The 113977-nt window shown below is 59.9% G+C and carries 108 protein-coding genes, 2 tRNA genes, 1 other RNA gene and 1 pseudogene (2 of these 112 only partly in view); 58 read left to right on the plus strand and 54 right to left on the minus strand.

Annotated features, from left to right (window positions below; all coding sequences use genetic code 11):
- Together G359_RS18520 and G359_RS20235 are read left to right on the plus strand one after the other, a co-directional pair.
- Positions 1-1382: the 3' portion of an ATP-dependent helicase gene (locus G359_RS18520; RefSeq protein ID WP_045837316.1), read on the plus strand. The gene continues 1063 nt to the left of window position 1, outside the view; only the last 1382 of its 2445 coding nucleotides appear in the window; its start codon lies off the left edge, out of view; its stop codon occupies positions 1380-1382.
- 265 nt (positions 1383-1647) lie between these two features.
- Positions 1648-1845 (plus strand): hypothetical protein, encoded by a 198-nt coding sequence (locus G359_RS20235; protein ID WP_082073014.1) that lies wholly within the window; start codon positions 1648-1650, stop codon positions 1843-1845.
- 77 nt (positions 1846-1922) lie between these two features.
- Here the strand turns inward: G359_RS20235 and G359_RS18525 are convergent, their stop codons facing one another.
- Positions 1923-3164, minus strand: a complete 1242-nt coding sequence (locus tag G359_RS18525; protein WP_245280087.1) for a J domain-containing protein — start codon at positions 3162-3164, stop codon at positions 1923-1925.
- 341 nt (positions 3165-3505) lie between these two features.
- On the opposite strand from G359_RS18525, the gene G359_RS18530 reads away from it, so the two are divergent.
- The 4 genes from G359_RS18530 to G359_RS18545 all read left to right on the plus strand — a co-directional run bounded on the left by G359_RS18530 (position 3506) and on the right by G359_RS18545 (position 7973).
- Positions 3506-4957 carry a TMEM143 family protein gene (locus G359_RS18530; protein WP_045837318.1) on the plus strand — a complete coding sequence of 484 codons (1452 nt, stop codon included), beginning with the start codon at positions 3506-3508 and terminating at the stop codon, positions 4955-4957.
- A 13-nt stretch (positions 4958-4970) separates the two neighbouring features.
- Positions 4971-5846: a 50S ribosomal protein L11 methyltransferase gene (locus tag G359_RS18535; RefSeq protein WP_045837319.1), complete on the plus strand. Its 876-nt coding sequence runs from the start codon at positions 4971-4973 to the stop codon at positions 5844-5846.
- 44 nt (positions 5847-5890) lie between these two features.
- Positions 5891-7702 carry an aminopeptidase P family protein gene (locus tag G359_RS18540; protein ID WP_045837320.1) on the plus strand — a complete coding sequence of 604 codons (1812 nt, stop codon included), beginning with the start codon at positions 5891-5893 and terminating at the stop codon, positions 7700-7702.
- Positions 7703-7793: 91 nt separating this feature from the next.
- The gene (locus G359_RS18545) at positions 7794-7973 is read left to right on the plus strand and encodes a hypothetical protein (RefSeq protein ID WP_045837321.1); all 180 of its coding nucleotides are present in this window, start codon (positions 7794-7796) and stop codon (positions 7971-7973) included.
- A gap of 14 nt (positions 7974-7987) precedes the next feature.
- Here the strand turns inward: G359_RS18545 and ligA are convergent, their stop codons facing one another.
- The 19 genes from ligA to G359_RS18640 all read right to left on the minus strand — a co-directional run bounded on the left by ligA (position 7988) and on the right by G359_RS18640 (position 31448).
- The gene (gene ligA / locus G359_RS18550; protein ID WP_045838227.1) at positions 7988-10129 is read right to left on the minus strand and encodes an NAD-dependent DNA ligase LigA; all 2142 of its coding nucleotides are present in this window, start codon (positions 10127-10129) and stop codon (positions 7988-7990) included.
- 100 nt (positions 10130-10229) lie between these two features.
- The gene (locus tag G359_RS18555; RefSeq protein ID WP_045838228.1) at positions 10230-11099 is read right to left on the minus strand and encodes an outer membrane protein assembly factor BamD; all 870 of its coding nucleotides are present in this window, start codon (positions 11097-11099) and stop codon (positions 10230-10232) included.
- 233 nt (positions 11100-11332) lie between these two features.
- Positions 11333-12274: a UDP-3-O-acyl-N-acetylglucosamine deacetylase gene (gene lpxC / locus G359_RS18560; RefSeq protein ID WP_045837322.1), complete on the minus strand. Its 942-nt coding sequence runs from the start codon at positions 12272-12274 to the stop codon at positions 11333-11335.
- A gap of 374 nt (positions 12275-12648) precedes the next feature.
- Positions 12649-14187 (minus strand): cell division protein FtsZ, encoded by a 1539-nt coding sequence (gene ftsZ, locus G359_RS18565; protein ID WP_045837323.1) that lies wholly within the window; start codon positions 14185-14187, stop codon positions 12649-12651.
- Between the two features lie 96 nt (positions 14188-14283).
- Positions 14284-15540, minus strand: a complete 1257-nt coding sequence (gene ftsA, locus G359_RS18570; RefSeq protein WP_045837324.1) for a cell division protein FtsA — start codon at positions 15538-15540, stop codon at positions 14284-14286.
- A gap of 11 nt (positions 15541-15551) precedes the next feature.
- Entirely contained in the window at positions 15552-16556 is a 1005-nt protein-coding gene (locus tag G359_RS18575; protein ID WP_045837325.1) for a cell division protein FtsQ/DivIB, read from the minus strand.
- Positions 16544-17497, minus strand: a complete 954-nt coding sequence (locus G359_RS18580) for a D-alanine--D-alanine ligase (protein ID WP_045837326.1) — start codon at positions 17495-17497, stop codon at positions 16544-16546. Before G359_RS18580 ends, G359_RS18575 begins: the two co-directional genes overlap by 13 nt.
- Before the next feature lie 39 nt (positions 17498-17536).
- A complete protein-coding gene (murB, locus tag G359_RS18585) occupies positions 17537-18514 on the minus strand; it encodes a UDP-N-acetylmuramate dehydrogenase (RefSeq protein WP_045838229.1) in 978 nt (325 codons plus the stop codon).
- Positions 18514-19950, minus strand: coding sequence for a UDP-N-acetylmuramate--L-alanine ligase (gene murC / locus G359_RS18590; protein WP_045837327.1), 1437 nt, complete (start codon positions 19948-19950; stop codon positions 18514-18516). Before murC ends, murB begins: the two co-directional genes overlap by 1 nt.
- Positions 19951-20000: 50 nt before the next feature.
- Complete coding sequence (murG, locus tag G359_RS18595) at positions 20001-21137, minus strand: undecaprenyldiphospho-muramoylpentapeptide beta-N-acetylglucosaminyltransferase (RefSeq protein ID WP_045837328.1); 1137 nt, start codon at positions 21135-21137, stop codon at positions 20001-20003.
- Between the two features lie 10 nt (positions 21138-21147).
- Positions 21148-22329 (minus strand): FtsW/RodA/SpoVE family cell cycle protein, encoded by a 1182-nt coding sequence (locus G359_RS18600; protein ID WP_045837329.1) that lies wholly within the window; start codon positions 22327-22329, stop codon positions 21148-21150.
- On the minus strand, positions 22326-23741 hold the full coding sequence (gene murD, locus G359_RS18605; RefSeq protein ID WP_045837330.1) for a UDP-N-acetylmuramoyl-L-alanine--D-glutamate ligase: 1416 nt from the start codon (positions 23739-23741) through the stop codon (positions 22326-22328). Before murD ends, G359_RS18600 begins: the two co-directional genes overlap by 4 nt.
- A gap of 37 nt (positions 23742-23778) precedes the next feature.
- The gene (gene mraY / locus G359_RS18610; RefSeq protein ID WP_045837331.1) at positions 23779-24861 is read right to left on the minus strand and encodes a phospho-N-acetylmuramoyl-pentapeptide-transferase; all 1083 of its coding nucleotides are present in this window, start codon (positions 24859-24861) and stop codon (positions 23779-23781) included.
- 34 nt (positions 24862-24895) lie between these two features.
- Entirely contained in the window at positions 24896-26314 is a 1419-nt protein-coding gene (locus G359_RS18615) for a UDP-N-acetylmuramoylalanyl-D-glutamyl-2,6-diaminopimelate--D-alanyl-D-alanine ligase (RefSeq protein ID WP_045838230.1), read from the minus strand.
- A 7-nt stretch (positions 26315-26321) separates the two neighbouring features.
- Positions 26322-27767: a UDP-N-acetylmuramoyl-L-alanyl-D-glutamate--2,6-diaminopimelate ligase gene (locus G359_RS18620; RefSeq protein ID WP_045837332.1), complete on the minus strand. Its 1446-nt coding sequence runs from the start codon at positions 27765-27767 to the stop codon at positions 26322-26324.
- A 107-nt stretch (positions 27768-27874) separates the two neighbouring features.
- Positions 27875-29584, minus strand: coding sequence for a peptidoglycan D,D-transpeptidase FtsI family protein (locus G359_RS18625; RefSeq protein ID WP_245280088.1), 1710 nt, complete (start codon positions 29582-29584; stop codon positions 27875-27877).
- On the minus strand, positions 29574-29873 hold the full coding sequence (gene ftsL, locus G359_RS18630; RefSeq protein ID WP_045837333.1) for a cell division protein FtsL: 300 nt from the start codon (positions 29871-29873) through the stop codon (positions 29574-29576). The genes G359_RS18625 and ftsL overlap by 11 nt, the downstream gene beginning before the upstream one ends.
- A gap of 40 nt (positions 29874-29913) precedes the next feature.
- The gene (gene rsmH / locus G359_RS18635; protein ID WP_045837334.1) at positions 29914-30948 is read right to left on the minus strand and encodes a 16S rRNA (cytosine(1402)-N(4))-methyltransferase RsmH; all 1035 of its coding nucleotides are present in this window, start codon (positions 30946-30948) and stop codon (positions 29914-29916) included.
- Positions 30945-31448 carry a division/cell wall cluster transcriptional repressor MraZ gene (locus G359_RS18640; RefSeq protein WP_045837335.1) on the minus strand — a complete coding sequence of 168 codons (504 nt, stop codon included), beginning with the start codon at positions 31446-31448 and terminating at the stop codon, positions 30945-30947. The genes rsmH and G359_RS18640 overlap by 4 nt, the downstream gene beginning before the upstream one ends.
- Before the next feature lie 539 nt (positions 31449-31987).
- On the opposite strand from G359_RS18640, the gene G359_RS18645 reads away from it, so the two are divergent.
- On the plus strand, positions 31988-32884 hold the full coding sequence (locus tag G359_RS18645; RefSeq protein WP_082073015.1) for a DUF2189 domain-containing protein: 897 nt from the start codon (positions 31988-31990) through the stop codon (positions 32882-32884).
- A gap of 205 nt (positions 32885-33089) precedes the next feature.
- On the opposite strand, the gene rnpB is transcribed toward G359_RS18645, so the two are convergent.
- The 9 genes from rnpB to G359_RS18685 form a co-directional block, all read right to left on the minus strand.
- An RNA gene (rnpB, locus tag G359_RS19835) (RNase P RNA component class A) lies at positions 33090-33535 on the minus strand.
- A gap of 392 nt (positions 33536-33927) precedes the next feature.
- Positions 33928-36138, minus strand: a complete 2211-nt coding sequence (eutB, locus tag G359_RS18650; protein ID WP_045837336.1) for an ethanolamine ammonia-lyase — start codon at positions 36136-36138, stop codon at positions 33928-33930.
- 214 nt (positions 36139-36352) lie between these two features.
- Positions 36353-36661, minus strand: coding sequence for a hypothetical protein (locus G359_RS18655; protein WP_045837337.1), 309 nt, complete (start codon positions 36659-36661; stop codon positions 36353-36355).
- A 143-nt stretch (positions 36662-36804) separates the two neighbouring features.
- Positions 36805-37635, minus strand: coding sequence for a pentapeptide repeat-containing protein (locus tag G359_RS18660; protein ID WP_045838233.1), 831 nt, complete (start codon positions 37633-37635; stop codon positions 36805-36807).
- Positions 37636-37789: 154 nt separating this feature from the next.
- Positions 37790-39412: a phosphoethanolamine transferase gene (locus tag G359_RS18665; protein ID WP_045837338.1), complete on the minus strand. Its 1623-nt coding sequence runs from the start codon at positions 39410-39412 to the stop codon at positions 37790-37792.
- Positions 39413-39513: 101 nt separating this feature from the next.
- A complete protein-coding gene (locus tag G359_RS18670) occupies positions 39514-40284 on the minus strand; it encodes an N-acetylmuramoyl-L-alanine amidase (RefSeq protein WP_045837339.1) in 771 nt (256 codons plus the stop codon).
- Positions 40281-41006: a J domain-containing protein gene (locus G359_RS18675; protein WP_052699460.1), complete on the minus strand. Its 726-nt coding sequence runs from the start codon at positions 41004-41006 to the stop codon at positions 40281-40283. The genes G359_RS18670 and G359_RS18675 overlap by 4 nt, the downstream gene beginning before the upstream one ends.
- 161 nt (positions 41007-41167) lie before the next feature.
- Positions 41168-41482, minus strand: a complete 315-nt coding sequence (locus tag G359_RS18680; protein ID WP_045837340.1) for a DUF2852 domain-containing protein — start codon at positions 41480-41482, stop codon at positions 41168-41170.
- Positions 41483-41557: 75 nt separating this feature from the next.
- Positions 41558-41992 carry a DUF2852 domain-containing protein gene (locus tag G359_RS18685; RefSeq protein ID WP_045837341.1) on the minus strand — a complete coding sequence of 145 codons (435 nt, stop codon included), beginning with the start codon at positions 41990-41992 and terminating at the stop codon, positions 41558-41560.
- 119 nt (positions 41993-42111) lie between these two features.
- Between G359_RS18685 and G359_RS20650 the strand changes: the two genes are divergently transcribed.
- Positions 42112-42666: a hypothetical protein gene (locus tag G359_RS20650; protein WP_156150837.1), complete on the plus strand. Its 555-nt coding sequence runs from the start codon at positions 42112-42114 to the stop codon at positions 42664-42666.
- Positions 42667-42712: 46 nt separating this feature from the next.
- On the opposite strand, the gene G359_RS18690 is transcribed toward G359_RS20650, so the two are convergent.
- From G359_RS18690 to G359_RS18705, 4 genes are all read right to left on the minus strand, one after another.
- Positions 42713-42922 (minus strand): hypothetical protein, encoded by a 210-nt coding sequence (locus tag G359_RS18690; protein ID WP_156150838.1) that lies wholly within the window; start codon positions 42920-42922, stop codon positions 42713-42715.
- A gap of 220 nt (positions 42923-43142) precedes the next feature.
- On the minus strand, positions 43143-43793 hold the full coding sequence (locus G359_RS18695; RefSeq protein ID WP_045837343.1) for a TetR/AcrR family transcriptional regulator: 651 nt from the start codon (positions 43791-43793) through the stop codon (positions 43143-43145).
- Between the two features lie 75 nt (positions 43794-43868).
- A complete protein-coding gene (locus G359_RS18700) occupies positions 43869-44555 on the minus strand; it encodes an extensin-like domain-containing protein (RefSeq protein ID WP_045837344.1) in 687 nt (228 codons plus the stop codon).
- A 507-nt stretch (positions 44556-45062) separates the two neighbouring features.
- A complete protein-coding gene (locus G359_RS18705; protein ID WP_045837345.1) occupies positions 45063-45827 on the minus strand; it encodes an alpha/beta fold hydrolase in 765 nt (254 codons plus the stop codon).
- Positions 45828-45934: 107 nt separating this feature from the next.
- Between G359_RS18705 and G359_RS18710 the strand changes: the two genes are divergently transcribed.
- From G359_RS18710 to G359_RS18725, 4 genes are all read left to right on the plus strand, one after another.
- On the plus strand, positions 45935-46177 hold the full coding sequence (locus tag G359_RS18710) for a zinc-finger domain-containing protein (RefSeq protein WP_045837346.1): 243 nt from the start codon (positions 45935-45937) through the stop codon (positions 46175-46177).
- A 42-nt stretch (positions 46178-46219) separates the two neighbouring features.
- Positions 46220-47413 (plus strand): FAD-dependent monooxygenase, encoded by a 1194-nt coding sequence (locus tag G359_RS18715; protein ID WP_045837347.1) that lies wholly within the window; start codon positions 46220-46222, stop codon positions 47411-47413.
- Positions 47407-47853: an NUDIX domain-containing protein gene (locus G359_RS18720; RefSeq protein WP_045837348.1), complete on the plus strand. Its 447-nt coding sequence runs from the start codon at positions 47407-47409 to the stop codon at positions 47851-47853. The genes G359_RS18715 and G359_RS18720 overlap by 7 nt, the downstream gene beginning before the upstream one ends.
- Before the next feature lie 103 nt (positions 47854-47956).
- Complete coding sequence (locus tag G359_RS18725; protein WP_045837349.1) at positions 47957-48640, plus strand: MarC family protein; 684 nt, start codon at positions 47957-47959, stop codon at positions 48638-48640.
- Here the strand turns inward: G359_RS18725 and G359_RS18730 are convergent.
- Positions 48637-49413: a gamma-glutamyl-gamma-aminobutyrate hydrolase family protein gene (locus tag G359_RS18730; protein ID WP_045837350.1), complete on the minus strand. Its 777-nt coding sequence runs from the start codon at positions 49411-49413 to the stop codon at positions 48637-48639. The two genes, G359_RS18725 and G359_RS18730, sit on opposite strands and share 4 nt — an antisense overlap.
- A gap of 296 nt (positions 49414-49709) precedes the next feature.
- On the opposite strand from G359_RS18730, the gene G359_RS18735 reads away from it, so the two are divergent.
- On the plus strand, positions 49710-50828 hold the full coding sequence (locus G359_RS18735; protein WP_371199110.1) for an acyl-CoA dehydrogenase: 1119 nt from the start codon (positions 49710-49712) through the stop codon (positions 50826-50828).
- Positions 50825-52036 carry a CaiB/BaiF CoA transferase family protein gene (locus G359_RS18740; protein WP_045837352.1) on the plus strand — a complete coding sequence of 404 codons (1212 nt, stop codon included), beginning with the start codon at positions 50825-50827 and terminating at the stop codon, positions 52034-52036. The genes G359_RS18735 and G359_RS18740 overlap by 4 nt, the downstream gene beginning before the upstream one ends.
- Positions 52037-52040: 4 nt before the next feature.
- Here the strand turns inward: G359_RS18740 and G359_RS18745 are convergent, their stop codons facing one another.
- Complete coding sequence (locus G359_RS18745) at positions 52041-53912, minus strand: putative bifunctional diguanylate cyclase/phosphodiesterase (RefSeq protein ID WP_245280089.1); 1872 nt, start codon at positions 53910-53912, stop codon at positions 52041-52043.
- Positions 53913-54493: 581 nt separating this feature from the next.
- Between G359_RS18745 and G359_RS18750 the strand changes: the two genes are divergently transcribed.
- The 5 genes from G359_RS18750 (at position 54494) to G359_RS18770 (ending at position 61098) form a co-directional block, all read left to right on the plus strand.
- Entirely contained in the window at positions 54494-55981 is a 1488-nt protein-coding gene (locus tag G359_RS18750) for an OpgD/OpgG family glucan biosynthesis protein (RefSeq protein WP_245280090.1), read from the plus strand.
- Between the two features lie 214 nt (positions 55982-56195).
- On the plus strand, positions 56196-57821 hold the full coding sequence (locus G359_RS18755; RefSeq protein WP_045837353.1) for an NADP-dependent glyceraldehyde-3-phosphate dehydrogenase: 1626 nt from the start codon (positions 56196-56198) through the stop codon (positions 57819-57821).
- A gap of 219 nt (positions 57822-58040) precedes the next feature.
- Positions 58041-60347: an FdhF/YdeP family oxidoreductase gene (locus tag G359_RS18760; protein WP_045838237.1), complete on the plus strand. Its 2307-nt coding sequence runs from the start codon at positions 58041-58043 to the stop codon at positions 60345-60347.
- On the plus strand, positions 60344-60658 hold the full coding sequence (locus tag G359_RS18765) for a hypothetical protein (protein ID WP_045837354.1): 315 nt from the start codon (positions 60344-60346) through the stop codon (positions 60656-60658). The genes G359_RS18760 and G359_RS18765 overlap by 4 nt, the downstream gene beginning before the upstream one ends.
- 173 nt (positions 60659-60831) lie before the next feature.
- Complete coding sequence (locus G359_RS18770) at positions 60832-61098, plus strand: hypothetical protein (protein WP_045837355.1); 267 nt, start codon at positions 60832-60834, stop codon at positions 61096-61098.
- Here G359_RS18770 and G359_RS18775 read toward each other — a convergent pair.
- A complete protein-coding gene (locus G359_RS18775) occupies positions 61076-61285 on the minus strand; it encodes a hypothetical protein (protein WP_156150840.1) in 210 nt (69 codons plus the stop codon). The two genes, G359_RS18770 and G359_RS18775, sit on opposite strands and share 23 nt — an antisense overlap.
- Positions 61286-61386: 101 nt before the next feature.
- A complete protein-coding gene (locus G359_RS18780; protein WP_045838238.1) occupies positions 61387-61854 on the minus strand; it encodes a CreA family protein in 468 nt (155 codons plus the stop codon).
- Positions 61855-62627: 773 nt separating this feature from the next.
- Here G359_RS18780 and G359_RS19820 point away from each other — a divergent pair.
- The 5 genes from G359_RS19820 (at position 62628) to G359_RS18805 (ending at position 67746) form a co-directional block, all read left to right on the plus strand.
- A complete protein-coding gene (locus G359_RS19820) occupies positions 62628-63242 on the plus strand; it encodes a hypothetical protein (protein WP_156150841.1) in 615 nt (204 codons plus the stop codon).
- A gap of 64 nt (positions 63243-63306) precedes the next feature.
- A complete protein-coding gene (locus tag G359_RS18790) occupies positions 63307-63708 on the plus strand; it encodes a hypothetical protein (RefSeq protein ID WP_045837357.1) in 402 nt (133 codons plus the stop codon).
- A gap of 156 nt (positions 63709-63864) precedes the next feature.
- Entirely contained in the window at positions 63865-64272 is a 408-nt protein-coding gene (locus tag G359_RS18795) for an Hsp20/alpha crystallin family protein (protein ID WP_045837358.1), read from the plus strand.
- A gap of 11 nt (positions 64273-64283) precedes the next feature.
- Positions 64284-66704 (plus strand): endopeptidase La, encoded by a 2421-nt coding sequence (gene lon / locus G359_RS18800; RefSeq protein ID WP_045837359.1) that lies wholly within the window; start codon positions 64284-64286, stop codon positions 66702-66704.
- Positions 66705-66783: 79 nt separating this feature from the next.
- Positions 66784-67746, plus strand: a complete 963-nt coding sequence (locus G359_RS18805; protein WP_045837360.1) for a cation diffusion facilitator family transporter — start codon at positions 66784-66786, stop codon at positions 67744-67746.
- Positions 67747-67770: 24 nt separating this feature from the next.
- On the opposite strand, the gene G359_RS18810 is transcribed toward G359_RS18805, so the two are convergent.
- Positions 67771-68628, minus strand: a complete 858-nt coding sequence (locus G359_RS18810; protein ID WP_045837361.1) for a c-type cytochrome — start codon at positions 68626-68628, stop codon at positions 67771-67773.
- A gap of 66 nt (positions 68629-68694) precedes the next feature.
- Positions 68695-69180 carry a cupin domain-containing protein gene (locus G359_RS18815; RefSeq protein ID WP_045837362.1) on the minus strand — a complete coding sequence of 162 codons (486 nt, stop codon included), beginning with the start codon at positions 69178-69180 and terminating at the stop codon, positions 68695-68697.
- Between the two features lie 149 nt (positions 69181-69329).
- Between G359_RS18815 and G359_RS18820 the strand changes: the two genes are divergently transcribed.
- On the plus strand, positions 69330-70082 hold the full coding sequence (locus G359_RS18820; protein ID WP_045837363.1) for a HugZ family pyridoxamine 5'-phosphate oxidase: 753 nt from the start codon (positions 69330-69332) through the stop codon (positions 70080-70082).
- A gap of 23 nt (positions 70083-70105) precedes the next feature.
- Here the strand turns inward: G359_RS18820 and G359_RS18825 are convergent, their stop codons facing one another.
- Positions 70106-71038 (minus strand): LysR family transcriptional regulator, encoded by a 933-nt coding sequence (locus tag G359_RS18825; protein WP_045837364.1) that lies wholly within the window; start codon positions 71036-71038, stop codon positions 70106-70108.
- 139 nt (positions 71039-71177) lie between these two features.
- Between G359_RS18825 and G359_RS18830 the strand changes: the two genes are divergently transcribed.
- The 8 genes from G359_RS18830 (at position 71178) to G359_RS18865 (ending at position 77742) form a co-directional block, all read left to right on the plus strand.
- Entirely contained in the window at positions 71178-72206 is a 1029-nt protein-coding gene (locus G359_RS18830) for an ABC transporter substrate-binding protein (RefSeq protein ID WP_045838240.1), read from the plus strand.
- An 87-nt stretch (positions 72207-72293) separates the two neighbouring features.
- Complete coding sequence (locus G359_RS18835; RefSeq protein ID WP_082073017.1) at positions 72294-73166, plus strand: ABC transporter permease; 873 nt, start codon at positions 72294-72296, stop codon at positions 73164-73166.
- A gap of 10 nt (positions 73167-73176) precedes the next feature.
- A complete protein-coding gene (locus G359_RS18840; protein WP_045837365.1) occupies positions 73177-73962 on the plus strand; it encodes an ABC transporter ATP-binding protein in 786 nt (261 codons plus the stop codon).
- An 18-nt stretch (positions 73963-73980) separates the two neighbouring features.
- Positions 73981-74751 carry an SDR family NAD(P)-dependent oxidoreductase gene (locus G359_RS18845; protein WP_045837366.1) on the plus strand — a complete coding sequence of 257 codons (771 nt, stop codon included), beginning with the start codon at positions 73981-73983 and terminating at the stop codon, positions 74749-74751.
- Positions 74748-75464, plus strand: a complete 717-nt coding sequence (locus G359_RS18850) for an SDR family NAD(P)-dependent oxidoreductase (RefSeq protein WP_045837367.1) — start codon at positions 74748-74750, stop codon at positions 75462-75464. Before G359_RS18845 ends, G359_RS18850 begins: the two co-directional genes overlap by 4 nt.
- 12 nt (positions 75465-75476) lie before the next feature.
- Entirely contained in the window at positions 75477-76265 is a 789-nt protein-coding gene (locus tag G359_RS18855) for a creatininase (RefSeq protein WP_045837368.1), read from the plus strand.
- Positions 76262-76855 (plus strand): DUF1989 domain-containing protein, encoded by a 594-nt coding sequence (locus G359_RS18860; protein ID WP_045837369.1) that lies wholly within the window; start codon positions 76262-76264, stop codon positions 76853-76855. Before G359_RS18855 ends, G359_RS18860 begins: the two co-directional genes overlap by 4 nt.
- Positions 76852-77742: a dimethylarginine dimethylaminohydrolase family protein gene (locus G359_RS18865; RefSeq protein ID WP_045837370.1), complete on the plus strand. Its 891-nt coding sequence runs from the start codon at positions 76852-76854 to the stop codon at positions 77740-77742. The genes G359_RS18860 and G359_RS18865 overlap by 4 nt, the downstream gene beginning before the upstream one ends.
- A 105-nt stretch (positions 77743-77847) precedes the next feature.
- Here the strand turns inward: G359_RS18865 and G359_RS18870 are convergent, their stop codons facing one another.
- A complete protein-coding gene (locus G359_RS18870; protein WP_045837371.1) occupies positions 77848-78621 on the minus strand; it encodes an FkbM family methyltransferase in 774 nt (257 codons plus the stop codon).
- Positions 78622-78861: 240 nt separating this feature from the next.
- On the opposite strand from G359_RS18870, the gene G359_RS18875 reads away from it, so the two are divergent.
- Positions 78862-79635 (plus strand): tetratricopeptide repeat protein, encoded by a 774-nt coding sequence (locus tag G359_RS18875; protein ID WP_156150842.1) that lies wholly within the window; start codon positions 78862-78864, stop codon positions 79633-79635.
- A gap of 276 nt (positions 79636-79911) precedes the next feature.
- Here the strand turns inward: G359_RS18875 and G359_RS20655 are convergent, their stop codons facing one another.
- Positions 79912-80127 (minus strand): hypothetical protein, encoded by a 216-nt coding sequence (locus G359_RS20655; RefSeq protein WP_156150843.1) that lies wholly within the window; start codon positions 80125-80127, stop codon positions 79912-79914.
- 174 nt (positions 80128-80301) lie between these two features.
- Here G359_RS20655 and G359_RS18880 point away from each other — a divergent pair, with 174 nt between their 5' ends.
- The 4 genes and pseudogenes from G359_RS18880 (at position 80302) to G359_RS18890 (ending at position 83058) form a co-directional block, all read left to right on the plus strand.
- Positions 80302-80889 carry a glutathione binding-like protein gene (locus G359_RS18880; RefSeq protein WP_045837372.1) on the plus strand — a complete coding sequence of 196 codons (588 nt, stop codon included), beginning with the start codon at positions 80302-80304 and terminating at the stop codon, positions 80887-80889.
- Positions 80890-81084: 195 nt separating this feature from the next.
- A pseudogene (locus tag G359_RS21060) lies at positions 81085-81153 on the plus strand (KGG domain-containing protein); the annotation flags it as partial.
- 37 nt (positions 81154-81190) lie between these two features.
- A complete protein-coding gene (locus tag G359_RS21005) occupies positions 81191-81559 on the plus strand; it encodes a hypothetical protein (protein WP_245280151.1) in 369 nt (122 codons plus the stop codon).
- A 245-nt stretch (positions 81560-81804) separates the two neighbouring features.
- The gene (locus G359_RS18890; protein ID WP_045837374.1) at positions 81805-83058 is read left to right on the plus strand and encodes a Zn-dependent hydrolase; all 1254 of its coding nucleotides are present in this window, start codon (positions 81805-81807) and stop codon (positions 83056-83058) included.
- Positions 83059-83431: 373 nt separating this feature from the next.
- Here the strand turns inward: G359_RS18890 and G359_RS18895 are convergent, their stop codons facing one another.
- The 3 genes from G359_RS18895 to G359_RS18905 are packed head-to-tail and all read right to left on the minus strand — an operon-like array spanning position 83432 to position 88294.
- Complete coding sequence (locus tag G359_RS18895; protein WP_045837375.1) at positions 83432-84547, minus strand: ABC transporter permease; 1116 nt, start codon at positions 84545-84547, stop codon at positions 83432-83434.
- A gap of 7 nt (positions 84548-84554) precedes the next feature.
- Entirely contained in the window at positions 84555-87302 is a 2748-nt protein-coding gene (gene rbbA, locus G359_RS18900; RefSeq protein ID WP_371199111.1) for a ribosome-associated ATPase/putative transporter RbbA, read from the minus strand.
- A gap of 2 nt (positions 87303-87304) precedes the next feature.
- Positions 87305-88294 carry an HlyD family secretion protein gene (locus G359_RS18905; protein ID WP_045838243.1) on the minus strand — a complete coding sequence of 330 codons (990 nt, stop codon included), beginning with the start codon at positions 88292-88294 and terminating at the stop codon, positions 87305-87307.
- A 222-nt stretch (positions 88295-88516) separates the two neighbouring features.
- Here G359_RS18905 and G359_RS18910 point away from each other — a divergent pair, with 222 nt between their 5' ends.
- Complete coding sequence (locus G359_RS18910; RefSeq protein WP_052699464.1) at positions 88517-89077, plus strand: sll1863 family stress response protein; 561 nt, start codon at positions 88517-88519, stop codon at positions 89075-89077.
- A 524-nt stretch (positions 89078-89601) separates the two neighbouring features.
- Here G359_RS18910 and G359_RS18920 read toward each other — a convergent pair.
- Together G359_RS18920 and G359_RS18925 are read right to left on the minus strand one after the other, a co-directional pair.
- Positions 89602-89691: transfer RNA gene (locus tag G359_RS18920), tRNA-Ser, on the minus strand.
- Between the two features lie 65 nt (positions 89692-89756).
- The gene (locus G359_RS18925) at positions 89757-90794 is read right to left on the minus strand and encodes a C45 family peptidase (RefSeq protein WP_045837378.1); all 1038 of its coding nucleotides are present in this window, start codon (positions 90792-90794) and stop codon (positions 89757-89759) included.
- Between the two features lie 298 nt (positions 90795-91092).
- Here G359_RS18925 and rplU point away from each other — a divergent pair, with 298 nt between their 5' ends.
- The 11 genes from rplU (at position 91093) to G359_RS18980 (ending at position 99598) form a co-directional block, all read left to right on the plus strand.
- Positions 91093-91407, plus strand: a complete 315-nt coding sequence (gene rplU, locus G359_RS18930; RefSeq protein ID WP_045837379.1) for a 50S ribosomal protein L21 — start codon at positions 91093-91095, stop codon at positions 91405-91407.
- Positions 91408-91437: 30 nt separating this feature from the next.
- A complete protein-coding gene (rpmA, locus tag G359_RS18935) occupies positions 91438-91710 on the plus strand; it encodes a 50S ribosomal protein L27 (protein ID WP_045837380.1) in 273 nt (90 codons plus the stop codon).
- A gap of 153 nt (positions 91711-91863) precedes the next feature.
- The gene (locus G359_RS18940) at positions 91864-92385 is read left to right on the plus strand and encodes a GNAT family N-acetyltransferase (protein WP_045837381.1); all 522 of its coding nucleotides are present in this window, start codon (positions 91864-91866) and stop codon (positions 92383-92385) included.
- Positions 92382-93422, plus strand: coding sequence for a GTPase ObgE (gene obgE, locus G359_RS18945; RefSeq protein WP_045837382.1), 1041 nt, complete (start codon positions 92382-92384; stop codon positions 93420-93422). Before G359_RS18940 ends, obgE begins: the two co-directional genes overlap by 4 nt.
- 105 nt (positions 93423-93527) lie before the next feature.
- The gene (locus G359_RS18950; RefSeq protein ID WP_045837383.1) at positions 93528-94625 is read left to right on the plus strand and encodes a calcium:cation antiporter; all 1098 of its coding nucleotides are present in this window, start codon (positions 93528-93530) and stop codon (positions 94623-94625) included.
- Positions 94626-94768: 143 nt separating this feature from the next.
- Positions 94769-95929, plus strand: a complete 1161-nt coding sequence (proB, locus tag G359_RS18955; RefSeq protein WP_197077614.1) for a glutamate 5-kinase — start codon at positions 94769-94771, stop codon at positions 95927-95929.
- Positions 95930-95933: 4 nt separating this feature from the next.
- Positions 95934-97220, plus strand: a complete 1287-nt coding sequence (locus G359_RS18960; protein ID WP_045837384.1) for a glutamate-5-semialdehyde dehydrogenase — start codon at positions 95934-95936, stop codon at positions 97218-97220.
- A gap of 25 nt (positions 97221-97245) precedes the next feature.
- Complete coding sequence (locus tag G359_RS18965; RefSeq protein ID WP_082073019.1) at positions 97246-97899, plus strand: nicotinate-nucleotide adenylyltransferase; 654 nt, start codon at positions 97246-97248, stop codon at positions 97897-97899.
- A 113-nt stretch (positions 97900-98012) separates the two neighbouring features.
- Positions 98013-98474 (plus strand): ribosome silencing factor, encoded by a 462-nt coding sequence (gene rsfS, locus G359_RS18970; RefSeq protein ID WP_082073020.1) that lies wholly within the window; start codon positions 98013-98015, stop codon positions 98472-98474.
- A 71-nt stretch (positions 98475-98545) separates the two neighbouring features.
- Positions 98546-99028 (plus strand): 23S rRNA (pseudouridine(1915)-N(3))-methyltransferase RlmH, encoded by a 483-nt coding sequence (rlmH, locus tag G359_RS18975; protein ID WP_045837386.1) that lies wholly within the window; start codon positions 98546-98548, stop codon positions 99026-99028.
- 6 nt (positions 99029-99034) lie between these two features.
- A complete protein-coding gene (locus G359_RS18980; protein WP_045837387.1) occupies positions 99035-99598 on the plus strand; it encodes a DNA-deoxyinosine glycosylase in 564 nt (187 codons plus the stop codon).
- Here G359_RS18980 and G359_RS18985 read toward each other — a convergent pair.
- The 3 genes from G359_RS18985 to G359_RS18995 are packed head-to-tail and all read right to left on the minus strand — an operon-like array spanning position 99595 to position 102562.
- Positions 99595-100419, minus strand: coding sequence for an SDR family NAD(P)-dependent oxidoreductase (locus G359_RS18985; RefSeq protein WP_045837388.1), 825 nt, complete (start codon positions 100417-100419; stop codon positions 99595-99597). The genes G359_RS18980 and G359_RS18985 overlap by 4 nt on opposite strands.
- Before the next feature lie 47 nt (positions 100420-100466).
- Positions 100467-100862: an META domain-containing protein gene (locus tag G359_RS18990; protein ID WP_045837389.1), complete on the minus strand. Its 396-nt coding sequence runs from the start codon at positions 100860-100862 to the stop codon at positions 100467-100469.
- Positions 100863-100882: 20 nt separating this feature from the next.
- On the minus strand, positions 100883-102562 hold the full coding sequence (locus G359_RS18995; RefSeq protein ID WP_045837390.1) for an acyl-CoA dehydrogenase family protein: 1680 nt from the start codon (positions 102560-102562) through the stop codon (positions 100883-100885).
- A gap of 340 nt (positions 102563-102902) precedes the next feature.
- Here G359_RS18995 and G359_RS19000 point away from each other — a divergent pair, with 340 nt between their 5' ends.
- Positions 102903-103793: a YihY/virulence factor BrkB family protein gene (locus G359_RS19000; RefSeq protein ID WP_045837391.1), complete on the plus strand. Its 891-nt coding sequence runs from the start codon at positions 102903-102905 to the stop codon at positions 103791-103793.
- Between the two features lie 80 nt (positions 103794-103873).
- On the opposite strand, the gene ccrA is transcribed toward G359_RS19000, so the two are convergent.
- On the minus strand, positions 103874-105190 hold the full coding sequence (gene ccrA / locus G359_RS19005; RefSeq protein ID WP_197077615.1) for a crotonyl-CoA carboxylase/reductase: 1317 nt from the start codon (positions 105188-105190) through the stop codon (positions 103874-103876).
- A gap of 224 nt (positions 105191-105414) precedes the next feature.
- Here ccrA and G359_RS19010 point away from each other — a divergent pair, with 224 nt between their 5' ends.
- From G359_RS19010 to G359_RS19030, 5 genes are all read left to right on the plus strand, one after another.
- Positions 105415-105777 carry a hypothetical protein gene (locus G359_RS19010; RefSeq protein ID WP_045837392.1) on the plus strand — a complete coding sequence of 121 codons (363 nt, stop codon included), beginning with the start codon at positions 105415-105417 and terminating at the stop codon, positions 105775-105777.
- A gap of 141 nt (positions 105778-105918) precedes the next feature.
- On the plus strand, positions 105919-107931 hold the full coding sequence (locus G359_RS19015) for a protein meaA (protein ID WP_045837393.1): 2013 nt from the start codon (positions 105919-105921) through the stop codon (positions 107929-107931).
- A gap of 43 nt (positions 107932-107974) precedes the next feature.
- Positions 107975-108277 (plus strand): hypothetical protein, encoded by a 303-nt coding sequence (locus G359_RS19020; RefSeq protein ID WP_045837394.1) that lies wholly within the window; start codon positions 107975-107977, stop codon positions 108275-108277.
- Positions 108278-108287: 10 nt separating this feature from the next.
- Positions 108288-108632 (plus strand): hypothetical protein, encoded by a 345-nt coding sequence (locus tag G359_RS19025; protein ID WP_045837395.1) that lies wholly within the window; start codon positions 108288-108290, stop codon positions 108630-108632.
- Positions 108633-108704: 72 nt separating this feature from the next.
- Positions 108705-108789 (plus strand) — tRNA-Leu (locus tag G359_RS19030).
- 520 nt (positions 108790-109309) lie between these two features.
- Here the strand turns inward: G359_RS19030 and G359_RS19040 are convergent.
- Positions 109310-109873 carry a hypothetical protein gene (locus tag G359_RS19040; RefSeq protein WP_156150846.1) on the minus strand — a complete coding sequence of 188 codons (564 nt, stop codon included), beginning with the start codon at positions 109871-109873 and terminating at the stop codon, positions 109310-109312.
- 110 nt (positions 109874-109983) lie between these two features.
- Positions 109984-111471, minus strand: coding sequence for an ammonium transporter (locus G359_RS19045; RefSeq protein WP_082073021.1), 1488 nt, complete (start codon positions 111469-111471; stop codon positions 109984-109986).
- Positions 111472-112101: 630 nt separating this feature from the next.
- Between G359_RS19045 and G359_RS19825 the strand changes: the two genes are divergently transcribed.
- Both G359_RS19825 and G359_RS19055 read left to right on the plus strand, forming a co-directional pair.
- Complete coding sequence (locus G359_RS19825) at positions 112102-112518, plus strand: hypothetical protein (protein ID WP_052699466.1); 417 nt, start codon at positions 112102-112104, stop codon at positions 112516-112518.
- 340 nt (positions 112519-112858) lie between these two features.
- Positions 112859-113473, plus strand: a complete 615-nt coding sequence (locus G359_RS19055) for a LabA-like NYN domain-containing protein (protein WP_045837397.1) — start codon at positions 112859-112861, stop codon at positions 113471-113473.
- Between the two features lie 27 nt (positions 113474-113500).
- On the opposite strand, the gene G359_RS19060 is transcribed toward G359_RS19055, so the two are convergent.
- Positions 113501-113977 carry the 3' portion of a SphA family protein gene (locus tag G359_RS19060; protein WP_045837398.1) on the minus strand. The gene runs 438 nt beyond the window's last position, so the window shows 477 of its 915 coding nt (coding positions 439-915); its start codon lies off the right edge, out of view; its stop codon occupies positions 113501-113503.

Genomic DNA, 113977 nt, shown 5'->3' on the forward strand with positions numbered 1-113977 from the left:
GCCGTCTCGGCAAAACGCTCTTCACCGACGGTGCCGCCGGATCAAAAGTCAGCGTCGCGAACTTCTGGGATGACGAGGCGGAAGCACGCGCCATCGGCGAATCTATCGAGCAGTTTCAGCGCAAGAACGAACGCCTGAACGATATGGCCGTTCTGGTGCGGGCGTCATCCCAGATGCGCGCGATCGAAGACCGTTTCATCACGCTCGGCCTTCCCTATCGCGTCATCGGCGGCCCGCGCTTTTACGAGCGTCAGGAAATCAAGGACGCGATTGCGTATCTCGACGTCGTGGCGAACCCCGCGAACGATCTGAAATTCGAGCGCATCGTCAACGTACCGAAGCGCGCTCTTGGCGACACGACGGTCAAGCGCGTCCACGAACTGGCGCGCGCTCGCGCGATCCCTCTCTACCAGGCCGCTCGCGAGATCGTTGAAACCGATGAGCTGACGCCGCGTGCGCGCAAATCGCTATTCGACCTGACGCAATCATTCGAACGCTGGCGCGCGAGCTTGGAGCACACGCGCCACACGGATCTTGCAGAGCAGATCCTCGACGAGTCCGGTTACACGGCGATGTGGCAGGCTGACAAAAGTCCGCAGTCACAGTCGCGTCTCGAAAACCTCAAAGAACTCGTGCGCTTCATGCACGACTTCGACTCGTTGCAAGGCTTTCTCGAACACGTCTCTCTCGTCATGGACGCCGACAAAGGCAACGACGGCGATCGCGTCTCCTTGATGACGCTCCACGGCGCCAAGGGATTGGAGTTCGGCATCGTCTTCCTTCCGGGCTGGGAAGAAGGCTTGTTTCCGCATCAGCGCTCGATGGATGAAAGCGGCAAAGCCGGCCTCGAGGAAGAGCGGCGGCTCGCCTATGTCGGCATCACGCGCGCAAGGCGGATTGCGAAGATTTCGTTTGCTCAAAACCGCCGGACGCACGGCCTTTATCAATCGGCGCTTCCATCCCGCTTTGTCGATGAATTGCCCGTCGCCGCTGTCGAAGTGGTCGAAAGTGAAATGCCGTTCGGCGGCAGGCCCGATCCATTCGGCTACGGAGGGGGCTTCGGGCAGAGCCGCTTTGATCGGACAGGCGGATCGGAACCGTTCCGGTCGACTTACAATACGCCTGGATGGCAACGCGCTCAGCAATCCTGGAGCAGCAGCAAAAAGGATCCGAAAAAGAGATCCAGGGGACCGCTGACCCTCGAAGGCGAGCTGGTGGCTGCCTCAAGCGCAAACGCCCCCTCGTTCAAAACCGGGACGCGCGTGCGTCACGAAAAATTTGGCGAGGGAACCGTGACGGCCGTCGACGGAAACAAGCTGACCATCGACTTCGATGACGGCTCGACGAAGCGCGTCGTCGCGAGTTTCGTTGATCCTGTATGACGGTTTTGCGATAGATAATGCTCCGATCGCGCCTAACTCTCGCCGCGAAATTTCTTCGTATTGCCGCAATTATACAACATATTATCCCCAGCTCGTTGAGCGTGGGGGTTCATCAGCTAAATCAAAACTTTAGGACGTCGGCTCTGCCGGCGTTAACGGGGTGCGTTTGCGTTTAAGTCCCTGATCTAAAAGAAATTAGCAGGGACATGAAACCGAAACGTGGGACCATTGTTTGGGAGGGTAGAGTCCTTGAAAGGAGCTATCCATGAGCACTTACCGCTTTCCGTTGAGAGGTAAGATCGGCGTCGTGCGCGGACAGGACGGGGACGTTCCCGCGCGGCGGATTGGTGTTCAGCGTGATTTGAGCCGGGCAAATCGCAGGAATTACCTGCTGTCAGATACACCGCCGTTGACCGAGGAGGAGATCAGAAACCTTCCGGTCGCCCATCGCTACTCATCATGAAGTAAAAACAAGAACGCATTCGGACTCGAATGATTGACGGCACCGCTTTTGAGAGAGCGGTGCCGTTTGATTTTGCATCAAGCCGCCGCGGCTGTCCTGACCTTCAATATATCCCATGCAGCATTGACCTGTTTGATCCTCTGCTCCCGATAGCGGCGGTCGGCTTCATCGCGAGCGTGATCGGGATGCCATGACATCCGCAACGCATCGACGATCTTCTTGACGGCGGCATCTGGGGCATCGGGATTGAGCCCGAGAATTCTGTACGCCTCAAAAGTCGTCGAGGGAGCGTCGGGCTCGGCCGCAGCAGCGCTCTCTTCGTGTGACACCGGCACAGCCCCTTGCGCGATACGCGCGATGCGGTCGAGATCACGCGTAATCGCGCGAACCGCCGACCGCAACTTCTCAGGCCCGATCTGCCCGGCGCGACGTCCAAGCTCCGCCACGCGATCGTATAAACCGTCGAGTTCGGATGCGAGCACATCCCGCAACAAGAGATCGCCCGGAAGACCGGCAACGAGAAGCTCAGTTTCATGCAATCGGGCATGCACGTGAGCCAGCGAATTTGCATTTTCACCGTCATCGTCATCGTGAGCCGATGCGGCTTTGAAGTTTTCATAGCTCTTGCGGAAAGCCGACGCGCCACGGGCAAAAGATGCCGCCACGAGGTCCCACAGTCGCGCGGGCAGCGGTCCTTCTCTTCCGGCAAAATGCAAGAACTCGAACGACATAAGCTGCCGCCGTCGCACCAAGACTAAGCAGGCCGCCATCAAAGAGATGAGAAGGGTCGAGACAACGCCTGCGACCTTCAACGCATTTCCCGAGCCCGGCGCAGCAGCCGATGCCGCGGCCGGATCGACGACCGTGATCCATTGCGTTGCCGCAGGCTCGGGCTCGGACCGCAGAGAAGCCGGCTCGATGACAGCATCAGCGGAAAGCGGTTGCGACGCGACCTGCGGCAGCGTCGTCGCATGCGCGAACCCAGGAAAAACAAAACGGCCCCTGAGTTTGCTGACAGGCGCGTAACCGGGAGGAAGTTGATCAGGTAAGCGAACGCCCGAAGCGCGCGCCGATGCGGCGACCCTGGCCCAGGCGACTCGTTGGCCGCCGCAGTCGACCGAAAATTTGTAGACCATCATCGTCTCGCACGTCCATGCAGCCGAGCCGGAGCATGACGAAAATGGAAGATCCTCCCGAGGACCGATGATGCGATAGGTCGTCTCTTCCGATGGCGACAGGCGAGGAGCGCCTTTCTCCATCGTGCAACTGTAGGGTAGAACGAGCTCGTCTGCCTCGACGGCAGCGCACCCAAGGACCATGCACACTGCAAGGCCCGAGGCCAAAAAACGCAAAGCCCCCATAATCGTCCGCCCCCGAAAGCGAAAATCCCCTCTAATCCCAGTTGTGCATGATCCTAGTCCAACTTGGTCCCTACAATGGCAAGAGCGGAAGTTATGAACCGAAAAATTTAGCGCGAACGGGAACTTAGTGATGTATCGTCAACCGCGAATCAGGCTGGCCGATCCGCACCGGTCTCGGCGAAATGCTCGTCATCATTCCGCGACGAAGGGTTGCGAGGCTCGCTTGATCTCCAGCGACTCGCTATGAACTTCGTTGTGTAAGAAGCTGGTATCGAAAACAAAAGTTCGGGGAGTTGTGCATGGCGTCGGCAGACTTTGCGGAAGGCCGATTTCATCGGAGTCAGAGCCTTTTTCAGCGGCTTTCGGATCTTGCTGACTTCGAAGCAAAGCCCGCTGAGGTCCTCGAGGACGTCGAACGGCAGCCGATCGACATTCTCGAACCCGATGATACGCGCAAGCGGGAGCGCTTCATTCCCGTAACGCGCTTCGCACTGCTCGACCGCCTGACCAAGCCCTTTCTTTGGCCGGCCGGACAAGCAGCCGATGCGCGCCGCTTCTTCCGCTATCTCGATTACTGGCGCCAGCAGCAATATTTCGCACTGCTTCTCGATCTCGAGCAGACCTATGAGGCATTCTCGCCCGACAGCGACCTGCTGATGACGAGGAGCTTCTCGGACGACGAGCGCGACACCTTAAAGCATCGGGTCTTCGAAGGCGTCGAAAGCCTGCTCAAGCGCGCCAACTACGAGCGCATCGATCCGAGCAACGTTGAACTCATCCTGACTCGCGATAGCCACTATGGCCTCGATCTGTTCGTCGATATGAACGAGTTCGACCGGATTTCGATCTTTTATCGCGGTGCCTCGAACCGGAAATACGAACGACGCCGCATTCGCAAGTTTTTGCGAAAGGAAGAGTTCGACGTTCCGATATTCCAGCGGCTATTCTTGATGTTCAAGTTGAAGCCGGTTGAAATGTGCATCGAAGAAGCAATGCGCGACATGAAGCTGTCCCGTGAGGCGGCCGAGAAATATGTCGCCAAAGCCCGCGCGCATTTCCCGAAGAGCATGAATGAAAAGAATATCTACTTGAAGCTCTTCAAGAACATTCCGCGCACCGACGTCGAGATGATCTTTCCCAACACCAAAGTCCGGTTCCGGCCGATGGACAAGCTTCGCCTCGGAGTGACGGCGGGCGGCGGCCTCGGCATGGGTGCAGCAGGCGCGGCCGGCAAGGTCGCCCTGTTGATGAGCAATCCGATCGCGGCGATTGGTGCGCTCGCGGGCCTGGGCGGTATCGCCGCTCGGCAAGCCATGGGCTTCCTTAACCAGAAGCAGCGCTACATGGTCATCATGGCGCAGAACTTGTATTTCCACACCATGGCCGACAATCGCGGCGTCATCCTGAAAATCGCGGCCCGCGGCGCCGAAGAGGACGTGAAGGAAGAGATGCTGCTCTACAGCGTTCTCGCCAAGGAGAAGTCGACACGCGCAGATCTGCCGTCCATCGACCTCGCCATCGAGAATTACCTGACCCGCACCTTCGGCGTGAAAATCGATTTCGAGATCGACGACGCGCTCGATCGGTTAATCCGCGATGGCATCGTCGTCGAAAAGCCGGATGGCTCCTTCGTCACGTTGCCACCGGCCGAGGCGGCGAAGCATATCGACGCCAAGTGGGACTTGTTCCTCGACCACCTACCCGATCCCGTCAGCACGGAAGGCTACGAGTTCGAAGGCAGACCGGCCTAGAACAGAACATCCAATGGCAGTCAAAAAATTCACGGCGCAGTTTGGCGACCGATCACTTGCTTATGAGACCGGCAACGCGCTGCAGGATCTGATAGAGCCGCCGCCGGACGCATTGACCGTTTTCGAAGATGGCCCCGGCCGCTGGCGCCTCGAAGCCTACTTCGACGTCGACGCGGGCGATCGCGATCTGGCGGCCGAACTCGGCCCTCTCGTGCAAGGCCCGCTACCCCCGTTCACGGTCGAGACCGTGCCCGACCTCAACTGGGTCGCGATTTCGCAAGCGGCCCTCCCGCCCGTCCATGCGGGGCGCTTCACAATTCATGGCAGCCACGACAAGGGGCGCATTGCCGGCGGTCCGAATGCGATCCTGATCGATGCTGGAGAAGCCTTCGGCACCGCCCATCACGCGACAACGCTTGGATGCCTGCTTGCGATTGACCGGCTGACGCGCGCGAAATCGTTCAACTGGGTCTTTGACCTTGGCTGCGGTTCCGGCGTGCTTGCCATTGCGGCATCGAAAGCATTGCCCCACGCCGAGATCATCGCCGCCGACATGGATCCGCAGTCGGTAAAAGTCGCGACTGAAAACGTAAGGCTCAACGGTGCCGCAAGCCGAATCGCGCTCGTCGTCGGAAGTGGCGTCGGACACCCCAAGGTCCGGACCCGCGCGCCGTTTGACCTCTTCATCGCCAATATTCTCGCAGGCCCCCTGATCCGTCTCGCACCCTCTATCTCGCGATCCGTCGTAACCGGGGGAACGTTGGTGCTGTCGGGCATTCTCATTCCCCAGGCGCCGGAGGTCATCGCGACCTATCGAGCTCATGGTTTTTCACTCGCCCGCCACGACCGCTTGACGGGATGGTCCACACTGACGCTCGTGCGGCGTTGAAATCGCCATTGCCCGCTCGAAATCTGCCGCTTAGAACCTCACCCATGCTGCAGACATTCGAATCTTTGTCCGAGCCTGAACGCGTCGCCGAACGCGTAAAGGCGCTTCGCGCACTGATGGTCCGCTCGAAGCTCGACGCTGTTCTCATTCCCCGCGCCGACAGGCATCAGGGCGAATATGTGCCAGCTTCATCAGAGCGCCTGAAATGGCTGACGGGATTTTCGGGCTCCGCCGGCATCGCCGTCGTCACGAAAAAATCCGCCGTCCTCATGGTCGACGGCCGCTACCCCCTGCAGGCAGCCGCCGAGACCGACACGAACATTTTCGAAGTCTCGCTGCTTCCGCGAAACAAACTCTCCGAGTGGTTGATCGGGCATTTGGGAAAAGGCCAGACCATCGGCTTCGATCCGTGGAACCACACCGCAAGCGAGATCGAACGGCTGCAGAAGGCGCTCGCGCCGAAAGGACTGAAGCTCAAAGCACTCGCGAGCAATCCGATCGATAGCATTTGGGGCAAGGCCCGCCCCGCGCCTCCGCAAAATCCGGTTATCGCACAGCCGATCGCTTTCGCTGGCAGAACTCCCGCCGACAAGGTCGCGGAACTGCAAGCGCGGCTGAAGGACGAAGGCCAAAGCGCCGTCATCCTGACATTGCCGGATTCCATCTGCTGGCTCTTCAACATTCGCGGCAGCGACGTCGCCCACAATCCAGTCGTTCTGGCGTTTGCCATCGTGCCGGCGAGCGGAAAAGCCGAACTCTTCATCGCGCCCGATCGCTTTGATCCCGAAGCCCGCGCAGCCGTTGCGCCGGTCGCGAAGCTCCTTTCCCCCGATATGCTCGCGGCCCGGCTGAAAGAACTGAAAGCCAAGGGCAAGCGCGTACGCCTCGATACCGAAACTGCCGCTTATTGGTTCGAGGCGAAGCTCGGGCCAAAGCTCGTCGCACACGGCCAAGACCCATGCATCGTCCCGAAGGCGATCAAGACCGATGCCGAAGTCATCGGCGCACGAGCTGCACACCTGCGCGACGGACACGCCGTCGTCCGCTTCCTTGCGTGGCTCGACGATTGGTCGGCCGACGGAACACTGGATGAGATCACCGCCGTCCAAAAGCTCGAAGAATTCCGTCGCGATACGAATATGCTGCGCGACGTGAGCTTCCCGACGATTTCGGGCTCGGGGCCGAACGGCGCCATCGTCCATTATCGCGTGACGGAAGACACCAACCGGCGCATGCATCCGGGCGAACTCTTTTTGATCGACAGCGGCGGGCAATATCCGGACGGCACGACCGACATCACACGCACCGTCGCTATCGGTGAACCCAGCGAAGAGATGAAGCGGCATTTCACGGCCGTTCTGAAAGGCCATATCGCAGTCGCGACGGCGCGCTTCCCGAAAGGCACGCGCGGCATCGATCTCGATCCTTTCGCGCGGCGCGCGCTCTGGCAAATCGGTGCCGATTTCGATCACGGAACAGGCCATGGCATAGGCAGCTATCTGTCCGTTCACGAGGGACCGCAATCGATCTCGCGTGCGGGAATGGCACCGCTCCACGCCGGGATGCTCATCTCGAACGAACCCGGCTATTACAAAGTCGGCGAGTACGGCATTCGCATCGAGAACGTCGTGCTCGTCACGCTGCCCGAACCCATCGAGGGTGGCGACCGCGAGATGATGTCCTTCGAAACGCTGACACTCGCGCCCATCGACCGCCGCCTGATCATCCCCAAAATGCTGGATGCCAGCGACCGCGACTGGATCAATGCCTATCATAAGCATGTCTATGACGCGCTCGCGCCGGGCCTCGATGCCTCGACGCGCAACTGGTTGAAGCAGGCGACGCAGCCGGTCTAGTTCAAACTCAGCGCCTGTCTCATCGGTGACAGCGGAAAAAGCCCGCCATCGCTTAGGTCTTCCTCAACGACGAGCATGAGGGAGAGCATCGATGTTTCCAATTTACGAACTAAGCGCCGCGCCGCACTTTCCGGAACCGTTGAAAGCCTCAAACGGCATCGCACGCCCCGAAAATATCGTTGCGCTTCTGGCGCAAGCGGCCGATGGCGACGACGGCATCGAAATCACACTGCGCAACGGCGAACTATTCATTGCGATCACACCAGGTTGAAACGCAACTTTGGATCAGCTCTGACCAACGAGCGCGATCCATCCATCCTCGTCGAGCACCGTCACGCCCAGCGCCCGCGCGTTGTCGAGCTTCGAACCGGCTTCGGCACCCGCGACGACGTAATCCGTCTTTTTCGAAACCGACCCCGAAACCTTCGCGCCAAGCCGTTCCGCCTGCGCCTTCGCTTCGTTGCGCGTCAGCTTCGTCAGCGTTCCAGTAAAGACGACCGTCTTGCCTGTCACGGGCGACGCTTTCGTTTGCAGACGCTCGTAGGGCTTGACCTTCACTTCCGCGAGCAGCGCATCGACTTGTTCCTGATTGTGCTGCTCCCCGAAGAAATCGATAAGCGCATCGACGACGGTCTCGCCGATACCTTCGATGTTGTCGATGTCTTCGTAGGCATCGCTGCCTTTACCGCCTTCGACCGCGGCATCGACTGCTGCGCGCAAGGCTTCGAGCGTTCCGTAGGCCTTCGCGAGATCCTTCGCCGTCGTCTCACCGATATGCCGAATGCCGAGCGCAAACAGAAAGCGATCGAGCGGCACTTCGCGGCGCGCATCGATCGCCGAGAACAGCTTCCGGACGGACGTTTCCTTGAACCCTCTAACTTTGACCAGAGGTTCATCCGACGCGCGATCGCGCGTCTCGAGCGTGAAGATGTCGGCTGGCGACTTGATACGCCCGGTATCGAAGAAGAACTCGATCTTCTCCGCGCCAAGTCCGTCAATGTCGAAGGCGTTTCGCGAAACGAAATGCTTGAGACGTTCCTTCACCTGAGCCGGACAGATAAGCCCGCCCGTGCAGCGGCGAACGACGTCTGCCTTACCGGTCTCCTCGACCGACTCGCGCACGGCGTGACTGCCGCAAACCGGACAGACCGTCGGAAATTCATACGGCTTCAAATGTGAATGACGCCTGCCGAGAACGACTTCGACGACCTGTGGAATGACGTCGCCCGCGCGCTGAACGACGACCGTATCGCCTTCGCGAATGTCCTTCCGCGCGATCTCGTCCTCGTTGTGCAGAGTCGCGTTCGACACGACGACGCCTCCGACAGTGACAGGACGAAGTTTCGCAACCGGCGTGAGCGCGCCGGTACGCCCCACCTGAATGTCGATCTTCTCGAGCACCGTTGTCGCTTGTTCGGCGGCGAACTTATGCGCGATGGCCCAGCGCGGCGACCGCGACACGAACCCGAGCCGCTCCTGATAGTCGAGCCGGTTGACCTTGTAGACGACGCCATCGATGTCGTACCCGAGCCCCGCCCGGTCCCGCTCGATATCGCGATAGAATGCGAGCAGATCTTCGATCTTCGTCGCCGCGTGCATCAGCGGATTGACCGGCAAGCCCCAACGCTTGAAAGCCGCGACGACGCCTGCTTGCGTATCGGCGGGAAGTTCCGATGCGGCCCCCCACGTATACGCAAAAAACCGTAGCGGCCGTTTCGCCGTGATCGACGCGTCGAGCTGCCGAAGCGATCCGGCAGCCGCGTTCCGGGGATTGGCGAAGACCTTGTCGCCGCTCGCCGCCTGCGCCGCGTTGAGCTTTTCGAAATCCTTGTGGCCGAGATAGATCTCGCCACGGATCTCGATCAAGTCGGGAATGTCCTTGCCCTTGAGCGTGTGCGGAATTTCCCTGACCGTTTTGACGTTCTGGGTGACGTTCTCGCCCTCCGTGCCATCGCCGCGAGTCGCCGCTTGAACAAGAACGCCCGCCTCATAGCGGATGGAAATCGAAAGCCCGTCGATCTTGGGCTCGGCCGTAACCGCCAAGACATCGTCGTCGGCAAGCTTCAGAAAGCGGCGCACGCGCTCGACGAAATCGACGACGTCCTGATCGTCGAACGCGTTGCCGAGCGACAGCATCGGAACTTCATGGCGAACCTTCCCGAAGGCCGCGACCGGCGCGGCACCGACGGTCTTTGTCGGACTGTCAGGACGGCGAAGCTCGGGGTGGGCTTTCTCGAGTTCATCCAAACGGCGGCGAAGCGCGTCGTACTCGGCATCTGAAATTTCCGGCGCGTCCTGCCGGTAATAGAGTTCGTCGTGGTGCGAAATCTCGGCCGCCAGCCGCGCCATCTCCTCGGCGGTCGTTTCTTTTTCAGAAGGCGCGGATGCGCTGCCCTTGGATTTCTTTTTCGAACCTGCTGGAGACATGACGATCTCGGATAACGTGAAGCAAAGCGAAAGCGCGGCGGATATCCGGCCGCGCTTCAAACTTCTAGCACGAGGCGATTCTCAGGCAAAAACCGGCAAATCAGCCGCTGCCGAAGCTCATTTTAGGTACGCTCAGCTTAGGCACCGCGTTCCATGCCTTGGACAGCCAGGAATCGCCGTCTTCACGCGGGGCCAGACCGCCGTTTGCCAAGAGCGTGTAAGAATCCTTGTACCACTTGCTGTCCGGATAGTTGTGACCGAGCACAGCAGCGGCGTTCTGAGCTTCTTTGGTGATACCGAGCGCCATGTAGCACTCGACCAGACGAGCAAGCGCTTCTTCAACGTGAGCCGTCGTCTGATAGTCGCTCACCACCGTCTTGAAGCGGTTTATCGCGCCGACGTAATTGTGCTTGTCGAGATAGTACCGGCCGACTTCCATTTCGTTGGCAGCCAAGTTGTCCTGACAGATGCGGATCTTGTTGTCCGCATCGCGCGCATACTCGCTGTCCGGATACCGGCTCTTCAAGATCTTCAGCTGCTCGAGCGCCTTGCGAGCCGGCGTCTGATCGCGGTTCGCGGTCTTCAGGTCGTCGAAATAAGCGGACGCGATGATGTGATGCGCGAGTGGCGCTTCCTTCGTGCCCGGATGCATCGTGATGTAACGCTCGGCGGAAGCGATCGCCTCAGGCGATTTGCCGGCGCGATAGTAGGCGTAGGCCGCCATGACGATGGAACGGCGCGCTTCCTGCGAATACGGGTGCTCGCGATCGACCGCCTCGAACTTCTGCGCAGCGTCGTCGAAATTGCCCTTAGCCATCATCGCGTCGGCGTCAGCAAACATCTTGCTGGGCGGATCCGGATTGAGAGCCGAGGTGTCGAGCTTGTTGCCCGAGCAGCCTGCCACCGCGAGCGCCGTCACGACCGCTGCAGCCCTCAGAACTCTCGTGATGTCTCGCGTCGATATCATCATGCGCCGCGTTGCTTCCCACACAGGCTGACGTTGATTTCAACGTCAGCCAAACTCTGTCGACGACCGAATGCGGATAGCACCCCGAAGCTCGCCCCGAAAGGTGAATCGTCAGCATATCCCCGCCAACGGCCACCTCGGCGATGCTATCGCCAGAATGTGGTGCATTCCGGGCTGCCGAAGAGGAGAATCGCGCCCAGGCTGGGCGCCGATTCGAACAGGGAACAAGCTTTCGCTTATTCCGCTGCGACAACCGTTTCCGGAACGAGATGAACGGGCGAACGGGTAGCGCGTGCACGCGGCGCCAGCGCGATTTCCCAGTTCGAGGCGTCAGAGAACAAGGCCTGCAGAACCATCGAATTCAGGCGATGGCCACCCCTGTAAGAGCGGTAGGCCCCCAGCAGCGGCATACCGGCAAGCGCCAGGTCGCCGACGGCGTCGAGCATCTTGTGGCGGACGAACTCCTGCGGATAGCGGAGCCCTTCCTTGTTCATGATCTTGTCTTCGCCGATGGCCACCGTATTCGTCAGGTCAGCACCGAGCGCCAATCCGGCTTTCCAGAGCTTCTCGACGTCGCTCATGAACCCGAACGTACGGGCGCGAGCAAGCTCATGGCGGAACACGCCCGGGCTCATCTCATATTGCAGACGCTGCCTGCCGATGACGGGAGACTGGAAGTCGATTTCGACGTCCATGCGGAAGCCCGCATGCGGCTCGAGAGAGCCCCAGCAGCCGTTTTCTTCAACGCGAACCGGCTTCAGGACCTTGATGTATTTGCGCGGCTCCGAAAGCTCGCGGATGCCGACCCGATCAATGGCGTCGACGAATACCGCCGAGCTGCCGTCCATGATCGGCACTTCTTTGCTGTCGATCTCGATATAGAGGTTGTCGATGGAGAGGCCGCGAAGGGCCGCAAGAAGATGTTCGACTGTTCCGACCGTTGCTCCGGCGTCATCGCCGATGACGGTGCAAAGCGTAAGATTTTTAACGTTAGCTACGTGCGCCGCGATTTCCGAAATGACTTTTCCTCGTTTCGTAACGAGAAAGCGGAGCCCAGTATCAGCCTCTGCTGGATGCAGTGTGAGTGATACCGGAGCTCCGCTGTGCACCCCCGTGCCTGTCAACTGGATCTCGCGGGCAAGCGTGGTTTGCCGCGCACCGATGAATCGATTCGACATACAGCGCCGTCCCTCATTCTTTGGCGGGCCGCTGCTCCCCAGCATAATGCGGCCTACCAACCCCCCTGACCCCGTTTGGACGATCCCCTTAAAGTCCAGAGCGAGCCGGCCTTATTTTGGGCCGTGTCAGCTCTGATCAAAGGCGCATCACAAGTGGTCGATGCACAAAAGCTAACTGCTTCGCTAAACACCGACAAATCACGCTTTCTTACACTGTGTTACGGTTTAGCAACCATGCTTGACGCCGACGCGGTCTTGATGCAGCCCCATTTTCTTCGCGTTTTTGGCGGGAATAATCACCTGGTCTCGCCACGTATTTTTCGCGATTAAAAATCAAAAACAGAGCGCATTGAAGATAGTTGGTCGCGCACTTTCTATTTTCTTCCCCGTCCAGCGAAACGTTCAAGAAGTCCAGGTTTTCTGGGCTCTTCTGCATCTCTCAAGTTCGAGCGCGGCCCCGCCCCGTGGTGTGCATTCCATTCTTTCTGCGCCTGCGGAGGAAAATCCTCGATGCCCGGCAGACGACGCCCTCCGCGATGAATTTCGGCAGGTGCCTGCGGCTCGAATCGGGAGTCGTAATGTTGGCCCTGAGGCCCTCCTGGAAGCGGCGGCGTACGTAACAAAGCGTTGCCTGAGAGGGGAGGAAAATTCTCCAGGCCGTCCTCGATCATAACGTTTCCGGGAGCGATCCAGCTGTCACGATTCTGTCGTGGAGATTCGTTGTGGACAGGATGGGAAATATTCTGCCCCGGAGCACCTGACGAAGGTTGCAGAGCCTCGACCAACCGTCTTTGCAGATCTCCTGGCGGCGGAGGCGGAGGAATCGAGCCCGACGGGGCATGAGCTGCTTGAGGCCGGGTCTGCTGGATCTGAGGCTGAGCCGCCTGCGGCGCGGACTGAGCGCCCGCAATCGCGCGGAGCCCGCCCTGCTGCACGATGGATTCGGCCGCCCTGTTCATGCCGGACGCAACGATCGACACCCGCAGGCGGTCGCCGAGTTGCTCTTCGAACGTTGCGCCGACGATGATGTTCGCATCCGGATCGACTTCCTGCCGGATCCGGCTCGCCGCCTCGTCGACTTCATAGAGCGTCATTTCGCGGCCGCCCGAAATCGACAGCAGAAGTCCCTTGGCGCCACGGAGCGTCACATCGTCGAGCAGCGGATTGGCAATCGCCTCTTCCGCCGCGAGGATAGCGCGCCGCTCGCCGGTGGCTTCACCGGTTCCCATCATCGCGGTGCCCATCCCGCTCATCACGGTTCTGACGTCGGCGAAATCCAGATTGATCAGACCTTCCTTCAGCACCAGCTCGACGATGCAGGCGACGCCCGAATAGAGCACCTGATCGGCCAGAACGAACGCTTCAGCGAAAGTCGTGCGCTCGTTCGCGATGCGGAACAGATTCTGGTTCGGAATGACGATGAGCGTATCGACGAGATGGCGGAGGCTCTGCACGCCCGCCTCAGCGATGCGCATGCGCCGCGCGCCTTCGAACTGAAATGGCTTGCAGACGACACCGACAGTCAGCGCACCGAGCTCACGCGCGATCCGCGCGATGACGGCGGCCGCGCCCGTTCCCGTGCCGCCCCCCATACCGGCCGCGATGAACACCATGTGCGCGCCCGCAATGTGAGTGCGAAGCTCTTCAAGCGCTTCTTCAGCAGCTGCTTCGCCAACCTCCGGCCGCGCGCCCGCACCGAGGCCCTCCGTCAAGTTGACCCCGAGCTGAATGCGATGCTCGGCGCTGGAGGCCTCGAGTGATTGCGCATCCGTATTCGCGACGACGAATTGCACGCCCTGCAGTCCAGCCGCGATCATATTGTTGACGGCGTTGCACCCGGCGCCGCCGACGCCGATCACCGTGATCCGCGGCTTGGCGTCGACCAGCTTCGGCAATTGCAGCTTGATGCTCATAGCTTCCCCGACCTCGATAGTTTGCCGTTTCGCGCGATTCCGCTGGGCTCCCGCGCCCACGTCTTCGACGATGTCAATTCGTTCTGTGCCACGTCTTCAAAACCCGCCCTTGAGCCATGTTCCGACGCGGCCGAGATACCCCTGCGTCACGGTCTTTCGGCCGCGAGCCACGTTTAATTCTCCCTCGCCCCGCGCCGCGATCATCGCCAGGCCCGAAAGCGTAGCAAGTTGCGGCCCCGCGAGGCTTGCGTTGAGACCGGGAATGTCCGTCGGCCGTCCAACGCGCACGGTCCTGCCGAACTCGTTCGCGACGAATTCCGGCAATCCCAGAAGCTGGCTGGCTCCGCCCGTCAGAACGACCTTATCTCCTGCGTATCGGCTTGCCGCGTTGAGCGCCAAACGCTCGCGGACAAGCCACATGATCTGTTGCACGCGCGGCCGGATGATATCCGTGAGCCGCGCTCTGCTGGTTTCGTAGCTCGCATCGTCCTCTTCTCCGGCGATCGGATAGGAGAACGACTCGTGCTCGTCGGACTGGGCATTGAGAAGTGTGCCATAAAGCGTTTTGATTCGCTCGGCTTCGGCGAGTGGCGTCTGCAACGCCTTCGCGATGTCGTAGGTGATGTGTTGGCTGCCGACCGGGATGACATCCGTTCCCGTGAACGCACCGTCGGCGAACATCGCAATGGACGTCGTTCCGGCCCCGAAATCGATGCAGGTGACGCCGAATTGGCGTTCTTCCGCCGTCGTCGCTGCAAGCGCGCTCGCATAGGGGGCCGCGACCAAGCCATCGCAGCTCGCGTAGCACCTGTCGACCAGCACGAGGAGGTTGCGCAGCGGCGCTTCGTCGGCCGTGACCGCATGAAGCCCGGCCGAAAGACGGCGCGCCGAAAGCCCGAGAGGATCGCGAACGCCGCTGGCGCCGTCGACCTCATAGCCGAGACGGTTGAGATGTATCAGCGTCCGTCCGTTGCGCTCGGCGTAGCTCTCTCCGGCCGCCATGAGACGCGCCAGATCATCTTGCGTCACGCTACCGGTCTCGACGTCGGTTCGCGCCGTGCAATGAACTGACGACAGCCGCCCGGCAGCAACCGACAGCGTGAAGCCGCCGACCGAAATACCGGCGGCGCGTTCGGCCTGACCGATAACACCGCGAACGACCGATTCCGCCTCGTCGAGGTCGGTCAAAACGCCGGCTTTGATGCCCTTCGAACGCTGCAGGCCAAGGCCTGCCAGCCGCAGCGACGGCTTCGCCGCGCCAGCAACGTGTTCAGCCACGACGACGGCGGCAACAGTTTTGCTGGTGCCGATATCGAGAAGCCCGATGGTCCGGTAATTGCGCCGCTCCGCCACAATAATCTCCGTTAGGGCCGTTCTGAAACCAGAGAAACGGTCTGGGCGCCCGCGATAGAGGCAGTCCGTCCGGAATTGCCGTCCAAAGGCCGGATCGCAATCCGGCCCGGCGTGCGGACGTCGACAACCATCGGCGCTCCCTTCAGTGCCGCGGCAGCGTCTCGCGCAGTCGCAACTTCTTCGAAGCCTTCGATCTCACGATCGGCGCCGAGTTCGAGCGCGGTCCCGTTCTTGAGCACGATCCGCCAGCGACGCTCCGCGATGCGTTCGCCGTAAGCATACTGACGTTCGATTTGCGGGTATTGCCGCAAGGCCGAGAGCATCAGAATGGCTTCACTTTCCGCGCCCTCGCCAGTGACCCGTGGCAAATTCCAGTTGGTGCCGCGAGCAGCCGGTCCAAGAGTGCGCCCGGTCGCATCGACCAGGAAGTTCGTCTCACCCCGTTGCAAGAGGAAAGCCGGCGTCCGTTCGCGAACGACAACGTCGAGAGTTCCGGGATAAATGCGCGTAATCTGCGCGGTATCGATCCAGGAAATCCGCTCGATGCGTTTCAGCGCGGCATCTGAATCGAACGCAGCGAATGTCTTGACGTTCGGAAGATCGAGCGCATCGAAAATCTCAGAATCCGACGCGTAATGCTGGCCGGAAACGTTCACCTGATCGATTCCAAATCCGGCCGCGATCATCACGTCGTTGGCTTGCGCCGCGAAATCGATCGCCCTGAGTTTGCCGATCGGCAACGTAAACGCGGCGACGCCGATGACAGCGACCGCGGCGGCGGCCGCGAGGGAAGGTTTGACCCAGCGCTGCGCGCGCCGCGAACCGCGAAAGCGACGTTCCCCGCGCGGAATTTGTAGATCGCGAGCCGAGCGCTTTGTCACGCCACCCGCAACGCGTCTGCTGACGGTCTGAGCGCCCCGCGCCTCCGCCATCCAACGAGCAGCATCCGGTTCAGGCGTTGGCGCATCGTGTGCTGCCCGCCACCAGAACCGTTGCTTGCTCTCTACCTGTTGCAACTCGCGTCCTCGACCATCCATCGGACGAGGTCACCGAACGACCAGCCGGCATACCCCGCCAGCTCAGGCACGAGGGAGGTTCCCGTCATGCCCGGCTGAGTGTTGACTTCGAGGCAGATCAGCTCGTTGGTTCCGCCCGGAGTATCGTCGAAGCGGAAGTCGGCCCGCGATACGCCGCGACAGCCTAAAGCTTGATGCGCCCTTAAGGTTAAGGAGCGGACCATCTGGTAAATATCTGGTAAAAGTTGTGCAGGCAGCTCGTGCTTGGAACCGCCCGGCGCGTACTTGGACTCGTAATCGTAGAATGAGAGTCCCCTTAAGGGCACAATCTCGATCACGTCTGTCACAAAATCGCCGATGACAGCGCAGGTTAGCTCGCGGCCCGCGATATAGCGCTCGACCATCACGATCTCGTCGAGTGGACCGCCTGTGGCGATGGAATTCGGCGGCCGCTCGGCGTCCGGCGGCACGATCACGACGCCGACGCTCGATCCTTCCGTCACCGGCTTCACGACGTACGGCGCCGCCATCACGTGGCCTTCGAGCGCCTCCCCGCGCGTCACTAGCTTGGCTTCGGCGACGGGCACGCCCGCAAGCTTCATGATGTCCTTCGCCCGCTCCTTGTGCATGGCAAGCGCCGAGGCGAGCACGCCCGAGTGCGTGTAGGGAATTCTCAAAAGTTCGAGGACGCCCTGCACACAGCCGTCCTCCCCGAATTTCCCGTGCAGCGCGTTGAAGCAAACGTCGGACTTCAGCTCTTGAAGCCTAGTCGCAAGATCGCGATCGACGTCGATTTCAGTGACCGTGTAGCCCTCCTGGAGAAGCGCTTCGCCGACCGCCGCGCCGGAATTCAAACTCACCTCGCGTTCCGCGGAAAGCCCGCCCTTCAATACCGCGACGTGGATACGCGTGCGCTTAGGCACCGGGCCGAGTTCATTCATGGCTGGCTCGCTTGGGTCAAATAGACATTTGCAGTTTGATCAGTTTTGGTTGGCGTGGATAGCGGCACTTTCGGCCGCCAGCGCTTCGCCGACAGGTCGGCCGGGCTTCGGAACGCCGAGCCGGATGATCTCCCAATCCAGCGTGATGCCGGATGTCGCGAGCACACGCGCGCGAACCGTCTCGCCGAGCATTTCGACGTCTTCGCCGGTGGCCTGCTTTTCGTTGATCAAAAAGTTACAGTGCATCTCGGAGACTTTTGCTCCGCCGACGCGCAAACCCCGGCAGCCCGCCTGATCGACAAGCTTCCAAGCGCTGTGGCCTTGCGGATTCTTGAACGTCGAGCCGCCGGTACGTTCTTTGATCGGTTGATTTTTCTCCCGATACTCGGCGACTTCGTCCATCTCTTTCAGGATTTCGGCCGGATCGCCCGGCTCGCCTTCAAACGTCGCCTCGGTGAAGATCCAGTCCTTCGAGATGCCCGAGTGACGGTACGTGAAACCCATGTCGGCGAGCGAAAGCACATGGATGTTGCCGTCCGGATCGACAGCGCGCGCGCCGACGAGGCAATCCTTAGTTTCCCGCCCGTGCGCGCCCGCATTCATGCGCAACGCGCCGCCGATTGATCCCGGAATTCCGCGATAGAAGGCGAGCCCGCGAATGCCGGCTTCCGCCGCCGCGCGCGCCACCTTGACGTCGGGGACGGCGGTGCCGGTCCGCAATCGCTGGCCATCGACTTTTATTTCGCCGAAACCGCGGCCAAGGCGGATGACGACGCCCGGAACGCCCCCGTCCCGCACCAGCAGGTTTGATCCAAGCCCGATGACTTGAAAAGCAAGCTCGCGCGGCCGGTGCTTGAGGAAATACGCAAGATCAGCTTCATCCGCCGGCATGAACAGCACTTGCGCCGGTCCCCCAACACGAAACCACGTGACGTCGGCGAGCGACGCGTTCGCGCTCAACCGTCCCCTGAGGTCCGGCATGGCAGCAGCAAGTTCACCGGTGATGTCAGCAAACATCAGCCGCCGCTCCCGGTCCGCTGCTGCGCTTCGGCGAGCCACCCCGGAAGCGCGTTCGCCCATTCCGTCGAATTCCCCGCGCCGAGACAAATGACGATGTCGCCGGGGCGCGCCAGGCGCTTGATAGCCGGAGCCAACAGGCTCGGATCGTCGACAGCTTCGGCCGGACGCCCGCCGAGCGTTCTGATGCGCTCCGCCAGTGTGCGATTATCAACGCCCTCAATCGGACTTTCGCCCGCCGTGTAAAGCGGCGCGACAACGACGCTATCGGCATCCTTGAAGCATTGCGCGAACTCGTCGAAGAGGTCGCGAACCCGTGTATAGCGATGCGGCTCGACCACGGCGATCACACGGCCTTGGCTGCCACCGCGCGCTGCCGCGAGCACCGCAGCGATTTCCGCCGGATGATGCCCATAGTCGTCGTAGATGCCGACGCCGTTCCATTCTCCGGCGAATTGAAAACGCCTTTTGACGCCGGAAAATCCCGCCATCGCCGCCTTGATCTTCGCGTCGGGCAATCCCGCATGCGTCGCGACAGCAATGGCTGCGAGTGCATTGAGAGCGTTGTGCGAACCGGGGATCGGCACCGACCAGCCTTCGAGGCGTCGCGCGCCACCCTTCACATGCGCCGCCAACGTCGCATCGAAAGTCGTCGTGTTTCCGGAAATGCGAACCGACTCGAGCACCAGATCGGCATCCTTGCTTTGACCGTAGGTCAGCAGCTTGCGCCCGTCCGCTCTTAGGTTCAGGCGCTGGATCATCTCCCGAACAACCGGATGATCGATGCACGCAACGGCGAGCCCGAAGAACGGAATATTCCGCAGAAACGCTTCGTACTCGCGGTGCATCGCCTCGACCGATCCGAAATAGTCGAGATGTTCCGGATCGATGTTCGTCACGATGCCGATCTCGGTCGGCAACCGCGTGAACGTACCGTCGCTTTCATCCGCTTCGACGATCATCCACTTGCCCTGGCCGAGCCGGGCATTGGAACCCCATGAATTGATGATGCCGCCGGTGATCACCGTCGGCTCTTCGCCGGCTTCCGTGAAGATGTGCGAGAGCAGCGATGTCGTCGTCGTCTTGCCGTGCGTACCCGTAACCGAGATCGTCGAGTAAAGCCGCATGAGCTCAGCCAGCATCTCGGCGCGGCGGATGATCGTCAGCCCCTTCTGGCGGGCCGCAACCAGCTCCGGATTGAGCGCCTTCACCGCCGTCGAAATGACGACGTAGCGCGCACCGATGAGGTTGACCGGATCATGCCCGACGAAAACGCGGATGCCCTTGGCCCTGAGCCGCCTGACGTTGGCGCTCTCCTTCTGGTCCGAGCCTTGAACCGTGTAGCCCTTGGCAACCAGAATTTCGGCAATGGCGCTCATGCCGATGCCGCCGATTCCGATGATGTGGAAAGGCCCGATGTCGCGGGGCATCTGCATGGATGGAAATTACCTCGATGAGTCTAAGGGGAACGCCGGATCATGACGTTTCAGGGTCTCGAATGCTCTCGCCCGGCGCCAGAATACTTCTTCCCTGCTAAAGCGAGCGTAAAGTCGGCTAAATTCCGGACGGCATCCGGTCGTCCCGCGGTTTTAGCCGCCTTCGCCGCCGTCGCAAGGGCGGCCGGCGTCTGCAGAAGCTTTTCCAATTCGTCGGCGATGCGTTCCGGCGACAGGGTCCGCTGCTCGAACAACCATCCGCCGCCTGCTTCGGCAAGGCGGCGTGCGTTATTCAGCTGATCGTTGTCGAGCGCATGTGGCAACGGCACCAGAATCGACGGCCGTCCAATGACGGTGAGTTCAGCGACGGTCGATGCGCCCGCTCTGCCGATCACGAGATGCGCCGCCGCTATTCGCGCCGGAAGGTCGGCGAAGAATGGCGCGACTTCGGCGCTGATGCTGGCCTCCGAATACGCCTCGATCACGCGATCCAAATCTTCCTCGCGCGCCTGCTGCACGACGCGAAGACGTTTCCGGATCTGATCGGGAAGCGCAAAAAGTGCGAGCGGCACGGTATCGGAGAAGAAGCGCGCGCCCTGGCTGCCGCCGAAAATCAGAATGCGAATGACGCCTTCGCTCTCAGGCGGCTCGTAACGCCGAGCGGCAGCATCGATCACGGACTGACGAACGGGGTTACCCGTGAGCACAGCTTTATCTGCTAGCTTGCCTTCGAGAAACTTCGTGCTCGCAAACGATGTCGCGATCGCGGTCACCCGTTTGGCGAGCATCTTGTTGGCGCGCCCGAGCACCGCGTTTTGCTCGTGAATTGCCGTCGGAATGCCGCGCAGCCGAGCCGCGACGAGCGGCGGATACGTCGGATAACCGCCGAAGCCGATGACGGCGGCGGGCTTCACGGCGCCGAGAATTGAGAAAGCGGCGCGCGTTCCACGCGCGAGCGCAATCCCTGTCTTTGCGATGTCGGACAGCGCGCGCGATGCCAATGTCGCCGAGGGAACTTGATAGACATTGCGCGCGGGAAAGCCGCTGCCGTAGCGATCCCCGCGCATATCGGTCATCAGATCGACGGCGATGCCGCGACGCTTCAGTTCTTCGGCGAGAGCGAATGCCGGAAAGAGATGTCCCCCCGTTCCGCCCGCGGCAAGCATGATCGATTGCACGCCGGTCATCAAATCTCGCTCATGATTTCGGTGTTTGTCCTGCGAGTTGTACTTCGTCAATAGCCGGAATCCATCGCGGCTTTTTGAGGCGCTGCGGATCGGGCCGCCGGCGCGTCAGCGCCAAAAGCATGCCGGCGGTGATCGAAAGCGCCAGCATGGACGATCCGCCCGCCGAAATGAACGGCAGCGTCATGCCCTTCGGCGGCAAAAGACCGATGTTCACACCCATATTGATGAGCGATTGCAGCGTAAAGACGAGTGCCAGCCCCTGGATCGCCAACCGGTCGGCCGCATTCGGCTCTCCAGCCGCCCGTCGCATCGCCTTGATGGTTATGAACGCGAAGACGCCAAGCAGTGCGATACAGGCGACGGCCCCGTATTCTTCGCCGATCACCGCGAAGATGTAATCGGTGTGGGCATCCGGAAGGATCGATTTGATTGTGCCTTCCCCCGGCCCGCGGCCGAAGAGGCCCCCCTCCGCGAAAGATTGTATCGCTCTGCCCGCCTGCGAACTCTCAAGCGGCGCGGACCCGAAAAATTTCGCGAACCGCGATTGCACGTGCGGAAAATATTCATAAGCGAGCCACATGCCGCCGCTGCCCGCAAGAACGAGAAGGCCCGCCCCGATCGCCGGCAGCCCCGCGAGCAGATACAGAAGTCCGGCCGTCGAACTGACGAGCACCGTCTGCCCGACGTCCGGCTGCGCGACGAGAATGCCCGCGAAAAAAGCCCATAGGGCCAACGCAAACGGCAGCGCCGGCATATCGCTGCGAGACGACGCCTCGCCAAACAGCCAGGCGACGATGACGATGAAAGCAGGCTTCGCAAATTCTGATGGCTGCAGCGAATAACCGCCGACGCTCAGCCACCGCTGCGCGCCTTTGATTTCAGCGCCTGAGAAAAGCACCGCGATCATGCCCACGACCGCGACGACAAATAGTCCCGCCGCGAGACGCCTGACGCCGTTTGGCGAAAAAAACGAAATGACCAGCATCAACACTGTGCCGAGCGCGGCAAAGAAAATGTGGCGCTCGACGAAGTAGTAGGCAGGTAACCCCTTCTTCAACGCGACAGCAGGCGATGCCGCGGCCGACAATACGACACCGATGACGACGAGCGAGACGAGCGCGATCAGCAAACTGCGATCGATCGTGAACGACCATTCTGCGAGCAAACTGCGGTCTGCACGCGAGAGCTTCATGGGGCCGCTCGCATCACGATCCCGGGGAGCGACGCAACAAGTCCCCGAAAACTTTCGCCGCGAACTTCGAAGTTTCGAAACTGATCATAGCTCGCACAAGCAGGCGAAAGAAGAACGACCGGCTCTGCGCCAGCGCTCGACTGAGCGTCGCTCGACGCAGCCCACACCGCTTCATCGAGCGTGCCGCTCCGCACGAACGGAACCTTGCCCTCAAGCGTTTGCGCGAATGCGTCAGCCGCCTCGCCGATCAGATAAGCCTTGGAGATACGCCTGAAGTACGGGGTGAGACTCTCGATGCCGCCAGCCTTCGGCTTGCCGCCGAGAATCCAATAAATATCGCGTGGAAATGAACCAAGCGCCTTCTCGGTCGAATCCGCGTTCGTCGCTTTGCTGTCGTTGACGAAGAGAGCCTTGCCGAGACGACCGATTTCTTCCAGCCGATGCGGCAGGCCGGGAAACGACGACAACGCGCCCTGCCAATCGAGGTCCGTGGATCTGCCGAGCGCATTCAGACATTCGCGCACCGCCGCGACCGCCGCCAGCGCGTTCTGCCCGTTATGCCGCCCGCGAAGCGTAGGAATGCCTTTCAACGAACCGAGCTTGACCGCCAGCCCTTCGCGATTGCTGCACACAATTGTATCGTCAAACAAACTGTACCCGGGCGCGATGGATTTCTCCGCGCTGAAAGCAATTGCGGGTCCCGCAGCGATCCGCCGCTTGAGCATCGCCAATCCATATTCATCGTCGATGCCGACCGCCGCGATATCGGCGCCCTTCACGACGCGCTCTTTCACGGCGGCATAGCCCTCGATCGTACCGTGACGATCGAGATGATCGGGCGTCACGTTCAGCATCACGCCAACAGTCGGCGCCAGCGTCGGCGTCAGATCGATCTGGAACGACGACATTTCGATGACGTGAAACCGTCCGGGTTCCGGCGGATCGAGCGTCAGGATCGGCCGCCCGATATTCCCGCCCATCTGCACATCGAGCCCCGCATGGCGGAGAATGTGCGCGATGAGCGCCGTCGTCGTCGACTTGCCGTTCGTTCCGGTGATCGCGATGAACGGCGCTCCGGGAGAGTGCGAAGCCCGCTCTCGGGTAAAGATCTCAATGTCGCCGATGATCTCGACGCCGTTTTCGCGCGCTTTTTTGACCGTCCAATGCGGCTCGGGGTGCGTCAGCGGCACGCCGGGCGCCAGCACGAGCGCGGCGAACTCCGACCAGTCCGCCCGGCTCAGGTCGGCGAGCGGGATATCCTTGGCGATCGCAGCATCGCGAGCCGGGATGCCGTCATCCCAGGCGGCCACGACGGCGCCGCCATCGCGGAGCGACTCGGCGGCCGCTATCCCGGATGCCCCAAGACCGAACACAGCAACGGATTTGCCTTCGAAAGATTTGGCGCGAATCATTGGCCCGACTCTACCGCATGTCGCGTCTTTTGGCGTCCTAGCGCAGCTTCAACGTCGAAAGTCCGACGAGCGCCAGAATAACGGAAATGATCCAGAACCGGATGACGACCGTGGATTCCTTCCAGCCCTTCTGTTCGTAGTGGTGATGCAGCGGCGCCATCTTGAACACACGCTTCCCCGTCCACTTGAACGACAGAACTTGAATGATGACCGACAGCGTCTCGAGCACGAAAAGGCCGCCCACGACCGCCAGCACGATCTCGTGCTTGATCGCAACCGCGATGGCGCCGAGCGTGCCCCCGAGCGCCAGCGAACCGGTGTCGCCCATGAAAATCATGGCGGGCGGCGCGTTGAACCACAAAAAGCCGAGACCCGCGCCGATGAGCGCTCCGCAAATGACGGAAAGTTCGCCCGTGCCCGGCACGTGATGAATCTGCAAATAACCCGCAAACTTCGCGTTACCCGAAAGATAGGCGATCACGCCGAACGTAGCCGCCGCGATCATCACCGGAACGATCGCCAAACCGTCGAGACCGTCCGTGAGGTTGACGGCATTGCCGGCCCCCGCGATGACAAGCACGGCCATCAAAACGAAGAACGGCCCGAGATTGATCACGAAGTCTTTGAAGAACGGAAACGTCAGATCGGTGTTGAGCCCTTTCGGGCTGAGCATCATCAACGCGAACCCAGCAATTGCCGCAACGACCAATTCGAGCAGGAATCGGATACGGCCGGAAAATCCCGCAGTCGTGCGTTTCGTCACTTTCAAAAAGTCGTCGTAAAAGCCGATCGCGCCATAAGACAGCGCCACACCCAGCACAACCCAGATATAGCCGTTGGAAAGCTGCGCCCAAAGCAGCGTCGATACCGTGACGCCCGCGAGGATCATCAGGCCGCCCATCGTCGGCGTGCCGCGCTTCAAAAGATGCGACTGCGGGCCGTCCGTCCGTATCGGCTGGCCCTTGCCCTGCTTGAGGCGAAGCAGATCGATGATCGCCGGCCCGAACATCAGCACGAACAGAAGCGCGGTGAAGATCGCGCCGCCGGTGCGAAAGGTGATGTACCGAAAGACGTTCAGCGCACTGATCTGATCGCTGAAGTTGACGAGCTCATAGAGCATGCGGTGAAAACTTCCCCCTTATGATCCACGCCGCCTAGGCAGCCGGCTCGTCTTTTCCAAACTGCGTCTTGAGCGCCGCGACCACGGGGCCGAGGCGTGTTCCGTTGGATGCCTTGACCATCACGACATCCCCCGCACGAAGATTTTCTGCAAGTGCGGTTCCGATTGACTGAGACGTCAGAGCGTAGCCGCCTTTCTTGGCTGCCGGTAGGGCGTCGTAAAGACCCTTCATATGCGGTCCGCAGGCAAAAACCAGATCGACCTCCGCCTCGTCAATCGCGCCTTTTAGGCCTGTATGGAGCGCGGGCGCCTCGCTGCCAAGCTCCAGCATATCGCCGAGGACGGCAATTCGCCGCGAATATTTGGCCCTCGGCACCGCAGCAAGCGTCGCAAGCGCGGCCTTCATCGAGGCCGGATTTGCGTTGTAGCTCTCATCGATCAGCAGCGCTTCACCGCCCCGGATATGGAGAGAACTGCGCGCCCCGCGCCCGCTTGGCGGCGCAAGACCGGCAAGTGCGTCGAGGCCCGCCCGCACATCTGCGCCGATGGAATAAAGCGCCGCAGCAACGGCCAGGGCATTCTCGGCAATGTGCCGTCCCGGCATCGCCAGATGAACAGGGAAGCTGCCACCACCGACGACGATCATCATGTCGCTGCCGCTATCCGATGCGGTGAAATTCAATCCCTGTACGTCGGCGCCGCCATCGAATCCGAAGGTGATCGGCTTGGCTCCAAGTCTCTCCGCCGTCGCCTTGAGCCGGCTCGCGTGCGGATTATCGAATTTGATGATTGCCGCGCCGCCCGGGGGCAGACCCTCGAAGATCTCGCCCTTGGCATCTGCAATGGCCTCGACGGAGGAGAAATGCTCAAGGTGTACGGGCTCGACCGTCGTGATGATGGCCGCGTGCGGCCTGACCATCTTCGTCAGCGGCCGGATCTCGTCCGCATGATTCATCCCAATCTCGAACACACCGAATTTCGTCTCGCGCGGCATCCGCGCCAGCGTCAGCGGAACACCCCAGTGATTGTTGTAGGATTTTTCGGACGCGTGCGTTGCACCGATCCGCGACAGGCACGCCCGCAGCATTTCCTTGGTGCCGGTCTTGCCCGCACTTCCCGTCACGCCGACGATGCGGGCATCGGAAGCCAGTCGCTCACGCGCCGCAACTCCCAGCGCCTCGAGTGCGCGCAGCGTATCCGGCACTCTGAACAAAGCGCCGTCTTCCGGTTGCCGCGAATAGCTCTCACTCACCAGCGCGGCAGCGGCGCCAGCCTTGAACGCCGCTGATACGAAATCATGCCCATCGCGCTGATCCTTGAGCGCCACGAAAAGATCGCCGGGCTGCAGCGAGCGCGTATCGATCGAAACGCCGGTAACGGGTTCGCCCGAGCCGCCTTCGGCATCGACGGCGAGCACGGCGCTCAATTCTGAAGAGGACCAGAGAGGATGCATCAAATCGTCAACTCGCGAGCGCCCGCCGAATTTCATCGTGATCGGAAAACGGCACGATGCGATCGCCGATGATCTGGCCGGTTTCGTGGCCCTTTCCGGCCACAAGCACGACATCCCCGGGCATCATCATGTTCACCGCCGTCGAAATAGCTTCTCCGCGATCACCGATTTCGCGCGCGCCGGTCGCGCCTGCAAGGATTTCCTTGCGAATTTGCGCCGGTTCTTCGCTGCGCGGATTGTCGTCGGTCACGATCGTGATGTCCGCGCGATCGACGGAAATCCGCCCCATGATCGGGCGCTTGCCCTTGTCGCGATCGCCCCCGCAGCCGAAGACCGAAATCAGCCGCCCCGTCGCGAACGGCCGGCACGCGTCAAGCGCAGCCGCCAGCGCTTCGGGCTTATGCGCGTAATCGACGATCGCCAGACCGCCGTTTCGCTCGCCGATGATTTCGAGACGTCCCGGCACGCCCTTGAGGCCGCCCAGCGCCGCGAGAACTCCGCCCGTCTCTTCGCCAACGGCAATCGCAAGGCCCGCCGCGACGAGCGCATTCTCAACCTGATAGGCGCCGACGAGCGGCAGGTCCACGGAGTAAGTTTTGCCTCCCGCATCCACACCGATGATCTGCCGGAAGCCTTCGCGCCTAAGCGATGTGCGCTTCAGCGTCTCGCCCAGTGCACCGACCGTCAGCACGCGAAGGCCACGCGCGTTGGCAGCAGCGATAACCTCCATCGCACAGGCTCCGTCGGCATTGATCACCGCCGGCTGTCCGGGCTCTAGAAGCTCCGTGAAAAGCCTGAGCTTCGCATCGAGATATGCTTCAACCGTCGGATGATAATCCATGTGGTCGCGCCCGAGGTTCGTAAACGCTGCAGCGGAAAGCTTTACGCCGTCGAGCCGATGCTGATCGAGCCCGTGCGACGACGCTTCGAACGCAAGATGCGTCACGCCTTCTTCCGCCAACGCCGCGAGCGTTGCATGAAGCGTCACCGGATCGGGCGTCGTCAGCGAGCCGTAGACTGCGCCACCCGGCTTCACGATGCCAACCGTTCCGATCGACGCGGCGCTATGGCCGAGAGCCGAAAAGATCTGCCGCGTAAAATCCGCAACCGATGTCTTGCCGCTCGTACCCGTAACGGCGACCGCGCACGCAGGCTGCCTGCCTGCAAGCTTCGCAGCAATTTTCGCCAATGCTGCGCGCGGATTGTCGATTTCGATCAACGCAACGCCGGCCGGAACAGTGACACCCTTGTTCTTGCCCACGATGACAGCAGCCGCGCCACGCGCGACGGCATCGGAAACGAACGACGCGCCGTCGACCTTCGTGCCCGGAAGGCCGGCAAAAATCGCACCCGGCCCGACGGCGGCACTCGCCGCGGTGATGCCCGTTACCTGGATATCGCCCGCACCCGGCGGCAATTCGATATCGGCTGGAAGCACATCGCTAAGCCGCATGACCCCGCCTATCGCCCTCTGTTCGTCCGCCCATCATTCGGCTCGAAGCTTGATACGAGTCCACATGGAGGCCGTCAAATGCGGCCGAAAGTGGCTTCATCGAGCTGTCATTGATGGGCAGTGGCAAGCTGCGGAACAACGCCAAGCTGAGCTGCGACACGCGAGATCAGCTCTCCGGTAACGGGTGCGGCGTTCGTGCCGCCCGTTCGGTTTCCTTTCGTGTCCGCAATGCCCTTCGGCTCGAACAGTACGACGAACGTCAAGTATTGCGGATCGTCCGTCGGGAACGCCGCGAGAAACGAGGATATGACGGCATTGGACGTATAACCGCCTTTGCTGGCGATATCCGCAGTGCCGGTCTTGCCACCGACCCGGTAGCCCGGCACGTCGGCTTTCCGGCCGGTGCCATCCTTATCGACGACATTGGCGCGCATGAGTTCAGCCAGTTCGCGCGATGTCTGAGCGCTGATCACCGGTTTGCCATCCGCCGCACCAGCGTCGAATTTTCGCAAGTACGTTGGATGAACCGTTTTTCCGCCGTTGAGGAGCGTCGCTACTGCGGCCGCGAACTGCAGCGGCGCAACGGCGATGCCGTGGCCGAACGAAGCGGTGATTGTCGTCGCCCTGTTCCAGCGCGAAGGAACCTGCGGCGTCGCCATCGCACCCGCCTCCGTCTGCATCTGCTCGAGGATGCCGACCTTCTGCAGGAATCCCCGTAGTTTCTCCGGCCCCGCCTCCAACGCCAACATCCCAGCGCCGACGTTCGATGAATGCGTGAAGACTTCCGTGGCAGTCAGCGGCCGGCGCGACGGGTGCATGTCGGTCACCGTGAAGCGCCCCGCTTCAAGCGGCTGTCTGACGTCGAGAACGGTATCGGGCTTTGCAAGTCCCTCGTCGAAGGCCATCGCAAGCGTTAGCGTCTTGAACACCGAGCCAAGCTCGTACGTCCCGCCCGTCATGCGATCAATGCGCTTCTCATCGAGCGCTTGCGTCGGCCAATTCGGATCGACGCGGGGTAACGACGCGCTCGCGAGAATTTCACCCGTCTTGATATTCAGAATGACGCCGGCTGCACCCTCGGGCTGGTAGCGCTTCATCGCATCGTCGAGTTCATCCTCCAGCGCGTGCTGCACCCCAAGATCGAGCGAGAGGCGAACAGGCGAACGGCTGGACAGCACGGCCGAGTGCACCGGATCGACGCCAACTTTATCGTCGATGTATTTCTCGATCCCCGCGACGCCACGATTGTCGACATCGACGTAGCCGAGCGCGTGTCCGGCCATCTTGCCACCCGGATAAGCACGCTTCAGCTCATAACGGAACGAAACGCCGGGCAATCCGAGATCATGAACCTTTTGCGCAATGGCGGGCGACACGCCCCGGCGCACCCAGACAAACCGGCGCGACTTGTCCGACAGTGCGCGCATCAATTCAGATGAATTGAGATCGGGCAGCACGGTCGAAAGCTTTTCGACAACCTCGTCGCGATCCAACACGACTCCAGGATCGGCAAAAATCGACGGCGCCTCGAGATCGGTCGCGAGCAGACGACCATTACGATCGACGATATCGGGGCGGCTGAAGCTCGTCGCAGCGACCGGCTCCGAAATTGCCAGCGCAATATCCGTATGCCGTCCGGCCGCGAGCGCGAGCAACTGCACGGCCACGACCGCGAACGAAGAAAACAAAACGCCGTAGACGGCAGCTTCCGCTCGCCGCCGCATACGGCCGAGCCCAGATGCCGTGTGCGCCGCCGCACCGCGGATCATCTGCGCGCCCGCGCCTCCAATCAGAAAGTCACCGCGATCAACGGCCATTGGCGCTGCCCTGGCGCTCGCTGAGTTCGGAGACTTCCCGTCCGCGTTCGAATTGCTCGGCCCTCGGCGGTCCAAGCCCAAGCCGGCGCGCCAACTCATCGATGCGATCGGGGCGCGCGAGCGTGCTTCGCTCGGCCTTTAAAACCGCGATGTCGCTGCGGGCGCGATCTGCCTGTCGCTCCTTAGCCTGAAGCTCAGCCTCAAGGCGGCGCGTGTCGTAGTTCAATGCATAAAGAAGCAGCGCACTCGCGACTGCGAAAAAGAAAGCGGCAACATTCAAGAGACGCATTTTGATACAATTCCCGTTTAGCTTGTCTCCAAGCCCAGCATTATCGGTGTCGAGGGACCCCCATTGCGTCCAGATCTAACGGCCAAACCGCCGCGTCGGTGCGGGTCGCGGCCCGCAAACGTGCTGACCGTGCACGAGGGTTCACTTCCAATTCACCTTTAGAAGGTGTTAACGGCCGTGAGTTAACAATTCGAAAACTCGGAGCCCGGGATTTTATCGAATCCGGTGGCAAATGCCGGGAGCTACCCGGCGTCTTCCCGCTCCGCTCGGTAAGAAATTTTTTGACGATCCTGTCTTCGAGGCTGTGAAAGCTGACGACGACCAGCCGTCCTCCGGGCTTCAAAATGCGCTCCGCTGCCGATAGCGCGTTGCCAAGTTCACCTAGCTCGTCGTTGACGAAAATCCTGAGCGCTTGAAACGTCCGCGTTGCCGGATGCCGCCCGTCGATCTTCCGCCCGTGAAAAACGCGCGAGACGGTATCGGCGAGTTCGAGCGTCCGCGAGTACTGCGTCTCGTCCCGCCGCCTGACGATGGCGCGAGCGATTGCGCGCGAGCGATGTTCTTCGCCGAACGTATAAATGACGTTGGCGATCTCTTCTTCTTCCGCCGTGTTGACGAAATCCGCAGCACTCATCCCCGAAACAGACATCCGCATATCGAGCGGCCCGTCGGACTGAAATGAAAACCCGCGCTCGGCATCATCGAGTTGCATCGACGAAACGCCGATATCCAGAACGACGCCGTCAACTTGCGCACCCGACAAGTGCTCGCGAACCGCTTCTTCCATCTGGCTGAATGGCGATTGGACGACCTTCAACCGGCCGCCCGCTTCTTCGACCAATGAGGTGGCGTTGGCGATTGCGGTCGGGTCGCGGTCGAGAGCGAGCACGTTGCAGCTCGCGGCCTTGAGGATTGCGCGCGTGTAACCGCCGGCGCCGAACGTGCCGTCGATGTAGGTTTCGCCGTCCTTCGGTGCGAGCGTCTCGAGAACTTCCGAGACGAGCACGGGAATGTGGCGCGAAGGCTTTTCAGCCGGCCCCTGCGAGGCTCCCTCTGCCCCGCCTCCGCGCGTCATTCCCGTGCCCCCTCGTCGCCGCCGTCATCTGACGGGCGGCTCCCCGCTGCAAAAAGTTTCCGCGTTACCTGAACTTTGCTTCGTGCTTCGGCGCGGCGCGCTTCGAAGCGCTTTGGCTCCCACATCTGGAATTTTTCACCAAGTCCAACAAACGAGACGGCGGCGTCCAGGTTGGCGTGGGCGCGAAGGTTTTCAGGAAGGACGATGCGGCCGTCGCCATCGATCGAGAGAACCTGGACGTCGCCGTAGAGTGCGACAGACAGCTCATCGCGCTCATCCGAATAGTCCGGCAAGCCCGCGAGAAGCCCGTCGATTTTCTTTGCAAGTCTTTCGCCGCCTGCATCGAGTGCAGCAGCGTCGAGCGAGGGGTAACAGTAGAGTCCGCCCGCGATGCCGCCGGCATATCCGTCGCGCTCGAGTACGGCGCGGAACGAGGCTGGAATGGAAACCCTGCCTTTGGCGTCGATCTTGTTTGTGAATGTCGAGACAAAGCGGTCCATCCCTCAGCTAACGAATTTCGTCCTCCACTCAGGTACTGGCTACGCTTCATCGTCTTTGCCCTGGCGACTCTCCTTCGGAGAGCCAGCCGCTAGGGCAGAACTTCCATTTCGGCGCGCGGAACGCGTGTAGCCCGAAACAATCAAGAAAGAGGCCGTGGCGGTCGCTCGGACTTGGGCCCTCTACCAAATCGGCGCCCGACCACGGTGTCCTGCCCGGTGCGGACGGGCCTCAATGGGATCGCATGGGATTTGATGGGCGTCAACGGATTATTAAGGATATTTCGTGGTCCGCAGCGGAATTGCATCATCTGTCCACAAAAACTGCGCCCTCACTCCTAAAGAGAAGATTGAAAAAGAACTCATAAAATTATGAAAATTATAGATTTTTAATCACCGCATTAGCGGTAACGGAGACCTGATTTGATGCCTTTGGATAAGAGCGCATCCTTCCACGCAGAAGGCGAGGCGGGCGCTCCATTTGTCCGGTGCCAAGGGCCGATGATCGATCCTCTGGCGCCATAACATCAGCAGGTGCCGACATGGCGAACACCATTTCTCGAACTCCAGCCGCACAACCTCATGCGTTCCCGGGCCGCGATTTGAGATGGCCCGCGTCCATCATCTGGCGCGACAGCGACCCTGCGGTCCGCAGAATCACGACAGCCGACGTCTGGAAATCTCTTTCTGAGGGCTACAACGACTTCCTCGCGATGCCGACGCACCTTGTCTTCGCGGGCCTCATCTATCCGGTAATCGGCATCATCCTCGCGCGCATCCTGTTCGGCTACGGACTGCTATCCCTCATCTATCCGATGGTTGCGGGCCTTGCGCTGCTCGGTCCGTTCTTGGCGGTCGGGCTTTACGAGTTGAGCCGAAAACGCGAAGAAGGCCTCGATATCACTCCGATACGCGCGCTCGACGTGGTGCACCGCCCTGGGATGGGCGGAATATTCACGCTCGGCCTTATGCTGGCAGCGATCTTCGTCGCCTGGCTCTACGCCGCGAACCTCATGTACACACAGATCATGGGCGGCGAACCAGCATCGCTTTCGGACTTCATTCATGAAGTCTTCTGGACCGGGAAAGGCACGGAACTCGCCATCGGCGGCAACTTGCTAGGCTTCATGATTGCACTCTTCGTGCTCGTCACCAGCGTCGTGTCGTTCCCGATGCTCGTCGATCGCCATGTAAGCATCGGAACCGCCGTGCGAACCTCCGTCCGCGCCTCGATCGAAAATCCGGGACCAATTGCCCTTTGGGGTTTGATCGTCGCCGTCGGACTCCTGCTCGGCGCGATACCGCTGCTCGTCGGACTGGCGATCGTCCTGCCGATCCTCGGCCACGCAACATGGCATCTCTATCGCAAGCTCGTCGTCGCGCCGGAACAAGCGCCGATGCGAGACGACAGCGATGAGGAGATACCGGCTGGCCTATAAGTAGCGCTAGTGCCCGCGCATGAAGTCGGAAAGTGCGGGCACAAGCCCCTCAGCCAGCAGCGATCGCGGATCGCGGTACGTCGCAAAGTTTGCAGCCCGATCCGCGGGTGCTTTTCTCAAGGTATAGTTCGTTTCTGGAGCGAATGATCAGCACTCCGATCAAATCGCTTCCCTCACGCCCTCGCGTCTTCCAAGGCGAATAAAAAATACCAGCCGGCCTGTAAGCCGGGTTCTGTCTGGAGTTGCCTCCGCGACGGCCATTCATCTGGGACGCCTGTTGCCAGACGCCTCGTGCAATCAACCCGGGTGGGTAGCGTGAGGACGCGCCTTGCGTCTGCGGTTTCCCGCTCCGCGCGCCCACCCCTATTTGATCTTGCTCCCGGTGGGGTTTGCCCTGCCACTGCTGTTACCAGCAGCGCGGTGCGCTCTTACCGCACCTTTTCACCCTTACCGTCGGACTTGGCCCGAAGGCGGTCCGGCTTGGCGGTATGTTTTCTGTGGCACTTTCCCTAGGGTCGCCCCCGGCGGCCGTTAGCCGCCACCGTATTCCTCATGGAGCCCGGACTTTCCTCTGCCGGATGTGTCTGCTCACGAGCCTTTAGAGCGCGCTTCGCCACAACGAAGTCCGACAGCGACCGTCCAGCCGGCTGGTGCGGGAAATAAGCGATGAGCGAAGCAAAAGGTCAAGAGGCGTGCGACACTTCAAGGCCGCAGCATTAACTCAATTGCCATCCACGCACCGTCATTCCGGCGCAGAATACATAGCGACAGCAGAGCCCACCCACCGTCATCCCGGCGAAGGCCGGGATCCAGACAACGGTCAGCGCATTTGCTCCGCGCGGCGCGTCCGAAACGCAAAGCGTCCACCCAACTTGTCGCCACTTGTCTGGGTGCCGACCTCCGTCGGCATGACGGTGATGGGGAATACCGAGCGACTGCAATTTTACCAATTCCGTCATCCCGGCGAAGGCCGGGATCCAGACGAAGGTCAGAGTCTTCGCTGCGTGCGGTGCGTCCGGAACCCGCCGGAGCCAATCAAAAACTTAAGCCCCCATCGCGGCGCGCATGTTGTGTGAACGATCGTGGATCGCACGCTCCAGACGATTGCCCGCGGCCTTCGCCGTCAGGATCTGGTTGACGCGCTCGGCGATCTGCACGGCGGCTTCGCTCGGCGGCAACCCGCCCGAATAGATGTTCGAGATCACCGTGTATTCGTAACGAATGTCCGGATTGCCGCTGAATTTCACCGCATCCTGTCTCGCGTCATCGTCGAGACGATAGGCGATGTAAGCCGACATGCTGCGCGACGCCAACGCGTCGCCGCCCGGCCGTTCGCCGATGAGATTGATGACGAGCTTCGGCTGCAGAGCGTCTCCCAGCGCTTCGGCCAACTTCACGCGGCCGTACGGCGCGAGGATCGGCTTTCCGGCCGAAATCCGCTGCTCCTTGAGCCCGTCGAGCAGCGCCGGAAGAAGATCCGGAATATTGTGATGCACTGCTTCCGCCGAGAGACCATCCGAAACGATGATCTGCACGTCCACCCGCTCCGGCGCGAGTTCGGCCACCATATCGTCCGCAGGCTTCGCACCGCGATCCGGATGACTGAGATGCGCTTCCTTGCTCTCGGCCGACGTTTTCACGCGGCGGAAATCGATTGTCCCCAACCGCTCCGGCGTCACCTCAGCGTAAATCGCTTCGCGCGCCGCAGCCAAGTTCGCCTTGATCGCGCGAGAGACCTGTTCGGTTGGCCGCGGACCCGCACTTTCGAAGCCGTAAGCGGCGGGAAGATTCTTGCGCAGCCGTTCGAATTCTTCATCCGAGCAGAAGATCTTCGGATTGCCCCAGTTCGGACCGCGCTCGACTTCGCCATCTTCGTCGCGCGTGAAAATTCCGCGCCCGATCGCCCATTCCAGGAATTCCGGCGCAGGCGTCAGTCCATGAACTTCCCGCATCGTCTGATCGTCATGCCCGCACGTATCGAAGTAAGCGAGCATCCGGTCGATCGAGAGATAGACGTCCATGAAATAGTTGGCGCCAGCCGCCGTCAGCAATTCGGCTGCGATCTGCTGGCCCTCCATCGTGATCTCGGAATGCAGCGTGTAGCAGGGCGCCATTCCCATCGGCAGCCCCAAGAGCTTGCCCATGAAATGATCCTGCAAATTCGAGACGATCATCTCGAAATTGGAGCGATGCGTTTCCGGCCCGATGAAGCCCGTGACGTTGTTGACCATGAACGGATCGTAGCGGCGCGCGAGCCCATAGCAGAGCGCCTCCGTCGTCGTCATATCGATACCGTTGTGCTTGCCATAGGTCAGCTCGCTGCCCTGGCCGGTCTCGAAATACATGAACTGCGCCGCTTCGCCCGCGAGCGGCCCGTGCTTCGCCATCGTCGTATAAGCTTGGTCGAGAACGTCGGCCGTCACGTCGAACTCTTCAATCAGCGTCCGGTCGGTCCCTGCGAGACTCTGGAACATGATCTCGACCGGCGCCCCACTTTCGAGACAGGCGAGCTGCGTCTTCACATGCGACAGCACGCAAATCTGAGTCGGCGCGCCCGTTTCGCGACGAAGCTTGTCGAGATGCTTCAGCGTCTTCGAAATATTTTCGACCGTATCGATCGCCGGATTGAGACCGAGCAGCGCGTCGCCCGACCCCATCGAGAGGCCGGTATAAATCAGCGCCGACATGGCATCGAGGTCGTCGGTCGGATGATTGGGTTGCAGCCGCGACGACAGCGTTCCCGGCGCACCGACCAGCGTGCGCGCCTTTCCCGAACGCTTCAGCTTCTTGGCGGCATAGACGAGCTCGTGCACGTCCATCAGTTTGGCGATTGCCGCCGCCATCACGCCAGTCAGCGCGCCGCCGATGCGCTTGGCTTCCGGGGCCTTCGCCTTAAGAAGAAGATTTTTGATCTCGCCAAGCGTCTTCGGCGCGATCTCCGCGAAGGTATCGAGGTCGATGCCGTAATTAATGCGCATCACCGAATCGACCCGGCCCTGCTCATCCGTCAGAGGGCGATCGTAAAGATGCTGAAGCGTCAAACCCGAGAGGATCGATCGGGCCGCTTCGCGCTCGACGTCGTCCTTCGCGGCGAGACCGCAGTTGCGATCGCCCGCCTTGTCGAAATCGGCTGCGCCGAGCAGCGCTTTCAAACCGAGGAAACGGTATGGCCGGTCGAAAAGGGTGATTTCGTAGAGTTCGTCAGGACGAGGTTCCGGGACCCCGATTTGCCGCCACGGTTGAAGATCGACCATGTGAACCGCCCTCGTTGCTCACGCGGCCGATGGGATTTGCCTGTCACGCGTCAACAGACATGCGGCCGCCTGAACATAACATTAGCGAAGTTCGTGGCGCGCAAGTCAAGTTCCTATTAAGCAATCCACCGAACCATCGCGTGCGGCCGGCTCCCCACCGGGGAGTCGCACGCGATGAAGAAAACCAGAGTCGCACGCGACCTCAGAATAACCACTACCTGAGCTGGGCGGCGCGGTGCGCGACTTCTTCTTTGCTCACCTCGCCCGCCTGAACGAGCGCATTGATGCAGCGCGGAGAAAGCTTCTCACCGGCAGCGCGCATGCACTGGCGAACTTCAGGACTATCGGACGCGAACTGGCTGCAAAGCGCGTAGTAGTCGCGCGAACAGGCAAGCTTCACGCGCAGACTGACGGCGTTCGCCGAGGTCGCCCAGAAGAATGGGACAGTCGTCGCAATTGAAAGAGCAATTAGAAAAGCACCCGAACGCGCATTGAACACACTGGCTCGCATCTGCGTTGGCATGTCGGCACCCCGGCATCGAATGTGACTTTGGAAGGCTGACAATATACTGTTTATCAACAGTTAATGACCATCCCAAATCTTCCGGACGAGCGCAGTGATGTCAGCTTCGCGTCAGCGACGAATTACGCGAACGCTCGATTGATCTATCGCAGCGCACGATCAAGATTGATCGCTTGATCGAGACCTTTCACTTCCGCGATCCCGATGGCACCGACAAAGTTTGCGCCGTCGAGATCAGCGCGTGTGAAGTCTGCGCCTGAAATGTCTGCACCCGCGAAGTCAGCGCGCGAGAGGTCGGCATCTCTGAAGTTGACGCCCTTCAGATCAGCGCCGGTGAACTTTGCAAACCACAACACGGTGCGCTCCATGTTGGCATCGCGCATCCGCGCGCCCGAGAAATCGCAGTACTTCAAAATGTTGCCATAGGCCGTCGCGAGCGTCCCTCCGCCGGGCCTGCCCTCGAGCGGATAGAAGTTCGCCCTCGTGAGATCCGCTCCCCTGAAGTCGGAACCGGATAGTTCCGCTTGAACATGCACTTCCGTCAAATTCGCGCCCGAGAAGTGTGGCGCGTCGAGCGTGTTGTTAGAGAGATCTGCATAGATCGTCGGCCGCAGTATCGTCGCGCCGGTCAGATTGGCGCCCGAAAGATCAGCGCGCATCAGCACCGCACGATCGAGCCGCGTATGCGAAAGATCCGCGCCTTTGAGATTGGCGCCGGTAAAGTCTGCCCCGTAGAAATCCGAGTTCGCGAGGTTCGCGCCTTTGAAATTGAGCTCGGAAAGATCGAGATAGACCAGATACTTACCCGAGAAATCCGGCCTCGCTCCGGGTTTCGCCTGAAACAGCGCGGTCGTAATGGTGCGCGCGTTCATCTCCGCATTCTTCAGCACTGGACCGATAGACTGATCCGCAGCCGCGAAACCCGCGCTGCACATTAGGATCGAAAACGCCAAACCGATCAACCTGCGGATCATGCTTAAGCTTTCAAAGGGCCGTTGCACCGCAATCATGCAGACGGATTGATCATGCATGAGTCCGGATAGACCGGGGATATCATTTTCGTCGCGGCGCAAGGTGAAATCGTCGCGTCACGATGCACCTCAGCTACGTTATTTCATTCAGGTTGGATCAGGACGCGGGCTTTCGGCACGCCGCAAAGAGATCGAGTGACGGATCGTAAACGCGGGTCGCCACGCCCATGATCCCGAGGCTCGAATGAAAAAGATTGTCGTGCCCGACCCGGTTTCCACTCCGGCTGACCAGGCAGCCTTGCTCGATACCGCGCGACACCTTCATCTCCGGAGAAAGCCAGACGACCATGGGCACATGGATCTGCGCTTCAGGCGCGATGACATACGGCATGCCGTGAAGATACATGCCCTTCTCGCCAAGACTTTCGCCGTGATCTGAAACATAGATCATGCCCGCATCGACGCCGTGGCTCGACGCGCCCTTCAGCACGTCGATGAGGCGCGTCAGAACATGATCGGTGTAGAGGATCGTATTGTCGTAAGCGTTGATGATGCTCGCAAGCTCGCAACGGCTGAACTGCGCATCCTTGCACGCCGGCTTGAACGTCTCGAAATTTTCCGGATATCGCTTCCAATACGCCGGACCATGACTGCCCATCATATGCAGCACGATCACCGTATCCCGATCGAGCTTCGCGATGCGATCCTCGAGACCGTCGACGAGAACGTCATCGAAATTGGCGGTGCTCGGATAGAACGTCGGAGCCTCGAGCCCGGTCAGTGTCTCCGTCGGGATACGCGCACAGACACCCTTGCATCCCGCTTGATTTTCGCGCCACAGGACGTCGATGCCTGCACGCTTGAAGATGTCGAGAAGATTTTCGCGCGCGTCCGCCTTCGCGTTCGAGAAGCCGTCATGACCGAGCCCCGAAAACATGCACGGCACGGACTCCGCCGTATCCGTGCCACACGAGTAGGCGTGCCCATAGTTGATGAGATCGCCAATTGACGCCAATCCCGGGCTCGTCGGCTTCGCATAGCCATTCAGCGAAAAATGATCCGCGCGCGCGGTCTCACCGACCGCAATGACGAAAAGCGATTTGCGGCCATCGCTGAACGCGCCCTGCCGGGCATCCACGCCATAGGCGGCAACGTCGTTCCCTTGCTTGCGCTTCTCTTGCCGCGAATAGGCCGCGAGTGCCGAAACGAAATTGACCGGCGTCAACGTCATTTTGAGTTCGCGGTGATAGCGCGCCAGCGATAGGAAATCGCCCCATGCAGGCGCGAGCACACCAACGAGGATGACAAGCGAAAGAGCTGCCGCCTTGAGCTTGCCTAATGCCTCGCTGCGAAACGACTGCCTCGTCCACGGCGTGAGCCAGAACAAGATCGCCGGAACCAGCCCGAGGAGCACCACATACGCGACAAGCTTCAGCGTAATGAGATCGTTGGCTTCGCGCGTATCCGTCTCGAACACATTGCGAACCATTTGCGCATCGATGACGATGCCGTATTCGCTCATGAAGTACGTAGCCGCTGCCGCCACCGGCAAGAACAGCAGCACGACGAAGCGCAACAGCGGCCTCGCCGATAGCGCCAAGAGAACGAGATAGGCGATGATCACGATCGCAGCCGCCGCCGAGCCGACGATCAGCCAATCGCTGACCCGCGATGGATCAACGACCTCGATAAATTTCCGCCAGAAGGGCTGATTGAGAACCAGCGCCGCATAGATCGCAACGATAAGCGCCAAGAACTCGGGGCGCCGCGGTTTGAACACGGTTAGTCCTGCTTCGGTATTGTTGGGGTTCCCTCACCCCTGCGGAACACGGTCGAATGCGGCCCGCTCAAACCTGCATCAACAGCACCGGCCAAGCCCCGTCAAGCGGCGGCGCGCTTCCGCGACGCCTCAATTAGCCTCTCCAGCGTCACTTCCGTCGATCGATCGAGCCGGCCGTCAACGCGACGGGGGCGGAAATGCAACTGGAAGGATCGGATAACTTTTTCAGTACCCGGGTCGAGTGTACCCGTCGCCTCCACATCGTACCCGTAGGAAGCAAGGCGCTCCTGCGCGCGCAGAACCCGCGAGCCCGATGCCCCGAGCCCAAGTCCGGGATCATCAGCTCTGACGGGAGACGGGCGCACCCAAAGGCCCAGCCCTTCCTTTGCGAGAAGTAGCCAGTTGAACTTTTCACCCGGATCGATTTTCCGCCCCGGCGCGACGTCCGAATGCGCAAGCACGTTATCCGGCGATATGCGGTGCCGCCGCACGATATCTTTCGAAAGTGCGATGACGGCCGCCATCTGATCGGGTGGAAAATCCGGATAGCCGTCCTGATGCCCCGGATTATGAATCTCGATACCGATCGAATGCGAGTTGATGTCCGTCTCGCCGCGCCAGTACGAAACGCCAGCATGCCATGCACGCTGCTCTTCCGGCACGAGCTGCGTAATGCGTCCGGCTTCGTCGACGACGTAATGGCACGACACACCGCTTTCGGAACGTCCAAGCCAATCGATCGCCTTCGCGGCAGAACTCATGCCCGTGTAATGCAGAATGAGCAGCGACGGCTTTACCCCGCCACGCCTTGCCTCACGGTTGTTTGCGGGATGCACGTCATGGGAGAGCGGCGTATCGGCTTTGAAGGTCACGTCGGCTCCAGCGCTCGCTCGACGCGCTGGCCGCGCTCTTCCAATATCGCCTCATAAGCCGAGGTGATTGCCGCAAGCCGGCGTTCCGCGCCCGCAAGAAATTCAGGCGGCACACCCTTGGAGACGAGCGCGTCGGGATGATGGCCTTTGACGAGCTCCCGGTAGCGCGCCTTGATTTCCTTATCCGATGCCGTCGGCGAAACGTGCAAGACTTCGTAGGGGCTGTCGACATCGACGACGAAGCTACGCCGGACGCACCGGAACTCGCCCGCCGTCAATCCGAAGATTTCGGCGACATGGGCGAGATAGCGATCCTCATCGGGATGCAAAACGCCGTCCGCGCTCGCGATATGAAAGAGGCATTCGAGGACTGACAACTTCAGTTCCGGCTGCCCTTCGAGAAGACGGGCGATCTGCTTTGCGTAGGTTTCGTACCCAGCGACGTCCTGGCTCGCCAGCTCATAGAGCTTGCGGACATGCGCGCATTCGCTATCGGGAACTTTGAACTGCCGTTTGAAGGCCTCGGCCTCGATCGGCAACGAAACGCCATCGGCCTTGCTCATCTTGGCTGCAAGAGCAACGACGGCGATCGTGAAAGCGACGCGCGACTGGGCCGGAACATGGCCGCCCTCTAGGCCGAACGCCTCTTTGACGTGATCGAGTGCGGAGCGCAGTCCTCCGCCGTACGCCGCAACAGCGTTCTTCAGAAATTGCCAGGGCATCGAAGGTCCGTGAGTTCGAAGGCGTCAAACAAGCCAGCCCGCCGCGGCTGTCACAGACAAATCATAAACGACGCGCGACAGTAACACCCCTAAAATTACGGCAACATAGGCGAAAAACGCGAATTCCAGCTATGCAGCCGCCGAGAACCTTGCGCGTCGGCTCAGGAAACGGACGAGCCACCGTTTTTCCGGCTCTGAAGAAAAGCCTGGAACGCCGAAGCATCCGCCGCACGGCGCAGCTTCTCGAGATACGACCGGAATTCATCGGCCTCTTTCTCGAGACGCGTAATCGTCGCGCGCCTGTAATCCTCGAACGCCGAGTTTTCCGGATAGCCATTGGAAGAGGACTGGAGGCTTTCCATCCCGCAGCGTCGGCGTGCAAATGCACGGAACAGAACAACTGCGCCAACGATGATCAGCGCCGTTGCCACAAAATGCAGAATGATAAAAGGCAGGTGCAAAAGGTGATGAAGCATCGCTCTCGCTCCGTCGCTGACTGGACAAAAAAGTCGGGGCCGCCTCAAAGGCAGCCCCGTTGAATTCTACTGAAATCAGGCGGTCGCGCCGTCATTCGGTGCCGGACGTTCGCGGCGTTCCGACATGAACTGATCGAACTCGGACTTGTCCTTCGCCTGCCGCAGACGCTCGAGGAATGCGCGGAATTCCCGCTCCTCTTCTTCAAGCCGCTTCAGGGTCGCCTCGCGATAATCGTCGAACGCTTTGTTGCCGCTCGACTGAGCGCCTCTGCCAAAATTCCGAAACTCGTCCTCGACGCGTGACCGCGCCCGCTCAAAACGATCGGCGAACCGGCTTTCCCAGCGGCCACGACCTCGTCCTCCATGCCATCCGCAATTCATGCGTCCACTCCAGAGCATATAGGCGAGGATAGCCAGACCAGCCGGCCAGAATACGATGAAACCTAAGACCATCGCTGCAATCCACGCCGGCCTGCCGAAGTCATCGAGCGTCTGAACCACTTGCGTCATCACCACCCTCTCCTGGTTAGGATGTAAATGTATTTTACATTCACATAGGTGGGACGGCAAGGGGGGAGTTCAAGGGGCAATGCTCGTTCATCCGCGCACGACTCAGATATAGGGATTGTATGGGTCAAACTCAGCATCCCGCCGCACTCTGTAAGACGCATGGAATTTTTCCGGCCACAGCATTCTCATTTGCGCCAGGCGTCAACATCACACTGTTGGGTCTGAGTACGACTTGCCCAATTTGCGGTTCAATCAGCGAAATCCTTCCGGGCGCATACAGCGCATTTAAGGATCGTATCGACGTCCTATTAGATCCATCAGTTTCAGCAGAAGCACTGGTCGCCCTACGCTTCATTCTTGAGGCGGCCAGGGACAACAAAATCTCTCAGCCAGAGGCAAAGCGACAGGCCGAAAAAATTGTGCCTGGATCAGGCCGACTTTTCGACATTGGCAATTGGGGTGATCAAGCTAAAGCCACGCTTTACGCCAGTGTTATTGGCGCTATCGCACTGGTAACAGCAGCGAAGCTTTCGGCATCCTCATCATCAACTACTGTCATTCAACCTGTCATCGAACGCATTATTCCGATGCCGCAAGAGTATAAACCGTTACCCGGGTTGCCGGGAGGAAATCCGCTCAACAGAGCAAGATCGCGCAACCAAAAACGCCGGTAGCATTCTGCCATCGTCGGATGCCCATTGGAGCGTTAAACTAGCAACCCTACCGCCCGCCCCTCATCCGCTTCATCAGTTCCATCGCGATCTCATTCTTGAACGCGAACGGATCGACGCTCACACCCAAAATCGTCTGGCAATGCGGACAGGTATAACTTGCTCCGGCAAAGACGTTGCCCATCGCGTTCGAGATATTGATCTGCTCCGCTCGCGCGTTGCCGACTATGTTCTGACATCTAGGGCACTTGCCGGGCATTCCCACCTCCCACCCATCTTCCGTTGCCGATTCCAAATATCGCGGACGGTCGATCGCTTTCGTTCGAGAGAGTTGACGGCCAGCCGTCGCGATCAAACGCTGTCAATCACAAGCGATTCGCATTTCCCTATATGTTTGTAGGCAGAATATTGCTTGGCGGACAATCGGCTCGCCGTGCGGCAATCCACACGCGTCGACAGCGACGCGAGATCGCCTGCGCTTAGCCGCTTTTTCCCGGCCGTGCGCCGAGCCCATCGAGATAAATGAGCACCGCCGCGTCGAGCAGATCCTCGGGGCTCATAGGAATGGGCCGGCGGGCTTCGTCGCCGCGTGCGAAGAGCGATGCAATGCCGTGCGCCTGCGCCCAGATATGCAGCGCCATCATCATAGCGGGCGGACGCTTGGCCTCTGGCATCCCCGCAACGAGTGCTGAACAGGCGTCCTTCAAAACATTGAACGCGCGCTCACCGGCGATATGGAGATCCGGAAACGCCTTGAACGACAGGCCGGATTCAAACATCGCTGAATACTGCGCCGGCTCAACCCTCGCGAAGTCGAGGTAGGCCCGTCCGACACGCTCGAAAGCCGTGAAAGGATCGGGCGTTCCGCCCGCCCACGCCAGTTTCAACTTCGCTTCGAACACGTCGAACGCACGCCGGGCCACGTCCGCCATCAGCGCATCGCGATCGCGATAATGCCGGTAAGGCGCCGCCGGGCTAACGCCAGCCGCACGCGCCGCTTCGGCAAATGTGAACCCCGCAGGTCCCTTGGCAGCAATCAGTTCGAGCGCAGCCTTCATCAAGGCTTCGCGCAGGTTGCCATGATGATAGCCGCGCCGGCTTCCGGGTGGCGGATCGTGATCCCAAGTCATGCGGCGCTTCTACCGGATTTGAATGCGAACTGCACGCCCCGCCGATCGGACGAGCGGGCCGTCGTGTTGCCGCTCTTACTTGCAGATACGTTTCAGGCCGTCGCTGCCATGGTGCGCGAGATCGAGATGAAAGTGGTTGCTGTGGAGGCTGTTGTAGTCCGGCCCGAGCACCGTCGTGAAATATTCGCAGGAACCGTCGTGCACGTTGCGCAAGAACGCCTGCTCGCGGTCCGAACCGGCCCATCCGCGCTGCACGCTGATCGATTGTCCGTTCGATAACGTAAAGCCGCCGATATCGACGGCATTCGCATAGGCATGCTCCGAGATCGTCGCCCCTTCGACGTTGTTCATCGCCCGGCACGAATAGGACGCGAGAAGCGTCACGGCGACGACTTCCTGGCGAAAATAACGGCGGGCCGCAGGTTCCACGACATCCCGCACCCAGCTGTCGATTTGCGGAATCATCGGGCATCGGAGAGATGCCGGTGGCCTGAGTTCGACCCGGCCGTTATCCGCAGCCGACATTTCGAACGGGCTTTCAGCCCCGCAAACGCTTGGACCGCCCAGCGCCGATCGCGGTTGAACGAATGCCGAAGCCCGCACCACCCCCGATGCCAAACACGCCCGCTCTTCTGGAGAACGCCAGGGATCGTCCTTAACGACGAAGCTCGGACCCGTCGCGCAGCCCCATAGCAGGCCAAGTCCCGAAATCATCAGGACAGCCGACGGCACAAGAACGCTGATACGAAAACGCGAGACCATGACGGCCCAATAGACGGCGGTTAAGGTTAACAGCCGGTAAAACGCGGGACGATCCCGATTATCCAAGGTTTTTCAGACGGATTTGGGCCCGGGCCTTGTCGAACCAAAGGCGGACTGCGGCGGTCTCGCGGCGAGAGCCATCGTGGCCGTCAAGCCGCAGAGAGAGGCCAGCACAAAGTTATCCACGTTCAATTGCGAGCCGACATTAGCCTGAAATCATCGCGTCATTCGTGACGGCTATTCGACGACGGCCCCCAGAGGTGCTGGGGCGGGCTCGAACTTGTACCGCGTGCGAGCCGGAATACGCCGTCCTCGCGTCTTCGATCGGGCATGTACTGAGTACCGATCAGAAGATGCATCGACGGATGTAAAGCACTCGGCGGGGCACCTGACTTGCCTCGGCGGGGGCGTGTGCCCTGGTCGACCTTGATCCCGGCTTCGCGATATCCCCCGTGTCAGCCCGGCCATCAGGTCACCAGGCGCGCCGTCTTCTGGCACGGAACGCGCTCAGGTCGCGTCGCTCTCGAAAAACGCCAGCGTCTCGGCTTTGAAGCTTCGGTCGCCCACCGCGCGATTGTGATCCTTATCCGGAATTGTATAGGCCCGCGCCCCCGGAATGAGCTTCGCAAGCTCATCCGCCGAACCGCCGATCACATCGGTCGAGCCCACCGCGACGAGCACGGGCGCTGCGATTTCGCTCGCCATTTCCGCCGAGATCGGAGCTCGCGACGACCGGATGCAAGCCGCGAGCGCCTTCAGATCGCTCTTCGTCTGTTCGGCGAACACGCGAAATGTCCGCGCCGTGGGATTGGTCACTTCCTCGATGCTCGTCGCTTCAAGGGCCCGTGCGATTGGACCTGTGCCCGCCATGCCGCGCACCATGTTGATGCCGAGACCGCCGAAGACGACGCGCGCCACGCGATCAGGATGCGTGAGCGCCAGGAATGCCGCGATCCGCGCGCCCATCGAATAGCCGACGACATTCGCACGCGCGACGCCCAGATGATCCAACAGCCGCCGCGCATCCTCCGCCATCAGCGGCGCGCTATAGTCGACAAGGTCATAGAGCTTTTGGCTCTCGCCATGGCCGCGATTGTCGAACGCGATGACGCGGTAGCCGGCCTTGGTGAGGAATGAGACCCATCCCGTATTCGCCCAATTGGTCGCGACATTAGATGCGAAACCGTGGATGAGCAGAACAGGAAGCTTGCCGTCGCCGCCTCCGCTATCGAGATAAGCGATTTCGACGCCGTCGCTGTCAAAGTGGTCCATACCGCCCGCCGCCGCTCAACTGCCGGAAAGTTTTTATGTCCCCTACCATCATGGATGCCACGAGGATATGGTGCGGCCAAACATCTCCTGTCTTGGAAGGGTGAAGCATGGCCGGAGCCGTAATTCCACACTTGGCAAATGACGTTGGCGCGGAACGGATATTCGTCGGCGTCAAAGAGTTCAATTGCATGGGCGCTCGGCCGCCGTTCGATCATCCCCACGTCTATCTCGACATGGGTCAGGACAATCAGATTCTCTGCCCCTATTGCTCGACGCTCTACATCCACGACCCGCGCCTCAAAGCCGATGAAAGCGACCCGAAGGGCAGCCTCGTAGCGGACGCTGCTTGACGCCATGAGGGTAAGCCGCGGCATCGCCTCGGACGCAGGCTGATGGCGGCGAACCGCGGAAGTGCTCTCATCGCAGGCGCTGGCATCGGAGGGTTGGCCGCAGCCATTGCGCTCGCCGGGCGCGGCATCGACGTCCGCGTTTGCGAGCGGCGTTCCGAATTCCCCGAAGAAGGCGCCGGCATCCAGATTGGACCGAACGGATCGCGCATCCTTCGCGATCTAGGCGTCGCCGAATTCCTCGAATCGAAAGTCGCGACACCCGACGCACTGAGCGTACGCGATGGCGCAACCGGCCGCGAGCTGACGCGCCTGCCTCTCGGCCATTGGATCGCCGAGCGGCACGGCGCCCCCTATTGGACTGCCCACCGCCGCGACTTGCATGTCGCATTGAGAATGCGCGCCGAAGCCGAGCCGCGCATCACCATCGTGCGCGGAACGGAAATCGTGTCCTTCGAAAATGAGCACGACGGCATTCGCGCGATCACTGGTGTCGGCGAAACTCTGGATGCCCAGCTTCTCGTTGCCGCCGATGGTCTCTGGTCCGGTCTCAGAGAACAAATCACCGGCAGCCCCAATGCCGGTTTGATCCCGGTCGGCAAAACCGCGTTTCGAAGCGTAGTACCGGCCGAACATTTGCCGCCGGAACTCGTACCCAATGCCGTGCATATCTGGCTCTCGGCTGGCACCCACGTCGTGCATTACCCAGTCAACGCCGGTCGCGACATCGCGCTCGTCGTTATCGCCAATGATGCGGCACGCTTCGAAGGCTGGGATTCCCCGATCGTCGCCGACATCGTCAAATCAAAAGTTAGCACATTCGCCGAGCCCCTCCGCATGCTCGTGGACTCCGCTGCCAATTGGAGAAAATGGTCGCTGTACCGCATGCCCGAGCTCGCACCCTGGACATCCGGTCGCGCCGCACTTCTCGGAGACGCCGCCCATCCCGTTTTGCCGTTTCTCGCTCAAGGCGCCGTCATGGCGCTCGAAGATGCGATCACGTTGGCCATCGCCGTCGCGTCTCGAGACGGCGATGTCGAACCGGCTCTTCGCGAATACGAACGCGCCCGCCGCACGCGCGTCGCAAAGGTCGCGGAAGCGTCCGAACGCAACGGCCGCATTTATCATATGAAAGGCCCGGCCGCCCTCGCCCGCAATGCCGTGATGAAGCTCACTCCTCCCGCACGCGTCATGACCGGCTTCGACTGGCTCTACGGCTGGAAACCAGGACCATGCTGACGCGGTTGATGGCCCTCCTGTCGAAACGCGACGACATCGTGACGCTCGGCGCGCAAGGGATCGTCGTCGATGATGCTTCGCGCGTGCTCCTCATTCGCCATGGCTACCGCCCGGGCTGGCATTTTCCCGGTGGGGGCGTCGAACGCGGCGAGGAAATCGAGACGGCGATTACGCGCGAAGTGCTCGAAGAAACGGGTGTCATCATCCTGGAACCACCGCGGCTCATTGGTATTTATTCGCATTTCGAAGACTATCCGGGCGACCACATCGTGCTGTTCAGAATTGACCGCTGGCGCCGCGACAACATTCCGGCACCGAATGCCGAAATCGCCGAGCATGGCTTCTTCGCACTCGACGCATTGCCTGACCCCGTATCGCCGGGCACGTCGCGACGCTTGCGGGAAGTCTTCGGCAACGCCGAGCAATCCTCCGCATGGTAGCAACCGCCGGCAAGGCTATCGCTGCCGATGTTCCGGCGCTAAGATGATTACGACCTCAAAAGTTCAATCCTCCGTCCACCTCTATCGATAAGCACAACAGCCCATGGATTTTTGGAGCGGAATCCCCGCGACATTTCTGATTGCGTTTCCCGCACTGTTTTCGATTGTGAATCCACTGGGCGGAGCGCTGATCTATAGCCAGGTCACGTCCGGCCGGCCCGTGGCGGAACGGACATGGCTCGCATGGCGCGTCGCCTTCTACTCGGCAATCGTCATGCTCGTTTCGCTTCTGATCGGCGCCACGCTCATGAGCTTTTTCGGCGTCAGCATCGATGCCTTGCGCGTCGCGGGTGGAACGGTCGTCGCCGTCAGCGGCTGGCGGATGCTTTACAATCCGCAGGAAACCGAAGACCGCAAGCAAGACCACGCGCAGGCGACGCAGAAAACGGCGGCATGGGGCAGCGATGTCGCCTTCTTCCCGCTGACGATGCCGTTCACGACGGGCCCTGGAACGATCTCGGTCGCGATCGCTTTGAGCGCCACTCGCCCCTCCTCAGTCGAGATGCTCGTGCCCTTCTACATCGGCGTCTGCAGCGCGGCTCTCGCCATCGCCTTGCTCGTCGGCATTTGTTATGCCTACGCCGAACGCGTCGTTGAGTTGCTGGGGCCGGCGCGCACGCGCATTCTCACGCGGCTCTCAGCGTTCCTGCTGCTCTGCATCGGTGTGCAGGTTCTGATCACCGGCGTGCAAGGAGCCCTCGAACACGTCATCGCCGCGAAACACTAAGCGAGCGCCGCCTTTTCCGCGACGAGGTCGGCGGCCTCGCGCATGCTCGCGCCCTTGAGCAGCAGACCGAACCACGCGAAGAGCTCGCGCGAAGTGGGATTGTCCGCAACGCGCCATTCCGGATGCCATTGCACCGCAAGAATGCGTTCGCCGCTGGCGGGACGAATACCCTCCACCACGCCATCGGCGCTTGTCGCTTCGACGGCAAGCTTGCTCCCGAGATCGTTGACGCCCTGGAAGTGCGCCGAGTTGACGACGATCGAGGGCTTTCCAAGCGCGCGCTCCAGGATGCCGCCGGACGCGAGATCCACCCGATGTTCGAGCGCGAACATCTCAACCATCGACCGCCCCGGCGGTGTATGGTGAATTTGCGCCCGCTCCGCCTGGCCGAGATCCCGCCGGAGCGTCGCACCGTACGCAACCGCGACTTCCTGGAAGCCCCGGCAGATGCCGAGTACCGGCCGGTCCTGTTCGACCGATTCCGATATCAACCGGAAGGCCGTCTCATCGCGCCGGGGATCGAAAGGGCCGTCCCCAGCTTCCGCGCTCCGATAAAGATGCGGTGCCACGTTTGATGGGCTTCCGGTCAAGAGAATACCGTCGAGACGGCTCAGAATGGACGCCGCGTTCGAAATTTCCGGCATCGAGGGCACGAGCACGAAGTCCGCGCCCATGAAGGGCGCCGCGCGAAGGTAGCGCTCGGCAACGCCCTGCACCGGATCTTCCGGAATGCGCGTGCAGCAGATGACGCCAACGAGAGGCCGACGAGACATGTTCCGCTATCCTTCAACATCGCCTGAGACAACCGCCGCCGCATCGAATAAGAAGGCGCGAAAACGGCTGGCAGATCTTTGATCGACCGGCCCGATACCACCGCCTGAGCGAACGGGCAATGCACGGCTTCGCAGACCAGCAGATAGATCAGGCATACCTTCTCCGTTTCCCTACGCGCAGCTGAATAAATAGACTGCGCCCCAAACAAATCGATCGGGAGTACGACGTGGCCGCAGGTTCAAGCTTTGTATGGGAAGACGCTTTGCTGCTGGATGATCAGCTGACCGAGGACGAGATGCTGATCCGCGATACGGCGCATGCATTCGCGCAGCACAAGCTCCAGCCCCACGTCGTCGAAGCCTACGCGCAGGAAAAAACCGACCCGGATATATTCCGCGAATTGGGCGATCTAGGCCTTCTTGGATGCACCCTACCCGCCGAGTACGGCGGCTCCGCATCGAGCTACGTGGCCTACGGCTTGATTGCCCGTGAAATCGAACGCGTCGATTCCGGCTACCGCTCGATGATGAGCGTGCAATCCTCGCTCGTCATGTACCCGATCTACACCTACGGCAGCGAAGAGCAGCGCCAGAAATATTTGCCCAAGCTCGCAAGCGGCGAGTGGATCGGCTGCTTCGGCCTGACCGAACCCGATGCCGGCTCCGACCCCGGCGGCATGCGGACACGAGCCGAAAAAATTCCGGGCGGCTACCGGCTCACCGGTTCCAAGATGTGGATCACCAATTCGCCCATCGCCGACGTCTTCGTCGTCTGGGCAAAGTCGGCAGAGCACGACAACAAAATTCGAGGCTTCATTCTCGAAAAGGGCATGAAGGGTCTCACCGCGCCGAAGATCGGAGGCAAACTTTCGTTGCGCACGTCGGTCACCGGCGAAATCGTCATGGACGGCGTTGACGTTCCGGACGACGCGCTGTTGCCAAATGCATCGGGACTTGGCGGACCGTTCGGATGCCTCAACCGCGCCCGCTACGGCATCGCCTGGGGTGCGCTCGGTGCGGCAGAATTCTGCTTCCACGCCGCTCGCCAATACACGCTCGACCGCAAGCAATTCGGTAAGCCGCTCGCCGCGACCCAGCTCGTCCAGAAAAAGCTCGCCGACATGGAAACGGAAATATCGCTCGGTCTCCTAGCAGCACTTCGCGTCGGCCGCCTTCTCGACGAAGACCAAATGGCGCCCGAGATGATCTCGCTCATCAAGCGCAACAATTGCGGCAAGGCGCTCGACATCGCGCGCACGGCCCGCGACATGCACGGCGGCAACGGCATTTCGGAAGAATTTCACGTCATGCGGCACATGCTGAACCTCGAGACCGTGAACACCTACGAAGGCACGCACGACATTCACGCCCTGATCCTCGGCCGCGCCATCACCGGACTGCAGGCCTTCGCATGACGGCATCGAACGGTACGAAGCCGCTCGCAGGGCTGCGCGTCCTCGAACTCGCGCGCGTCCTCGCGGGTCCCTGGGCGGGACAGACGCTCGCGGACTTAGGCGCACACGTCATCAAGGTCGAGCGGCCCGAAGGCGGCGACGAAACGCGAACCTGGGGACCTCCGTTCGTCCCCGGCGGCAAAGGCAAAGCTTCGGCCGCCTACTTCCACGCGACCAACCGCGGCAAGAAGTCGGTCGCCATCGATTTCGAGGCATCCGCCGGCCGCGACGCTGTGCTGGCGCTCGCGAAAGACGCCGACGTCATTATCGAAAACTTCAAGGTCGGCGGACTTGCCAAATACGGCCTCGACTACACCGCGATAAAGGCAATCAATCCTCGCGTCATCTATTGCTCAATCACCGGCTTCGGCCAGACGGGCCCATACGCACCGCGCGCCGGCTACGATTACATCGTGCAAGGCATGGGTGGCATCATGGATTTGACCGGCGCGCCGGACGGCGAGCCGCAAAAGATCGGGGTGGCGTTCGCCGACATTTTTGCGGGCGTCTACTCGACGATCGGCATTCTCGCAGCTCTCAATGCCCGAAACACGACCGGCGAAGGCGCCCACATCGATATGGCGCTCCTCGACGCGCAGGTTTCTGTGCTCGCCAACCAAGCCATGAACTATCTCGTTTCCGGCAAAGCCCCGCGCCGTCTTGGAAACGCCCACCCGAACATCGTCCCCTATCAGGTCTTCCCCGCCTCCGACCGCCCGATCATCATCGCTGCCGGCAACGACGGACAATTCAGGCGCGTTTGCGAAGTGCTGGGGCTCTCGGGCCTCGAACGCGACGAACGCTTCGACACCAATTCACACCGAGTGGCGAACCGCGCCGCGCTCATTCCGATCATCGAAGCAGAAACAGCAAAGAGATCTTCGGGTGAACTCCTTGCGGGCCTCGAAGCGGCAGGCGTACCAGCTGGTCCCGTGAACAGTCTCGATCAAACATTTGCCGATCCTCAAGTCATCGCGCGCCAGATGCGTCAGGACCTATCCCGTGCGGACGGAACTTCGGTGCCGACCGTGCGCGGCCCGATCGTCATGAATGGCGAGGCCTGTGTTGCAACCACCCCGAGCCCGGAGCTTGGCGAGCACACACTTGATGTCTTGGATTTGTTGACCGCGGGAAGCGACCCTTGGACGGCCTTCTCGAACGACGAATAGCCGCTTAAATCTCACGAAGCTTCGGCAAAGCGCTCGAAAACGTGCGCGGAGATTTCGGCCCCGTCAGATGCACGTAGGCTTCGATCGGCAACGGCTTGCCGAACAGATACCCCTGGATCTCGTGGCAACGAAGAAGCCGGAGCATCGAAACTTGTTCCTCGCATTCCACGCCTTCCGCCACGACACGCAATCCCATCGCGCGGCCGAGCCCGATGACCGAATTGACGATGGCAGCCGCGTCCGAATTATTGACCATGTCGGACACGAAACTGCGATCGACTTTTATGCGGTCGAATGGGAATGCCCTGAGCGTGCTGAGTGACGAGTAGCCGGTTCCGAAATCGTCAATCGCAACGCTAACGCCAAGATCCTTGATCTCGCGCAACGTCATTTTCGCGGTCGCCAAGTCTTGTATGAAGAGACTTTCGGTCACTTCCACTTCCAGCCGCTCAGCTTCAAGACCGGTTTCGGACAACACATCCCTGACGAGCTGCGCGAAATCCGACTCGACGATCTGAGCCGCAGACACGTTGACGGCAACCCTGAGCTTGGCCTTCCATCGCGCGGCTTCCAGGCAGGCTTCCCGAAGCACGAAGGCGCCCATTGCGAGGATGGCGCCGCTTGCCTCTGCAGCCGGAATAAAATCGGCAGGCGAAATCGAGCCGTGTTCCGGATGGTTCCACCGCAGCAGAGCCTCGAAGCCGCCGACCGCAGTCGTTCTGGCATCGACCTGCGGCTGGAAGACGACCGACAATTCCCCTTTGTCGACCGCTATACCGACGTCGCGCTGCAGAATGCGGCGCCGATGCTGCTCCCGCTGCATTTCCGATTCAAACAGCGCGTACCCGCATCCGCCTCTTTTGACGCGCCGCCGCGCCGTCTCGGCATGCGCGAGCAGCGTATCTTGATCTTTGCCGTCGGCCGGAAAATTCGATACGCCGACGACGGCATCGATCGAAATGCGCTCGCCGCTCTCCAAGTCGTAACGGCCGCTCAGGCCATCCACGATCTCGCGAGCGTATTCCTTGAACCCGGTGTCGTCTGCGGAAAAAGTTTTTGCGACCAGAAACTCATCGCCGCCCAGGCGGACTATCAAATCGGACTGGGATGCAATCGATCGCAGCCGATCGGAAACTTTCCTCAGCACGACGTCGCCGACCGAATGGCCGTGGAGATCGTTGATCGCCCGGAAATCCGCCAGATCGACGTGGTAGATGCCGACCGACCGCTCCATTTCTTCGGCTCTCTGAAGAACGAGCGCAAGCCGCTTCCTGAGCGTCGCCCGGTTGCCGAGACCCGTCAGCGGATCGAAGAAAGCAAGCTCGTTGAGCTTCGATCGGGCGTCCGTGCTTTCGATGGCCATTGCGCAAATGTTCACGCACTTCGCCACGATCAAGCGCTCGAGATCGGTCGCTCCGCGCGATTTACGAAAATAGAACGCGAATGCCCCCAGCACGTGCCCGTCGGGCGCCAGAATCGGGCTCGACCAGCAGGCGCGCAGCCCATGCGGCAAGGCGAGGTTTCTATAGTTTTCCCACAGCGGGTCGCTTTCGATGTCCTGAACTTCAACCGGCTGCCTTCGGAAGATTGCCGTACCGCACGAACCAGCATTGGGCCCGACGGCAATTCCGTTCACCCATCCGCTGTCTCCGGGAAGGCTTGGACCTGCAATGAAGCTCAAACGGCTGTCATCGTCGACGCCGAGAATGGAACAGATGACTTCCGAATCCAGCGCTTCGACTTCATGGCAAAGCAGCGACATCATGTTGAAGAGCGTCTCGCCGGAAGCGATTCCGACAAGTATCTCTCGCTGGAGAACTTGCAGGCGCTCCTTGATGAAGTCAGCATTTGCGATCGGGGGACCACTCAACATCATTGCCCGACAATCGCTTCTTTGCGCCGCACGGCATTTACCTATAAAGGAACTCAAACATCATAGGGTCCGGTATCTAAAGAAAAAGTTGCCGAGAGTTTAAACTCAAATGCACCAATGTTTGGATCAGCAGTATCAATGTTCAAATCAGGAAACTGGATAACGAGCGTTTCTGGTTGATATCGAATTGGGACGGTTCCCCGGCTGCAGAATCCGGAACTGTTAACCGGGACACGCGCGACAACGTTAACGCTCGCCCCGTCGCGCTCTGAGCGGACACCTGCCGTCCCAGTACGTCGGCCCTAGCGGTAGGACGCCGCAGTCCCAATATCGTCAAACTCCAGTCTCCCCGGTGGCGGATAATAGCTCGGGAGAGAAGTCGCCCGCCGCCTCGGTCTCCCGAAAGACCGTTCTCGCGCCCAGTTGAATTATCCCGTCCCGTAGCAGATATAGGCGGCGCCACACCCTATCCTTCCCACCAACCTTGATCACATCGAAACAACATGCCCTTCATGCTCGATCGTCGACACGTCTTGGCCGGTGCCCTGACCAGCACCATGGTGGGATGGAGCAGCAGGCCCGCAATGAGCGCCGCACCGATCGGGGCCGCAGTTCTGGGACCGCCACAGCCTTTTTCCTTCGATGAACTGAAGCAAAGGGCAAAGACCCTCGCTGCAGCGCCCTACGTCGCGCCGCCGCAGCCGGATAACTCCGATCCCCTCCGGGGCATGACCTTCGATACCTTCGCCCAGGCCGTTTATAAGCCCGAGATGGAACTCTGGCGCGGCGTTCCCGGCGCCCAGACAGTCCGGCTCTTCCCGCAGGGCCGCTTCTATGCCGAACCCGTCGGCATCTACGTGGTCGAAAACAATGCGGCGCGCGAGATTGTCTACAGCCCTGATTACTTCAACATGCCGGCCGACCATCCCCTGCGGAACTTGAAGTCAGCAGGCTTCGCAGGCTTCAGGTTGATGTCGCGCGGCGGCACAAGCGACTGGCTGGCCTATCTCGGCGCGTCCTACTTCCGGGCGTCCGACCCCTACGACCAATACGGCGGATCGGCACGCGGCCTCGCCATCAATACCGGCGAGCCGGAAGAATTTCCGCGCTTCACGAATTTCTGGCTGGAACCGAACAGCAGCGGCATGACGATCTACGCCCTGCTCGAAAGCAAGAGCGTAGTCGGCGCCTACCGCATGGACAGCCGGCGCATTGAAGGCGGCCAAGGCGGCGCCTTGCAGGACATAGAATGCGAACTCTATTTCCGCTCGCCCGTCCACCTGCTCGGCGTCGCGCCTCTGACCGGCATGTTCTGGTACGGCGAAAATTCGGGACCTTTCCGCGGCGACTGGCGCCCCGAAGTTCACGATTGCGATGGCTTGTCGATGTGGACCGGCCGCGGCGAACGCATCTGGCGTCCCCTCTCCAATCCGCCGCGCATCGTCACCAACAGCTTCCTCGACGAAAATCCGAAGGGCTACGGACTTATCCAGCGCGACCGCAATTTCGAAAACTACCAGGACGACAGCCTGTTTTATGACCGGCGGCCGAGCATGTGGGTCGAGCCGCTGTCGGATTGGGGCAAAGGGTCCATCAAGCTGGTCCAGCTGCCGACGCCGAACGAAACTGAAGATAACATCGTCGCCTTCTGGAATCCCCAGCAGCCCGTCGCTGCAGGTTCCGTGATCAACGCACGGTACAGGTTGTATTGGGGCCTCGACTCGCCACCGGCAGGCGACGTCGCTCGCATCGTCGCAACGCGCGTCGGCCTTGGCGGTCTCGGTGGCCGCGATCTTGACCTTCGCCACACCAAACCCGGCGCACGAAAATTCATGATCGACGTCGAGGGCAAGACCTTGGAGAACGAGGTTCGCGGCGGCCCGGAGGTGGTGGTCACGTCATCGCACGGCACCATCAGCGGCGTCGAAGCCTTCCCCGTCATCGGCACCAAGCGCTGGCGCATGATGTTCGACTTGGGCGACCTGAACGGCGAGCCCGCTGACCTCCGCGCCTATCTTGCAAAGGACGGCCAAGCCCTTAGCGAAACCTGGCTCTACCAGGTTTTTCCCTGAGATCCTTTCCGTCAGCACCGGCCGACAGCACCGGAATGCGGCCTGCCTTTTGAGGCTGCCGACCGGAACGATCGCCGTGTGGCGTGGTTCACCCCTAAGTTCTAGCTGCTGGATGCACTGAACTCTCGGGATCGCACGCCGGTCGGGGAGGGACGAGGCATCTGCAGCGCTTCTGCAGGGTTCTCCTCGTCCAGATCGGAGGCATCGGCTGCACATGGTCACCACGGACCACTTGCGAGCGCTCTTTCCCGATGATGCGGCGCTCAAAGCTCACGATCCGCCGTCTCCGATTGATCAGCGCAATATTCTCGTTGATGGCGAGCTGAAACACTGGCCCGGCGAAACCGTTCCCGTGCGTTCCGCGGTGTGCGTGCGTAAACCTGATGGCTCGCTGGAGCAGATCAGGCTCGGAAGTTATCCGACGGCCGGAATACCCGAGGCCATGGAGGCTCTGGATGCCGCCGTGGAAGCCTATGATGACGGCCGCGGAGAATGGCCGACAATGGCGGTCGCCCAGCGCATCGCGTGCATGCAGGAATTCACCCGCCTCATGATCGAAAGCCGGGGCGAGATCATCGACCTCATCATGTGGGAGATCGGCAAGAGCCGCACCGACTCGGAAAAGGAATTCGACCGCACCGTCGATTACATAAAGGCGACCATCGCCGCACTGAAGGAACTCGACAACTCCAACTCGCGCTTCCTGGTCGTCGAAGGCACGATCGGCCAGATCCGCCGCACGCCACTCGGCGTCGTGCTCTGCATGGGCCCTTATAATTATCCGCTGAACGAAACCTTCGCGACGTTGATCCCCGCGATGATCATGGGCAATACCGTCGTGTTTAAGCCGCCGACGTTCGGCGTTCTCTTGTTCAATCCGCTTCTCGAAGCCTTCCGGAAGGCATTCCCTCCAGGCGTCATCAACACCGTCTACGGCCGCGGCTCGGAAATTGTCCCCGCGCTGCTCGAATCCGGAAAGATCAACGTCCTGACATTGATCGGTTCGAGCAAGGTCGCCGACCACCTGAAGAAGATGCATCCGAAGGTGAACCGCCTTCGCGCCATCCTCGGCCTCGACGCCAAGAACGCCGCCATCGTCCTGCCGGACGCCGACATGAACCTCGCCGTCAAGGAATGCGTATCAGGCGCGCTTTCGTTCAACGGACAGCGTTGCACGGCCCTCAAGATGCTGATCGTCCATCGCGACATCGTCGATGATTTCATCGCGCGCCTTGTCGCCGAAGTGGACAAGCTCAAGATCGGCATGCCTTGGGAAAAGAGCGTTACGATAACGCCGCTCCCCGACCTTAAAAAAGTCGAGCATATGACGCGCCTCGTGGAGGACGCAAAATCCAAGGGCGCGCGCGTCCTCAACAAGGGCGGCGGAACAGTGTGTGGAACGCTCTTCGCGCCAGCAATCGTCTACCCCGTCAAGGAAGACATGCTGCTTTACCGCGAAGAGCAGTTCGGTCCGATCGTCCCCATCATGTCTTTCGACAACGTGGAAACAGCGCTGGAGTACGTCATCACCTCCGAGCACGGTCAGCAGGTATCGATCTTCAGCGAAAATCCCGAGACCATCGGCAAGCTCGTCGATCCGCTCGTCAATCAGGTCTGCCGCGTGAACGTCAATTGCCAGTGCCAACGCGGCCCGGACGTCTTCCCGTTCACGGGACGGAAGGACTCCGCCGAGGGAACGCTGTCGGTAACGGATGCCTTACGGTCGTTCTCGATCCGCTCGATGGTCGCCGCAAAGCAGACGGAAGATTCCAAACGTATCTTGAACAAGATCGTCCGCGATCACGACAGCAACTTCATCAACACCGACTTCATCTTTTAAAGCGGAGCGCGGCTCGGAAGTCATCGAGGCGCCTCGTCGGCAGAGCGTCCTTTTGAGGCACTGGCTGGCTCCGCGCGATTGTCGCACCTAAAACGCTGAAAAATATCGCGATATTCCGTTTCCGCATAACGGTTATTCCTTGCCCGTGCGTTGCGGACCCCCATCATTTCGCACATGCACAATTAAGAGCCGGGAATGGCAAACGTTGGTGAAGGCGCGATGGGCAAACCTGAATTCATTGGCAAGAAATCGAAAGCAGCAGGCGGCTGGGGCGCGCTGAAAAGCTGCGGAAAGAAGCTGCTTGCAAGTGGCTCACCACTTTCCGGCGCCGCGACGATGCTAAAGGCCAATCAGCCCGATGGATTTGATTGCCCTGGCTGCGCCTGGGGCGACCCGGAGCACGGCTCATCATTCGAATTCTGCGAAAACGGCGTGAAAGCCGTCGCGTGGGAATCGACCGACAAACGCGTCAAGCCCGACTTCTTCAAGAAACACACCGTCTCCGAACTTCGCACCTGGACAGACTACGACCTTGAGCGTGAAGGCCGCCTGACCCACCCGCTGCGCTACGACGCTGCGAGCGACCGCTACGTTGAGGCCGGCTGGGACGAAGCCTTCGGTGAAATCGCGGGCGTCCTGAATAGCCTCGACAGCCCTGACCGTGCCGAATTCTACACGTCCGGCCGCGCTTCGAACGAAGCCGCCTACATCTACCAGCTCTTCGTACGCCTCTACGGCACCAACAATTTCCCCGACTGCTCGAATATGTGCCACGAGGCGAGCGGCGTCGCGCTCGAGCAGGCCGTCGGTATCGGCAAGGGAACGGTTCTGCTCGAGGATTTCGAGAAGGCCGACGCCATCTTCGTCATCGGGCAAAACCCCGGCACCAATCATCCGCGCATGCTTGGCGATCTCCGCCGCGCTGCTCTCCGCGGCGCTCGCATCGCCGTCTTCAATCCGGTCCGTGAAAAAGGCCTCGAGCGTTTCGCCGATCCGCAAGACAAGCTGGAAATGATCACCGGCGGCTCGACGCCGATCGCCAGCGAGTACTTCCAGGTGCGCGTCGGCGGTGACATGGCGGCCGTGCGCGGTATGGCGAAGGCTGTCTTTGCGGCTGATGACGCAGCGCTTGCTGCCGGACGACCGTCGGTCCTCGACCGGAATTTCCTGGCCCAGCATACCTCGGGCTTCGAAGCCTATCGGGCAGCCGTCGACGCGACGACCTGGGAACAGATCGAAGATCAGTCCGGCCTGACGCGTACTCAGCTCGAAGAGCTGGCGCAAATCTACATCGGCGCCAACCGTTCGATCTGCACCTGGGCGATGGGCGTCACGCAGCATCGCCACTCAGTGGCGACCATCCGCGAGATCGCGAACTTCCTGTTCCTTCGCGGCAACATCGGCCGCCCCGGAACAGGCCTATGCCCGGTACGCGGCCACTCGAATGTTCAGGGCGACCGCACCGTCGGCATCAACGAAAAGCCGTCCAGTGCTTTCCTTGACGCGCTCGAGAAGGAATTCGGCGTTTCGATGCCGCGCCGGAATGGCCACAACGTCATCGCCGCAATCGGCGCGATGCTCGATGGCTCGTCCCAGGCCTTCATCGCTCTCGGCGGCAACTTCGCCCGCGCGACGCCCGACAGCCCCTTGATCGCCAAGGCGCTGATGAGCCAGAAGCTGACCGTCAATATCGCGACAAAGCTCAACCATTCGCATCTGCTTCCGGGCAAGGTCAGCTATATCCTTCCCTGCCTCGGCCGCACCGAGATCGATCGCAATGCCGACGGCGTCGCGCAGATCGTAACCGTCGAAGATTCGATGAGCATGGTGCACGGATCCGGTGGCATCAATAAACCGGCATCGCCCGAGCTTCGCTCCGAGATCGGCATCATCGCCGGTATCGCCGAAGCGACGGTCGGATCGGCGGTCGTCGACTGGAAGGGCCTCGCCCATCATTACGACCGCATCCGCGATCTGATCGCGCGCACGATCCCAGGCTTCCAGGATTACAACCAGCGAGTACGCCGCCCGCGCGGCTTCCGCCTGCCCAACGGCGCCGCCGAGCGCATCTGGCACACGCCGTCTCAGAAGGCGAACTTCGCGAGCCCGGAACTGCCTGACCGAACAGAGCACCAGCAGGCAATCGCCGAACAAGGCACGTTCGTGCTTCAAACCTTCCGCTCGCACGACCAATATAACACCACCGTTTATGGCCTCGACGATCGCTATCGCGGTGTTTACGGCGAACGCCGCGTGGTGTTCGTCAACCCGGCGGATCTCGCCGAAATCGGCGCCGAAGCCGGTGATCGCGTCGATATCATCGGCCGGTTCAACGACGGCGTAGAACGCATTGCGGAAAGCTTCCGCGTCGTTCCCTACGAGCTCCCGCGCGGCTCGGTTGCCGGTTACTATCCCGAGCTCAATGTACTCGTTCCGCTTTCGAGCGCAGGCGAGCAGAGCGATACGCCGACCTCGAAATCGGTGCTCGTATCGTTCCGTCTGTCCGATCAAGCTATGGCGGCATGAGCGAGAGCCAGCAAGACGACATCACCGAAGAAACATTCCTCGAGGCCGTCGCGGCCTTGAGTTCAGAACAGCCGGCGCTTTCACCACTCGGAGCCGCAATACTTGCGGCCCTCCATTTCGGCATCGCCAAGGATAGCCGAACATTCTCTCGCAAATTCGACATCGCACACGCGCTCGCGCTGCGTGAGGTCACGGCACTCTCTGATGACCTTGGATTTTTGAATATCATCGGGAAAAATTCCCGAACGCAACGCACCGAATTTTCACTCACGGACAAGGCGCTGGAGCTATTGTCGCGCGCGCCAAAGTGAAAACGCTGCTCCGAAGGCAATCATTTTCGCTCGTAAATTCGGACATTTCTGCCCCTCGGCTGATCAGCATATGCTCTGAGCACATGCTTCTGTCCGATGATAGTCGTTCTTCGAAGTGACACGAGGCTGTGCTATGTTGTGATTGTGGGGGAAGAAAGCTCGGAGGTGCACCGATGGACTCTTCTCACGCCTATCAGCCCGAAACGCTTGATCGCATGACGCTCGTTCTCGAGCGCGCGACAAAAGAGCTTCGCCTCGATTGCTCTCGCCCCGCCGAAAAAGAACGGTTGGCGACCTGCATCCTCTCGATTGGCAATTCCTACACCGACGTCAACCGTCTGCTCGAACGGTCCGTACGCCTCTATTTGCGCGGGCGAACGACGGCAGCTGAACCTCGCGAGCACCGGCCGTCGGTTTCTATGGTGCAATGCTCGGGATGACGCCGTTTTCGGCTTCTGTTTGCGACACGACGCCATTGCGCTCCGACAGGCTGCGGTCACTGTCGAAACTGAAGACAATCGCCAACAGAAGAACCAGTACGCCTAGCGCAAGAACCCAAGGAAACTTGATGCGCGGTGAAGATGAATGATCGGATTGTTCGTCAATTTTTTCGGGTATCGTCGCCATCGCAACCTCCATCGTCGGCTCGCTTGCCAAAACCGATGCTCGCCCCCGGAGGTTCCAAAGAGGTCACGCGGCGAAAGAATGACGGCAGCTGGCGATCGCTGCTAATGCGCCCCCCACGGCATGATCGGGACCGTCGAAATGGCGTTATAAGGTGAGCCTTCGATTAACCTGTCGCTGATCGCAATATAGACAAGCGTGTTGCGCTTCTTGTCGACGGTCCGAAAGACGTGCGTGTGTTTGAAGAACAGCGACGTGCTCGCTGAATAAACCTCGTCTTGATCGGCAAGCTTGGAAACGTCCGTGCTGATGGACCCAACCTGACGGCACGCTATCGAAAACATCGACGGATCTTCGGCCAAACCGAATGTACCCTTGAGGCCTCCCGTTCGCGCCTGACTGATGTGGCAGGCAACGCCGGGCACCTTCGGGTCATCGAAGGCGCTGATGCAAACTTTGTCGTTGGCGCCGATAATTCTGAATGTCGTGCTGATGCAGCCGATGTCGTCGGCGCGCGCATTCCCGGCCCCAAAAATGAAGAATATGGAAATAGCGGCCAAAAAATATTTCATCGCGTTCTCCCTCATGCCCGATTGCCGGAACAGCGGAGAAGGTGGCCATCGCGAGCCTCCAACGCAAGAAGAGCGAAGAACAACGACGACTTTCACGGCGCGCGGATTATTATCGGACGCATACGAAGTGCACTCGCCGATCTCCGAAGCTCCGGAGCGCGATCCCAAAATGGTGTGTGAGGCTACCGCTGCCGAAGGTATCGTGCGGGCACTTCTCCGGCGTTCACCAATGCCTCGATGCAATCTCTCGTAAGTACGCGGCGATTGCTCTCGAAACATCTGCGAAGCTCGGAGCTTCCCTGCCGGTACTTCCCGCACAAACTGGCGTAGTCAGACGAGCATGCGTTCTTCACCGTCCGTGAATAGGCGTCCGCCGCCGTGCCCGCAAAAGTGAGCGCCGCTGCGGAAATTACAATTGTCTGCACTATCTTCATCGACTTCATCGCTACTTGCCGGACCCAAAAGGTCCATCCCTTATTGTGAAATGCGCGTCTGCCAATGCCATGACATCGAGTTTGGCGCTACGAAATTCACCAAATCGGCCCGGATGTGGCCCATATACCGCCCGCAGCCTATCAACCTCTAAACAATCGTTCGCTCTTGCAACCTCCTTATCGATAACCATCTTTTAGGCACCGATGGCGGCCGGGTTGCGATTGCTGCGGCACGCTTTATTGTCCGTATGTGTCGCGTTTGAGGCCAGAGCCGGGTTTAGTCGATTGCGAAACCTTTTTGTCTTTCGAAGTCAGCGTTCCGCTAGAAGTCGCATTTTCTTGGCCGCCGTCTCGTCCCTGTTGGCGAGCGCTCCTGCATACGCCGTCAGCGATCATGTAAGGCTGGCGTGCAGGGACGATTATTATCAGCACTGCAGCCAATTTTCGATTGGCACCGAAGAACTTCACCAGTGCATGCGAAAGGTTGGCGAAGGTTTGTCCGCGCCATGCCTGGTAGCGCTCGTCCAGGCGGGAGAAATCACTCAGGCAGACGTCCAACGCCACAACGCTGCAAAGAGTAGCAAGAACGCTGTTACTGCTGCGGGCGATCCGGGCCCCAAAGCCGCCGACGATCCAAAAGACGTGAGCAGTAAAAACCTAAAAAGCAAAAAGGCCGCCAAAGCTGCAAGCCCAGTCAATACCGGCAAAACGGCCAACGCTTCGAAAACGAAAGCAGCCGGATCCAAGGCGAAGCCAGGAGGCAAAACGAAGACAAAGAACGCTGCCGGCGCCTCAGCTGACCCTGCCACCGCCAATAAAAAGGTCTCCGCCAGCAGCACCAAGAAGACGGCTAAGAAGCTCAGCTCCGCCAAACCCGGCAACGGAACGCCAGCCACCACCAAGCCGGTCGCAACCAAGAAAATAAAAAAGGTCCCAGTAGATCAGGCCCCGTGAAGACGCGATAAATGACTGACGGGGAAAGCGGCTGGGGCACTAAGCTCATTCGTAAGGAGATCGCATGTCGGACCATCATTTCCACGCTATTGTCTGGATCGACCACCACGAAGCGCGAATCTTCCATTTCACTATGTCGGATGCGAACGAGATCGTCGTCCGCCCAAAAGATCCCGTCCGTCACATCCATCATAAGGCGAGCACCATCGGCAGCGGACATACGCCAGAGGATCCCGATTTCTTGCAACACGTCACAGACGCGTTGGCGGACGCAGGCGCCATCCTCATAATCGGCCCCGCGAACGAAAAGCTTACTTTAATGAGCCATATCGAGCGTCGAGCTCCCGCGCTCAAGTCGAAGATCAGAGGAGTGGAAACCGTCGATCATCCGACGGATGGTGAGATCCTGGCCCTCGCCCGCAGGTTCTTCAAGGATGACCACATGGAGCCACCGAGAGTCCAATAACCAAAAAAATCGCCTTGCCGAGGGATGTGGGCAGAGCCATCGGCAACAAATATCAACGCCGGTCAAGCATCAGCCAGCGACAGACCGAATTCAGCGCGTTAGATTTGCTTCAGGCAGATCGTCTCCGCGGATCAAACGCCAAGCGAAAGAGTATTCATGCCAAAAAGAGATCCGATGACTTGGATGTTGGCGGAAGCTGTCGAAACATTGACGCGTGCCGAGCGTATGCATCGCCAGTTTTTCTCCCTGCAGCGCTCGGAAATAAAGAACGAGCCTTCGTGGGAACCTCCGGTCGACGTGCTGGAAACAGAACGTGAGATCCTTGTTTTTGTGGCGCTTCCTGGCGTCGATCCCGAAATGGTCGAAGCATCGATCGAGAACGGCATTCTCATCGTCTCGGGCCGCCGCGTTGTGCCGCCTGAGCTTCGCAACGCCGTGATCCACCACCTCGAGCTTCCGCAGGGCCGCTTCGAGCGTCGGATCCAATTGCCGGTAGGACGATACGCAGTTCGCCAATTCGTAGCGAACGGTTGCTTGGTGTTCTCTCTGACAAAAGCAGGCTGAGGGTAAGATTGATGGCACTTGGTGACTCGAACGCGTCCAGTACGGCAAGAACTAATGCAGAGACAGGCAACGGCACGCCGAACATCGAGCTTCCGTCGGATGCCCTGATCCTTCTCCCCGTCCGCAAAGTCGTGCTTTTCCCAGGTCTCATACTGCCACTTACGATCGGCCGCGATAAATCCATCGCTGCGGTTCAGCAAGCCGTGCGCGAACAGCGTCAGATTGGCGTATTTCTTCAGCGCGACGCAGATAACAACGATCCCGGGCCAGAGGATATCTATCGCATAGGCACGCTTGCCAACATCGTTCGCTATCTAGCGGCGCCCGACGGCACGCATCACATCGTCGTGCAAGGCGTGCAGCGCATTCGCATTGATGAATTTTTTCCTGGCACACCATTTCTTGCCGCACGCGTCATCCATCTACCCGAGCCTGACACCCGCTCGACTGAGATTGAAGCCCGATTCCGCAATCTTCGCAGTCAAGCGCTCGAGGCCGTGTCGTTGCTTCCGCAAGCTCCTCAGGAACTCGTAGCGACGATTGAGAATTCGGCGTCGCCCGCAGCGCTCGCCGATCTCGCCGCCGGCTATATGGACGTTCCGCCCGAAGACAAGCAGGCGATCCTCGAAACGGTAGACCTGACGACTCGCATTGATCGCGTTTCGAAACTGCTCGCCGAGCGCATCGAGGTAATGCGAATAGCGCAGGAGATCGGCCGTCAAACCAAAGCTGCGTTCGATGACCGTCAACGTGAAGCCGTGCTCCGCGAGCAAATGGCGACGATCCAGCGTCAGCTCGGCGAAGGCGACGGCAAATCGCAGGAAGTCGCGGAGCTGAGCGAGGCCATCACCAAGGCGCAAATGCCGGCCGAAGTCGAGCAGCACGCGCGTAAGGAACTCGCCCGCTATCAGAGAATGCCGGAAGCCGCGGCAGAAGCGGGCATGGTTCGCACCTATCTCGATTGGTTGACGGAGCTGCCTTGGGCGTTGCCGGAAGAAAAGCCGATCGATATCGCGGCAGCGCGCCGTGTTCTCGATGAAGACCATTTCGGGCTGGAAAAGATCAAGAAGCGGATCATCGAATACCTCGCCGTGCGCAAGCTCGCGCCTCAAGGCAAAGCGCCAATTCTCTGCTTCGTCGGCCCCCCGGGCGTCGGCAAAACGTCTCTCGGCCAATCGATCGCCCGCGCGATGCAGCGGCCGTTCGTGCGCGTCAGCCTCGGAGGCGTTCACGACGAATCCGAAATCCGCGGCCATCGCCGCACTTACGTCGGCGCGCTTCCGGGCATCATCATTCAGGGGATTAAACGGGCGGGCGCACGCAATTGCGTGATGATGCTCGATGAGATCGACAAGATGGGCCGCGGCCTTCACGGCGATCCGTCAGCAGCGATGCTCGAAGTGCTCGATCCCGAACAGAACGGCACTTTCCGCGATAACTATCTCGCCGTTCCCTTCGATCTGAGCCGCGTCGTTTTCATCGCAACTTCGAACATGCTCGACACCATACCGGGCCCGTTGCTCGACCGTATGGAAATCATCAGCCTTGCCGGATACACGGAAAGCGAAAAGTTGCAGATCGCCCGTCGCTATCTTGTCAAGCGACAGCTCGAAGCGAACGGACTGAAACCCGACCAAGTCACGATCGACGATGCTGCGTTGGCCGCCATCATCCACGGCTATACGCGCGAGGCCGGGGTGAGGGCGCTCGAACGCGAGATCGGCAAGGTGTTTCGGCACGCAGCCGTCAAGATCGCCGAGGACAGTAAGGCCCACGTTGACATCACGCCGAAGTCTCTCACCGAAATTCTGGGAGGCCCGCGCTTCGAAAATGAAGTCGCCATGCGCACTAGCCTGCCAGGTGTCGCGACGGGCCTCGCATGGACGCCGGTCGGAGGTGACATCCTTTTCATTGAGGCAACGAAGTCACCGGGCAAAGGCGGTTTGATCCTGACCGGACAGCTCGGCGACGTGATGCGTGAAAGCGCTCAAGCCGCCATGACGCTCGTCAAAAATCGCGCGGCCTCCCTTGGCATCGATCCCACCGTTTTCGAGAAGAGCGAGATCCATGTGCACGTCCCGGCTGGCGCGACGCCGAAAGACGGACCAAGCGCAGGCGTCGCCATGTTCATGGCCCTCGTCTCGCTCCTCACAAATCGCACCGTCAGAAACGACACCGCCATGACGGGAGAAATCTCTCTGAGAGGTGTCGTCCTGCCGGTCGGCGGCATCAAGGAGAAAGTCGTCGCCGCGGCGGCCGCTGGAATTACCCGCGTCATGCTGCCGGCGCGAAACCGGCGCGACTTCGACGATATTCCCCAGGACGCCCGCGATCGCCTCGAGTTCATATGGCTGGAACGCGTGGACGATGCGGTTGCCAGCGCGCTGGATCGCAAGCCGGCCGATGCCTCCACCAATACGCTCAACGCCTGATCTGCGTTCGAAAGTACACGGCTGGCCCTGAACGGAAAGATTTGCAATCGCGGCTGAGCTCCAGCAATCTCATGGCCGCATGAGCGAAACCGCGCTTTCGAAAAGAGTCGTCTACGCTGCGTTGGCTGGCAATCTTCTCGTTGCCGTCACCAAATTCATTGCGTCGGCATTCACTGGAAGTTCCTCGATGCTCAGCGAGGCGGTGCACTCGCTGGTCGACACCGGCAACGAAGCACTCCTGCTTTACGGCTACTTCCGAGCGAGCCAGAAACCAGATGCCACGCATCCTCTCGGCTATGGGCGCGAGCTCTATTTCTGGAGCTTCATCGTTGCCCTGCTGCTGTTCACGCTAGGCGCAGGCGTATCGATCTACGAAGGCATCAATCACGTCCTCGATCCGCATCCGATCACGGATGTGCGCGTGAACTATATCGTCCTGGCGCTCTCCGCAGTATTTGAAGGAGCTTCCTGGTGGGTCGCATTCAAACGGTTCGGAAAACTCAAAGGCCGTCGCGGCTATTGGGAGGCCATACGCGATAGCAAAGATCCACCCTCTTTCATGGTCCTGTTCGAGGATACGGCCTCCCTCATAGGTATCGTCATCGCAGCCATCGGAAACGTTCTCTCGGTTCGGCTGGACTTGCCAGCGCTCGACGGCGCTGCTTCGATCCTCATCGGCCTCGTTCTGGCGTTTGCCGCCACTGTTCTCGCGCGTGAGAACAAGGCGCTTCTCATCGGCGAACGCGCCAGCGACGAAGTTATCCATTCTATTCTAACGCTGGCCATCAGTGAGCCGAGCGTCGAGGGAGCCAATAACGTCTTCGCCGTTCACTTATCGCCGGATCAAATCCTAGCGGCGCTGAGCCTGGAATTCGCAGATGAACTCCGCACACCTCAAATCGAAGCTGCCGTAATCCGCCTCGAGGGGCAAATCCGCAAGAAGCATCCGGAGGTCATCGCTCTCTTCATCAAACCGCAAACACGCCGATCATTCGAGCAAATGCGCGCCGGGCGGCACATCGATACAGAAAGTACTCCCTGAGCGCGCACGCCAAGTCAGAGGTATTTACGGCGTTGGCTTAGAAGGGAAAGCGACACCACCAGATTTTCGCCTCCCCATGTAGGCAAGATAGCTGACGAGCGCATCGAGCTCCGAATTCGAAATCGCCTCCTCGCCGAACCCTTCCATTTGCTGCTGGGGCCAGGTGCGCACCGCTTTTGGATTGCGGATCAGCGCCTTTAGTCCGCGCTCGGTTATGTATTCGGTTGCGTGCATTGGTCGACCAAGATCCGGCCCCATCTCGCCATATCCCGCGCCGTCGATGCGGTGACACGTCATGCAGTTCTTGACGAACACGATTTGCCCCTTCCGCTCGGCTGCATCGTCTGCGAGCGATCGATCCACGGCCAATTGCGGCCAGCGCTTGACCGGATCGTCCACACCGGAAAGCGAAACGACGGAGAACGGCCAAAGCTCGTTGCCGACAGCGGAACGCTGCGCGCCTTCCCAGATCAGATAGAACGGACCAGCGCTCACGTCTCGATCTGGAAGATTTGGCCAAGGCTTGCCTGGGTCTTCCACCGCGATCCACGCAACGGCTCCGCCCTCGGAACCCTTCTTCACCAGCTCGCTTGGAATTTGCGATACGTATCCGTCGCTGGCGCGAGCTTCGATGGTATTGAAATCGCCGTCTAAAGCAGCGCCAAGCACGCCGAGAAGCGGCACGGCGCGATACGTCATTTTGCGATTATATGAGACGTCGTTGGGAACGTTGAGGTCAGTTACATCGGGCCGCGCTAGAAGCTCCGCAGCGGTCATGCGATGTGGTTCGCCACCGAATGACAACGTCAGCACGCGCTCAGCCGCGAGGCAGTCTCCCGCGCAGAAAGCCCATAGGAACAAGAGCGCCAATACCCGTGCCATTCCAATTCCCCCAGGGTGCAATCACCCGACACGAGACGATCATCCTGTACATCGGACCGCCGCGCATTACGACTGCGCTGGATTGAGATCCGCACGCGATTGCCGCTGAGGAATACCTGACTTTTGCAGCGACGCGAGCCTCTCTTCGACCAGAGCCTCCAGCTCCGGCAGAAGAACGACACTTTCCTGCTCGTTGGGATCTGTACGCGCAATCACCGCAGACGCCGGCTTGTCGCTCACATTGATCGGCAGATGCGGAATACCCGCCGGAATATACACGAGGTCGCCTGCTCGCGTCGGGATGCAGTTCTCGAGCCGATGCCCGAAAAGCGTCAAGACCTCACCGTCCAGCATATAAATCGCGGTCTCATGATTTTCATGCAGATGCGCCTTGGCCCGTCCGCCGGCTGGGACGGTCAAGAGATGCATGCAGATGCCTTTCGAGCCAACGGTCTCCGAGGCGATACCACAAAAGTAAGTCAGCCCCTGCTTCCCGTCATAAGTATCCGCCGCACGAATAACTCGGCATGTGAGATCTGGAGAAGTAGCCATTTGAAATCACTCCTTTCCTCTGGTCGTTGTTCGTGACAAAACCGGCTCCAGGGTTTGCGGATCAAATCGATTTCGCTGCAGCCATTCAAAAAGCTTCTTCGAGCTTAGCCAAGCGCCCTGTTTCATTTAAACGAGCTAGGCAACGAAAAATGACAGATAAAAAGAAAGATGTCCTGCAGCCCGTCGATGATGCAGCCCGGCGCCAGGCAAAGACGCTCATCCGCACCGCCCGCTACGCTTCGCTGGCGACCATCGACCCTCTCGACGGTTCCCCCTCAGTCAGCCGCGTCAGCCTCGCAACGGCAATGGACGGCTCGCCGGTATTCCTCATCTCGCGGCTTTCAAGCCATTTCGCGAATCTGGAAGCCGATGCCAGATGCTCGCTGCTCGTGGGTGAACCCGGCAAGGGCGATCCGCTTGCCTATCCGCGCATAACCTTGATCGGAACAGCCGAAAACCTTGGCCAGGGTCCCGCGCGCGCACATGCAAAAAGCCGCTTTTTGAGACGCAACCCAAAAGCCGCATTATACGCTGACTTCCCGGATTTCGCTTTCTGGAAGTTTTCAACCGCGCGTGCCTCGCTGAACGGCGGCTTCGGCAGAGCCTACGCATTGGCGGCGAGCGACCTCGCGGTGCCAACCGACGCACTTCAATCTCTTTCCGAGTTTGAAGAAGGCGCGGTCGAGCACATGAATTCCGATCATGCCGACGCGGTTGGGCGCTACGCCGAGAAGGCGGGAGCGAACTCAGCCGAAGGCTGGCGTCTCGCCACCATCGATCCGGAAGGACTGGATATGACGTCCGGTGATGATGTCACCCGGCTGTGGTTCGATACTCCGCTGAAGTCGGCGCAAGAACTGCGGCCCGCGCTCGTCGCGCTCGCGAAGAAAGCCGAAGCGTAACCCGACTTATACGCGCAAACCCATCAGGCCGTCTTCGCGGCGCTCGGTGGCTTGCGCGTTTGTCCGGCGTGTTGGCTAAGAAAGCGCACGAAGCTGCGAACGATCGGCCGGTTGTCGTCGCTCTTCCGGTAGGCGGCGAAATGGCTCGACTGGAACTGATAGGTCTGCGGCTTCAGCTCCCGCATGAAACCCTGCCGTACCCAGCCCTCGGCAACATGGCGCGGCAGGAAGCCGATGAAGCGGCCGGACAGGATCATCATCACCTGCGCCTCCATCTGCACCACCTGCCCCGTGGCGCGCGGATGATCGGCGCGATAGAGGTCGTCGAGGTGGCGATATGCACGGACCGAAAACAGCGCTTTTCCGATGGCTTCCCGCGTGACCGTGGCAGACGGCGCGTCGAAAAGCGAATGGCCCTTGCCGCAATAGAGACCGTGCGGTTCCCGGTGAATAGCCACATAGGTAACGCCCGGAGCCTTTTGCGACATTGGCCCAATGACGACATCGCGGCGGCCATCGGCAATGGCCTGCTCCAGCGCATAGGGCGTGCCGAGCTCCAGGTCGATGTAGACGTTTTCCGCGTTCTCCATGAAGCGGCCGATGACGTGCTGCAGCGCAAGAGCAGGATTTGTGACGATGCCGTCCACGATGCCAATCCGCAGCCGCCCGACGAGTTGCCCATTGTGCTGGCCCACCCGCTCCTCAAAGGAATTGATATCGGCAAATAACTTCTGGGTCGCAAGGTAGACCGCCTCGCCGAAGGGCGTCAGCTGAAATCCGCGCCGACCCCGCACGCAAAGGGACGCCCCGAGTTTGCGCTCAAGCGCCGCGAGATGCGTGCTCAATGTCGGCTGAGACAGATTGAGCGCAATCTGCGCATCGCCGAACCCGCCAGCCTCGACCAGCGTCACGAAAACCCTCAGCAGGCGAATGTCGATGTTGTCGAGCCGGCGCATCCGCTTTCCCCCTCCAATACCCTGCGGGACATTACATTGGCAGTTTTCGATGTATTTTTCCAATAATCAATATTGGTATCGATGTGATTTTGCCGGAGATTTCAACGTGACGGTGGTGTGATCATCTAGGATGGTGCCGATGCATAAGACGACGAACGTCCGGCGGGTTGTGGGAGCCGGGGTTGCAATGGCGTTGGGGTTGAGCTTGTCCCTGACCGCGACGGTCGCGAAGGCCGACGAGACGATCCGCATACTCTGCCCGACGTGGAGTGGCTTCGCCCCGGTTTTCGTGGCGCAGGACCTCGGATACTTCAAAAAGCTCGGCATCGACGTCAGCATCAAATTCGAAGATGAACGCGCGAACGTCATGGCAGCCATGGCACGCGGCGACATCGAAATGGATATGCGCACGGTCGGCGAGTATCAGGGCAAGCCACGCGACGCGAAGACCCCCGGCATCATCATCGGCACCATCGACGAATCGCTCGGCGGCGACGGCGTCATCACCCCGGGTGAGATCACGTCTGTCGAACAGTTGAAGGGCAAGACAGTTGCCTCCGAGCCCAATATTCCGGGCCGCCTGCTGCTCCAGATGGCTTTGAAGAAGAAGGGCCTGTCCCTTAACGATCTCGTCGTCAAACAGATCGCCACGGCAGACACCGTCGCCATCCTGACTGATACGTCGATTGATGCGGTTGTGTCCTACCAGCCGTACCTGTCCCAGGCCGTCGATAAGGTCCCGGGCCGCAAGCCGCACATTCTCGTCTCGTCGGCACAATACCCGGGCATCATCGTCGATATCATCGCCGCCCGTCAGGACGATCTCAAAGCCAATCCCGAGAAGTACAAGAAGTTCATGATCGGCATCTTCAAGGCTGTTGAGTATTTCAACACGAACAAGGCCGACTTCATCAAGCTCGCCGCCCCGCACTTCAACTTGACGCCGGAAGAGTTCGCGGCGTCGATCGAAGGCAGCTTGGTCTATACCGGGCACAAGGAAAACGCAGGCTATTTCGGTAAACCCGGCGCTCCAGGCACGCTATACGGAACCTTCGACGAGGTGATGCAGCTCAATCTTGAGAATGGCGCCGCCGAGAACAACCTCAAAGCCGCCGAGCAGATCGATAATTCGATCGTGGCCGGTATCACCGAAGCCGATCTGAAGTAGACTTAAGTCCGTGCCGAGCGGCCGCTCCGCGCAGCGTAAGCGCTCGGCACATTCCATAGTCAACAGAGCCGACTCCGGGATCATCGCGTGACCAGCATCAAAGCGACAGTGTCTGCGGCGCCTCATGCGCCGGTTCAGAACGCGGCATCCACGCCGCGTCCTGTCCGAAGAAAAGCCCCGCCGAAACAGTTCTTCGCGTTTCGCGGAACGCTTTCGAAACGCGCGCAGATCCTCACCGCCATTGGCGCGACCCTGTTCGTCTTGGGCGTATGGGAATTCTCGACCCGCCTCGGTTGGATCAATGCGACCTTCCTCCCACCGCCGAGCGTCACGCTCGAGACGCTGTGGAACATGATCCTGCACAAGAACCTGATGATGCACGCAGGCATCTCGACGCTGCGCATATGGGTTGCATTTACGCTGGCCGTCGTCATGGCGGTGCCCATCGGCATCGCGATGTCGAGCTTCCGCGGAGTCGGCGCCGCACTCGAGCCGATCGTCGATTTCATCCGCTACTTGCCGGTCCCGGCGCTCGTGCCGCTAAGCATCATCTGGTTCGGCGTCGGCGAGACGACAAAAATCTTCCTGCTCTGGCTCGGCACGTTCTTCCAGCTCGTGTTGCTTGTCGCCGACGATATGCGCCGCGTGCCGCAGGAATACGTCGAGATTTCATACACCGTCGGCGCGCGACCGAGACAGATGCTATCGGACGTCGCCTTCCGGGCGATGCTGCCGAGCCTGTTCGACAATCTGCGCATCACGCTCGGCTGGTGCTGGACCTACCTCATCATCGCGGAAATCGTCGCCGCCGATACCGGCCTCGGCTTCGTCATCTGGGCGGCACGCCGCTATATGAACACATCGGAAGTGATGGCGGGCGTCGTGACGATCGGACTGATCGGCCTTGTGACCGACCAAATTCTGCGCCTTCTGCACAAGCGCTTGTTCCGTTATCTCTGAGAGGCGCAACGTGGCTCCCGCTCCCTACCTCGAATTCGACGGCGTCGCTAAATATTTTGGCAATCTCGAAGTCGTCGCGCCTTCATTCAACCTGACGATCCAACGCAACGAATTCGTCGTCTTCCTCGGACCATCAGGCTCGGGCAAGACCACACTGATGCGCATGGTTGGCGGCCTCGAAACACCGAGTTCCGGCGAAATACGCCTCGACGGACAACCGATCGGCGCTCCCGATCGCGAGCGCGGCATGGTCTTCCAATCCTATTCTTCGTTTCCATGGCTGACAGTCGCCCAGAACGTCGCTTACGGCATGAAGTACCGGCTCGACCTGACGCCCGAGCGCAAGAAAGCGCGGCTCGATCACTATCTCGCTCTCGTCGGCCTGACAGACTTCGCAGACTTCTTCCCGAACAAAGTTTCGGGCGGCATGCGTCAGCGCATAGCCATTGCCCGCACGCTCGCAGCAGGCTCCGAAGTTCTCCTGATGGATGAACCCTTCGGCGCGCTCGATGCCCAACGGCGCGAAGCCCTGCAGATCGAATTGCGCCGCATCCATCGCCAAGATGCCAAGACCATCATCTTCGTCACCCACGACGTCGACGAAGCGGTCTTTCTCGCCGATCGCATCATCGTTTTCTCGAAGCGGCCCGCGCGGATGCTCGAAGACGTCGACATCTCGGCGGAGCTGGGGCCGGATCGCACGCTCGAACTCCGCGACAGCGAAAAGTTTTTCAAACTTCGAACGCGCATCTTGAAGTTCGTACGCGCGGCGACTGGGGAAGAAGAAAAAGTATAGGACCCCGAGGACGTAACAGTGATCAACCTTCAAAACAAATCGGTGCTCGTGACGGGCGCCAGCCGGGGCATCGGTTTTGCCATAGCGGAAGGCTTTGCAATTGCAGGCGCCGATGTTGCAATTCTCGCCAACGACGACCTCGTCCACGATGCAGCTGCGCGTCTCACGGAAACATGCGGCCGGCCCATCAAATCCTTCTTCACCGACATTACCGACAAGGCGGCGCTGCAAGCCGCGTTCGCCGAAATCACGACGCTTGATGTGTTGGTGAACAACGCGGGCCTCGAACTCATCACGCCGGTAACAGATCCGAGCGACGAAGTTGATGCCACCTTCGCCCGCATTATCGACATCAACGTGCGCGGCACCTGGAACGTCACGCGCGCGGCGTTGCCCCTGCTGAAACCGGGTGCTCGTATCATCAATACGGCGTCGGTCTGGGCGAAAAGCGCCGTCGGCGAATTCGCTGCCTACATCGCCTCCAAACACGCTGTCGTCGGGCTGACCCGCACATTCGCGCGCGAGCTTGGGCCACGCGGCATCAACGTCAACGCCGTGTGTCCCGGATGGGTGCGAACCGTCGCCTCGGTACGCTCGGCGAAAGCGATGGCCGAACGCACTCATCGTAGCGAAGCCGATATTTTCGCCGATGTCGTCGCGGCCCAAGCACTGCCCGGCTTGATGGAGCCGCCCGACGTCGCGGGGCTCTATCTATTTCTCGCGAGCGACCTTGCGAGCAACATCACCGGACAAGCGATCGGCGTCGACCGTGGGGAATTTCTAGGATGAGCACGCTGCAGGATAAGAAAATTATCGTCTCCGGCGCAGCGAGCGGCATAGGTCTCGCCATCGCCGATCTCTTCGAAGCGAAGGGCGCGCGCGTCGCGCGGTTCGATCTCAAACCGATTTCCGCTGGCACTGGCCCGTCGTTCGCACTCGACATCACGGACGAAGCGCAAGTCGTGGATGCGGTTAAAGCCGCGGACGAAGCCCTCGGCGGCGTCGACGTCATGCTCAATACCGCTGCGATCTTTCTAATGGCGCCGCTTCTCGACACGCCCGTCGCCGACGCGCGCAAAGTTCTCGACGTCAATCTAATCGGCACATTCCTGATGGTCCGCGAGTCCGTGCGCGCCATGAAGAAGCGACGCAACGGCGGCAGGATCATCCTGTTTAGTTCTGAACTCGCTCAGCTTGGTCGCGAAGAACATGCAGCCTATTGCGCGTCGAAAGCGGGCATCAGCGCCATGGTGCGCTGTTGGGCGAAGGAATTCGGGCCGGATATTCTCGTCAATGCGGTCGCTCCCGGACCGACGGACACGCCGCTTCTCGACTTCGAAAACATGCCGCCCGACTGGAAAGCGCTCGAAACTGCCAATCCGTTGCGCCGCATCGGAAGGCCCGAAGAGATCGCTGAAGCGGCGCTGTTTCTCGCTGGCCCCGGCTCGAGCTTCATGACGGGACAGGTACTCGGCGTCAACGGCGGCGCTTCGATGGTTTGAAAGAAGGAAGACATGACCGACCGACTTTTTATGAACGAGATGAGCTGGACCACCTATCAAAAGCGAATTGAAGGTGGCGCTCTCATTCTTTTGCCGGTGGGAGCAACCGAGCAGCACGGACCGCACTTGCCGATGGGAACAGACGTGATGCTGGCAACGGCCGTCGCGGTCGACGTTGCCAAGCAGCTCGACGCGATCGTCGCCCCCGCTGTCGCCTTCGGGTACAAATCGCAGCCAAAAATGGGCGCTGGAAATCATTTCTGCGGCACCACCAGCCTCGATGCCGATACGCTCGCGCATCTGCTCCGCGACGTTATCAAGGAATTTGCGCGTCACGGCGCCCGTCGGCTCGTCCTCATTAACGGCCACTACGAGAACATGATGTTCACCATCGAGGGCATTGACCTGGCGATGCGGGAACTCTCCTACATGGGCATACGCGACATGGAGATTCTGCGGCTGGAATACTGGGACTTCACGCGAACGGAAACGATCGAAAAGATTTTTCCTGAAGGCTTCCCCGGATTCGCTCTCGAGCATGCGGCCGTGATGGAAACGTCTCTCATGCTCTACCACCACCCTGATCTCGTCGACATGACGGCGTTGCCCACGGACAAGCCCGCGGAATTCCCGCCGTACGATGTCTATCCGACGCGAACCGGATGGGTGCCGTGCTCCGGCGTGCTCTCACCTGCCCATGGCTGTGACGGGGAGAAGGGCAAGCTCCTTGCAGCCGATTACGCGATCGGCGTCACCGAGGCGATCCGCAAAGAATTTCCAAGCATAAAGGTGAAGGCATGAGCGGGCTTCAAGAACTTCCTGCGCGAAAGGGGCGCGCCGTCGCTCTCAAAGCCGGACAATCGATCCGCATCGTGAATACCCACGGTCATCAGGTTGTGGACACTTGGGCCTTCAACGCGCAAGACCTCGGCGAATTTCTCTCCATGGAACACATGCGCGCAGCGATCGATCGCGTCCGCCCGAAGCCCGGCGATAAGCTGGTGACGAACAAGCGCCGGCCGATCCTCACGCTCGTTGAAGATACCTCGCCCGGCGTCCACGACACCTTCATCGCCGCGTGCGACATCTATCGCTATCAGGGACTGGGCTGCACGGAATACCACGAAAACTGCGCCGATAATCTCCGGTCCGGAATGGCAGGCATCGGCTTAACGCCGCCGGAAGTGCCTTCACCGCTCAATCTCTGGATGAACATTCCGATCAAAGGCGATGGCAGCATCGGTTGGGAAGAACCGGTCTCGAAGCCCGGTGACTACGTTGTGCTCAAAGCCGAAATGGATTGCATCGTCGCCATGTCCGCATGCCCGCAGGACATCATCCGCATCAATGCCGGCGCGCCGACAGACGCGCATTACGAGGTGCTCGCATGAATTCGATCGCAAAATCCGTCACCAGTTCCGTTCCTTGGGGATTGGATTCCGAAACCGGCGTCCTACGCCACGTTTTGCTCGGCAAACCGGACTTCTTCGAGTGGCGTCCAGTTAGCGCCGTCGCCCGGCACACGCTGTCGCTCGGTCTGAAATTCGACGCTCAACTCGCCATGTCGCAACATCGTGAGATGGTGGACGTCTACGAGCGCGCGGGCGTGGAATGTCATTGGCTCGACGCGAGACCCGAGCTGAAGTACGGCGTCTTCGCACGCGACTCGAGCGTCATGACGCCCTTCGGCGCCGTCATCACCATGCCGCAGACGCGTTTTCGCCGTGGCGATTACGCGTTGACGTTCAAGTTCTACATGGAATCTGGAATTCCGATCTGGAACATGAGCACCGCCGGACATTTCGAAGGCGGCGACTTCATGGTGGTGAGGCCCGGATTCGTTTTATGTGGCTACGGCGGCGAACGCTCCGAAAAAGAAGGCGCGGAGCAAATGTGCGAATGGTTTCGAGCCGAGGGATGGGAAGCCTACCCGGTTCCGTTCCCACCGCACTTCGTGCATCTCGATGTTTCAGTCGGATTCATCAACGATAAGCTCGTAGCCGTGGCGCCGGATGCGCATCAGCCCTGGTTCCTCGATCTTTTGAAATCGAAGGGCTACGAAATCCTGCCCGTCTCCTATTACGACTCGACGCAGCTTGGCACGAACATCGTTGCCCTCGGAAACGATCGCGTTCTTTCGACAGCAGCGAACAAGGATCTCAACGCGCGCATGCGAGCGCTCGGAATCGAAGTCTACGATCCGGATCTTTCCATGTTTACGCTCGGCGGCGGCGGACCGCATTGCCTTTGCCAGGCACTCAAGCGCGACCCATTATGAACACAACGGCCGAACGCCCAGCTTAACTCCCGTTTGCGGCCGAAACCCTTGTTATTGGAAACCGAGCGTTCCGGTCGGCGCCTTGCAAAGCGATCCGGGCGAGCATCAAGCCGCTGCCGCCCGCTCCGCTTCAAGTTCTGTCGCCAAAACATCGCGTATCGAGCGAGCGTCGTGACCCGGCTTGAGATCCAAGACGATGTCGTCGACGCAACCATGACGAACCATGTTGTTCAGAACGAAGAGGCGGGCGTCGATCGTTGACACCTCTCCGTCTTCATCGATCTCGAAAACATCAAACAATTTCCAGATCGTCTCGGCAAAGGACAAGGGACTTCGCTTTGCCTTGAACGCGATCGCAACAGAATTGAACTCCATGAAAATCACGGGCCGATCGCGAACAAGAGTTTCGGCAGCGCCAGCGAGAACATGCGCTTCATAACCTTCAATGTTCAACTTCAAGAGATCTAACGGCGAATCGAGTGTCGCCGACCAATCATCGATCGTCTCTATCGTGACGCGCGTGGTTGGATCACGAAGTGCGGTTCCCGAAGGTGCGCCCACAGCACGCTCCACGACGGTTGTATTCGTCAGGGCATTCGCTGACATATTCCGGCGCAGGTACAGCGCGTTTTTGGGCGAAGCCTCAAAAGCATGAACGTGGCCATGAGGACATGCGAGCGCCAAGCTTGCCGTCGCAAGCCCGATCCCGGCACCGATTTCTAAACATGTACTCGCCGGATGCAGATGCCGGGCTGCGAATTGCAGCAAGTGACGCTGACCGGCGCCTTGCGAGAATTCCCATAGGTTCTGGAAAAAGTAATCGCCCTCGTCGCCTTCAAAATCCAACATACGGCCGGCCAGGGCAACGCGCTGCTTCATGGCAAAAAATCCGCGACAACAGGATGAAAATGAATTCCCGCATCACCGCAGTATGAACCTTCAACGGATTGATTGAATTAACATCGGCCAACAAAACCGAAATACTGCAGCAGTTCCGGGACTAATACCCGCGCTGGATATTTCGAAGCGGAGTCACATCAACGACTTGGGGAGATCCAACCCTTCGGTATTGCGCGAACCAAATGTCGAGGTATCATTCCGATTCAGTGCGCGTGTTTTTTGCCCGCCGATATTGCCAAGAATTTTTATTTTGATTTTCAAATTTCATATTTATTTCGGGAAAACCACATGCGTTATATTGCAACGCTCATCCTATTTTTTCTTGCCTGCAACCCAGTCCTTGCGGACGCAGCGCATGACTGCGATTCTGGGCCCACACCTGACACGCATATTACGGGCTGCTCGATCCTTATCGAATCTTCCCCGGACAATCCGCGCAATCTTGCCATCTATTATGGAAACCGTGCGCTCGCTTATTTCGCTAAGCACGATTTCGAGCACGCTTTGTCCGACTTCACCAGCGCGGCAAAGTTGATCCCGGATCCCTATTACTACGTCGGCCGAGGAATTGTGTACGCGGCCATGGGCGATTGCGACCGCGCGATAGACGATTATGATGAAGCAGTTCGATTAGAACCCTATTATCCGAGGGTCTACAACAACCGCGGAAACTGCTTGCGGAAGAAGGGCGATCTCAATGCCGCCATATCCGATTACACCCGCGAAATAAAAATCAACCCCAACGAGTCGGTTGTATATTTCAACCGCGGTGTAGCCTTGAAAATGCAAGGCAAGTTTGGAGATGCCATCGCTGATTTCAGCAAGGCCGTTACTCTCAATCCGAAATACGCGATAGCGTACTTCGTTCGCGCCGACACCTACATCGACGAAGGGGATCTAGACTCGGCAGATCGCGATTTTAAAACCGCTTCAATGCTCGACCCAAGCTTGGATCGCAAGAGTACGCACTTGGAGGTGCCACCCATCAACTGATGGGTGCTACCTGAAATTTGCCGACGGAAAAATTGCTCGCATCGACGAGCCACGCCACAAAAATATGAGATTGCGAACGCGTCTGAAGAAGCACACCCCTATGGGCTATCAGAGGCGACGTACATTCTGGGAATCTACACGCTAGAAATTTTTGCGCCGTAGAAGCATCATTAAATAGATCTACTGCCGTTACTCTTGACGCCTGGCAGCCGTCGCCTCACCTGCACTGGGGTTGGCGGCCCCAAAATCAGTGAGGCCGCCCTCATAGTAACGACCTCAAGTGCGGTGGTCGCAGTGTATCCAGCCAAATAGTCGGTCACCGATTCTTTGCGTCCGGTAGAAGGCTGCATTCGCGAGGTTCATCGTGCTATTATAAACGTCGCCGACACCCGACCGCGCCTTATCCCAACCGAGGCAATGCGCCTCCGATGCTGCAGGCGCGGAGATTGTCGCAAAACCGACGAGGACTGCAAATATGAGATTTTTAGACATGCATGAAGCTCCTTTAGCTACGCAGTAATTCAGCGAGACTAAGCCGCAGTTTGCAAACGACGAGCGCCGTCGCTTTTTTTGGTTAGTCGTGAATTAAGCCGGCGAACGAGCATAAAAATCTTGAAACCCCGGCTGCGCTCAAAACGTTGAGCATTGAAGCAGCGGAGTACATTCATGATTCTGTATTACTCACCTGGAGCCTGCAGCCTCGCAGACCACATAGCGTTGGAAGAAGCCGGCAGGAAGTTCGCCCTGGCAAAGGTGGATTTGAAAACACATAAGCTCGAAGACGGGCGTTCCTACCTGGATATCAATCCCAAGGGTTACGTTCCGGCGCTTCAATTCGATGACGGTCAAGTTCTTACTGAAAACATCGCCATTCTCACTTTTATCGCCGACAATTACCCTGGGCTCATGGCTCCGGGGCAATTCGGCCGTTACAGACTTCTCGAGAAGCTCGCGTTTATCTCAACTGAAATTCACAAGTCTTTCGCGCCCATTTTCAATCCGGCTGCAACCGAGGAAGAGAAAGCAACCGCCGCTGGAAAGGTTCGCAAAAGACTGGACGAGATCTCTACGCAACTGACGGGCCCATATCTCTTCGGCGAGCATGCCACTGTCGCTGATTTCTATCTCTTCGTGATGCTGCTTTGGGCTGAGAAGAATAAAATCGAAATCCCGAAGTCGCTGAAGACTCTTGCCGAGCATATCCGAGCGCGCCCCACGGTGGAAATCGCACTCAGGCAGGAAGGCCTCGCGTGACTGGGCACCGAACACCTTTTCCATTTTAGGCAATTTAGATGCGCCCCGCCCGCCAACAGAACTCATACCTGATAGAACGTGCTGGACGCATAAACGGGCGCCCTACCGAACTTTATCAGCACCTGCCGCAACTCAAGACGGCCTGCCGAGTAGTTCAGTCGTTCAGCTTAAATCACATTAGAAAGGATTTTTGCGATGGCTGGAAACTTCAAGAACGACCCAGCAAAGGCCTCCGAGGCCGGTAAAAAAGGCGGTCAGCACTCGCACGGAAGTCATCAGCAGGACCAAAGCCACATGAGCAGTGGTCAGCAAGGCGGCAGCAGCGGCTCCTCTGGCCAGCACGGTGGCACTCCTGAGCGGCACAGTGAAGCCGGAAAACACAGCGAAACCGGGAAGCACAATGAACCCGGAAAACCAGGCCACAAAGGCCGCTAAGAATATTTTTCTTTTCCATTGGGATGGCCTCGGCCATCCCTTTTTTTTAATCGCACCGGAAAAGATCCGGACGCGAGGCTCGACCGAAATTCAAGAGCGGGGAACTGGTAACCGGCTAATCCTTCCCGCGATGGAAGGTGCTTTCAACCCGCTCTACCGAGCGGGTAATGATACCGCCCCGCATGGTCTTGTCAGTCTTTCTTTCCGTCGAGATAGCATTTGGCCTGATGGCTGAAAAAGCGGAAGCTCGTCCAGTTCATCATCTTCGTCATCGATGACATCGTAGCGTTCGACCCGTCGATGATTTGCGAGCCATTGTAAAATTTCCTGGCGGCGAAGGGTCCCCGGCGCGCCGGGACGACCTAAACAGGTTTGGCGATCGCTCAAGACTCCCACTCGCAAGAATGCCGAAGGGAGTTTTTTCTCAATTGCAATCAGTTGATTTGCAGTTAGTGTGCGCTGCCAAATCTCTGGAATGCCATGCCGACCAATCTCAGCATCAATCCGCGACGCCTGTGGGACAGCTTGATGGATACCGCCAAGTTCGGCGGCACCGAAAAGGGCGGCATTCGCCGGCTCGCGCTCTCGGATGAAGACCGGCAAGTTCGCGACTGGTTCAAAGCTCAGTGCGAGGCCCTTGGCTGCACGGTGCGGACCGATGAGGTCGGCAACATGTTCGCCGTCCGGCCCGGACGCGATAATAACCTCGCGCCAATCGCCATGGGATCGCATCTCGATACTCAGCCGACAGGCGGCAAGTTCGATGGCGTGCTCGGCGTCCTTGGTGCGCTCGAGGTGCTGCGGACACTGCATGAGCGGGATTATGAGACGAACGCGCCGATCGAGGCCGTCAATTGGACGAACGAGGAAGGCTCGCGATTTCCGCCGGCCATGATGGCTTCGGGGGTTTTCGCAGGAGCGTTCCCGCCGGAATACATCTACCAACAGACCGACCGGGACGGCGTCACGTTTCTCGAAGAGCTCGAGCGGATCGGGTATCGCGGGTCGATGAAGGCCGGTGATCACAAATTTTCGGCCATGTTCGAGCTTCACATCGAGCAAGGACCGATCCTCGAAAACGAGAAGAAGATCATCGGAATTGTGACCGGCGTGCAAGGCATGCGCTGGTACGAAGTTACGGTGAAAGGCGAGGACGCCCATACCGGCGCCACACCGATGTCTCTCCGCAAGAACGCGCTCGTCGGTGCGGCCCGCATGATCGAGGCGGTGGACGCAATCGGTCAAAAGCATCAGCCCGGCGTCGCAACCGTCGGCCTCATCGAGAACAAGCCGAACAGCCGCAACGTCGTGCCGGGCGAGGTCTTCTTTACAGTCGACATGCGCCATCCCGACGAGGATGCTCTCGATGTCATGGAAGCGGAATTGCGCGCGGCGCTGGCAGCGAGCCTCCCTCCCCTTCAATTGAGCTACGAGGAAAAGCGGATCTGGTCGTCGCCGGCGGTGAAATTCGCGCCGGAGTTGATCGATTGCGTTCGCCGCGCTGCTGCGAAATCGGATTTCGGCATGCGCGACATGGTTTCGGGCGCCGGTCACGACGCGGCCTACATCGCTCGCGTCGCGCCGACGACGATGATTTTCGTGCCGTGCGAAGGCGGCGTCAGCCACAACGAGGCGGAATCGACAAGCTTCGATGAATGCGCCGCGGGGGCACAGGTGCTTCTCGACGCGGTGCTCGCCTACGACGAGATGCTAGCAGGCGGTATGACGGAATGATCGAAAACCCGGTGCCTTGGCCAAACGGTGCTCGTTGCGCCGTGGCGTTGACCTTTGATATCGATCGAGAAAGCCCGCTGCATCACCCAATCGCCGGCGCCCGATGAAGCAGCGGGCAAGAGCGAAGCTGACTCCCTCTGGCCAATTCTGCGCAAGCCATACCCGGCACGTCGCAGGAGGCGCGAATTTCTCGCGCGAGACTAAGGCCATCATCGCGGCCAAGCGTCAGATCCAAAGTTATAAGGCTAATGGTACCCCGCTCCAGGGCGGCACGAGCGTTCTTGGCATCAGGCGCTTCCATCGACGGCGGGCCAGGAAATCACAGGCTGGTACCCGAAAGTCCCGCGTGACCTGTCCCACCATTTCAGTGCGCCTAGGATGAGATACTGCGAAAACGAAGGAGCGCCAGCGCCAAGAAGAGGCCTCCAATCAAAGCTACGGCAAGAAATTTCGGCCAGACGACGTCAATGCCTGCGCCACGATAAAGAATGGCCTGAGCAAAAGAAACGAAGTGCGTAGAGGGCGAGGCCTGCATTACCGTGCGCAGAAAGGGCGGCATGCTTTCAAGCGGCGTATTGGATCCGGACAGCATGTTCAGCGGAATAGCCACCAGCATGTAGAGTAAGCCAAGTTGCGGCATGGTCCGGGCGATTGTCGCCAAAAATATCCCAATAGCGGTTGCGAAAAACAAATAGAGCGTCACGCCGAACATGAACAACGGCACCGATCCGGCAATGGGAATGCTGAGAAGCTTTTGAACGACAAGCGTCAGCGATAGGCCAACCGCGCCGGTGATTACCAAACCGTTGGCCCAAATTTTCGACATGGCGATCTCGAACGGCGTAAGCGGCATCACTAGGAGGTGATCCATCGTGCCATGCTCGCGCTCGCGCACAACGGCCGCACCGGAAAGAACGATCGCCAGCATCGTGACAGAGTTGATGATGCCCATAACCGATGTGAACCAAGCGGTGGTCACGTTGGGATTGAAGGCGATCCGGACGGAGAGAGTGACGGCTGGCAAAGGAACCGCCCCGGCACGTGAAACGAAATTATTGATTTCGGTGGCAATGATCTGCTGCGCATATCCCGAGCCGATGCCCGCTTGCACCATGGCTGTGGCATCAACAGCGACTTGAAGCGCCGGATTGCGATTACCCAGCACGTCACGTTCGAAGTGCGGTGGAATGTCGATGACGAACGTATATTTTCCGGTGTCCATCAATTGATCGACATCGCGCTCGGCAACGTACTCTGCGGGCTTAAAATAAGGCGGCAGGAACGCGTGGGCGATGCGCCGCGAGAGCTCCGAGTTATCTTCATCGACAATCGCGAGTGAGGCGTTGTGCAATTCCTGCGAATTGCTTTGCGTTTGCGCTATCACCGCGAGCGAGAAGGAATACACGACCAAACCTAAAAGCACCCAATCGCGGAAGAAACTGCGCAATTCCTTGGTTCCGAGCCAATAGATATTTGCGAGCTTGCGCATGGCCCGACTATTTCTCCTGCTTGCGAAGCAGAATGAGACTGAGTCCCGTTAGCGCCGGAACGAACGCGGCCAGCAAGGCTAAGTGCCGGGCGAGATCGGTGAAACCCAGCCCTTTGGTGAAGGTCCCGACACTAATCGGCAGATAATACGTCATCGGAAATAGGCGGCCCATGATTGCTCCCATGCCGGTTATGGACGAGACCGGCGTCATCATGCCCGCGAACATGGTGGCGGGTAACACCGTCAATATGGCGGTACCGAACAAGGCTGCGATTTGAGTGCGAGTGAAAGATGAGATCATCATCCCGTAAGCTGTGGTCGTGGTGACGTAGATCAATGATCCGAGAGCCAACACGCCAAAACTACCCTTCAATGGCACCTTGAAAATAAAAATCGCCATCAGGAACAACATGAGGAAATTGATCATGCCGACAACGATATAGGGAACCTGCTTGCCGAGCAGGAATTCCAAGCGCGTTACCGGCGTCACGTAGAGGTTGATGATCGACCCAAGCTCCTTCTCGCGCACGATAGCCAAAGCCATCAAAATTGCAGGAATCAGCGCGAGCTGCATTGCGATCATAGATGGCACCATGGCGTAGATGCTGTCGAAATCCTGATTGTAGCGGTACCGGATCTCAATATCCGCCGGTAAAGCCGTGCCAGCTAGGCCAATATGGCCCCGGATGGCCGGATCGGAAAGAAACCGCTGGTGCACTCCCTGCATATAGCCATGAATCGTTTCGGCGCGGAATGGCATGGCACCGTCGATCCAGACGCCGACTTCGGTAGGGCGGCCACGTCTGATGTCGCGGCCAAATCCAGGCGGTATTTCGACCGTTGTGGTGACCCGGCCGCTCTTCAAGCGGTTGTGCAAATCTGCATTATCTTTGAGCGGGATTTGCTCGACGAAATAGCGCGAGCCGCGCAATTCGCTGAGGTACGCGCGGCTCTCATAGCTGTCATCTCGGTCAAGTGCAGCGAAAGACAGAGAGTCGACATCAGTCGTAACGCCAAAACCGAACACCAGCATCAGAAAGGCTGTGCCGAGCACGGCGAAGCTTAGACGAATTGGATCTCGAAGCAGTTCGAGCGATTCGCGGATCGTATAGGCCAGCATCCGACGTAAGGAAAACGAGGTTTCGGGGACCCGATTGGTCAGGCGCAACGAACCCTTCCGTTCGATGAGCGGACGTTTGCTCTCGGCTTTCGCGTGCGTCCCATCCGCCTCCTCGAGAAAGAGGATAAAGGCCTCCTCAAGCGAGGCCGCGCCGCGCATCCGCACCAGATTGACCGGTGTGTCCGTGGCCAGCACCCGACCTGCATGCATCAGCGCAATGCGGTCGCAGCGCGCCGCCTCGTTCATGAAATGCGTCGAAACAAAAATGGTGACGCCCCGTCTGCGTGATAGCCCGAGCAGCAATTCCCAGAACTGGTCACGCGCCACCGGGTCGACGCCAGAGGTCGGCTCATCGAGAATAAGAAGTTCCGGATCGTGCACCACGGCGACTGCGAGCGACAGGCGCTGGCGGATTCCAAGTGGCAGATCTTCCGCCAACTTATCTACATACGCTGTGAGGCCGAAGCGCCAAATGAGATCGTCGATGCGCTGTTTCATGACTTGCGGCGACAAATGAAACAGGCGCGCATGCAGGTCGAGGTTCTGCTGTACGGTTAGTTCTGTATAAAGCGAGAAGGATTGCGACATATAGCCGACTCGCAGACGCGCATTAATGTCGCTGGAGTCGATCGGGCGTCCAAGCAAAGTGGCGTGGCCCTCGCTGAACGGCAATAATCCGGTCAGCATTTTCATAGTCGTGGTCTTACCGCATCCATTAGAGCCGACGAAGCCGAAAATTTCGCCCCGTTCGATTTCAAAACTGACGTGATCGACTGCGGTGAAATCCCCAAAACGACAGGTCAAGTCCTGGGCGACAATCACTGGCCTGCCAGCGTAATCCCCGCGCGGCGGAATCTCTAAAGCACGATGCCCGGCCCTGAGCCCTGCGGGAAGCAAAGCAATAAAGGCATCCTCGATTGTGGCTGCGCCGGTTGTTGCCTTTAGTTCGTCGGGCGATCCGGCCGCCAGGATCTTGCCTCCGTTCATCGCGATCAAGAGATCGAAGTGCTCCGCCTCTTCCATGTACGCGGTGGCAACAACGACGCTCATGCCTACGCGGCGCCGGCGTATACGCTCAATCAATTCCCAGAACTGCCGCCGAGAGAGAGGGTCAACGCCGGTTGTCGGCTCGTCGAGGATCAGCAGATCTGGATCATGGATCAGGGAGCAGCACAGGCCAAGCTTTTGGCGCATGCCTCCAGAAAGTTTTTTGGCCAGGCGGTCGGCGAACGGCGAGAGGCCTGTGCTTTCCAGCAATTCGGCAATACGCGCCGCCCGTTCGGCGCGTCCTTGCCTGAACAAGCGGGCAAAGAACTCGATATTTTCTCGCGCGCTGAGGTCTTCATAGAGGTTCTTGCCCAGTCCTTGCGGCATATATGCGATGCGCGGGCAGATCGCAGCGCGGGCGTAAGAGTTAGCCATGTCTGCGCCCAAAACCGAAACCGTGCCAGATTGGATCTGCCGCGCGCCGGATATCAAAGAGAGCAATGTAGACTTTCCGACGCCGTCTGGGCCGATCAATCCGACAATTTTTCCCTTGGGCATGTGCGCCGTTACATCATCTAATGCGACGACTTTCGAGTATTCGTGGGTCACATGTTCGAGCCGGACGACTGAAGCGTCGCCCTCATTCATCGTCATGACCTGACCTGAAGCCGATCCGGCCACGCGGTCTTCGGATCCATGAGGACATAGGCAACACCCGGCAAGCCACTTCTGACAACATCGGCATGGGCGCTCGAACGAGCCGGATCTATCCGCACGCGGATACGAAACATGAGCTTGTCCCGCTCAGTCTGGGTCTCGACCATTTTCGGGGTGAACTGGGCTTGGTCGGCGATGAAGGTCACTTTTGCCGGGATTGGATTATCGGGATAGGCATCCAGAACAATGCGGGCATCATCGCCAATCTTCACCTGCCCGGCAGCCAGTGTTGGCAAGTAGATGTCCATGTAAACATACCCGACATCGAGCATGGTGAAGACCTTGCCACCGGCGGGCAATACCTCGCCGGTATTTGCGATGCGGTATGCGATACGCCCGTTACGTGGCGCAACGAGCGTATTGTCGGCTATGTTTACTCTATAGAATTCGACGTCGTGATTAGCCGCATCCAGGGCGTGCTCTGCCTCGGTTACGCGCTCACGTGCGGCCAGTTCGCCTGCCTGCGCGCCTTGAAGCGCCTGTTGGCGCTGATCATAGACCTCTCTCGTGACCCAACCTTGCTTAAGTAGCGTGCTCGATCGATCCATCTGCTGTTGGGCGAGAACGACTTGAGTGTGCTGCTGATCAAGGTTGGCCTTGGCTTCGCTGACCATCCTCGTCGACTGCGCGGCCTGCGCCTCCGCTTTTTTCAAGGAGGCTTCTAGATCGCGGGTGTCCATCACGGCGAGAACCTGACCAGCCGTCACTCTGTCGCCTTCATCGACGCGAAGCTCAAGAATACGCCCTGCGAATTTCGTCGCTATATCGATGGGATCAGCCTCAATGCGACCGTTGCCCATGGCGATGCCGAGAGGCAGTGGCGGAGTCCGATGTGACCACCAATAAGCGGCACCGCCAGCAGCTCCGGCGATGAGCACCAGTACGATTGCCATTCTTTGCCAGCGGGGCGCGCTTTTGCGCATCCGATCGGATGCAAGCCCCGGCAGCCTTTCGCCCGGCGCTTTCGCGACGGGAAGTTCTGGCACTATAGCTGGCACCAAATCCTTGGACGGCGGATCAACTTTACTGTCAGCCTCAATCGGTTCCTGCATGTTCTAACAAGCTTTCCCGTAGACCATCGTGATCTCATGTTTCTGGAGCAATCGTTTAGAATGACAATAATTCCAACGGGCCGCTCTTGAGCGATGGTCATTCAACTGACACACCACAGTCTAGGCACCGTTGCAAACGTAATCCCGAGCCTAGCCAAGGGCTCTCCCCCCCAACCAAACCAGCGCAATCAGAATAGGTCGGACCGCGCTGCACGAGATGACTTCTTTAAGGCGATCAGGGAGCATGGGCAGGCGAGCGAAGCTGTCATCGCGCATTCGAAGACGGAACTACAGACGCAATGGGCTAAGTTCGAATCGAGCGTATCGTCATTTCTTAACGCGACAGATCAACAGGCCAAGGAGCAAGAGGCGGCATTTCGTGCCCGCGCTGATGCACAACGCAAGGCCTGGAAGGAAGCGATTGATAAGCTGCACAGCAGCGCAAAGAACTTCGCTGACAATCGCCGCGAAGAGGTGGAAACAGCGGTGAAGCATATGAAGGTCGATGCCGACGCGGCAAGGGCCAAGCTGGAAAAATTGAGAAAAAGTGGAAGCGAATCCTGGGCGGCAATGCAATCAGTTCTCACCGAGACGCGCGCTGCCTGGGACAAGGCTAATCAGGCTGTTCACGAGTCCCTTAAACGCGCTGCATGACCGAATTGCGGGCCGAACCGATCCTCCGGCCCGCGCGCACTACGGGTGCGCGCGTGATTTGGTGAAACCTGCGTGGGCAGCGATGCAAAAGCTGACATTGCACGCGTTAGGCAAAGCCCTCCGACTTCGCACCGAAGGGCGCGCAACGATTTACGGCGCCAAGCCGGGAGAAGGCTTGGCGCTTAATCAGCATAGGCGTAACGACCAACCGCAGGCCTGCGCCATCTTCATAAAGGCCAGGTTGCCTGACCTTCACGACCTTCATCGCAGTGAGACGGTTCGCTGTTCTTACGCGGGCTTGACTGAACAAGCGAGTGGCACGCCCCCTCCGATCAACCACCCTATCAATCACCCAAAAAACGGATCATTGGCTGTCAAGCGCTGGCGCGACGAGCGGCATATGAGGAGTCTAAATGCGCTTTCTCGAGAATACAACCAGCGGCAACCGTTGAGAAAATTGTCACTTTCAGTCGTCATCTGGCATTCAAGGGCAGAACACGTAAGACGACGGAAACCGATGGTCTTGGCGGAGAGGGAGGGATTCGAACCCCCGGTACCCTTGCGAGTACTCCGCATTTCGAGTGCGGCGCGATCGACCACTCTGCCACCTCTCCGGAAGCCGTGGCGCCAAAACGGCGAAGTGGGCTTGTAGCTTCGCTTTTCCGTCCGCGCAAGCGGCTCAGAGAGCCGCATCCCAAATGATTTCGAGCGTCTCGGTCGCAGGGCCCGTCGCCTCGTATCCACGCGCGACCAGACGACCCTCTTTGGCATCAGCAACCATCGCGAGACGAGTCTTCTCATTCAACACCGGCGCTGCGAGCCATGCGAACTGCGGATCGAATTGAGGTTCGGTGCCTCTCATCACATCCGCCCGGTCGCGGCTGGCTTCGCCGCGCGACTGACCGGGCCAACCCGCTTCGTCCCAGTGATTGGCAGCCACCGCATCTTTGTCGCGGACGCGCGACGCATGCTCGGTGCGCTCGATAACGGCTGTCTCGTCCGGCGAGATGCCCGCGAGCGTGAAGATCGCCGGCGTCGAAATCGGCCGCTCGCTCAACATCCGGCGCGCCTCAGCGAAATCCCGAGCCTCTTCGGCAACCTTCCGTAAGAGATGAGCGGGCGTCGGATGCGGCATCTTCCAAACGCGACGGCGGTTCGCAGCCCAATCCAAATAGAAAAGCCCGGTCGGATCGCGCATCGGCGCTTGATTGAGAGAGGCGGAAAATCTCCCAGGCGCCATGACTTGTAGAATCCCGGTATAGCCGGGCCACGTCATAACAGCGAACGGCCCAGCCTTCGCGCCGTTGACCTTCGCGCAGACGATATTGCGACCGAGCCCGGGCGTTTTCCAATCCAGGACACGGATGAGCCGTGCCGAACGCCCGTCAGGCGAAGCCGCCGCGCGGCACGTGCAGGCCCATTCGTAATTGATCGAAAAGAAGTATGCGCCCGGCCGGCCGAGCACGCCCGCAATTGCGTCGATCTCATCGAGATGCACGTTGTTCCAGCGCACGAGCCACGCCCGGGAAATCCGGTCGAGGCCGGTAAGAAGCCGCCTCGGATACCGCCGAGTGGCGATATCAAGGAGGGCGTGCGTCTTGCCGGGCGATGCGCGAAGCGTCGCAAGCGGAAAGTCCGGACCGGTTTCGATGACCGGAATATGCTGCAGCTCAGCCTCTTGGGCTTGCGGTTCGGAAGCCGTAGCAGGAACTGCCATAACTGTTCCGTCTGACCCTCGAGTTGCAGACACATTGACCATAAACGGGGCCTGTTTTTTACGAATTACGACGCCGTTTCCGTCGACTAGACATATGGCAGAAACGCCGCACGGCAATTGACAATGATCTTCAATTCGACAATAAACCGGCCCAACCGTGGGCAGGAAAAACCGCCCGCGTTGAATGCGCTGCCCGAGGCTCCCGCTAGCACTGTCTAGCACTCCCTTGAAAGTCCACCGTTTTACGGTGGCGCCATAGGGCGCGGTAACAGGCCTAAAAGGCCGAAAGGACGAAGCCATGTACGCTGTCATCAAGACAGGCGGCAAGCAATACCGCGTTTCCAAGGACGATGTCGTTACGATCGAGAGAGTATCGGGCGACGCTGGCGCCAAGGTCGAGTTCGACCAGGTGCTGATGGTCGGTTCGGGTGCAGACGTTACGATTGGTGCGCCGATCGTTTCGGGCGCTAAGGTCATCGCCGAGCTGGTCAAGCAATCCCGCGGACCGAAGCTGATCGCTTTCAAGAAGCGCCGCCGTAAGAACTCCCGCCGTAAGAAGGGCCATCGTCAGGACCTTTCTGTCGTGCGTATCACCGACATCACAGGCGCGTAACGAGCCGCCGCTCCATTCGAGGACTTTGAAATGGCACAAAAGAAAGCAGGCGGTTCGACACGTAACGGCCGCGATTCCGAAAGCAAACGCCTCGGCATCAAACGTTACGGCGGCGAATACGTCATTCCCGGCAACATCCTTTGCCGTCAGCGCGGAACCCAGTGGCATCCGGGCGCAGGCGTTGGCATGGGAACGGACCACACCATCTTCGCCGTCGAAGAAGGCACGGTCGAATTCGCAACCAAGCGCAACGGCCGCATTTATATTTCTGTGAAGCCCGCCAAGCCCATCGCGGCGGAATAACATTTCTAACTGCACTTGGCGGCGGGCTCCGCGTCAGCGGAGTCGCCAAGTGCAAAGAAAAGCAATGTCCAATGGGGATGGCTCTGCCGTCCCCTTTTGCCTTTTTGAGCGCCCGCTCATATCGTGGACTGAATTTCGCGCTTAACCGAGGCCATGAAAACCGCACGCCTCAATCTCCGAGCCCTCGTCGATGGCGATGCCGCGCGCATCGCTACACTCGCTGGTGATTGGGATGTTGCCTGCATGACGGGCCGCATTCCCTATCCCTACAGCGAGGAAGCGGCCCTCGAGTGGGTTAACGGTCTCGCCGAACGCGAGGAAGTGTTCGGCATCGAACGAAATGGCGATCTGATCGGCATCTGCGGCTTCACAGCAGAAGCGAATGGCGACGCGGAGCTTGGCTATTGGCTCGGCAAGGCCTATTGGGGTCAAGGCTACGCAACGGAAGCCGCTCGCGCGGTCATGGCCTATGGTTTTGCCAAGGCTGGCGTCCGCCGCTTCATTTGCAAGCACCTGACCGACAACGGAGCCTCGGCGCGCGTCATTCGCAAGCTCGGCTTCAGACTGTCGGGCTCAGCGACCGGTTGGTGCGAGGCGCGCCAATGCGAGCTACCCGCACTCTCATACGAGCGCCGTCGTCCCTGGACTATGGCCATTAGAGCTTTGGCATCATGAAATTTCTCGATCAGGCGAAAGTTTACATACGCTCCGGCGCCGGCGGCAACGGTTGCATCGCCTTCCGGCGCGAGAAGTTCATCGAGTTCGGTGGTCCCAACGGCGGCGATGGCGGCAAGGGCGGCGACGTCTATGTCGAGTGCGTGCAGAACCTGAACACGCTGATCGACTACCGCTATCAGCAGCACTTCTTCGCCGAGAACGGCACGCCGGGCATGGGCCAGAACCGCTCGGGACCGAACGGCAAGGACTGCACGGTCAAGGTTCCCCCCGGCACGCAGGTTTTTGCCGAAGACGGCGAAACTCTGCTCGCAGATTTGACGACGCCCGGCCAACGCGTGCGCCTTGCAAAGGGCGGCAACGGCGGCTTCGGCAACGCGCACTTCAAAACCGCGACGAACCAAGCCCCGCGCCACGCCAACCCTGGCCAGCCATCCGAAGAAATGACGATCTGGCTGAAACTCAAGCTCATCGCCGATTCAGGGCTCGTTGGCCTGCCGAACGCCGGCAAATCGACGTTCCTCGCGGCTGTATCCGCAGCCAAGCCGAAAATTGCCGACTATCCGTTCACGACGCTGCACCCGAACCTCGGCGTAGTGCGCGCTGGCGATGTTGATTTCGTGCTCGCCGACATTCCGGGCCTGATCGAAGGTGCACACGACGGCGCTGGTCTCGGCGATCGCTTCCTCGGCCATATCGAGCGCTGCCGCGTTCTTCTCCATCTCGTCGACGTCACCTCGGAAGATGTGGCCGCCGACTACAAAACCATTCGCCGCGAATTGAAGGCCTACGGTAACGGCATCGAGAAGAAGAAGGAGATCGTCGCGCTGTCGAAATGCGATGCGGTCGACGAGGCGACTTTGCTCGAACGCCGCGACATTTTGAAAAAGGCGTCGCGCAAGACTCCGCTGATCCTCTCGGCCGTCTCCGGCCAAGGCGTCAAGGAAGCGCTCTACGCGATCGCGCGCGAAATCACGCGCGCAGACTCAGCCGACGAAGACACCGATGCCGAAGCGGCAGGTCCCTGGCAACCCTAGAGCGCGGCGACGCCGAACGGATCGCTTGCTCCATTCGCGCAACTCACACACAATTGTGCGAGTGAGATTTAAACCGCCAAGACAAGCATCCAGGAAAGACCGCGCATGACCCACCCAGGCCGAACACCCGTTTGGACGTGGGCCGTCCCCGTTTTTGGACTTCTGTTTTTCGTTGTAGCGACCGCCACGGGATACGGCGAGGATTTCGCGTCTCACCCGCTCGGCATAATAGAAACCGCTATTCTCATCCCGTTGCTCATCGGCGCGGTGTTCGCGGCCGTCTATCACGCCGAAGAGGTCGCCCACATCATGGGAGAACCCCTAGGCACGCTCGTCCTGACGATTGCTGTCACGATCATAGAGTTGGCACTGATCGTTTCGCTGATGTTGACCGGCAAGGCGACGCCGACTCTGGTGCGTGAAACCGTCTTCGCGGTCATCATGATCGTCACGACCGGCCTCGTCGGCCTCTGCATCGTCGTCGGTGGCATCCGCTATCGCGAGCAGAGATTCGACGTGACGTCGGTGAAAATCTATCTCGCCATGTTGATCGTGCTGGCGACGCTGACGATCATCCTGCCGAACTACACGATAACGGCGCCCGGAAATCTCTATTCCGAAAGCCAGCTGATATTCGTCAGCACCGTCACCATCGCGCTCTACCTCGTGTTTCTATATACGCAGACGGTCCTCCATCGGGGCTACTTCGTCGGCGAACACACGGAAAAAAGTGACTCCCCTGCCGGCCAAGGCAAGCTCGCCCTCGCGGCGCTTTTGCTTTGTGTTGCATTGGCGGCTGTCGTGCTCCTGGCCAAGCTCATCGCTGTCGTGATTGACGTCGGCGTGTCCAAATTCGATGCGCCGTCGAGCATCAGCGGCGTGATCATCGCGCTGATCGTGCTGACGCCGGAATCGATCGCCGCCGTCAGGGCAGCCCAGAAAGACGATCTCCAGAAGAGTCTCAACCTTGCGCTCGGATCATCGCTGGCAACCATCGGCCTGACGATCCCAGCCATTGCTGCGGCCAACCTCTTCATTAACAAGCCGCTGATCCTCGGCCTCGATACCGGCGACCTCGCCCTCCTCGTCATGACGTTCGCAACGAGCATCCTGACGTTCAGCACCGGTCGCACGAACGTGCTCTTCGGCTTTCTGCACCTCGTGATCTTCGGGACCTTCATGTTCCTGACGTTTGTCCCGTAACGTCGAATTAGCCATTCGGCCCTGCAATTGGTAAAAACCGCTCCGGCATTGCCGTTATGCGGCAGCCGCCCCTTGCCGGAATGCTCACATTTGAAGATAAGCAGGCCACAGCCCGCTTCCCGACGCTTTTTTTCGAGATGGAAATGGTCCGCCCGTCAGCATCCGATGCAACGACGCTCACCGCGCGCCCCGAATGGGCCGAGGCGCAGCGCATCGTGGTCAAAATCGGCTCCGCCCTGCTGACCGACCGCACCACGGGCCGCATCAAATCCGCTTGGCTCAACTCGCTGATGGACGACGTGGCTGAGCTTGCCAAAGCCGGCAAGGAAATCGTCCTCGTTTCATCGGGCTCGATTGCACTCGGCCGCCACGCCCTGAACCTCCCGAAAGGCCCCTTGGAGCTCGAGCAGAGCCAGGCCGCAGCGGCAGTCGGCCAGATCAGCCTCGCCCACGCCTATCAGGAACTCGCCGCCGCGCGCGGACTGACGGCTGCCCAAGTTCTCCTCACGCTCGGCGACACCGAAGAACGCCAGCGCTATTTGAACGCCCGCAACACCATCGAAGTGCTGCTTGCGCTCAAAGCCATCCCCGTCGTCAACGAAAACGATACCGTTGCGACGGCCGAAATCCGTTACGGCGACAACGATCGACTGTCAGCGCGCGTCGCCTCGATGGTCTCCGCCGATTGCCTCGTGCTGCTGTCGGACATCGATGGGCTCTACACAGCCCCCCCGAACGACGACCCCAATGCCGAACACATTCCTCTCGTGACCGAGATTACGCCCGAGATCGAAGCGATGGCGGGCGACGCCGGAACGGAGCTTTCCAAAGGCGGCATGAAGACCAAAATCACCGCCGGGAAGATCGCCCTCGCCGCCGGTACCGACATGGTCATCACCACGGGCAAAATCTACCATCCGCTGCGCGCCATTTCGGAAGGCGCACGCGTCACTTGGTTTATCGCGAAGTCCGACCCGGTCACCGCGAAGAAGCGTTGGATATCGGGCCAACTGGTGCCTAACGGCCAAATCTTCCTCGATGCCGGCGCCGAGAAAGCGCTCCTCACCGGCAAAAGCCTCTTGCCGGCCGGCGTCACCCGCATCGACGGCGCGTTTGGCCGTGGCGACGCCGTGATCATCCGCTCGGCCGACGGGCGCGAACTCGGACGCGGCCTTGTTGCCTATGCGGCGGACGAAGCACGGCGTATCATGGGAAAACGGTCCGGCGAGATTGCCGCGATACTCGGTTACGAAGGACGCGACACGCTCATCCATCGGGATGATATGGCGTTGACGAGGACTTGAAGCGATGAACAGACCCGAGCGCATCGAGAACGATACCGCCGCGTTGATGCGCGGCATCGGCGAAGCCGCCAAGGCTGCAAGCCGCCGGCTCGCCATCGCCACGCCGGAAGAAAAGAACAACGCGCTCAAGGCCGCAGCCAAAGCTCTGCGCGATGCGACGCCGAAAATTCTCGAAGCCAACGTCAAGGACGTCGAAGCGGCAAAGGCTGCCGGACGCCCCGCATCGTTCGTCGACAGGCTGATGCTCGACGAAAAACGCGTCGCTGGCATCGCGAAGGGCCTTGAGGAAATCGCCGAATTGCCCGATCCCGTCGGCACCGTGCTTGCTGAATGGACACGGCCCAACGGCCTGAAATTCCAGCGCGTACGCGTTCCGCTCGGAACGATCGGCATCATTTACGAAAGCCGCCCAAATGTGACGGCCGATGCCGGCGCGCTGTCGCTGAAAGCGGGCAACGCATCGATCCTGCGCGGCGGCTCGGAAAGCCATCATTCGAGCGTCGCCATTCACGCCTGCCTCGTTGAAGGACTGCGCGCGGCCGGACTGCCCGAAGCTTCTATTCAGCTCGTCCCGACGACGGACCGCGAAGCGGTCGGCGCGATGTTGCGTGGTCTCGACGGCGCCGTCGATGTCATCGTTCCTCGCGGCGGCAAAAGCCTCGTTCAACGCGTGCAGGATGAAGCGCGAGTTCCGGTCTTCGCGCATCTCGAAGGCATTTGTCACACCTATGTCGACCAAGCCGCCGATCTCGACATCGCCCTACCGATCGTCGTCAACGCCAAGATGCGGCGAACCGGCGTCTGCGGCGCCACCGAGTGCCTGCTCATCGACAAGAACGCCAAGACCGACTTCGTTGGTCCGCTTGTAAAAGCGCTGTTGGACGAGGGCTGCGAAGTCCGCGGCGACGCGTTTGTGCAGAAGGCCGATCCGCGCGTCAAACCCGCATCGGACGAGGATTTCGGCAAGGAATTCCTCGAAGCGATCATCGCCGTCAAAATGGTCGACGGCGTTGACGAAGCCATCGAGCACATCGCCCGCTACGGATCGCAGCATACCGACGCCATCATCACCGGATCCGAAGCGACCGCCGAACGGTTCCTCGATCGCGTGGACTCGGCCATCGTCCTCGTCAACGCCTCGACCCAGTTCGCCGACGGAGGCGAATTCGGCTTCGGCGGCGAGATCGGCATCGCAACCGGCAAGATGCATGCGCGCGGACCTGTCGGCGTCGAGCAATTGACGAGCTTCAAGTACAAGGTGCGCGGCAACGGCCAGATCAGGCCGAAGTGATGAACCGCGGAGAGGCACCTCTGAGTTGACGCGAAAGATTCCGCTGCAAAGCTTCGGCTCCCTTCGCGTCAAAACCCCATTGTGTCTTCCGGGGCAACGCATAGGCGTGATGGGAGGTACGTTTAACCCTCCCCATGACGGTCATCGCATCGCGGCCGAAGCGGCGATGAAACGGCTGAACCTCGACCAGCTCTGGTGGCTCATCACGCCGGGCAACCCGCTCAAATCGAACAACGGACTTTCCCCGCTCCCCGAGCGCATGAAGCTTGTCCAAACATTCGCGCGTGGCCCTAGGATGAAGATCACGGGCTTCGAGCGCGAGCTCGGCACGCGCTATACCGCCGGAACGCTGTCGTTCCTGACGCGCCGCTACCCCGCCGTCCGCTTCGTCTGGATCATGGGCGCCGATAACCTCGCCTACTTCGACCGCTGGCAGCATTGGCGACACATCGCCGAAATCATGCCGATTGCGATCGTCGATCGGCCCGGCTGGCGTCATGCTGGCTTGGCCTCTCCGGCCGCTCGTGCCCTCGAGCGCTATCGCGTGCCTGAGTCCGAAGCGGCCACCCTGGCCGACCTCCGCCCGCCCGCCTGGATGCTCCTGACCATCCGTCTTTCGGGACTTTCCTCGACCGCTTTACGCAGTGCAGCACCCCGCGTCCTGGTGCCCAATAATTAAGTCTCTGATTTATATGACACTTCTGCGACAGACCCGCCCTCATTTCCAATTGCGGCCCGGCCCGACGCCCTTTAATATCTAAGGCGTTCCGGATAATCCGGACTCTGAAAGACATGCGGGACCAACCAGCAAAGGACGTTCGCCGCTTGATTCGAACCACAACCGAGGCCGCCCGTAAGGGCTCCTCTCCCGCCACGTCCGCCGCCCCGGCGCCGGACTCGGCAGCCCTGCTTGATGATGTCGTCCGTTGGCTTGACGACGCAAAGGCAGAGGATATCGTCTCCCTTCCCCTCAAAGGCAAATCCGCACTAGGCGATTACATGGTCGTCGCGTCGGGCCGTAACGACCGGCACGTTGGCGCCATCGCCGAACAGCTGCGGGAAAAGCTGAAAGCACGCGGCGAATCCCGCGTCAGGGTCGAAGGCTTGGGCGCCTGCGATTGGGTGCTGATCGACACCGGCGACGTGATCGTTCACGTCTTCCGGCCCGAGGTCCGCGAATTCTATAACCTCGAAAAGATGTGGCAGGCGGAGATCCCGCCGGACGCATCGCGCGGCGACTCCTCGCAGCACTGATTGCGTGGACTGAGAAGACCACCTGAAGCGGACGCGGCCGAGCACTCTTCGGCCGCGCTAACGGACGATTGATGCGCATCGCGATTTCGGCGGTCGGGAAACTGAAGGACGCCGAGGAACGCGCCATCGTCGAGCGCTACGCCAAACGCCTCAATGGCGCCGGCAAATCGCTGGGCCTCGGACCAATCGATATTCGCGAATTCCCCGAAAGCCGCGCAGCCGGAGCGGACGAGCGCAAACGCGATGAAGCGGCGCGTCTCCTGAAAGACATCGGCGCGGGCGACGTCACAGTCGCGCTCGACCCGTTTGGACGCTCTCTGTCAAGCGAAGCCTTCGCCGCCTTCATTCGCGAAACCCGCGATGGCGGCGCGAAGACATGCCACTTCCTCATCGGCGGCCCTGATGGCCACGGAGACGCCGCCCTCAGCGCGGCGGCGATGAAATTATCGCTTGGCGCTCTGACCCTTCCACACGGCCTTGCACGCGTCGTCCTCGCGGAGCAGCTTTACCGCGCAGCGACGATCCTTTCCGGACATCCCTACCATCGCGCATGAGGGGTAATGGCTGCCGAGCGAACAAAAACGCTGCCGGTCGAAAGTGCTCCGATCGTCAAATACAGCTTCCCGCCGATCAGCCCGGCTGGTGCACGCTTGCTGATCCTCGGCACGCTGCCTGGAGAAGAATCGCTCCGCCTCCAGCAATATTACGGACATCCGAGAAATCATTTCTGGCCGCTCATCGCCGCCCTCTCCGACAAGCCGCTTCCTGCGACCTATGAGGACCGTCTGGCGCTCTTGGAAATCAATCGATGGGCGGTTTGGGACGTCCTTGAAGGCGCCGAGCGCATCGGCAGCTCGGACGCCGCGATAAGAAATCCGGCTGCGAATGCGTTCGGCGCGTACTTCGCAGCCAATCCGGCAATCAGCGCGATAGCCTTCAACGGCCAAAAGGCGCGCGACCTCTTCCGCCGCTTCGTCGTGAAGCCCGGCCTCGTCGCGGAGACCGATTTCGCGATGATCGAATTACCGTCATCCAGTCCGCTCTACACGAAAACGCTCGACGAAAAGCTGGCGGTTTGGCGAGCCAAACTTGCGCCGCACACCCGGTCCAGCTGCAAGCGTTAGGAATTTCGCGTAAAATAATCGATTGCGAACTGCGGAAACGCGCGCCGCATGGCAACGGCCAAATAGGTCGGCGTCGTAACGTAATAGTGACGTCGCGGCCGAGCGCTTTCGACAGCATGAATGAGCCGCTTGCTCACCGCTTCCGGCTCGAGCTTGAACGTCACCTTGCCACCGGCCTTCATCGCCTCGATACGTGCCTGATACACATCCCGATGCGGCGAGTTCTCGATATCGACCGTCGCGAGAAGCCGCGCCAGCGCGTTTTCCACGAACCGCGAACGGATCGGCCCAGGCTCGATCAATGAAACCGAAATTCCCGATCCATCGAGTTCGAGCCGCAGCGACGTCGTCAACGCTTCGAGCGCGAATTTCGACGCACAGTAGGCGCCGCGATATGGCGCAACCACCAAGCCGAGCACGGACGAGCAATTGACGATGCGCCCCGATCCGTTCTTGCGCATCGACGGAATGAGCCGCCGTGTCAGATCGTGCGTGCCGATGACATTGACTTCGAGCTGCTCGCGCAACAGCTGCGGCGACAAATCCTCAATCGCGCCGGGCTGCGCGAACGCAGCGTTATTGAAAAGCGCGTCGATCTTGCCGCGCGTCATCTCCAGCGCCCTGATGGCGCACGTTGCAATCGATTGAGGATCGGCGAGCTCGAGAGGCAGGGCCTCGACGCCGAGGAAATTTTTGAGCCGCGCGAGATCTTCAGGTTTGCGGGCCGTCGCGATCACGCGCCAGCCACGCTCGCGCATCGTCCGCGCCGCGTCGAGACCGATGCCGGACGAACATCCGGTGATGAGAATAGAGCGAGTCATTGGGCTCCGGTCGTTGGGGCCGCTCGGCGACGATGCCGCCCGCCCTACTATTTCTTGAACTTCACGAGCACGTGGCCGTCTTCGGCCTTCAGTGTCAGGATATCACCCTCCACGGCGAACGAACGCGCCGCCTCGAGCGTCGTAAAATATTGCGTTTCGATATCGGATTTGCCTTCGCACGCCATCTTCGTCGCGGCCAAAGGCCCGATCTGAATGGCATCATCTTCGATGGAAATCGGACCGCTGAAGCGGTTGCAGCCACCGGTCCCCGAAACTTTTTCCGTCGTGTAGTCGAAGGTCAAGCCGTCGACGGGATGGCCGTTGAGTTCAGTCGCGACCCAGCTCGCGGCCAACGGACCGTCGTCGTCGTCGTCTCCGGCGCACACCGGACCGCTCAAAGCCAATCCCAGCGCTCCGATGAAGACAGCCGTCATGTACCGCATCTGCGTGTCCCCCGACGCGACTAGTTGGCGCCCTCGAGCAGCCGCCGCGCGATCACCTGCGCCTGAATTTCCGCAGCACCCTCGAAAATGTTCAGAATACGCGCATCGCAAAGCACGCGGCTGACCGGATATTCGAGCGCGAAACCGTTGCCGCCGTGGATCTGCAAAGCATTATCGGCGTTCGCCCAGGCGACGCGTGCGCCAAGCAGCTTCGCCATGCCCGCTTCGAGATCGCAGCGCCGGCCTGCATCCTTCTGCCGCGCCGAAAAATACGTGAGCTGCCGCGCGACCATCGTCTCGACGGCCATCATGACGACCTTGTTGCGAACACGCGGGAACGAATAGATCGGTTTGCCGAACTGCGAACGCTCAAGCGCATACTTGAGCCCGAGGTCCATGGCGCACTGAGCGACGCCGACAGCGCGCGCCGCCGTCTGAATACGCGCGCCCTCGAAGGTATTCATCAGCTGCTTGAAGCCCTGGCCTTCGACGCCGCCGAGCAGGTTTTCGGCCGGCACTTCGAAGTTGTCGAAGGAGATGTCGTATTCCTTCATGCCGCGATAGCCGAGAACTTCGATCTCACCGCCCGTCATTCCCTGGGCAGGAAATGGTTCCTCGTCCGATCCGCGAGGCTTTTCCGCGAGAAACATCGAAAGGCCCTTATAGCCGGGCTCGTTCGGATTGGTGCGCGTCAACACCGTCATCACGTCGGCGCGGACGGGATGGGTGATCCAGGTCTTCTGACCGGTGATCTTGTAAACGTCGCCATCCTTCACCGCGCGCGTCTTGAGCGAGGCGAGGTCGGAGCCGGTGTTCGGCTCGGTGAATACCGCCGTCGGCAGCATTTCGCCCGACGCGATCTTGGGAAGATATTTTGCTTTCTGCTCCGGCGTGCCGTTGTGCAGGATCAGTTCGCCTGCAATTTCTGCCCGCGTTCCGAGCGATCCGACGCCAATGTAACCGCGCGAAAGCTCCTCCGACGCGACGCACATCGACTCCTTGCCGAGCGCCATACCGCCAAATTCTTCCGGCAGCGAGAGACCGAAAACGCCGAGCTCAGCGAGCTTCGCGATGACGTCCAGCGGAATGTATTCGTTCTTGAGGTGCCACTCGTGCGCATGCGGATAAACTTCGTCGAGACAGAAGCGGCGCATCAGATCCTGGATCTGCGCGTGGGTCTCGTCGAGACCCGTATCGCCGAAGGTCATCGCTTCGGGCTGTGAGGCAATCAATTCTCCAAGGCGCGCCTTGACCGTTTCCGAACCGCCTTCAGCGATAAGGTCGGCAACCGAATCTTCATAACGGCGAAGATCGCTCTTCGGAACGCCCAGCCCATCCGCTCGCGAGATCTCGAGCTGGCTCATGGGAATGCCGTTTGCGACCTGCGCGGCGTATTCGCCGAAGGCAGCGATCAGCAAGAGCTGCTCGAATTCTCCGAAGCGCCCTTCGCTCTCGAGACGGCTCGCCCAATCATGCATTTGGCGAAGACCTTCGACGGTCGTCGCGAGCCAAGCGAGCCCATGCGCCGCATGCTGCGCCTGGTCGATGCCACCCTCTTCCTGGATCTTGATCCGCACGCCGGCCTTCGCGGCCTGGAGTATTTTGTCTGCCCCGGCAACGGCTTCACCGCAGCGCTCGATGAGCTTGGCGGCTCCCCCTGCAAGGATGCTGGCTCCAGCCTTCATCGGCGTAACGGACATGCGTTTCTCCTAAGGAATGACAAGGCGCTGGACTATGTATTTTGTCCATACCGGCGGTACTGCGCGACCAATTCACTGCTCTGAAGGATTAGTCAACTGGTCGCGAACAGCAACAAACGCCCGCGCGACCTATTCGCGCGAACGAAGCCGCTGCGGCGCGGCGGGAACGATAGCGAACTCTACAAAGTTCCAGGCCGTTACAGATCCGAGCCTGAGCCTCGAACCTGCGTCCAAATTGCCGCCTCGGACGGACTTTTGACGTCCGGTGTGGACCCCGGTTCTCCGAGACACTAGGTTCCGCGCGATAAAATACGAAAAGCCTGGGGAGAGACGTTAACTCATGAAGCGCATGCGAAGATTGTTCGAGGCCCTCTACCGGGTTTACGAGCATTCGGGCTTCGCGATGGCCGGCGCGATCGCATTTTCTTTCGTCGTTTCGATCTTCCCCTTTTGCATCTTTCTCGGTGCCCTCTCCGGTATCTTCGGCGGACGCGAACTGGCGCAGGACGCCATCAACCAATTGTTTGCCATCCTGCCGGAGCCGGTCGCCAAAGGCATCGCTCCGCAGATTGAAGCGGTGATGGGATCGCAGCGTATCGATCTTCTGACCGCTTCGGCGTTTCTGGCCCTGTTCTTCGCGACGAGCGCCGTCGAAACATTGCGTACCGCACTGAACGGCGCTTATCGGGTCCGCGAGAAGCGGCCCTACGCGCTATGCCTGCTGATCAGCATGCTATTCGTCTTCGTCAATGCGATCTCGACGCTCGTCATCACCTGGATCGTCGTCGTCGGCCCCAGCGTCTTCGGACCGGCAATCGTCGCCGACTTTTCCGCGGGCTGGGTGAAGACGTTTATCGATTCAATCAGCTTCGGACCGGGCCTTCGATACGCGGTCGCCGGCGCCGTGATGGCCGTACAGTTGTTGGCCCTTCACTTGTGGCTGGTGGCCGGAAAGCGGCGCCTGGCCGATGTATGGCCTGGCATACTTCTGACGATCGTCCTTTGGCTCGCACTCGCCGGACTGTGGTCGTACTACATTAAAATCAGCAATTATTCGCTGTTCTATGCCGGTCTTTCGCAGCTGATGATCGCGCTGATCTTCTTCCAATTCACCGCGATCACCATTCTCTTGGGTGCCGAGTTCAATCGCGGGCTTATGGAAATGAAGCGTATGCGCCGGGAAGCGGCAGAGCGCGAGGCGCTCCGCCTCAGCACGATCGGCGGCGCGTAAAACGCGCCACCTCGGCAATCAGATATTTTCCAGGAAAGACAAGCCTTCCTTCGCCGCGTTCGGCGAAGGAAGGTAACTCGTTATCGTGGCTGCGGCCCAGCTTCGATGGCGTCTTCCAACGTCCTGAGGCCGGTCGTCGGAGCCGACACCAGCACCGCCATGTTGCCCGGCTTATGCTCGTTCCGGTACATCCGCATGTGAGCCTTCGGAATCTGCTCCCACGAGAACACTTCCGACATGCACGGATCGATGCGTCGCTCGACGACCAGCTTGTTGGCCTGGCTCGCCTGCTGAAGGTTCGCGAAGTGCGAACCCTGTACGCGCTTCTGGTGCATCCAGAGATAGCGGGCATCCATCGTCAGATTGTAGCCCGTGGTACCGGCGCAGATCACAACCATGCCGCCGCGTTTCACGACCAGGACCGAGACAGGGAACGTCGATTCACCCGGATGTTCGAAAACGCAGTCGACGTTGTTGCCCTTGCCGGTCGTTTCCCAGATGGCTGAACCGAATTTGCGGGCTTCCTTCATCCAGTCGTTGAACTCTGGCGAGTTCACCTTCGGAAGCTGACCCCAGCAATTGAATTTCTTGCGGTTGATCACGCCCTTGGCGCCGAGCTGCTTCACGAAATCGGTCTTGTCGTCTTCCGAGACGATACCGATGGCGTTGGCGCCCGACGTCGCGCAGAGCTGCACCGCCATCGAGCCGAGGCCGCCCGAGGCGCCCCAAACGAGAACGTTATGGCCCGGACGCAGCACGTGCGGACGGTGTCCGAACAGCATGCGGTATGCCGTCGCGAGAACGAGCGTGTAGCAGGCGCTCTCTTCCCACGTCAGATGCTTCGGCCGCTCGAGAAGCTGGCGGTCCTGCACGCGGCAGAACTGAGCAAACGATCCATCCGGCGTCTCATAACCCCAGATGCGCTGCGAAGGCGAGAACATCGGATCGCCGCCGTTGCACTCTTCGTCGTCGCCGTCGTCCTGATTGCAGTGAATGACGACTTCATCGCCGACCTTCCAGCGCTTCACCTTCGAGCCGACGGCCCAGACGATGCCGGACGCATCCGAACCTGCGATGTGGTACGGCTGCTTGTGGACGTTGAACATCGAGACGGGCGTGCCGAGCGAGGCCCAGACGCCGTTGTAATTAACGCCGGCCGCCATGACGAGAACGAGAACGTCGTGGCTATCGAGTTCCCACGTCGGAACGACTTCGACCTGCATCGCCGTTTCCGGCAGACCCTCACGCTCTTTGCGGATGGTCCAGGCATACATGTTTTTCGGCACGTGCCCGAGAGGTGGAATTTCCCCGATCTCGTACAGATCTTTCTTAATGCCCGCCGCCGCCGACTGAGCATCGGCCACGTCGCTCTTTGCTGCCAAGTTCTGGCTCGACATTGATGTTGCGTCTCCCGACCATTTCCCCGCGACGAGGGCCGTTATGGCTCATCTTCTTCGCGTTCCTCCCCAACTTCGCTGGGGATCGCAGTATGAAGCACGTTTTTGCGCTGCAATGAAGAGGGTTAGACCGCCGTTAATGACGGCTCAATTCCTCTTTAACGAGAGAGGGTTATTGTTCCTGCACCTTTTACCTACCCATTCGGGCAGTTGGAGTGCGGCACGTGCAAGACCTCTTTTGGCAGCTCAAGAATACCGACTCCTTCACCATTTACACGACGCTCGTTTTCGTCGCGATCGTCGGCTGGTTCATCCGCGAAATCGCCGGCTCTTCGGGGCTCGCGCTGAGCTCGCTCCCCTTACTGATGATCGGCGGTATCGCAGGACCGGCGTTTTTCACCCAGCAGATGATCACGCTTTCATACGATAAGAACGTCAACGTCGTCACTGCGACAGCATTGGGCGTCCTCACGTCGCTGCTCGTCATCCTGCTGAGCAAGTGGCTTTGGATGGTCCTCAACGAGCATCGCGTCAGCCGGGCAAAGCTCGTCGCCATTCCGAGCCGCCCACCCCGCCTGCGGCGCTAAACCTACCCTCCGACAACCTTTCTTTGTGCAATCGGTTGCCGGACGAGCGCGGCGAACTGCCGGTTTTGCCTTTTCACGGGCTTCGGCTACGGTAAATGTCTCGCCAAAACAATTTGACCCGAGCCTAGGGGCGCCCTTTCGATGTCGGACACCAAGTCGCGAGACAACGCGAAAACCAAAACATCAAAAATCCAGCGCGATAAGCCATGGCTGATCCGCACCTACGCCGGCCATTCGACGGCGGAAAAATCGAACGCGCTCTATAAGAAGAACCTGGCAAAGGGCCAGACGGGCCTCTCGATCGCATTCGATCTGCCGACGCAGACGGGCTACGATTCCGATCACGAACTCGCCCGGGGCGAAGTCGGCAAGGTCGGCGTTCCGGTCTCCCACATTGGCGACATGCTCACCCTGCTCGACGGCATTCCGCTCGACCAGATGAATACGTCGATGACGATCAACGCGACGGCGGCTTGGCTCCTGTCGCTCTACATCGCGGTCGCCGACAAGACCGGAGCGTCACGCGACAAGCTCACCGGCACCATTCAGAACGACATCATCAAGGAATACCTCTCGCGCGGCACCTACGTGTTCCCGCCCGAGCCGTCGCTGCGGCTGATCAAGGACACGATCGTCTTTTCGACGCGGAACGTGCCGAAGTGGAACCCGACGAACGTCTGCTCCTACCACTTGCAGGAAGCGGGCGCGACGCCGGTCCAGGAGCTGGCCTACGCACTCGCGACGTCCATCGCCGTTCTCGACACCGTCAAGGCTTCGGGTGAAGTGCCGCCGGAAGAATTCGGCAACGTCGTCGGCCGCATCTCGTTCTTCGTCAACGCCGGCATGCGTTTCGTCACCGAGATGTGCAAGATGCGCGCCTTCGGCGAGCTCTGGGACGAGATCACCCGCGAACGTTATGGCGTGACCGACCCGAAGCACCGGATGTTCCGCTACGGCGTGCAGGTCAACTCGCTCGGCCTCACCGAACCGCAGGCTGAAAACAACGTCTACCGCATCCTCCTCGAGATGCTCGCCGTAACGCTCTCGAAAAATGCGCGCGCCCGCGCGGTGCAGTTGCCCGCCTGGAACGAAGCTCTCGGACTTCCGCGTCCCTGGGACCAGCAGTGGTCGCTCCGCATGCAGCAGATCGTCGCCTTCGAAACGGACCTGCTCGAATACGGCGATATCTTCGACGGCTCCGTCGAAGTCGCGAAAAAAGTCGCGGCGTTGAAGGAAGAAGCGAAAGCCGAACTCGCAACCATCGAGAAAATGGGCGGCGCCATCGCCTCTATCGACTACATGAAGCGCCGCCTCGTCGAGAGCAACACCAGCAGACTTTCCGACATCGAAAGCGGCGATCTGATCGTCGTCGGCGTCAACAAATTCACCGAGACCGAACCGTCGCCGCTATCGGGCGGCACCGACGCCATCATGGTTGTCGATCCGGCGGTGGAAGCCGAGCAGATCGGCAAGCTCAAGGCATGGCGTGAAAACCGCGATTCCAAGAAGGCCGCCGCTGCCCTCGCCGAAGTCGAACGCGCCGCCAAGGAAGGCCGCAACATCATGGAGTCGTCGATCGAGGCCGCGAAGGCCGGCGTCACGACCGGTGAATGGGGCACGGCGCTGCGCAAGATCTTCGGCGAATATCGCGCCCCGACCGGCGTCGCGCAGGCCGCCGTCGCCCGTGATAGCACTCAGCTCGAAGCCGTCCGCGCCAGCGTCGATGAAGTGTCCGACCGCCTCGGCCGGCGCATCAAGTTCCTCGTCGGCAAGCCTGGCCTCGATGGCCATTCCAACGGCGCCGAGCAGATCGCCGTCCGCGCCCGCGATGCTGGCATGGAAGTCGTCTACGAGGGCATCCGTCTGACCCCTGGCCAGATCGTGCGTGCCGCCGTCGATGAAGGCGTCCACGTCGTCGGCCTGTCGATCCTGTCGGGCTCTCACGTTCCGCTCGTCAAGGACGTCATGGAACGGATGCGCAAGGAAGGCCTGGACGACGTCCCGGTCGTCGTCGGCGGCATCATCCCGCCCGAGGACGCCAAGACGTTGAAGGCCTTCGGTGTCGCCGCCGTCTACACGCCCAAGGACTTCCAGCTGAACGACATCATGGCGGACATCGTCAAGCTCGTGGACCGCTACGCCAAGGCGGCCTAACCAGGCCTTGCGAGAGCCACCCGGCTCTCGCTACGCTCCGCTGATGAAGACCTGGGTCGTCCTCTTTCTTCTTTTACTCGCTGTAGGCATTGCCTGGGGCGTCGCGCGCGATCTGTTCTCTCGCCCGCGCGGGACGATCGTCGGCGTCGTCACGGCCGTCGACCGCGGAAACGCGCTTCCAAAATGGTATCCTCCGACATCCCCGCGGTATACCGCGCGGCTTGCCGACGGCCGCTTGGTCACGGTCGCAGCCAAAATTCCGCTGAACTTTCCGGTCGGAGCCGCCATAACCCTCACAGAACTGGTGACACCCTGGGGACAGGTCTGGTACAGGCAGCGCGATTAGGGAGGGGCGGTTGCGCGAAGAAACTCGAAAGCGGCTCGAACGGGCCCTCTGGCTCGACCGCGCCAAGAAGCTCGGGATCGCCCTGGCCATCGTCGCGGCGATCGGCATGGCGTTCGGCTATGAAACGCTGGATATGTCGGTCTCCAACACGGAGGTCGAGGGAACCGTCACCGACATCGAACCCCTGGTCTCCAAAACGAACTCGGCCGACGGGGAAAACGTCATCGTCAGGCTCACCAGCGGCCCCCTCGTCCGGGTGCTCGCCTACAAGTCGCGCGGCATCAAAATCGGCGACAAAATTGAGGTCGTCGAGCACCACCATGCGACGGGCCGAGTGACACATACGCTCAGATAATATCTTCACGCGTTGACGCGGCGGCCCGGGCCGGTATATGTCGCCGCTTCGCCCCGGGAATTCCGGGTTGATGCCTCAGTGGCGGAACGGTAGACGCGGCAGACTCAAAATCTGCTATCCACAGGGTGTGGGGGTTCGAATCCCTCCTGAGGCACCACAGCGACCCAACACTTTTCCGGCCTGGAACTCTTGCGCCAGATTTCTTCTGGATGGCGCCCTACCAGCGCAGGACGCAAACGCCTCCATTCCACCGTCGGCACCTGCGGACATCGCGGCGAACACGGCGAATGTTTCTTCTCGATACGCAGACACCATTGATTCGCGTCCTGCCAATGCCGCAGCCCCAGCGGACTTGCGTGGCGAGCCCGTCCGGCTGCTGAATTGGCGCGAGCGGCATGGCCTCGGCGGACGTTGCGACGACCAAGGCAAAGGCAACGGCGGCAAGCTTGATCATTTGTTTCCTCCACGTCGTAGCGGTTCTCGAACGCAATCGGGCCGTTCTCTTTGGGTCAGCGATCCCTCTCTGACCTTAAGAGCGGCTGGCAGCGCACGACGCGCCTCAACTGCCAACGTGGGCAAGAGGAACGATCCGTTATGGTGATCATCGAGCTTGTTGCGCAGCTCGGCTTTGAGGCGATTGGTCTTATGTTTGCTTACCGCCCGTTAAGCCTGCAGCTTCACCGGTCGTTCGCGGCGCGGCCCCGATTGAAAAGCCATATTCGCCTGAGCGATCCGATGATGTCTTCCGGCGTCCGGTCGAAGATATCGAGCGGCACCCGAACCTTCGATCTCGACGTGAGATAGAACGGCTTGCGCATCAACCGCCGGCGGAGCGGAACCTTCGGCGCATCGCGCCCAAGAGCGATCGCGAGAGGCTCTAACAGCGAGATTTCAGCTTCCGTGTAAACGTTTCCCCGAACGACCAATTCGACAGCATCGATAGCGCCGATTGCCCGCCACGCGAAGTGACCGAGGCCCTCGATGAAAAGCCCATCGCGATCGGCCGCGAGCCGTACCCTGCCGGTCTCCAACAGCGGATAACTGTAATAAGCAAGAGACGCGAACACCGCGCTCATTAGTAAGTAGGTCACGCTTCCCTTGGCCACTGACGCATAGAAAAACACGCCGCCAAAGATCATCAGGATCCAAACCGGAAATTGGATCTCCTCTCGATCATAAGCGACCGTATACCGATTACGGTAATCATCGCTCTCGGCAGTCATGACGGCAGCTCGAAGCATGGCCCGCTTTCGCACGCGAGACAAAATCAGCGGGCTTCGATCGCCCGGCAAATAATTTAGTGTCATTCGGGAACCGGAACATCCGGCTCCCGAAAATTCGACCAGTCTAACTAGTGAACGATTTCGCCGTGGAGCGTCAGATCGAGACCTTCGCGCTCGACGTCCGGGGCGACGCGCAGGCCGATCGTCCAATCGATGAGCTTCAGGATGATGAACGTGACGATCACATCGTAAGCCAGGACGATCGAGATGCCAGCCGCCTGGTTGATTACCTGATGCGGATTACCCTCGATCCAACCCGGGGTTCCGCCGTACTCGCTGATCGCGAAGACGCCCGTCAACAACGCACCGACGATGCCGCCAATGCCGTGCACGCCGAATGCGTCGAGTGCATCATCGTAACCGAACATGTGCTTGAGACCGGTCGACCCCCAGTAGCAGAAGATGCCGGCACTGATCCCGATGGCTAAGGCGCCGGCCGGTCCGACGAAACCCGAAGCGGGCGTAATTGCGACGAGCCCGGCAACGGCACCCGAGCAAATGCCAACCACCGTCGGCTTGCGCCGCAGTATCCATTCGATCAGCATCCACGTGAGAGCGGCTATCGCCGTCGCGAGTTGCGTGACAAGCATCGCCATGCCGGCTTGAATGTTGGCCGTCACCGCCGAACCCGCGTTAAATCCGAACCAGCCAACCCAAAGAAGTGACGCGCCGATGAACGTGAGAACGATGTTGTGGGCGGGGCCGCTATCCTTGCGCGCTCCGAGCACCAAGCAAGCGACCAACCCGGCTATGCCCGAGTTGATGTGGACGACGGTGCCGCCGGCGAAGTCCAGAACCTTGAACCAGGCCTGATCATTCGTCGAATTCAATATGCCGCCCGGTCCCCATACCCAGTGCGCGATCGGCGCATAGACGATGGTCGCCCATAGAGCGATGAACCAGAGCATGGACGAGAACTTCATGCGCTCCGCAAACGCCCCTGCGATCAGCGCAGGCGTAATGATCGCGAACGTCATCTGGAAGCAGATATAGACGGTTTCGGGGATCGTGGGCGCAAGCGGATTGGGATTGTTCGCACCGCTCGAAATATCGCTCAGTATCCCTTGCAGAAACGCACGATCGAGTCCTCCGATGAATGGTGTGCCGGCCCTGAACGCGAAGCTGTAATTACAGACGGCCCACAGTACCGTCACGAGACAGGTAATCGCGAACGACGTCATCACGGTATCGCCGACGTTTTTCCTTCGCACCATTCCGCCGTAAAACAACCCGAGGCCGGGGATCGTCATCATCAGCACGAGTGCGACTGACGTCAGCATCCACGCCGTGTCGCCGGCATTGACGGTGCACTTCTCGACCGTTTTTGCATCGCATGCAGGAAGAGGCGCCGGAGCGGCCGCCGCGGCAGGAGCCGCCGGAGTGGCCGGTGTCGCGGCCGGAGCAGGAGCCGTCTCCTGCGCGACTGAGAATGACGATGCAAATACGCTGGCAAGGCTCGCCACGAAAAGCGCAAGGACGACGCCTCGAAATATTTTCGCGATCGGTGGAAGCTTGCCCTTCGCAAATCTAGCGAGCGGAATGACGGGATGAAGCATCGCCTATATCTCCTGTGATCAATTCGATGGGATCGCAATTGCCGGCAAGTATGTCTTTCGTGCTCAATTCATCCCCACACGTTCAGAGCGCGGATTCTCGCTTCGGGCGAGACGCGTCGAACAAAAAAATTCGAGTGTGAATTTTTGAAAAATGAGGTCTGGAAACGATCTCACCAGCCGCGTCGACCGAGATCGGCGCTCCGCGCAGTTCCTGACGCTTGAACAGCTTTAGAACAGCTGAGATCGGTCTCATTTGGCCCCCCGGTTTCTATTGTCGTGGAGGCGACCGGACCTGCGCATGAACAGGGCCCGATGAGAAAGGAAACAAAAATCGTGCCAGCCTGATCAAAATCTGGTCAAGGCATTGAAAGTAGGCAAAATGAGCGTTCAGCAATCTGCTACCAAACAAAGCCGCATGCGGAGCATTTGGGTTGAAATCTGTGCAATAGCTACCCGAACTGCACAGATGTTGATCATTCAACTCCCGCCGACTGCATGGGCAGAATTGCAAAGAAAGGCAACCATTCGTGACCGGCAATGGCTGGCTGAGAGCCGGATTGGCGTCAGGGCGAAAGGAACCGAATCCCCCTCGTTTCGTTCCCCCTCCGAAGCAAATTTGGAGGAAACAACATGACGTATGAAGATCCCCGCTCCGGCCGCGAGCGCAACCTCGGCCAAGACGACGTCGGAACGTCGACGGGATCGTGGATCGCCGGCATCATTGTCGTCGCAGCAATCGCCTTGGGTGCTTGGTATTTCTACGACCACAATCGAAACGTTGCTGATGTGAATCATCCGGTGACGAACGCTGCTGACAGCGGCGCGATGAAGTCTTCGGGGACCTCGGGACCTGGCGTCCAGGGTGCTGCTGGTAGCACCAACGGCCCGGCGGCCCATCCCGACAATAGCTCGACTGGTGCTTCGACCGGCACCAGTGGCGCGAACCCAACCATCGATAAGACCACCCAGCCGGCTCAGGATGCAACGGGTGTGAAGGGTGCCGAAGGCAGTACGAACGGTCCAGCCCCAGCCGCGCCTAAACAGTAAAGCTCGTCATATAAATCAAGAAAAAAAGGGCTCGCGAAAGCGGGCCCTTTTTTTCAATGACTGAACACAAGATAGCGCCGCGCGACCGGAAGGCTATCGGCAACGCCCGCAAAATTGATCGACAACCGGCTACTGCGCTGCACCCGCTACAGCAGCACTCGCTGCATAAACTGCTGAGCCGGAAGCCAAGAAAAATTCTGTTCTCTGCAAGAACGCCGCAATTGCCCTGCAAAACGATGAACATTGCAGCACCACATCAAAATTCTCTGACGGCTTCGCCCGTTATGCCGTAGAAGTTGATTTCTTAGACAAAAAGATTAGCCCTCGATCAGGCCGAAAGATGAAGCTTTACCCGGATGAACGGACGTTGCTCCTCATTGACGGAGCAAATTTTCACGCGACGGCGAAATCGTTGGGGTTTGACATCGATTACGGTCGGCTCCTCAACCTGTTTCGAAGCAAGGTTCGACTTGTTAGAGCCCAATACTACGCGGTGATTCCGGAAGATCCCGAATACTTCGCAATACGCCCATTAGTCGATTGGCTCGATTACAACGGCTATTCCGTTATAACGAAGCCAATGAAGGAATTGACCGACTCCGCGGGCCGAAAGAAGTTCAAGGGAAACATGGACGTCGAATTGGCCGTTGACGCCATGCGAATGGCCAACCAAGTCGACCACATCATCATCTTTTCCGGCGACGGCGATCTTCGAAGCCTTGTTGCCGCGCTTCAAGAATTGGGCAAACGTATCACCGTCGTCTCAAGCCTTCAGACGAATTCACCAATGATCTCCGACGAACTCCGCCGGCAAGCTGATCATTTCATCGATTTGGCGGACTTGGGAAAAGAGATCAATCGAATCTATTCTGACGTGCCCGTGAAACGAACCGTAAAAAAACGCTCCCCCGCGCCAGCACGTAATTTGGCCGCGATCGACGACGGCGACAATTAAATCAGAAGCTGCATTCACGTCTTTCCGCTAAAATTTGAGCGCGGCGGTTACACTTAAAATGTCGCCTTGAAAGCGATTGGTCGCGTCGACCTCATGCAGCCACTTTCCGACGATCTTGCCGGGAATGCCGATCGAGGTCGTGTTCCATAGAAGCGCCGGACCGACGCCTGCCGATGCGCTGCGAATGCTAGGAGTTCCCGCACCGCTGTCATTCGTGAATTGCGAATAGAAGTACCCGTGCAATCCAACAGCGAAGCTCTGCGAGAAATATTTGTTGAGCATACCATCGAGATGGAATTCATCGCCCGTCCGATAGTCGGTCGCGGGATTTTCGGTGTTGAACATCACCCCAGGAACGAGAGAGATTTCGAGACCCTGTTTCTGGTCGAGCCATGTCAGCGCAACGACGGAATCAAAGGTGAAGTAATTTCGGCTGGCGTTGAGCGCTGCGCCGTCATCGTAGGAGCCTGTCGGTATGATGATCGATTGGTATGCGCTCACATA

It is taken from the genome of Hyphomicrobium sp. 99 (genome assembly GCF_000384335.2).
Classification (GTDB): domain Bacteria; phylum Pseudomonadota; class Alphaproteobacteria; order Rhizobiales; family Hyphomicrobiaceae; genus Hyphomicrobium_B.

Excerpts from the sequence above, each read along its gene's own strand:
- G359_RS20235 (WP_082073014.1), top strand. The coding sequence starts at position 1,648 with ATGAGCACTTACCGCTTTCCGTTGAGAGGTAAGATCGGCGTCGTGCGC.
- G359_RS18525 (WP_245280087.1), bottom strand. The coding sequence starts at position 3,164 with ATGGTCCTTGGGTGCGCTGCCGTCGAGGCAGACGAGCTCGTTCTACCC.
- G359_RS18530 (WP_045837318.1), top strand. The coding sequence starts at position 3,506 with ATGGCGTCGGCAGACTTTGCGGAAGGCCGATTTCATCGGAGTCAGAGC.
- G359_RS18535 (WP_045837319.1), top strand. The coding sequence starts at position 4,971 with ATGGCAGTCAAAAAATTCACGGCGCAGTTTGGCGACCGATCACTTGCT.
- G359_RS18540 (WP_045837320.1), top strand. The coding sequence starts at position 5,891 with ATGCTGCAGACATTCGAATCTTTGTCCGAGCCTGAACGCGTCGCCGAA.
- G359_RS18545 (WP_045837321.1), top strand. The coding sequence starts at position 7,794 with ATGTTTCCAATTTACGAACTAAGCGCCGCGCCGCACTTTCCGGAACCG.
- ligA (WP_045838227.1), bottom strand. The coding sequence starts at position 10,129 with ATGTCTCCAGCAGGTTCGAAAAAGAAATCCAAGGGCAGCGCATCCGCG.
- G359_RS18555 (WP_045838228.1), bottom strand. The coding sequence starts at position 11,099 with ATGATGATATCGACGCGAGACATCACGAGAGTTCTGAGGGCTGCAGCG.
- lpxC (WP_045837322.1), bottom strand. The coding sequence starts at position 12,274 with ATGTCGAATCGATTCATCGGTGCGCGGCAAACCACGCTTGCCCGCGAG.
- ftsZ (WP_045837323.1), bottom strand. The coding sequence starts at position 14,187 with ATGAGCATCAAGCTGCAATTGCCGAAGCTGGTCGACGCCAAGCCGCGG.
- G359_RS18580 (WP_045837326.1), bottom strand. The coding sequence starts at position 17,497 with ATGAATGAACTCGGCCCGGTGCCTAAGCGCACGCGTATCCACGTCGCG.
- murB (WP_045838229.1), bottom strand. The coding sequence starts at position 18,514 with ATGTTTGCTGACATCACCGGTGAACTTGCTGCTGCCATGCCGGACCTC.
- murC (WP_045837327.1), bottom strand. The coding sequence starts at position 19,950 with ATGCAGATGCCCCGCGACATCGGGCCTTTCCACATCATCGGAATCGGC.
- murG (WP_045837328.1), bottom strand. The coding sequence starts at position 21,137 with ATGACCGGCGTGCAATCGATCATGCTTGCCGCGGGCGGAACGGGGGGA.
- G359_RS18600 (WP_045837329.1), bottom strand. The coding sequence starts at position 22,329 with ATGAAGCTCTCGCGTGCAGACCGCAGTTTGCTCGCAGAATGGTCGTTC.
- murD (WP_045837330.1), bottom strand. The coding sequence starts at position 23,741 with ATGATTCGCGCCAAATCTTTCGAAGGCAAATCCGTTGCTGTGTTCGGT.
- mraY (WP_045837331.1), bottom strand. The coding sequence starts at position 24,861 with ATGCTCTATGAGCTCGTCAACTTCAGCGATCAGATCAGTGCGCTGAAC.
- G359_RS18615 (WP_045838230.1), bottom strand. The coding sequence starts at position 26,314 with ATGCATCCTCTCTGGTCCTCTTCAGAATTGAGCGCCGTGCTCGCCGTC.
- G359_RS18620 (WP_045837332.1), bottom strand. The coding sequence starts at position 27,767 with ATGCGGCTTAGCGATGTGCTTCCAGCCGATATCGAATTGCCGCCGGGT.
- G359_RS18625 (WP_245280088.1), bottom strand. The coding sequence starts at position 29,584 with ATGGCCGTTGATCGCGGTGACTTTCTGATTGGAGGCGCGGGCGCGCAG.
- ftsL (WP_045837333.1), bottom strand. The coding sequence starts at position 29,873 with ATGCGTCTCTTGAATGTTGCCGCTTTCTTTTTCGCAGTCGCGAGTGCG.
- rsmH (WP_045837334.1), bottom strand. The coding sequence starts at position 30,948 with ATGACGCGCGGAGGCGGGGCAGAGGGAGCCTCGCAGGGGCCGGCTGAA.
- G359_RS18640 (WP_045837335.1), bottom strand. The coding sequence starts at position 31,448 with ATGGACCGCTTTGTCTCGACATTCACAAACAAGATCGACGCCAAAGGC.
- G359_RS18645 (WP_082073015.1), top strand. The coding sequence starts at position 31,988 with ATGGCGAACACCATTTCTCGAACTCCAGCCGCACAACCTCATGCGTTC.
- eutB (WP_045837336.1), bottom strand. The coding sequence starts at position 36,138 with ATGGTCGATCTTCAACCGTGGCGGCAAATCGGGGTCCCGGAACCTCGT.
- G359_RS18655 (WP_045837337.1), bottom strand. The coding sequence starts at position 36,661 with ATGCCAACGCAGATGCGAGCCAGTGTGTTCAATGCGCGTTCGGGTGCT.
- G359_RS18660 (WP_045838233.1), bottom strand. The coding sequence starts at position 37,635 with ATGATCCGCAGGTTGATCGGTTTGGCGTTTTCGATCCTAATGTGCAGC.
- G359_RS18675 (WP_052699460.1), bottom strand. The coding sequence starts at position 41,006 with ATGCCCTGGCAATTTCTGAAGAACGCTGTTGCGGCGTACGGCGGAGGA.
- G359_RS18680 (WP_045837340.1), bottom strand. The coding sequence starts at position 41,482 with ATGCTTCATCACCTTTTGCACCTGCCTTTTATCATTCTGCATTTTGTG.
- G359_RS18685 (WP_045837341.1), bottom strand. The coding sequence starts at position 41,992 with ATGACGCAAGTGGTTCAGACGCTCGATGACTTCGGCAGGCCGGCGTGG.
- G359_RS20650 (WP_156150837.1), top strand. The coding sequence starts at position 42,112 with ATGGGTCAAACTCAGCATCCCGCCGCACTCTGTAAGACGCATGGAATT.
- G359_RS18690 (WP_156150838.1), bottom strand. The coding sequence starts at position 42,922 with ATGCCCGGCAAGTGCCCTAGATGTCAGAACATAGTCGGCAACGCGCGA.
- G359_RS18695 (WP_045837343.1), bottom strand. The coding sequence starts at position 43,793 with ATGACTTGGGATCACGATCCGCCACCCGGAAGCCGGCGCGGCTATCAT.
- G359_RS18700 (WP_045837344.1), bottom strand. The coding sequence starts at position 44,555 with ATGGTCTCGCGTTTTCGTATCAGCGTTCTTGTGCCGTCGGCTGTCCTG.
- G359_RS18705 (WP_045837345.1), bottom strand. The coding sequence starts at position 45,827 with ATGGACCACTTTGACAGCGACGGCGTCGAAATCGCTTATCTCGATAGC.
- G359_RS18710 (WP_045837346.1), top strand. The coding sequence starts at position 45,935 with ATGGCCGGAGCCGTAATTCCACACTTGGCAAATGACGTTGGCGCGGAA.
- G359_RS18715 (WP_045837347.1), top strand. The coding sequence starts at position 46,220 with ATGGCGGCGAACCGCGGAAGTGCTCTCATCGCAGGCGCTGGCATCGGA.
- G359_RS18720 (WP_045837348.1), top strand. The coding sequence starts at position 47,407 with ATGCTGACGCGGTTGATGGCCCTCCTGTCGAAACGCGACGACATCGTG.
- G359_RS18725 (WP_045837349.1), top strand. The coding sequence starts at position 47,957 with ATGGATTTTTGGAGCGGAATCCCCGCGACATTTCTGATTGCGTTTCCC.
- G359_RS18730 (WP_045837350.1), bottom strand. The coding sequence starts at position 49,413 with ATGTCTCGTCGGCCTCTCGTTGGCGTCATCTGCTGCACGCGCATTCCG.
- G359_RS18735 (WP_371199110.1), top strand. The coding sequence starts at position 49,710 with ATGCTGATCCGCGATACGGCGCATGCATTCGCGCAGCACAAGCTCCAG.
- G359_RS18740 (WP_045837352.1), top strand. The coding sequence starts at position 50,825 with ATGACGGCATCGAACGGTACGAAGCCGCTCGCAGGGCTGCGCGTCCTC.
- G359_RS18745 (WP_245280089.1), bottom strand. The coding sequence starts at position 53,912 with ATGATGTTGAGTGGTCCCCCGATCGCAAATGCTGACTTCATCAAGGAG.
- G359_RS18750 (WP_245280090.1), top strand. The coding sequence starts at position 54,494 with ATGAGCGCCGCACCGATCGGGGCCGCAGTTCTGGGACCGCCACAGCCT.
- G359_RS18755 (WP_045837353.1), top strand. The coding sequence starts at position 56,196 with ATGGTCACCACGGACCACTTGCGAGCGCTCTTTCCCGATGATGCGGCG.
- G359_RS18760 (WP_045838237.1), top strand. The coding sequence starts at position 58,041 with ATGGGCAAACCTGAATTCATTGGCAAGAAATCGAAAGCAGCAGGCGGC.
- G359_RS18765 (WP_045837354.1), top strand. The coding sequence starts at position 60,344 with ATGAGCGAGAGCCAGCAAGACGACATCACCGAAGAAACATTCCTCGAG.
- G359_RS18770 (WP_045837355.1), top strand. The coding sequence starts at position 60,832 with ATGGACTCTTCTCACGCCTATCAGCCCGAAACGCTTGATCGCATGACG.
- G359_RS18775 (WP_156150840.1), bottom strand. The coding sequence starts at position 61,285 with ATGGCGACGATACCCGAAAAAATTGACGAACAATCCGATCATTCATCT.
- G359_RS18780 (WP_045838238.1), bottom strand. The coding sequence starts at position 61,854 with ATGAAATATTTTTTGGCCGCTATTTCCATATTCTTCATTTTTGGGGCC.
- G359_RS18790 (WP_045837357.1), top strand. The coding sequence starts at position 63,307 with ATGTCGGACCATCATTTCCACGCTATTGTCTGGATCGACCACCACGAA.
- G359_RS18795 (WP_045837358.1), top strand. The coding sequence starts at position 63,865 with ATGCCAAAAAGAGATCCGATGACTTGGATGTTGGCGGAAGCTGTCGAA.
- lon (WP_045837359.1), top strand. The coding sequence starts at position 64,284 with ATGGCACTTGGTGACTCGAACGCGTCCAGTACGGCAAGAACTAATGCA.
- G359_RS18805 (WP_045837360.1), top strand. The coding sequence starts at position 66,784 with ATGAGCGAAACCGCGCTTTCGAAAAGAGTCGTCTACGCTGCGTTGGCT.
- G359_RS18810 (WP_045837361.1), bottom strand. The coding sequence starts at position 68,628 with ATGGCACGGGTATTGGCGCTCTTGTTCCTATGGGCTTTCTGCGCGGGA.
- G359_RS18815 (WP_045837362.1), bottom strand. The coding sequence starts at position 69,180 with ATGGCTACTTCTCCAGATCTCACATGCCGAGTTATTCGTGCGGCGGAT.
- G359_RS18820 (WP_045837363.1), top strand. The coding sequence starts at position 69,330 with ATGACAGATAAAAAGAAAGATGTCCTGCAGCCCGTCGATGATGCAGCC.
- G359_RS18825 (WP_045837364.1), bottom strand. The coding sequence starts at position 71,038 with ATGCGCCGGCTCGACAACATCGACATTCGCCTGCTGAGGGTTTTCGTG.
- G359_RS18830 (WP_045838240.1), top strand. The coding sequence starts at position 71,178 with ATGCATAAGACGACGAACGTCCGGCGGGTTGTGGGAGCCGGGGTTGCA.
- G359_RS18850 (WP_045837367.1), top strand. The coding sequence starts at position 74,748 with ATGAGCACGCTGCAGGATAAGAAAATTATCGTCTCCGGCGCAGCGAGC.
- G359_RS18855 (WP_045837368.1), top strand. The coding sequence starts at position 75,477 with ATGACCGACCGACTTTTTATGAACGAGATGAGCTGGACCACCTATCAA.
- G359_RS18860 (WP_045837369.1), top strand. The coding sequence starts at position 76,262 with ATGAGCGGGCTTCAAGAACTTCCTGCGCGAAAGGGGCGCGCCGTCGCT.
- G359_RS18865 (WP_045837370.1), top strand. The coding sequence starts at position 76,852 with ATGAATTCGATCGCAAAATCCGTCACCAGTTCCGTTCCTTGGGGATTG.
- G359_RS18870 (WP_045837371.1), bottom strand. The coding sequence starts at position 78,621 with ATGAAGCAGCGCGTTGCCCTGGCCGGCCGTATGTTGGATTTTGAAGGC.
- G359_RS20655 (WP_156150843.1), bottom strand. The coding sequence starts at position 80,127 with ATGTCTAAAAATCTCATATTTGCAGTCCTCGTCGGTTTTGCGACAATC.
- G359_RS18880 (WP_045837372.1), top strand. The coding sequence starts at position 80,302 with ATGATTCTGTATTACTCACCTGGAGCCTGCAGCCTCGCAGACCACATA.
- G359_RS18890 (WP_045837374.1), top strand. The coding sequence starts at position 81,805 with ATGCCGACCAATCTCAGCATCAATCCGCGACGCCTGTGGGACAGCTTG.
- G359_RS18895 (WP_045837375.1), bottom strand. The coding sequence starts at position 84,547 with ATGCGCAAGCTCGCAAATATCTATTGGCTCGGAACCAAGGAATTGCGC.
- rbbA (WP_371199111.1), bottom strand. The coding sequence starts at position 87,302 with ATGAATGAGGGCGACGCTTCAGTCGTCCGGCTCGAACATGTGACCCAC.
- G359_RS18905 (WP_045838243.1), bottom strand. The coding sequence starts at position 88,294 with ATGCGCAAAAGCGCGCCCCGCTGGCAAAGAATGGCAATCGTACTGGTG.
- G359_RS18910 (WP_052699464.1), top strand. The coding sequence starts at position 88,517 with ATGGTCATTCAACTGACACACCACAGTCTAGGCACCGTTGCAAACGTA.
- G359_RS18925 (WP_045837378.1), bottom strand. The coding sequence starts at position 90,794 with ATGGCAGTTCCTGCTACGGCTTCCGAACCGCAAGCCCAAGAGGCTGAG.
- rplU (WP_045837379.1), top strand. The coding sequence starts at position 91,093 with ATGTACGCTGTCATCAAGACAGGCGGCAAGCAATACCGCGTTTCCAAG.
- rpmA (WP_045837380.1), top strand. The coding sequence starts at position 91,438 with ATGGCACAAAAGAAAGCAGGCGGTTCGACACGTAACGGCCGCGATTCC.
- G359_RS18940 (WP_045837381.1), top strand. The coding sequence starts at position 91,864 with ATGAAAACCGCACGCCTCAATCTCCGAGCCCTCGTCGATGGCGATGCC.
- obgE (WP_045837382.1), top strand. The coding sequence starts at position 92,382 with ATGAAATTTCTCGATCAGGCGAAAGTTTACATACGCTCCGGCGCCGGC.
- G359_RS18950 (WP_045837383.1), top strand. The coding sequence starts at position 93,528 with ATGACCCACCCAGGCCGAACACCCGTTTGGACGTGGGCCGTCCCCGTT.
- proB (WP_197077614.1), top strand. The coding sequence starts at position 94,769 with ATGGTCCGCCCGTCAGCATCCGATGCAACGACGCTCACCGCGCGCCCC.
- G359_RS18960 (WP_045837384.1), top strand. The coding sequence starts at position 95,934 with ATGAACAGACCCGAGCGCATCGAGAACGATACCGCCGCGTTGATGCGC.
- rsfS (WP_082073020.1), top strand. The coding sequence starts at position 98,013 with ATGCGGGACCAACCAGCAAAGGACGTTCGCCGCTTGATTCGAACCACA.
- rlmH (WP_045837386.1), top strand. The coding sequence starts at position 98,546 with ATGCGCATCGCGATTTCGGCGGTCGGGAAACTGAAGGACGCCGAGGAA.
- G359_RS18980 (WP_045837387.1), top strand. The coding sequence starts at position 99,035 with ATGGCTGCCGAGCGAACAAAAACGCTGCCGGTCGAAAGTGCTCCGATC.
- G359_RS18985 (WP_045837388.1), bottom strand. The coding sequence starts at position 100,419 with ATGACTCGCTCTATTCTCATCACCGGATGTTCGTCCGGCATCGGTCTC.
- G359_RS18990 (WP_045837389.1), bottom strand. The coding sequence starts at position 100,862 with ATGCGGTACATGACGGCTGTCTTCATCGGAGCGCTGGGATTGGCTTTG.
- G359_RS18995 (WP_045837390.1), bottom strand. The coding sequence starts at position 102,562 with ATGTCCGTTACGCCGATGAAGGCTGGAGCCAGCATCCTTGCAGGGGGA.
- G359_RS19000 (WP_045837391.1), top strand. The coding sequence starts at position 102,903 with ATGAAGCGCATGCGAAGATTGTTCGAGGCCCTCTACCGGGTTTACGAG.
- ccrA (WP_197077615.1), bottom strand. The coding sequence starts at position 105,190 with ATGTCGAGCCAGAACTTGGCAGCAAAGAGCGACGTGGCCGATGCTCAG.
- G359_RS19015 (WP_045837393.1), top strand. The coding sequence starts at position 105,919 with ATGTCGGACACCAAGTCGCGAGACAACGCGAAAACCAAAACATCAAAA.
- G359_RS19020 (WP_045837394.1), top strand. The coding sequence starts at position 107,975 with ATGAAGACCTGGGTCGTCCTCTTTCTTCTTTTACTCGCTGTAGGCATT.
- G359_RS19040 (WP_156150846.1), bottom strand. The coding sequence starts at position 109,873 with ATGCTTCGAGCTGCCGTCATGACTGCCGAGAGCGATGATTACCGTAAT.
- G359_RS19045 (WP_082073021.1), bottom strand. The coding sequence starts at position 111,471 with ATGCTTCATCCCGTCATTCCGCTCGCTAGATTTGCGAAGGGCAAGCTT.
- G359_RS19825 (WP_052699466.1), top strand. The coding sequence starts at position 112,102 with ATGACGTATGAAGATCCCCGCTCCGGCCGCGAGCGCAACCTCGGCCAA.
- G359_RS19055 (WP_045837397.1), top strand. The coding sequence starts at position 112,859 with ATGAAGCTTTACCCGGATGAACGGACGTTGCTCCTCATTGACGGAGCA.